Source organism: Pantoea sp. JV6 (genome assembly GCF_025910055.1).
Taxonomy (GTDB): domain Bacteria; phylum Pseudomonadota; class Gammaproteobacteria; order Enterobacterales; family Enterobacteriaceae; genus Pantoea; species Pantoea agglomerans.
The window spans coordinates 1-115343 of record NZ_JAPCIM010000027.1 but is presented as its reverse complement, the minus strand read 5'-3'; the positions used below and the strand labels follow the sequence as shown (position 1 = coordinate 115343).

The 115343-nt window shown below is 52.5% G+C and carries 99 protein-coding genes and 2 pseudogenes; 37 read left to right on the top strand and 64 right to left on the bottom strand.

Annotated elements, in window-relative coordinates; genetic code table 11:
- Positions 1-208: 208 nt before the first annotated feature.
- A complete protein-coding gene (locus OK412_RS23100) occupies positions 209-1642 on the bottom strand; it encodes a methyl-accepting chemotaxis protein (RefSeq protein WP_122460004.1) in 1434 nt (477 codons plus the stop codon).
- Between the two features lie 346 nt (positions 1643-1988).
- Here OK412_RS23100 and OK412_RS23095 point away from each other — a divergent pair, with 346 nt between their 5' ends.
- Positions 1989-3770 (top strand): GGDEF and EAL domain-containing protein, encoded by a 1782-nt coding sequence (locus OK412_RS23095; RefSeq protein ID WP_029519494.1) that lies wholly within the window; start codon positions 1989-1991, stop codon positions 3768-3770.
- A gap of 24 nt (positions 3771-3794) precedes the next feature.
- On the opposite strand, the gene OK412_RS23090 is transcribed toward OK412_RS23095, so the two are convergent.
- Together OK412_RS23090 and OK412_RS23085 are read right to left on the bottom strand one after the other, a co-directional pair.
- The gene (locus tag OK412_RS23090; RefSeq protein ID WP_052271896.1) at positions 3795-5378 is read right to left on the bottom strand and encodes a diguanylate cyclase; all 1584 of its coding nucleotides are present in this window, start codon (positions 5376-5378) and stop codon (positions 3795-3797) included.
- A 398-nt stretch (positions 5379-5776) separates the two neighbouring features.
- Positions 5777-5950 carry a hypothetical protein gene (locus OK412_RS23085; protein ID WP_010256913.1) on the bottom strand — a complete coding sequence of 58 codons (174 nt, stop codon included), beginning with the start codon at positions 5948-5950 and terminating at the stop codon, positions 5777-5779.
- Between the two features lie 518 nt (positions 5951-6468).
- On the opposite strand from OK412_RS23085, the gene OK412_RS23080 reads away from it, so the two are divergent.
- Positions 6469-7380 (top strand): GNAT family N-acetyltransferase, encoded by a 912-nt coding sequence (locus OK412_RS23080; RefSeq protein ID WP_187511485.1) that lies wholly within the window; start codon positions 6469-6471, stop codon positions 7378-7380.
- A 1-nt stretch (position 7381) separates the two neighbouring features.
- Here the strand turns inward: OK412_RS23080 and OK412_RS23075 are convergent, their stop codons facing one another.
- Positions 7382-7627 (bottom strand): hypothetical protein, encoded by a 246-nt coding sequence (locus OK412_RS23075; RefSeq protein WP_010256916.1) that lies wholly within the window; start codon positions 7625-7627, stop codon positions 7382-7384.
- 382 nt (positions 7628-8009) lie between these two features.
- Between OK412_RS23075 and OK412_RS23070 the strand changes: the two genes are divergently transcribed.
- Entirely contained in the window at positions 8010-8555 is a 546-nt protein-coding gene (locus OK412_RS23070) for a chorismate mutase (RefSeq protein ID WP_264353639.1), read from the top strand.
- A 22-nt stretch (positions 8556-8577) separates the two neighbouring features.
- A complete protein-coding gene (locus OK412_RS23065) occupies positions 8578-9768 on the top strand; it encodes a cytochrome P450 (protein WP_264353638.1) in 1191 nt (396 codons plus the stop codon).
- Between the two features lie 20 nt (positions 9769-9788).
- Here OK412_RS23065 and OK412_RS23060 read toward each other — a convergent pair whose 3' ends face one another.
- From OK412_RS23060 to OK412_RS23030, 7 genes are all read right to left on the bottom strand, one after another.
- Positions 9789-10793: a substrate-binding domain-containing protein gene (locus tag OK412_RS23060; protein ID WP_039387344.1), complete on the bottom strand. Its 1005-nt coding sequence runs from the start codon at positions 10791-10793 to the stop codon at positions 9789-9791.
- A gap of 29 nt (positions 10794-10822) precedes the next feature.
- Entirely contained in the window at positions 10823-12238 is a 1416-nt protein-coding gene (locus OK412_RS23055; RefSeq protein ID WP_264353637.1) for a sucrose-6-phosphate hydrolase, read from the bottom strand.
- A complete protein-coding gene (locus OK412_RS23050; protein ID WP_010256928.1) occupies positions 12238-13608 on the bottom strand; it encodes a sucrose-specific PTS transporter subunit IIBC in 1371 nt (456 codons plus the stop codon). The genes OK412_RS23055 and OK412_RS23050 overlap by 1 nt, the downstream gene beginning before the upstream one ends.
- Positions 13609-13675: 67 nt before the next feature.
- Positions 13676-15211, bottom strand: a complete 1536-nt coding sequence (locus OK412_RS23045; RefSeq protein ID WP_052271890.1) for a carbohydrate porin — start codon at positions 15209-15211, stop codon at positions 13676-13678.
- A gap of 157 nt (positions 15212-15368) precedes the next feature.
- Positions 15369-16295: an aminoimidazole riboside kinase gene (locus OK412_RS23040; protein ID WP_052271889.1), complete on the bottom strand. Its 927-nt coding sequence runs from the start codon at positions 16293-16295 to the stop codon at positions 15369-15371.
- A 219-nt stretch (positions 16296-16514) separates the two neighbouring features.
- Positions 16515-17486, bottom strand: coding sequence for a ParB family protein (locus OK412_RS23035; protein ID WP_010671957.1), 972 nt, complete (start codon positions 17484-17486; stop codon positions 16515-16517).
- Positions 17483-18685: an AAA family ATPase gene (locus OK412_RS23030; protein WP_010256940.1), complete on the bottom strand. Its 1203-nt coding sequence runs from the start codon at positions 18683-18685 to the stop codon at positions 17483-17485. Before OK412_RS23030 ends, OK412_RS23035 begins: the two co-directional genes overlap by 4 nt.
- Positions 18686-20764: 2079 nt before the next feature.
- Between OK412_RS23030 and OK412_RS23025 the strand changes: the two genes are divergently transcribed.
- Positions 20765-21838, top strand: a complete 1074-nt coding sequence (locus OK412_RS23025) for a RepB family plasmid replication initiator protein (protein WP_010256943.1) — start codon at positions 20765-20767, stop codon at positions 21836-21838.
- A gap of 1362 nt (positions 21839-23200) precedes the next feature.
- On the opposite strand, the gene OK412_RS23020 is transcribed toward OK412_RS23025, so the two are convergent.
- The 4 genes from OK412_RS23020 to OK412_RS23005 form a co-directional block, all read right to left on the bottom strand.
- Positions 23201-24388: a diguanylate phosphodiesterase gene (locus OK412_RS23020; RefSeq protein ID WP_264353636.1), complete on the bottom strand. Its 1188-nt coding sequence runs from the start codon at positions 24386-24388 to the stop codon at positions 23201-23203.
- A 251-nt stretch (positions 24389-24639) separates the two neighbouring features.
- On the bottom strand, positions 24640-24849 hold the full coding sequence (locus tag OK412_RS23015) for a YdgH/BhsA/McbA-like domain containing protein (RefSeq protein WP_264353635.1): 210 nt from the start codon (positions 24847-24849) through the stop codon (positions 24640-24642).
- A 199-nt stretch (positions 24850-25048) separates the two neighbouring features.
- On the bottom strand, positions 25049-26833 hold the full coding sequence (locus tag OK412_RS23010; protein ID WP_010256951.1) for a GGDEF and EAL domain-containing protein: 1785 nt from the start codon (positions 26831-26833) through the stop codon (positions 25049-25051).
- A 520-nt stretch (positions 26834-27353) separates the two neighbouring features.
- The gene (locus OK412_RS23005) at positions 27354-27578 is read right to left on the bottom strand and encodes a DUF3606 domain-containing protein (protein ID WP_010256955.1); all 225 of its coding nucleotides are present in this window, start codon (positions 27576-27578) and stop codon (positions 27354-27356) included.
- A gap of 368 nt (positions 27579-27946) precedes the next feature.
- Here OK412_RS23005 and OK412_RS23000 point away from each other — a divergent pair, with 368 nt between their 5' ends.
- The gene (locus OK412_RS23000) at positions 27947-28186 is read left to right on the top strand and encodes a hypothetical protein (protein ID WP_022624236.1); all 240 of its coding nucleotides are present in this window, start codon (positions 27947-27949) and stop codon (positions 28184-28186) included.
- Positions 28187-28361: 175 nt separating this feature from the next.
- Positions 28362-28850: an Hsp20 family protein gene (locus tag OK412_RS22995; RefSeq protein ID WP_010256958.1), complete on the top strand. Its 489-nt coding sequence runs from the start codon at positions 28362-28364 to the stop codon at positions 28848-28850.
- Between the two features lie 73 nt (positions 28851-28923).
- Here the strand turns inward: OK412_RS22995 and OK412_RS22990 are convergent, their stop codons facing one another.
- From OK412_RS22990 to OK412_RS22980, 3 genes are all read right to left on the bottom strand, one after another.
- A complete protein-coding gene (locus tag OK412_RS22990; RefSeq protein WP_033786360.1) occupies positions 28924-29688 on the bottom strand; it encodes a MerR family transcriptional regulator in 765 nt (254 codons plus the stop codon).
- Between the two features lie 195 nt (positions 29689-29883).
- The gene (locus OK412_RS22985) at positions 29884-30093 is read right to left on the bottom strand and encodes a CsbD family protein (RefSeq protein WP_010256969.1); all 210 of its coding nucleotides are present in this window, start codon (positions 30091-30093) and stop codon (positions 29884-29886) included.
- A gap of 171 nt (positions 30094-30264) precedes the next feature.
- Positions 30265-31482, bottom strand: a complete 1218-nt coding sequence (locus tag OK412_RS22980) for a diguanylate phosphodiesterase (protein ID WP_010256973.1) — start codon at positions 31480-31482, stop codon at positions 30265-30267.
- Between the two features lie 958 nt (positions 31483-32440).
- Here OK412_RS22980 and OK412_RS22975 point away from each other — a divergent pair.
- Entirely contained in the window at positions 32441-32674 is a 234-nt protein-coding gene (locus tag OK412_RS22975; RefSeq protein ID WP_223566298.1) for a DNA polymerase V subunit, read from the top strand.
- Positions 32675-32749: 75 nt separating this feature from the next.
- On the opposite strand, the gene OK412_RS22970 is transcribed toward OK412_RS22975, so the two are convergent.
- Positions 32750-33079: a hypothetical protein gene (locus OK412_RS22970; RefSeq protein ID WP_010256979.1), complete on the bottom strand. Its 330-nt coding sequence runs from the start codon at positions 33077-33079 to the stop codon at positions 32750-32752.
- 640 nt (positions 33080-33719) lie between these two features.
- On the opposite strand from OK412_RS22970, the gene OK412_RS22965 reads away from it, so the two are divergent.
- Together OK412_RS22965 and OK412_RS22960 are read left to right on the top strand one after the other, a co-directional pair.
- A complete protein-coding gene (locus OK412_RS22965; protein WP_060678839.1) occupies positions 33720-35378 on the top strand; it encodes a methyl-accepting chemotaxis protein in 1659 nt (552 codons plus the stop codon).
- A gap of 601 nt (positions 35379-35979) precedes the next feature.
- On the top strand, positions 35980-37905 hold the full coding sequence (locus OK412_RS22960) for a methyl-accepting chemotaxis protein (RefSeq protein WP_050680262.1): 1926 nt from the start codon (positions 35980-35982) through the stop codon (positions 37903-37905).
- A 55-nt stretch (positions 37906-37960) separates the two neighbouring features.
- On the opposite strand, the gene OK412_RS22955 is transcribed toward OK412_RS22960, so the two are convergent.
- The 3 genes from OK412_RS22955 to OK412_RS22945 form a co-directional block, all read right to left on the bottom strand.
- Complete coding sequence (locus tag OK412_RS22955) at positions 37961-38761, bottom strand: MBL fold metallo-hydrolase (RefSeq protein WP_022624244.1); 801 nt, start codon at positions 38759-38761, stop codon at positions 37961-37963.
- 77 nt (positions 38762-38838) lie between these two features.
- Positions 38839-39954: a metallophosphoesterase gene (locus OK412_RS22950; protein WP_167433347.1), complete on the bottom strand. Its 1116-nt coding sequence runs from the start codon at positions 39952-39954 to the stop codon at positions 38839-38841.
- 237 nt (positions 39955-40191) lie between these two features.
- Positions 40192-42519: an FdhF/YdeP family oxidoreductase gene (locus tag OK412_RS22945; RefSeq protein WP_033770142.1), complete on the bottom strand. Its 2328-nt coding sequence runs from the start codon at positions 42517-42519 to the stop codon at positions 40192-40194.
- Between the two features lie 267 nt (positions 42520-42786).
- Between OK412_RS22945 and OK412_RS22940 the strand changes: the two genes are divergently transcribed.
- Positions 42787-43317, top strand: a complete 531-nt coding sequence (locus tag OK412_RS22940) for a cyclophilin-like fold protein (protein WP_228379761.1) — start codon at positions 42787-42789, stop codon at positions 43315-43317.
- 173 nt (positions 43318-43490) lie between these two features.
- Here the strand turns inward: OK412_RS22940 and yajD are convergent, their stop codons facing one another.
- The gene (yajD, locus tag OK412_RS22935; RefSeq protein ID WP_003850685.1) at positions 43491-43838 is read right to left on the bottom strand and encodes an HNH nuclease YajD; all 348 of its coding nucleotides are present in this window, start codon (positions 43836-43838) and stop codon (positions 43491-43493) included.
- Positions 43839-44172: 334 nt separating this feature from the next.
- The gene (locus OK412_RS22930) at positions 44173-44340 is read right to left on the bottom strand and encodes a hypothetical protein (RefSeq protein ID WP_009093121.1); all 168 of its coding nucleotides are present in this window, start codon (positions 44338-44340) and stop codon (positions 44173-44175) included.
- 290 nt (positions 44341-44630) lie between these two features.
- Here OK412_RS22930 and OK412_RS22925 point away from each other — a divergent pair, with 290 nt between their 5' ends.
- On the top strand, positions 44631-47735 hold the full coding sequence (locus OK412_RS22925) for an efflux RND transporter permease subunit (RefSeq protein ID WP_045139847.1): 3105 nt from the start codon (positions 44631-44633) through the stop codon (positions 47733-47735).
- Between the two features lie 59 nt (positions 47736-47794).
- Here OK412_RS22925 and OK412_RS22920 read toward each other — a convergent pair whose 3' ends face one another.
- Together OK412_RS22920 and OK412_RS22915 are read right to left on the bottom strand one after the other, a co-directional pair.
- Positions 47795-48820, bottom strand: coding sequence for an alpha/beta hydrolase (locus OK412_RS22920; protein ID WP_010671942.1), 1026 nt, complete (start codon positions 48818-48820; stop codon positions 47795-47797).
- Positions 48821-48888: 68 nt separating this feature from the next.
- A complete protein-coding gene (locus tag OK412_RS22915; RefSeq protein ID WP_264353658.1) occupies positions 48889-50013 on the bottom strand; it encodes an MFS transporter in 1125 nt (374 codons plus the stop codon).
- A 202-nt stretch (positions 50014-50215) separates the two neighbouring features.
- Between OK412_RS22915 and OK412_RS22910 the strand changes: the two genes are divergently transcribed.
- Positions 50216-51112 (top strand): LysR family transcriptional regulator, encoded by an 897-nt coding sequence (locus tag OK412_RS22910; protein ID WP_010257019.1) that lies wholly within the window; start codon positions 50216-50218, stop codon positions 51110-51112.
- A 63-nt stretch (positions 51113-51175) separates the two neighbouring features.
- Here the strand turns inward: OK412_RS22910 and OK412_RS22905 are convergent, their stop codons facing one another.
- A complete protein-coding gene (locus OK412_RS22905; protein ID WP_010257023.1) occupies positions 51176-51352 on the bottom strand; it encodes a general stress protein in 177 nt (58 codons plus the stop codon).
- Positions 51353-51553: 201 nt separating this feature from the next.
- Between OK412_RS22905 and OK412_RS22900 the strand changes: the two genes are divergently transcribed.
- Complete coding sequence (locus OK412_RS22900; protein ID WP_033770131.1) at positions 51554-51850, top strand: hypothetical protein; 297 nt, start codon at positions 51554-51556, stop codon at positions 51848-51850.
- Between the two features lie 44 nt (positions 51851-51894).
- Here the strand turns inward: OK412_RS22900 and OK412_RS22895 are convergent, their stop codons facing one another.
- Together OK412_RS22895 and OK412_RS22890 are read right to left on the bottom strand one after the other, a co-directional pair.
- Positions 51895-52182, bottom strand: coding sequence for a type II toxin-antitoxin system RelE family toxin (locus OK412_RS22895; protein WP_010257030.1), 288 nt, complete (start codon positions 52180-52182; stop codon positions 51895-51897).
- The gene (locus OK412_RS22890; protein WP_010257033.1) at positions 52182-52421 is read right to left on the bottom strand and encodes a type II toxin-antitoxin system RelB/DinJ family antitoxin; all 240 of its coding nucleotides are present in this window, start codon (positions 52419-52421) and stop codon (positions 52182-52184) included. The genes OK412_RS22895 and OK412_RS22890 overlap by 1 nt, the downstream gene beginning before the upstream one ends.
- A gap of 359 nt (positions 52422-52780) precedes the next feature.
- Here OK412_RS22890 and OK412_RS22885 point away from each other — a divergent pair, with 359 nt between their 5' ends.
- The gene (locus OK412_RS22885) at positions 52781-54754 is read left to right on the top strand and encodes a methyl-accepting chemotaxis protein (protein ID WP_033759934.1); all 1974 of its coding nucleotides are present in this window, start codon (positions 52781-52783) and stop codon (positions 54752-54754) included.
- Between the two features lie 104 nt (positions 54755-54858).
- Positions 54859-55875, top strand: a complete 1017-nt coding sequence (gene ahr, locus OK412_RS22880) for an NADPH-dependent aldehyde reductase Ahr (protein ID WP_010257039.1) — start codon at positions 54859-54861, stop codon at positions 55873-55875.
- A gap of 49 nt (positions 55876-55924) precedes the next feature.
- Here ahr and OK412_RS22875 read toward each other — a convergent pair whose 3' ends face one another.
- Complete coding sequence (locus OK412_RS22875) at positions 55925-56593, bottom strand: DUF2268 domain-containing putative Zn-dependent protease (RefSeq protein WP_031292291.1); 669 nt, start codon at positions 56591-56593, stop codon at positions 55925-55927.
- Positions 56594-56943: 350 nt separating this feature from the next.
- Here OK412_RS22875 and OK412_RS22870 point away from each other — a divergent pair, with 350 nt between their 5' ends.
- Both OK412_RS22870 and OK412_RS22865 read left to right on the top strand, forming a co-directional pair.
- Positions 56944-57723, top strand: a complete 780-nt coding sequence (locus tag OK412_RS22870) for an MBL fold metallo-hydrolase (protein ID WP_060678732.1) — start codon at positions 56944-56946, stop codon at positions 57721-57723.
- Positions 57724-57797: 74 nt separating this feature from the next.
- On the top strand, positions 57798-58790 hold the full coding sequence (locus OK412_RS22865) for a GlxA family transcriptional regulator (protein ID WP_264353634.1): 993 nt from the start codon (positions 57798-57800) through the stop codon (positions 58788-58790).
- A 91-nt stretch (positions 58791-58881) separates the two neighbouring features.
- Here the strand turns inward: OK412_RS22865 and OK412_RS22860 are convergent, their stop codons facing one another.
- Positions 58882-59283 (bottom strand): H-NS family nucleoid-associated regulatory protein, encoded by a 402-nt coding sequence (locus OK412_RS22860; protein WP_010671934.1) that lies wholly within the window; start codon positions 59281-59283, stop codon positions 58882-58884.
- 275 nt (positions 59284-59558) lie between these two features.
- Between OK412_RS22860 and OK412_RS22855 the strand changes: the two genes are divergently transcribed.
- Both OK412_RS22855 and OK412_RS22850 read left to right on the top strand, forming a co-directional pair.
- A complete protein-coding gene (locus tag OK412_RS22855) occupies positions 59559-61121 on the top strand; it encodes a sensor domain-containing diguanylate cyclase (RefSeq protein WP_256850000.1) in 1563 nt (520 codons plus the stop codon).
- 68 nt (positions 61122-61189) lie between these two features.
- Positions 61190-61627, top strand: coding sequence for a VOC family protein (locus OK412_RS22850; RefSeq protein WP_010257053.1), 438 nt, complete (start codon positions 61190-61192; stop codon positions 61625-61627).
- Positions 61628-61864: 237 nt separating this feature from the next.
- On the opposite strand, the gene OK412_RS22845 is transcribed toward OK412_RS22850, so the two are convergent.
- Positions 61865-62266 (bottom strand): H-NS family nucleoid-associated regulatory protein, encoded by a 402-nt coding sequence (locus tag OK412_RS22845; RefSeq protein WP_010257055.1) that lies wholly within the window; start codon positions 62264-62266, stop codon positions 61865-61867.
- Positions 62267-63138: 872 nt separating this feature from the next.
- On the opposite strand from OK412_RS22845, the gene OK412_RS22840 reads away from it, so the two are divergent.
- The gene (locus OK412_RS22840; protein ID WP_010671932.1) at positions 63139-63324 is read left to right on the top strand and encodes a DUF2256 domain-containing protein; all 186 of its coding nucleotides are present in this window, start codon (positions 63139-63141) and stop codon (positions 63322-63324) included.
- Between the two features lie 52 nt (positions 63325-63376).
- Here OK412_RS22840 and OK412_RS22835 read toward each other — a convergent pair whose 3' ends face one another.
- The 3 genes from OK412_RS22835 to OK412_RS22825 all read right to left on the bottom strand — a co-directional run bounded on the left by OK412_RS22835 (position 63377) and on the right by OK412_RS22825 (position 64627).
- Positions 63377-63679: a hypothetical protein gene (locus OK412_RS22835; RefSeq protein WP_029519489.1), complete on the bottom strand. Its 303-nt coding sequence runs from the start codon at positions 63677-63679 to the stop codon at positions 63377-63379.
- Positions 63680-63784: 105 nt separating this feature from the next.
- Complete coding sequence (locus OK412_RS22830) at positions 63785-64327, bottom strand: YfaZ family outer membrane protein (protein ID WP_033770122.1); 543 nt, start codon at positions 64325-64327, stop codon at positions 63785-63787.
- Positions 64328-64390: 63 nt separating this feature from the next.
- Entirely contained in the window at positions 64391-64627 is a 237-nt protein-coding gene (locus OK412_RS22825; RefSeq protein ID WP_010257065.1) for a YgdI/YgdR family lipoprotein, read from the bottom strand.
- Between the two features lie 970 nt (positions 64628-65597).
- Here OK412_RS22825 and OK412_RS22820 point away from each other — a divergent pair.
- The 3 genes from OK412_RS22820 (at position 65598) to feoB (ending at position 69025) form a co-directional block, all read left to right on the top strand.
- Positions 65598-65978 carry a YgiW/YdeI family stress tolerance OB fold protein gene (locus tag OK412_RS22820; RefSeq protein WP_010671929.1) on the top strand — a complete coding sequence of 127 codons (381 nt, stop codon included), beginning with the start codon at positions 65598-65600 and terminating at the stop codon, positions 65976-65978.
- A gap of 495 nt (positions 65979-66473) precedes the next feature.
- Entirely contained in the window at positions 66474-66698 is a 225-nt protein-coding gene (locus OK412_RS22815) for a FeoA domain-containing protein (protein ID WP_022624265.1), read from the top strand.
- On the top strand, positions 66698-69025 hold the full coding sequence (gene feoB / locus OK412_RS22810) for a Fe(2+) transporter permease subunit FeoB (RefSeq protein WP_264353633.1): 2328 nt from the start codon (positions 66698-66700) through the stop codon (positions 69023-69025). Before OK412_RS22815 ends, feoB begins: the two co-directional genes overlap by 1 nt.
- Positions 69026-69462: 437 nt before the next feature.
- Here the strand turns inward: feoB and OK412_RS22805 are convergent, their stop codons facing one another.
- Positions 69463-70500: a tyrosine-type recombinase/integrase gene (locus tag OK412_RS22805; RefSeq protein ID WP_264353632.1), complete on the bottom strand. Its 1038-nt coding sequence runs from the start codon at positions 70498-70500 to the stop codon at positions 69463-69465.
- A 934-nt stretch (positions 70501-71434) separates the two neighbouring features.
- On the opposite strand from OK412_RS22805, the gene OK412_RS22800 reads away from it, so the two are divergent.
- Complete coding sequence (locus OK412_RS22800; RefSeq protein WP_264353631.1) at positions 71435-71905, top strand: SgcJ/EcaC family oxidoreductase; 471 nt, start codon at positions 71435-71437, stop codon at positions 71903-71905.
- 294 nt (positions 71906-72199) lie between these two features.
- Here the strand turns inward: OK412_RS22800 and OK412_RS22795 are convergent, their stop codons facing one another.
- The 6 genes from OK412_RS22795 to ssuD form a co-directional block, all read right to left on the bottom strand.
- Positions 72200-73417, bottom strand: coding sequence for a monooxygenase (locus tag OK412_RS22795; RefSeq protein ID WP_187495434.1), 1218 nt, complete (start codon positions 73415-73417; stop codon positions 72200-72202).
- Complete coding sequence (locus OK412_RS22790; RefSeq protein WP_033781082.1) at positions 73410-74870, bottom strand: MFS transporter; 1461 nt, start codon at positions 74868-74870, stop codon at positions 73410-73412. The genes OK412_RS22795 and OK412_RS22790 overlap by 8 nt, the downstream gene beginning before the upstream one ends.
- A gap of 152 nt (positions 74871-75022) precedes the next feature.
- On the bottom strand, positions 75023-75160 hold the full coding sequence (locus OK412_RS22785; RefSeq protein WP_163641609.1) for a hypothetical protein: 138 nt from the start codon (positions 75158-75160) through the stop codon (positions 75023-75025).
- 68 nt (positions 75161-75228) lie between these two features.
- Positions 75229-76638 carry an LLM class flavin-dependent oxidoreductase gene (locus OK412_RS22780; protein WP_022624274.1) on the bottom strand — a complete coding sequence of 470 codons (1410 nt, stop codon included), beginning with the start codon at positions 76636-76638 and terminating at the stop codon, positions 75229-75231.
- A gap of 68 nt (positions 76639-76706) precedes the next feature.
- A complete protein-coding gene (locus OK412_RS22775; RefSeq protein ID WP_264353630.1) occupies positions 76707-78119 on the bottom strand; it encodes an FAD/NAD(P)-binding protein in 1413 nt (470 codons plus the stop codon).
- Positions 78120-78138: 19 nt separating this feature from the next.
- The gene (ssuD, locus tag OK412_RS22770) at positions 78139-79311 is read right to left on the bottom strand and encodes an FMNH2-dependent alkanesulfonate monooxygenase (RefSeq protein WP_158132463.1); all 1173 of its coding nucleotides are present in this window, start codon (positions 79309-79311) and stop codon (positions 78139-78141) included.
- Between the two features lie 274 nt (positions 79312-79585).
- On the opposite strand from ssuD, the gene OK412_RS22765 reads away from it, so the two are divergent.
- Together OK412_RS22765 and OK412_RS22760 are read left to right on the top strand one after the other, a co-directional pair.
- Positions 79586-81475 (top strand): sigma-54-dependent Fis family transcriptional regulator, encoded by a 1890-nt coding sequence (locus tag OK412_RS22765; RefSeq protein ID WP_022624277.1) that lies wholly within the window; start codon positions 79586-79588, stop codon positions 81473-81475.
- 119 nt (positions 81476-81594) lie between these two features.
- A complete protein-coding gene (locus tag OK412_RS22760) occupies positions 81595-82521 on the top strand; it encodes a sulfonate ABC transporter substrate-binding protein (RefSeq protein ID WP_170933491.1) in 927 nt (308 codons plus the stop codon).
- Between the two features lie 314 nt (positions 82522-82835).
- On the opposite strand, the gene yahO is transcribed toward OK412_RS22760, so the two are convergent.
- From yahO to OK412_RS22745, 3 genes are all read right to left on the bottom strand, one after another.
- Positions 82836-83105, bottom strand: a complete 270-nt coding sequence (yahO, locus tag OK412_RS22755; RefSeq protein ID WP_010257103.1) for a DUF1471 family periplasmic protein YahO — start codon at positions 83103-83105, stop codon at positions 82836-82838.
- Between the two features lie 276 nt (positions 83106-83381).
- Complete coding sequence (locus tag OK412_RS22750; protein WP_033786324.1) at positions 83382-84518, bottom strand: HlyD family secretion protein; 1137 nt, start codon at positions 84516-84518, stop codon at positions 83382-83384.
- A 1-nt stretch (position 84519) separates the two neighbouring features.
- On the bottom strand, positions 84520-84846 hold the full coding sequence (locus OK412_RS22745; RefSeq protein WP_245115324.1) for a DUF3302 domain-containing protein: 327 nt from the start codon (positions 84844-84846) through the stop codon (positions 84520-84522).
- 594 nt (positions 84847-85440) lie between these two features.
- Here OK412_RS22745 and pqiB point away from each other — a divergent pair.
- The 3 genes from pqiB (at position 85441) to OK412_RS22730 (ending at position 87769) form a co-directional block, all read left to right on the top strand.
- Positions 85441-87093, top strand: a complete 1653-nt coding sequence (gene pqiB / locus OK412_RS22740) for an intermembrane transport protein PqiB (protein WP_264353629.1) — start codon at positions 85441-85443, stop codon at positions 87091-87093.
- 140 nt (positions 87094-87233) lie between these two features.
- Positions 87234-87485, top strand: coding sequence for a type II toxin-antitoxin system Phd/YefM family antitoxin (locus tag OK412_RS22735; protein WP_039387444.1), 252 nt, complete (start codon positions 87234-87236; stop codon positions 87483-87485).
- The gene (locus OK412_RS22730; protein ID WP_264353628.1) at positions 87482-87769 is read left to right on the top strand and encodes a type II toxin-antitoxin system RelE family toxin; all 288 of its coding nucleotides are present in this window, start codon (positions 87482-87484) and stop codon (positions 87767-87769) included. Before OK412_RS22735 ends, OK412_RS22730 begins: the two co-directional genes overlap by 4 nt.
- A gap of 269 nt (positions 87770-88038) precedes the next feature.
- On the opposite strand, the gene OK412_RS22725 is transcribed toward OK412_RS22730, so the two are convergent.
- From OK412_RS22725 to OK412_RS22715, 3 genes and pseudogenes are all read right to left on the bottom strand, one after another.
- A complete protein-coding gene (locus OK412_RS22725; protein WP_022624282.1) occupies positions 88039-88329 on the bottom strand; it encodes a helix-turn-helix domain-containing protein in 291 nt (96 codons plus the stop codon).
- A complete protein-coding gene (locus tag OK412_RS22720) occupies positions 88326-88658 on the bottom strand; it encodes a type II toxin-antitoxin system RelE/ParE family toxin (RefSeq protein WP_031292300.1) in 333 nt (110 codons plus the stop codon). The genes OK412_RS22725 and OK412_RS22720 overlap by 4 nt, the downstream gene beginning before the upstream one ends.
- Before the next feature lie 119 nt (positions 88659-88777).
- Positions 88778-89053: pseudogene (locus OK412_RS22715) on the bottom strand (SAM-dependent DNA methyltransferase); the annotation flags it as partial.
- 177 nt (positions 89054-89230) lie between these two features.
- Between OK412_RS22715 and OK412_RS22710 the strand changes: the two are divergent.
- A complete protein-coding gene (locus OK412_RS22710; RefSeq protein WP_233267992.1) occupies positions 89231-89422 on the top strand; it encodes a hypothetical protein in 192 nt (63 codons plus the stop codon).
- Between the two features lie 104 nt (positions 89423-89526).
- Here the strand turns inward: OK412_RS22710 and arnF are convergent, their stop codons facing one another.
- The 7 genes from arnF to arnB are packed head-to-tail and all read right to left on the bottom strand — an operon-like array spanning position 89527 to position 96878.
- Positions 89527-89892 (bottom strand): 4-amino-4-deoxy-L-arabinose-phosphoundecaprenol flippase subunit ArnF, encoded by a 366-nt coding sequence (gene arnF / locus OK412_RS22705; RefSeq protein ID WP_264353627.1) that lies wholly within the window; start codon positions 89890-89892, stop codon positions 89527-89529.
- Positions 89889-90209: a 4-amino-4-deoxy-L-arabinose-phosphoundecaprenol flippase subunit ArnE gene (gene arnE / locus OK412_RS22700; RefSeq protein ID WP_010257131.1), complete on the bottom strand. Its 321-nt coding sequence runs from the start codon at positions 90207-90209 to the stop codon at positions 89889-89891. Before arnE ends, arnF begins: the two co-directional genes overlap by 4 nt.
- A 2-nt stretch (positions 90210-90211) precedes the next feature.
- Positions 90212-91879, bottom strand: coding sequence for a lipid IV(A) 4-amino-4-deoxy-L-arabinosyltransferase (gene arnT, locus OK412_RS22695; RefSeq protein ID WP_264353626.1), 1668 nt, complete (start codon positions 91877-91879; stop codon positions 90212-90214).
- A complete protein-coding gene (gene arnD / locus OK412_RS22690) occupies positions 91879-92781 on the bottom strand; it encodes a 4-deoxy-4-formamido-L-arabinose-phosphoundecaprenol deformylase (RefSeq protein ID WP_045139865.1) in 903 nt (300 codons plus the stop codon). The genes arnT and arnD overlap by 1 nt, the downstream gene beginning before the upstream one ends.
- On the bottom strand, positions 92781-94760 hold the full coding sequence (arnA, locus tag OK412_RS22685) for a bifunctional UDP-4-amino-4-deoxy-L-arabinose formyltransferase/UDP-glucuronic acid oxidase ArnA (protein WP_132499717.1): 1980 nt from the start codon (positions 94758-94760) through the stop codon (positions 92781-92783). Before arnA ends, arnD begins: the two co-directional genes overlap by 1 nt.
- On the bottom strand, positions 94757-95740 hold the full coding sequence (gene arnC, locus OK412_RS22680) for an undecaprenyl-phosphate 4-deoxy-4-formamido-L-arabinose transferase (RefSeq protein WP_060678746.1): 984 nt from the start codon (positions 95738-95740) through the stop codon (positions 94757-94759). The genes arnA and arnC overlap by 4 nt, the downstream gene beginning before the upstream one ends.
- A gap of 1 nt (position 95741) precedes the next feature.
- Positions 95742-96878 carry a UDP-4-amino-4-deoxy-L-arabinose aminotransferase gene (gene arnB, locus OK412_RS22675; protein ID WP_060678748.1) on the bottom strand — a complete coding sequence of 379 codons (1137 nt, stop codon included), beginning with the start codon at positions 96876-96878 and terminating at the stop codon, positions 95742-95744.
- 697 nt (positions 96879-97575) lie between these two features.
- Here arnB and OK412_RS22670 point away from each other — a divergent pair.
- The gene (locus OK412_RS22670) at positions 97576-98154 is read left to right on the top strand and encodes a YceI family protein (protein WP_264353657.1); all 579 of its coding nucleotides are present in this window, start codon (positions 97576-97578) and stop codon (positions 98152-98154) included.
- 26 nt (positions 98155-98180) lie between these two features.
- Here the strand turns inward: OK412_RS22670 and OK412_RS22665 are convergent, their stop codons facing one another.
- The 4 genes from OK412_RS22665 to OK412_RS22650 form a co-directional block, all read right to left on the bottom strand.
- Positions 98181-98966, bottom strand: coding sequence for an anti-sigma factor family protein (locus OK412_RS22665; RefSeq protein WP_264353625.1), 786 nt, complete (start codon positions 98964-98966; stop codon positions 98181-98183).
- Positions 98963-99412 carry a sigma-70 family RNA polymerase sigma factor gene (locus tag OK412_RS22660; protein WP_022624293.1) on the bottom strand — a complete coding sequence of 150 codons (450 nt, stop codon included), beginning with the start codon at positions 99410-99412 and terminating at the stop codon, positions 98963-98965. Before OK412_RS22660 ends, OK412_RS22665 begins: the two co-directional genes overlap by 4 nt.
- Before the next feature lie 87 nt (positions 99413-99499).
- Positions 99500-100036, bottom strand: coding sequence for a tetratricopeptide repeat protein (locus OK412_RS22655; RefSeq protein WP_010257155.1), 537 nt, complete (start codon positions 100034-100036; stop codon positions 99500-99502).
- A 143-nt stretch (positions 100037-100179) separates the two neighbouring features.
- Positions 100180-101193 carry a Gfo/Idh/MocA family oxidoreductase gene (locus tag OK412_RS22650; RefSeq protein ID WP_060678750.1) on the bottom strand — a complete coding sequence of 338 codons (1014 nt, stop codon included), beginning with the start codon at positions 101191-101193 and terminating at the stop codon, positions 100180-100182.
- 108 nt (positions 101194-101301) lie between these two features.
- Here OK412_RS22650 and OK412_RS22645 point away from each other — a divergent pair, with 108 nt between their 5' ends.
- The 3 genes from OK412_RS22645 to OK412_RS22635 all read left to right on the top strand — a co-directional run bounded on the left by OK412_RS22645 (position 101302) and on the right by OK412_RS22635 (position 103796).
- Positions 101302-102312 (top strand): LacI family DNA-binding transcriptional regulator, encoded by a 1011-nt coding sequence (locus OK412_RS22645; protein WP_264353624.1) that lies wholly within the window; start codon positions 101302-101304, stop codon positions 102310-102312.
- Positions 102313-102914: 602 nt separating this feature from the next.
- Entirely contained in the window at positions 102915-103358 is a 444-nt protein-coding gene (locus OK412_RS22640) for a PACE efflux transporter (protein ID WP_033744181.1), read from the top strand.
- Between the two features lie 234 nt (positions 103359-103592).
- Positions 103593-103796 (top strand): Hha/YmoA family nucleoid-associated regulatory protein, encoded by a 204-nt coding sequence (locus OK412_RS22635; RefSeq protein ID WP_010257166.1) that lies wholly within the window; start codon positions 103593-103595, stop codon positions 103794-103796.
- A 537-nt stretch (positions 103797-104333) separates the two neighbouring features.
- Here the strand turns inward: OK412_RS22635 and OK412_RS22630 are convergent.
- Positions 104334-104546, bottom strand: a complete 213-nt coding sequence (locus OK412_RS22630; RefSeq protein ID WP_228312813.1) for a DUF333 domain-containing protein — start codon at positions 104544-104546, stop codon at positions 104334-104336.
- Positions 104547-105204: 658 nt separating this feature from the next.
- Between OK412_RS22630 and OK412_RS22625 the strand changes: the two genes are divergently transcribed.
- Both OK412_RS22625 and OK412_RS22620 read left to right on the top strand, forming a co-directional pair.
- Positions 105205-108126: an autotransporter outer membrane beta-barrel domain-containing protein gene (locus OK412_RS22625; protein WP_264353623.1), complete on the top strand. Its 2922-nt coding sequence runs from the start codon at positions 105205-105207 to the stop codon at positions 108124-108126.
- A 40-nt stretch (positions 108127-108166) separates the two neighbouring features.
- Complete coding sequence (locus tag OK412_RS22620; RefSeq protein ID WP_033760000.1) at positions 108167-108484, top strand: NirD/YgiW/YdeI family stress tolerance protein; 318 nt, start codon at positions 108167-108169, stop codon at positions 108482-108484.
- Between the two features lie 62 nt (positions 108485-108546).
- Here the strand turns inward: OK412_RS22620 and OK412_RS22615 are convergent, their stop codons facing one another.
- From OK412_RS22615 to OK412_RS22600, 4 genes and pseudogenes are all read right to left on the bottom strand, one after another.
- The gene (locus OK412_RS22615) at positions 108547-109656 is read right to left on the bottom strand and encodes an HlyD family type I secretion periplasmic adaptor subunit (protein WP_187489100.1); all 1110 of its coding nucleotides are present in this window, start codon (positions 109654-109656) and stop codon (positions 108547-108549) included.
- Positions 109657-109787: 131 nt separating this feature from the next.
- The gene (locus OK412_RS22610) at positions 109788-112064 is read right to left on the bottom strand and encodes a type I secretion system permease/ATPase (RefSeq protein ID WP_158601662.1); all 2277 of its coding nucleotides are present in this window, start codon (positions 112062-112064) and stop codon (positions 109788-109790) included.
- Between the two features lie 88 nt (positions 112065-112152).
- A complete protein-coding gene (locus tag OK412_RS22605) occupies positions 112153-113367 on the bottom strand; it encodes a TolC family protein (protein ID WP_071778629.1) in 1215 nt (404 codons plus the stop codon).
- A gap of 394 nt (positions 113368-113761) precedes the next feature.
- Positions 113762-115343 (bottom strand): annotated as a pseudogene (locus OK412_RS22600) (hypothetical protein); the annotation flags it as partial.

Below are 115343 nucleotides of genomic sequence, written 5' to 3'. Positions count from 1 at the left end.
AATTATATTTAAATCGCTGCCCGGATAATTTTTGCACCGCTGAGAATAGTAATTGCCATTCTGAATGGTGGCGTTGATCGAATGATGATCAACGTCAATCACAGTCACAAAAAATGACCGTTTCATCCCTCTTTTAAAAAGAGTGAATATTAATCGTTATTCCGTGCCGGACAGACATTATCTACAGTTCAGAAAAAATACGTTCAGGCTATGCCCGCGCAAACGTTGCCCAGCCGCCTTTTTCATCAGGCGTGACGCGTTTAGGCTCTACGGCAAGAGGGTGATGCGGCAGGGTAAAGCGCGTAATCACGCTGCCCAGCGTTTCAGTCTGTCCACTGAGACTGTCTGCTGTCGCCGAAACCTGCTGAACCAGCGTCGCATTCTGCTGCGTTACGCGGTCAAGTTCTGCAACGGCGACCGTGACCTGGGCAATCCCTTTACTCTGTTCATCCGAAGCCAGCGCAATCTGTCCGATTAGTTCATTCACGCCGCCGACGCCGCGCAGCACGGCTTCCATGGTGGTTCCTGCGCTCTCAGCCGCCCGCCGTCCATCGTCAACGCGTGCCACGGTATCGGCAATCAGCTCTTCGATCTCTTTAGAGGCAGCAGCACTTCGCTGTGCCAGTGAACGCACCTCACTGGCGACCACCGCGAAGCCGCGGCCCTGTTCGCCCGCACGGGCGGCTTCTACAGCGGCGTTTAACGCCAGAATGTTGGTCTGAAACGCAATACCATTAATAGTGGTGGTGAACTGCCGGATTTTTTCTGATCCCTGAGCGATGCTGGTGATGGCTGCCGATACCAACTGAACCAGTTCCACGCCCTGCTGAGTCGTATCCGTGGTGCTGGCAGCCAGTTCACGTGCCTCGCGGGCATTCTGTGCATTGTGACGCACGGTGACGGTAATCTCCTCCATGCTGGCTGCGGTCTGCTCCAGCGCAGCAGCCTGAGTGGATGTCCGGTCGGAGAGATCGGCGTTACCCGCAGCAATGTCCCCCGCTTCACGATGAAGAATGGCTGCGTTGTCACGGATAGCGCTGACCGTCTGCAACAGACTGTGCTGCATCTCTTTGACCAGCGGCACAAGTTGTCCGACACAGTTGCGCCCCAGATCTTCCGGCTCGCGCGTCAGATCACCATCGGCAATAATTTTTAAATGACCGCGAATTTTACCTACCGGACGCACCAGATGGACGACCAGATAGCGGTCACAAAACAGCAGCAACGCCACTGCCGCCAGCAGTGCTGCCAGCAATACGCCCTCAAGCCGATGCCGGTCAGCCTTCAGGGGTGCCTGATTCCGGGCCAGCTGCTGCGTCACCTTGTCCAGCTGCGCACGTGCAACCGTTGCGTATTCTGAGGGGGTTGTCGTAAGTGCCGCGCGGACGTTATCCCAGTCAGCATCGGCCGGGGTTGAGGCGACGAGCGCGTTTTTATCGGCTGGCGTACCGCTCTGCATGACGATAGCGCTGTGCGCCAGAAAGCTCAGCTGCTGCGTCAGAACGGCTGAACGATCGGTTTGACGAAAGATATCGCGCACGACCTGGCTGCTGTAGCCACCGGCCAGCACGACGATGCCCAGTGAGACGATCATCATCCACAGCACAACGCGGCGGATAGTGAAATGCCTGAGTGAATTCATGAGGTTTCCCCGATGTTGTCATTGGTGTAGTTAAAATTAAACAAAAATAAATTATGTCATCTACTTTAGTGCGTTATTATATAGTGCACTATGTTTATACTCTGTATACTGGCAGGATATTTAAGAAATTAAAAGTTTTTAACGACAAAATAATAGAATCGTGATTACTAAAATATTTCGTTAAAGAAAAGTGATTTGCTATTCTGACCAGCAATGCCGTGCAGTGGGATAAAAAATAAATGGTCATGACTCTTTCTTTTTGCAGAATTTGCCTGTAGTCATGACATCATACCCTTCAATTTTTCTGTTTAATTTCGCGCCGTAACCAGCCGGTGCGGAGGAATCCATGCTTATGAGTCTCAGCGGCGGCGACGATTGCCGCACGCGAACCCTGCACGCGCTGCGCAGTAACGACGAAAGTCGTGACGATGTGTTGCGACAGTTCGTCCGGCTGGCCAGCCAGGCACTCGGTATACCCGGCAGCTTTATCTCCGTACTGGATGATGAGATGCAGCATGTTAAGGCTGCGCAAAATTTCACACTCACTCAATCCTCCCGGCAGGACTCGCTCTGCCGGCATGCAGTGGACAGTGACAGCACCGTGGTAGTACCCGATACGTTGCTGGATACCCGCTTTGCTGAGCATCCGCTGATTGTTGGCGCGCCTTTTATCCGCTTTTATGCCGGCGTACCGCTTAAAAGCAGCACAGGTCTGATACTGGGTACGCTGTGCGTGACTGACACCGCGCCTCATCCCTTTAATGCGGATCAGGTCGCCATGCTGAAGATGCTGGCGGCACTGGTGATGTCATTTCTTGAGGCCTGGTACTCGGCTGGCTTTGCCGACCCGGTAACCGGTCTGCCCAACCGCCAGCGTCTGATTCGCGACCTGCAGTTTCTTGCCGCCTCCGGTGACACCACGCCACGGCGGCTGGTGCTGATTGACTGTATCGATATGCCGCGCGCCTACGAGCTTGCGCGCTCAATGGGCATGGGACCGGTTGAAAGCCTGTTGAAAGATGTGGCGACACTGCTGCCGCTGCGCCTGAGGCCTGCGCCAGGAGAGATGCTCTACACCGTAGCCACCGGGCGCTTTGCCCTGCTGACACGTCAGGAGAGCAGACTCACTGCCAACTGGGTGGCAAACAAGCTGGCCGGGATCAGCGCGGATCTCGGCGATGGGCTGTCGGTTGCACTGATGACCCACACCGGTGAGGCGAGTTTCAATACCGGGGAGATGCCTGCCCAGGAGATCCTGCGGCGTGCGGTCAGCGCGCTGCACGAGGCCATCACACGCGACGTGGCCTCGATGCCTTTCAGTGAGGCCACTGATACGCGCCATACGCAGGACTTCACCCTGATGCATGACCTGGCCATCGCGATACGCCAGGATAAGGGATTATGGCTGGCGTATCAGCCTAAAATCTGTCTGCACAGCGGCAAGCCAATTGGCCTGGAGGCCCTGATCCGCTGGCAGCATCCGCAGCGCGGCGAACTGTCTCCTGCACAGTTTTTACCCTTTGCCGTGCAAACCGAGCTGCTCAGCGAACTGACCACCTGGGTGACAGAGCACGCAATCGCCCGGCTCTCCCGGCTGCGCAACAGCTATATTCAGTTGCCCATCACCATTAACGTCAGCAGCAGCGATTTTTCACGTGACGGTTTTGCCGACGAGCTGGAAGAGCAGATGATCAGAGCGAAGCTCCCGGTTTCGCTGCTGGGCATTGAGTGTCTGGAGACGGAACGGATTCTGGAGAGCGCGACCGCAATGCGGGGGCTTGAGATGCTGAAACTTCGTGGATTCGGTATTTCACTGGATGACTTTGGTACCGGCTACAGCAACATCAGTTATCTGCGGCGCATTCCGCTGGATGTGATCAAGCTGGACCGTTCACTGATCAGCGAAATTTCATCTGACACCGCATCGCGCGTCATCGCCCGCAGTATTATTGCGATGCTTAAAGATCTCGATTATATGGTGCTGGCTGAGGGCGTGGAGAATGCGGAAACCGTTACGGCGCTGACCGAGTTCGGCTGCGACCAGGCGCAGGGCTTTTTCTACTCCAGGCCGCTGCCGGAAGCGGCACTGGATGAGTGGCTCGGCTGGCGATTACGCAGTAAGTGCTGAGCCTGTCCCACCCACCCCGGAATCTTACCCGGCCGACCCAGACACGCTGGACCCCTCAGCTCCGGCAATGATGACGGTATTACGTCCGGCGGCTTTTGCTTCGTAAAGCGCTTCATCGGCACGCCGCAGCAGAGAGTCGCGATCGCTATCCTGATCGCTCCGCAAAGCCACCCCGGCTGAGATGGTCATCGTTCCGGCAAACGGAAAGGTGGTGGCGCTGACGGTCTCACGGATGCGCTCCGCGGTGCGGACGGCATCAGCCAGCGTGGTATGCGGCAGCAACAGAATAAACTCCTCGCCGCCAAACCGGCTGACGATATCGCCGGTACGACAAGCCTGACGCAGCAACGCTGCCAGGCTCACCAGAACCGCATCGCCCGCGTCATGCCCGTACCAGTCGTTTATCTTCTTAAAATGGTCAATATCAATGGCGATGGCACACTGTTCATGCTCACTGTCTGACTGCGCCGCCAGCGCCGAAAATCCGCGTCGGTTGCAGAGCCCGGTCAGCGGATCGGTCATCGCTTCATCGTTTAGCGCGGCAAGATGACCCGCAACGGCGTGCCGATGCGCCTGCACGGCTTCTTTGAGCCGATCAGCCTCGTAATACCAGGTTTTGACCGTGGCGAGAGATTCCGCCTGGGCTTCGCTGCCGCCATCGCGCACTCTGTCCGCCAGCTTTTCCAGTGGAGAGGCGATTCGACCGGCCATAAAGGCAATAATGGCCGCTGTTACGGCAATAATGCCCAGAACGAACCAGACGGCGCTTTCTGCCGTGCGCATCAGAATATGCCTGACCGTTTCAGAGGTGCCGGTAATAAAAACGTTCCAGCCGGTTTTATGCAGTGTGCCATAGCCAGTCAGATAGTGCTGTCCCTCACTCTCCAGCGTGAAATGCCCGCTTTCTGTCGTGGCGAGCCGTTTCTGCAGTGCCAGACTCAGCAGCATCTTTGTTCCGACGCGCGCCGCGTCATGACTGAAAATAATCAGCCCTTCATTGCTGACCACGCTGACCGTTGAACCATTAGAATAGAAATGCTGGCTCAGGATTTCGCTCAGCATGCTCTGTTTCTTGAGATAAATAGTCCCGCCAATGTAGCCCAGATAGCGGCCATCTTCGCTGAACAGAGGTTGTGATAAAAACACCACATAGTTACCGGCCGCAGAGGTAAAAGGAGCAGAGATAAAAGGCTTTTGGGTCGCTATGGCCTGCAGGCTGGCAAGTGAGTGCAGCTTCACGCCAATGAGATTCAGACTATCAGGTGAGGTTGCTGCAATAATGGCATCATGATTTACCACCACCACCGAGTTGAAAAAGCCCGACTGCATTCGCAGGCGATCGCTCTCTCCTTCCAGTCGTTTAATATCGCTAAGCTCCTTGATCTGCGACGCACTCCAGGCCAGTTCACGTTGTGCTGTCGCCAGGTAACGATCGGTGGTATCAGCCAGCTTGCGGGCATAGGCAATGTTCCCTTCAAGCAGACTGTCTTCGATGTTGGCCTTCTGAAAGAGCAGCAGCGCACTCAGCAGCAGACCGGAGGTCAGAATGACGCCCCCGATGGAAAGCAAAGTCAGCAGCGAGCGAAGGCGCATTTTTTCATGGGGCATTGCAGTCGGGATCCGGATTAAGTGTCATCTGAGTGTAACAGTAGACGTTTCACGTCAAGGGCCGAACAGAAGATGATTTACACAGGATCACGGCGCATTGCCGGGCGCAGCACACAACCGTCCAGCCCTGCATAAAGGATTGTTTAGCGTTTCGATAGCCCTGATAAGCAACAGCAGAAAATGATTAAGCGGTAATAATGATACTGAGCAGGCCGGTATCTGTGCAGATGACGCACTATTATTACCGCTGACCGTGATAACAACGCCATATGGTCGCTGAAAATAACGGGGCAGGCTCTGCCCCGTTTATCATTACGTTAAAAATATGCGTAGAACAGTTAAATAAAACCTGCATCAATAATAAGTAATTGTGCATCAGCCTTATCTTTTAAGCGAATTTAACGCCAGAACGATTTAATATAAGAGCGGCTGCTGAGCCTTTTAATAAAATGATGCGGACAGGTATAGCGGCGCCCTTCCCACTCCAGATTAAACCACTGAAATTCATCATTTTTAATTTTTTCCAGCAGGGTCATTGCCTGCATCGGCGTCTGAAAAGCATAAGCTTTCATCACGCCCTCCTGGGTGCATAAATCAATATGAACCATGTAACCCCCGGGTGTTAAAAAGATCGGACATTTTATAATTATTGAAAATCCTCTTTATCATAATCCATTTATCGGCTGCCGATTATCTGATTTCGTATTATTTACGTAAAAATTTCGCATCTATTTCCCATTTAAATTTTTGGGCAACCCTGCCTTATTTCATCAATTAATTTGACCATGTATACGAAATCCAGCCAGACCCGAATAGATCGTAACCCATGTTTAATGCAGCTCAGAGGGTGGCGACGATAAGCGATCGCAGAAGATGACGTATACCTGCTCACATTGTCAGCATTGCACCGTCTGGCAGGTCCAGAGCCGTCATGCAGAGGGGATGTAATGGTGCTGGCTGAGAGGTTGAGATGGTCATAAACAGAGCACATCGTTTACACTCTCATCAGCCTCATCTGCAATCCGGTAACGGTACAGATGTATCGCGGAGCGAGGCAGGAGATCACTGACGGCGGGCAATAAGGAATCTTATGCTGGATTATATGGTGTCGCTCTACCGTACTGTTCCTGTCTCATCTGAACGTCTCAGCGACTGGCTTGCCAGCTGGCTGGCGCAGCAGCAGACACGATGCCACGATCACCATTTTTCTGCCGCCTTTCCATGGCGTGAAACCGGTCTGCCCCAGCACGCCTTTTTGCAGCGAGAACTGACGATAAACGGCCAGCGTTATCTCACCGGGCCGCGCTATCTGGGTGGCGATCCTGCACAGCCCTTTATTGAGGTTGTTGCGCGTGACGGCATCATCGATTACAGGGTCGCTAGCGCCATTATGCAGGCATGGCAGCCGCTGAAACCTCTGAAGCTGCGCATCCTGTTGCCTGCGACTTATCCTGACATCGGTATAACAGATCAACTGCTTTTCCTCAGCGACCTGGCTTCACTCTCTGTTCCTGTCGACGAAGATATTTCACTGGTGACAGCCTGCCGGAAAGATTATCCCGCCTGTATCACGGCGATTAACCGCGCCTATCGTGCCAGCTGGCACACGCTGCCGCATCTGCGCGATCAGTTACTGGCAACCAGCAGGCAGGAATTACGGGAGGATATCGCCGCGGGACATGTGTTTCTGATTATCTGGCAGGGCATAGTGGCAGGGCTGATGATTTGTGTCCCCCGGCGACTGACCTTTATTGAGGGGTTTCAGATTATGGATGAGGTGATTATGCCCGCTTATCAGGGCCGTGGACTCGCCGCGCGCGCTCAGCAGCGTTTGCTGCAGCAGCTTCATCATCATTATGGTGAGAAGGCACTGCTGACCGGTACCATTCTGCCCGGTAACACCCCTTCACTGCGCAGCGCGCAAAATGCCGGGCGACGCTGCGTGCTGAAATATCAGTTTTTTACCCCTGCCGATTTACGAGCCGGCCGACAGGCAATTTAAATCACCATAAAGCCAGCTCAATCAACTTATCCTGCACACTGTAAACGCGCTGCTTAAGGCTCAGGCTCTCGTCTGCGCTGATCCATTTTGCAGCAAACGCACCATTAATTTTTTCCAGTGCGATTTTGGTGCTGCTTTTCAGACCTTCGTGCCAGTTCGCGTCTGAACGTTTTGCCGCCTGTTTTTCCAGGCTCTCAACTAACGCCGCGACACTTTTACCACCGGTAGTAGCTTCGGATACAGACATACCTACCTCGTTTTGCTGCTAAAAAACGGCCACACTCGCGGAACATATTATACCTGAACCCTGATCGGCATGGCGCTTTCCTGTGCGCACTACCCGGCATGCCTCGTAAACTCATTCTGGCATCACAGAGATGACGTAAATGGCGCAACGCCACCTGCATCAGGGGGGAATCCATTCAAACGTCATATCCAATCAACCCGCCAGCATTGCAAATTAATGTGAATTTTTAATGACCATAAAGATAAAAAATAACTTTAAAATTAATGACCTGTTCTCATTTCACTGACCCGCCTTGTGATTCACATTTTGAAAACAAAATAATCACACATAGTTATTTTTTCATGCATAAATTAGTGCCAGTTTTCATTTATGGAGCAGGCAAATGACTCACTTTGTGGCAATTTTTTTCTCTTCACTGTTTATGTGCAGTAACGTTTTTGCAGGTACAGTCTCATCCGTCTCTCTTGGGGCGCTTTCTACCTCGCTCAACGAACGGATGCAGGTGATGAAAGCGGTGGCGGGTTATAAAGCACTGCATCATTTACCTATTGAGGATCTGCCACGGGAACAGGTGGTGCTGGATAACATGCTGCAAAACGCACAACAGGCCGGGCTTGAACCCCACTCCGTGGAGCCGTTTGTTCACGCTTTGATGAACGCCAGCAAGGCGATCCAGTATCGCTATCGGGCTGACTGGCTCTCAGCACCAGACAGCGCTGTTCCTGTCAGGGATCTGGCCGAGACCAGACAGCAGATACAACAGCTGGATACCCAGCTCCTGACGGCGATCAGCCAGCGGCTGATGACCGGCGCCTTCTCGCAGGAGGACAAAGAATTTCTGATGTCACACCTCACGGCACCTCACCTCAGTGAGAGTGATAAAAACAGCCTGTTCGCTTCCCTCTCCCGCATTCAGCGCCAGCACTAATCCTCTATCAGCGGAGAACGCTATGCAGCTTCATGAACTCATGGACCCCGACTACTCTGACAATCCCTTTCCCCTTTATCGAAAACTGCATCAGCAGGGATCGCTTATCCCTGCCGGAGATAAGATCATCATCAGCGGCAGTCACGCCGTGGTGGACGCCCTGCTGAACGACCGGCGGGTCGGTAAAAATTATATGGAAAGTGTCAGAGTAAGATTTGGTGATGATGCAGCCGGACTGCCGCTGTTTCAAGGTATCAGCAGAATGTTTCTGGTGCTGAACCCACCCGATCATAACCGGTTAAGAGGACTGGTTATGAAGGCGTTCAGCGCCCGGGAGATTAAATCTCTTCGGGAGATGGCGCTGACGATAGCCAATGAACTGGTTGATGAACTGGAAGGGCGTCGTGCCTGCGATCTGGCTCAGGCATTCGCTTTTCCGCTACCGGTGCGCATTATCTGCCGGATGCTGGATGTTTCAGAATCTGATGCACCAGAACTGGGTCGCCTTACCTCTGCGCTGGTCAGGGTTTTCGATCCTCAAATCAGTCAGCCAGATTTGCTGAAAGCCGCTGAAGCTTTTGCCGTACTGGAAAGTTACTTCAGTGCCGTGATCGTATCCCGACGTGATAGCACCGCCAGTGATCTGGTGTCGCTTTTTCTGCGTAGCGGCAGTGATGGCGACCGGCTGGATCACGATGAGATCATCGCCAATGTGATACTGCTGTTTCTTGCCGGTCATGAAACTACGTCAAACATGCTGTGCAACACCATTCTGGCCCTGCATGCTCATCCGCAGGAACTTGCGAGCCTGAAACAGAATCATGCGCTGATACCCGATGCCATAGAGGAATGTCTGCGCTACGACAGTTCGGTCCAGATGCTTTACCGCACGACTCTGGAAGAGATTGAGCTGGCAGGAGAGCTCATCCCGCCCGGAACCCGCTTCTTCCTTAGCCTTGGTGCAGCCAATCACGACCCGCTGGTATTTACCTCTCCGGAACGGCTGAATGTCCGGCGGCATGAGGGGCGCTGTCTGGCATTCGGTGGCGGTATACATCACTGTATGGGCTACCGGCTGGCACTGGCAGAAATGGAGGTGGCGCTGGAAGTATTACTGACCCGATTGCCAGAGATGCGGCCCGTGACCGCCGGCGTTCGCCGCAACCACAGAGCCAATCTGCGTGGCGTCAGCGCCCTGCCGGTCGAATGGTAAAGCACTGCAACGCCCGGCGGTTAACCGCGCAGCCGCAGCGTGGCGGGCAGGATAAGCTGACTGTCAGCGGGATCCTCACCAGCGATCATGGTGGTCAGCATAGAAAAGCAGGCCTGCGCGAGTGCCGGGACATTCTGCTCAACCGTGTCGATCGGAATGGAGAGTGAATCATAGAGATAGTGATCATCGAAACTGGCAATGCGGATGTCGCTGGTCAGCAGGTTATGCTCGCTCATGTAGCGCAGTACTCCCTCCAGCAGACCGCAGGCGGCGGTGAACATCGCTTTAGGGGGGCGTCCCAGCCTGCGACAGAGCGCGGCAAACATCTCATAGCCACTGCCGGGATGGTAGTTACCCTGAATTATCCACTCCGGCCGCAGCGTCACACCCGCCCGCATCAGCCCCTCTTTGAATCCCGTCAGACGATCCTGGGTCGGGGAGAGGTCAGACTGTCCGCCAAGAAAGTAGATCTCCTCCGGACAGGTGCGCGCCAGCTTTTCGACCAGCTCAGCGGTGGGCGTCACAGAGTCGGTGATGACCCAGGGCAGCCTGGTGTTATTCATGTGGCGGTCAAACAGCAGCACCGGCAACTGTTCGCTGAGGCTGACATAGTCGCTGTCGCTCAGCATACTGGAGGCGACAATCAACCCGTCGACCTGACGCGCCACCAGGTTATTGACCACGGCCATCTCCTGACCGGCATTTTCATCGGTGCAGGAGATCAACAGTTGCAGACCGGCGGCGCGACAGAGATTTTCCAGCGCATGGGAAAAGGCCGCAAAACCGTGGTTGGTGATCTCCGGCACCACCAGCCCCAGCGTATGACTGCGGGCGTCATGTAGCATACGGGCGTGTATGCTGGGCTGATAATGGTGTTCCCGGGCCAGTGTCAGAACCCGCTCACGCGTCTCCTTCGCCACCCGTAACTCTTCGCCACGGCCGTTGAGCACCAGGCTGGCAGTGGCTTTAGAAACCCCAGCCAGCCCAGCGATGTCACTGATGGTAACGCGTTTTGTTTTTCTCACGGCAAGGCATCGGTTAGTGAAACAAGGGCTTATTCTACCATGCAGCGACGTAACGACCAGTAGCGGGCCTGCAGTTCTGCGCGACCGCGCAGGGTTAGCATCGCCGGGTGGTCCGGAAAATAACGGCTGCTCATCACCCCTTCCCCGTCGTTGATGAAGATCTCAACGCTGGAGTGGTCACACAGGATCTGCAACCGGCGTGCAGCCCCTGTCCAGTAACGATAGGTCCATTGACCCGATACCAGGCTGCGACGGGCAAGCCGCAGTTCATTCTGCTGCCACGTCAGGATCAGCGTATCGGCGAAATTGAGTTCTATATCGCCCAAGCTCTCCAGCTCAAGCTCAAGCTCCAGCCGCTGCGCGGCAATCGGCGGCGCGTCATCGGCGCGGCCCTGATAATGCAGCTCCCTCTCCCGCAGCGCCTGCAGTTCTGCAATCGGCTGCTGACAGAGCCGGCCATTGCGGGAGCTCAGCTCGCGCAGACAGGTCATCTGATGGATCCAGTGATGCGCCACGGTTGGCTGGGCCATCTCTTCACCGTCTGGCGTTCCCATCCAGCCCACCAGCAGACGCCGGCCGTCAGCGGTCAGCGTGGTTTGTGGTGCATAGAATTCAAACCCGGCATCCATTTCGTTCAGCGGGCCATGCAGGTAGGCAGGCTGCTGATAATCCAGCGAGCCACTGAGCCAGGCGCAGGCGTGACTGTTCAGGTAGCGTTTCTCTTCAGGCACAACACCCTGCGGACAGCAGATCAGATACGTGCTGTTGCCGAGGGTGAACATATCCGGGCACTCCCACATGTAGCCAGCGGCGTCCAGCCCGCCCAGTTCGCTGCCTGCAATCTCGCCGAGATTCTGCCATTCGCGCAGATTATCAGAACGCAACAGCAGCACCCTGCCCTGCAGCTGGGTATTCTGCGCGGCCAGCACCATGTACCAGTAATCTTCATGACGCCACACTTTGGGATCGCGAACGTGGCCGGTGTAGCCCTCCGGCACGGCGATAACCGGACCGAGTTTGTCAAAACCGCCGGCGCTGTTCTGCTGCGCCAGACACTGCCACGCGGTGCGCGAACCATCATCAAACTTCACATTGCCGGTGTAGATCAGCGTCAGTACACCGTTATCCTCTACCGCACTGCCCGAGTAACAACCGCTGCGGTCATACTCCTCGTCCGGCATCAGGGCGATGGGCTGATGTTGCCAGTGCAGCAGATCGGCTGAGCGCCAGTGTCCCCAGCATTTTTGCTGATGCGCGCACTCCAGGGCGTTCCACTGATAGAAGAGATGATATTCACCGTCGAAATGGATAAAGCCGTTGGGATCGTTTAGCAGACCGGTTACCGGTGCCAGATGCCAGCCAGGGTAGTGGCTGTCGCTGAGCGCCTTTGGCATACCCTGCATCACCGCCTGCAGAATGGCGGCAAGACGTGTTGATGAGGCCATTATTCAGAATCCGTTTTGTATTTAAGCAGGTAAGAGATCACAAACGCAGTGGTGAACGCGATGGCGATGCCGATGACATAGTTGAGCAGAGAGCCAGCCTGGACAATCGCCATGCCCGGCAAACCGGTCAGTCCGACCGCAGTCATATAAACATGGACCGACACCACCCAGGCACCACCGAGCGCGCCGCCCACCAGACCCGCTATAAAGGGTTTCATAAAGCGCAGGTTAATACCAAAGATAGCCGCCTCGGTAATCCCCAGTAGCGCGGAAAACGCTGAAGGCAGCGAAATCGCTTTGATCTTCGCATCGCGGGTTTTAAACCATACGGCCAGACAGGCACCGCCCTGAGCCACGTTCGCCATCGCCCAGATAGGCAACAGGAAGTTCACGCCGATGGAAGGATTGCCCAGCAGTCCGGCTTCGATAGCGTGAAAGCTGTGATGGACGCCAGTAATCACAATCACCGAATAGAGTCCACCAAACACCAGTCCTGCCAGCCAGCCGGCGTGCGCAATCAGCGTACTGAGAATAAAGGAGATGCCATCACCCAGCATACGACCCGCCGGACCGATAATCAGCAGCGCAATAAAGCCGGAGATAATCACCGTCAGGAACGGGGTCAGGATCAGATCCAGCGCATCCGGGATAACCCGACGCAGCTGCTTTTCCAGCATGCTCATAAACCAGACCGCCAGCAGCACCGGGAACACCGTGCCCTGATAGCCAATCATCGCCACTTCAATGCCGAAGAAGTTCATGGTGTGGAAACCGGCGGCGACGCCCCAGGCGTTGGTCAGCGCCGGATGAGTGAGAATGCCGCCCAGCGTCGCACCAAGAAACGGGTTACCACCAAACTCGCGGGCAGCCGTAAAGCCAATCAGGATCGGCAGGATAATAAAGGCCGCCGAGCTGCACATATCCAGCATGATGTAGAGCGCATTTTCCGGATTGACCCAGCCGTAAGTTTTGACCATCCCCAGCAGGCCCATCAGCAGACCTGATGCCACAATCGCCGGAATGATCGGCACAAAGATGTTCGACAACAGGCGAGCGATGCGCTGGAAAGGGTTGAGCTTACGTGCGGCTATATCAGCGGCCTCAGATTTGCTCGATTCACTGATGCCCGCCTCGGCGATAAAGGCAGCGTAGACCTTGTTCACCACGCCGGTGCCGAAGATAACCTGAAGCTGGCCCGCATTGCGGAAGCAGCCTTTAACGCCCTCAATCCGGCCAATCGCGGTGGTATCCGCTTTTTCATCATCGGCCAGCACCAGCCGCAGCCGGGTGGCACAGTGAGCAGCGCTGGCGATGTTCTCTTTACCACCCAGCAGGGGCAGCAATGCCCGCGATATTTTTACATAGTCCATACACACCTCAATATTGTTATGTTTTTATCCATCCTGATCTCTGGCCCCGGCATCCGGGGCCGCCCGGTCAGAACCAGGTTTCCATCTGTACGCCGAAGTTCCATTCGCCACCGGCATCGAATCCTTTACTGCCGAAAGCGTCGTCACTGGCATAGTTATCCAGCCGGTGATCCCAGTTCATCCAGGTTGCAAAGAGACGAATTTCCGGACGTTTGAGGAAATCACCGACATCACCGGCTTTCAGGGTTGGCGCAACGGTGAATTTGGTAAAGCTGCCGCTGACCGCATTACGGTTGTTGTAGCCTTGGGGACGCAGATCCATGTACTGATAAGAGCCTTCATACTGCATCTCAAAGTTCTGGGTGATTTCCTGAATCAGCCGCAGGTTGACTGTCGCCCAGTCATAGCTGTCACCTTTGACGTAACGATCGTCACTACGCTGAGCCAGTAAAGCAGGTGCAATGTGCCAGCCACCGCCCAGCGGGGTAATACCGTAACTCGCCAGACGCCAGGTGTCCGCTTCCGGCAACAGTGCGCCATCAGAACCAATCGACTTCACCTCTGCGCCCAGTCCATGACCATAGAGCAGTGCAGTTTTCGACGTGCCTTCTCTCAGCCCATAAAAGCTGTCGTTATGCAGGCCAAGCAGCGCATGTACGCCGGTTTCTGCCGCATCGCTTTTGACTCTGAGGCCGTCGATGTCACGGCGATCGTCGTTATCCTTTGCCCGCATACCGCTGACCATCAGCTGTACCGGCCCGACAAAGTTATTCAGCGACAGGATGTAGTTCTGCGCAGTGTTTTCATTGTTTTCAATGTCGCCAAAGGTACGACCATAAAGGGAAATGTTACTGCGCGCCTGATCGCTCCATTTCATGTCGTAAATACCGGCACCGGTACCGGCAAGGAACACCACATCGGAGTCGATCCAGTGAATATCAAAGTTATCGCGATCAAAACGCTTACCGGCCCAGACCGTGGCGTTATCGAATGCGCCGCTGAAGGTGGGAAGCTGCCCGAGCTCGACAAACGCCTGACGCAGGTTGAGATCGCTGCTGGCGGCTGTCCAGTCGTTGTAGGTGCGCTGTCCATCGGCCAGCATCGCTTTGAAACGGGTGGTCGCGCCGTTGTCCAGCGTCTGTTTATGTTCAAGGTTGAGCTCAACGTAGGTATCCGGTTCATTACCAAGGCGACCAACGTGACCGCCGGTTTCCCCGGCAGGGGTAACGGTCGGGCCACCCTGAGTTTTGGCGGCCGAGCTGTTCATCAGCAATCCTGAACGGGCATAACCGTGGAACTCGAAGCCACCTTCATCGGCTGATTTTTGTTCCAGTTTCGCGGTGCGCTGCGCGACCTCAGCGGTGGAGTTTTGGGTCTGTTGTTGCACGGCAGCCAGCTGCTGTGCCTGCTTCTCAGCCATCTGTGCCTGTTTCTCCGCGACCTGTGCGCGGGTTTCCGCTGCATTCGCTCGCTGCTCGGCTGCCTGCAGTCGCTGCTCCATGGCCGCAAGGCGTGCTTCAATGCTGCTCATACTGGAGTCGGCCCAGACTGATGTGGAAAGTAATATCGTTGAGAGACTCACTGCTAACGTGCTTTTTTTCATTTTTTTATGTCCCTGAAGAGAGGCTATCATCACCGGATTTTTTGCTAAACCGGTTTAGGCGCAAATCATAGCCACGGGTAATTTCCCTGCGCAATGAAAATTGCTAAACCGGTTTAGTGATTGTGAGATAGCTCCCAAAACAGGGGCAATAAGATAATCAGCCTGGCAGGTCGTCCAGCTGGTGGAGCCGCGGAAGTGCTGTCATGGCCCCTTTAGCCGTGGTTGCCAGTGCACCGCAGCGTTGTGCACTGGTAAGGCAGATGGCCAGCTGCGATTCATCGGCAGGAAGACCCGACTTAGCCAGCCCCCATAGTAATCCGGCCACGAAGGCATCACCTGCGCCCGTGGTGTCGATGCTGGCCACGGGCGAAGTAGCATAGTGGTATAGCTGGCCCTGATAGCAGGCGATCACACCTTCCCTGCCCCGCGTGACCAGCAATAATTTTATGCTGAATCGCACTGCCAGCTGCGGCATGGTGATAGCCGGTTCCTGATCCGGACAGAGAAAATTGAGTTCCTCGTCGGACAGTTTAACCACGTCCGCATGGCTCAGCGCCTCGTTCACCACCGCATGCAGCAGTTCCGGATCGGGCCAGAGGTCATGACGCAGATTTAAATCGAAACAGACATGCCCGCCTGCTGCCCGGATCTGCTCCATGGCAGTCAGGGTCGCCGTGCGTGAAGGTTCAGCTGATAAGGCAATCGAACAGCAGTGCAGCCACTCCCCGTGCCGGAATACGGGCAGGTCTTGCACCTCAAGAAACAGGTCAGCACTCGGCCTCACCATAAAGGTAAAGGAACGTTCGCCATGGTCATCCAATCCGACCACCACGGTTGAAGTGCGGTGCTGCGTATCAGCGATCATGTAGCGGGTATCAACCTTCTCTTCAATGAGCGTTTGCCGCATAAACTCACCAAAGGGATCATCCCCTACCCGCCCGATAAAAGCGCTGTTTCCCTGCAGACGGGCAACTCCAACGGCGACATTGGCGGGCGCCCCACCCGGACACTGCATCAGGCGACCCGGCATTTCGGGAAGCAAATCAACCACGGCATCCCCGAGGCACCATACGCGTACAGACATAAAAAACTCCTCTGATTAAACCTGATAGCTAAACCGTTTTAGCTATAGCGATAAACCGTGCTGAGTTCAAGCATTACCCTGCGGAAATGATGCGTAATTAACAGAAGTCGTTATCAGGCGAAGAGATAAGATGCGGATTGCACTGTCGGGAGGCCGGTGGAGGAAAGAATTAAAAAACCGGCACAGAGGCCGGTTCTGGTATCAAAAACGTAAAGAGGATTATTTTAATGTGGAGAGTATTTGTCTGATTGACGCGTCGATCTGTTCAGCAATCTCTTTTGGCAGACGGCTGAATTCATACTGCACAGTCCGCTTCTCATCATTAGTTTTACGACGCGCATAGGTATTAGCTGTGGTAAAGGTAGCCAGCTTTTCCGTCACCGTCTTGCTGACGGGTGCAGGTTTTTTTAACTGACGACGGGCGCTTTTAAAGCCGTTAAGAATCGCGCTCTTCTTCTCATCCGCATTGGCGCTTAGCAGGGAATCATCAGCTTTAAGCGTTTGCTTAATATCGCTGACCAGCGCGGTGACATCAACCGCTTCCGCTTTCGCCTCTTCCCAGACATCGAGCAGTAGCTGGTAATCCTGAAGTGTCAGCTCTGATACGACCGGAAAGAGTTCAATAAATTCAGCGGGTACGGCTGCGGCCTGGAACGCACGTGAGACCTTTGCGTTTGAGATGCCTTCTGCTTTAGCAATCTCTGTTTTGCTCATGCCATTTTCGTTCATCAGCATAAAGCGCAGGCCTAATTCACGCAGGTTATGCTCTTTTGCTGTCTGAATGTCCGCAGCCAGCTGACGCGCATCACTAAGGCTCAGTTCATCAGCGGTGACCAGTACTTCCAGACTGGCACCGGAAAGAATGCATGCGGCGCGGCGGCGCGAACCATCCATGATTTCAATCCGGTCACCGTTGACACGACCAATAGCCGGAAAAAATTGCTGCAGCGTAATAGTACGGGTGATCTCCTGAAGCGATTCCGGCGTCAGCGTGCTCTGGTCACGTCCGTTGATTTTTGGGTCAACGCTGGTTCTGGTTTCAATATCATCATGCAGGATTAGCTGGCGCACAAAGGTGGCCTTCGCGCCCGACTTCAGCGTAAATGTGCGCGACTGGCTGCTGCTGTCGATCATGTTTGCGATAGCAGAATCACCAAACTTGCGCCCGATGCGCTGTATAGGTTTGCTCACAGGGTACTCCTGATATATTCAATGCGGTCAAACACAGCCCTTGAGAACTGCTCGGCTTCATATTTAGCTTTGCGCAGAGCGTCCGCACTGCCCGGATAAGAGGAGGGATTGGCACTGATCACCGTATCAAAGGATTCACCGCAGCGCTCAAATCCATCCAGCCGCGGCAGGCTGCAGTCCAGCATCGATTTGGTAAACACTTCCCGGGCATAGCTTTGCGAAGTCAGATGATCGTGTTTAGAGGTCATTTTGGACATAAAGCCGATATTGGCTTTAAGCCGTGGCTCAATGCCTTCGGACTCAATACGCTCCAGCATTTCCGGCAGACGCGTCAGATACTTCATGGTGGAGTGGAAATCGACCTGTGCCGGAGGTGTCGGCGTCAGCAATACATCACTGGCCGCAATTGCATTCAGCATGAATGAATCAAGGTGAGGTCCGGTATCAAGGAAGATAAAATCGTAGTCACCCGCCAGACGATCAATCACGTTGCGCCGTAATACTTCCGAAGGCGCAACGCCTGGCAGATGCTCAGCAACCAGCTCTTCCCAGTCGCTTGCAACAAAACCATCGTCGATAGAAGCTGGGATCACATCAACGCCGGGCATGACAGTAGGTTTAATGAATTGCTTACGAAGCTGGTCTGCATCCAGATCGTTCAGCATCGCCTGCGCTGCCGTCTCCAGAACTGAACCGACACTGTTGGTATGGCTCAGGAACATCGTGCTTGATGCCTGTGGATCCAGGTCGATAACCAGAATACGCAGGTCATTATGTAACATAGAAGGATGTGCACGCATACCGTGGGCCAGCGTGACTGTGCTCACTGTTTTTGAGACACCACCTTTGAGGCTGACAACGAATACGACAAAGGGGCCATCGTGCCGATCGCGATATTTCGGTACTTTACGATGCTGATAGATGTCGACCACATTCTGGATAGTCAGGGCATATTGTGAGGTGCTGCCGGTCTGTTTTTTCCCAAACTGATAACCTGCTGCTTCCATATCACCAATTGCGGCGACAACAGCATGCTTACTCAGCAATGGCATGTTGGCGACAGCATTCCGGGAGAAGGTCTGGTAAAAACCGGTCTGGTTAAATTCCTGACGCTGCTGCTCAATATGGTTACTCAGTCCATGTAACATGGAATTGGCACGTGTGGCCATTTCCAGCACTCCACCATAATCACGCTTCATAAGCCCCTCTGCGTTAATGTTTTTTGCATACTACACAAAAAGCACATATCTGCCAATTTTTTAGAAAAATGCCAAAAACCTGGATTTTTTCTCCGCGATGGTGAGATGCAAGCAGCATTACTTTTGTGAATCACTGGAAAGTGAATCGCTCTGCTTTTTTGTCTTACAGGCTGGTTGAGACAGATAACTTAAAATGGCGACATTAAACGAATATTTTAAGGACTAATGATTCGGAGCGGTGCATTCCGATTCTGATAAATCATCTGCCAGTCTGCAGGTTGCTCGTTAAATTGTTTTCGTGTTTTTTTAATGGTGTTTTCAGCATGAAAATTCAATAAAAGTTATTATAAATCATTTAATTAAGCGTGAAATAGCCTGGTGAAAAATTTCCAGGATTAATGCACTTTCACTCAACATTTACTGCTGACGTAGAGTTTTACTCAGAAGCTATTACAGTGCTTTTGAACCTGAAGGAGTAGGCATAACGGTAAATTGCGCAAGTAATCGTTACCGTTATCATTGCTAACTTAAGATCACTGCTTCCAAATCTATACCTTTTATGCCTTGTCATTATGTATCGTTCATAATCTGTGTTGCTGCCTGTCAACATAATGTCAGGCGTTTTCCGCATAGGGTTTTTATTGCAAGGCTTAATCCAGAAAAGAGAGGGATTTAATTCCCTTCATCATTATGTGATGTCACGAATCAAAATCATCGAAGAGTTAAGACTGCCGATTTAAGAGCATGAGTAGGAGTAGGAGTAGAGAACAGGCTTAATGCGGCAAGGCTTAGAGCAATATTAATTGGGGCAAGTCACCATAATGTAGCTATGCCGGACAGTCAGAATTAACGCTCTACTGTGCTTGATTCAGCTCCCGATACAATCTTTTCATCTTCATATCATTCTTACATTCCTGAAATTACTTCATTCACGCTAAGCCTATTTATTAGTTTAAGTTATTATGCCGAACGCATTTTTCTTACTGTCGTTCTTCCTGTTCTTCCTGTTCTTCCTGTTCTTCCTGTTCTTCCTGTTGTTCCTGTTGTTCCTTCACTGGTGCCTTATTAACTTCTTCCGGGAAAGTTATTTTAAGTGCCTTTTTAGTATGTATGACAGATTCTGAGTACTGACAAAACAAAGATATTACGTAAAGTAAGAATCTTATGGTGTTTTCATCATGAAAATAAAAAATAATCCATTATTTATCAAATAGATAGGCGATTAACATCATGGTGAGTTTTCTGTATTTTCACTGACCGATTTTCTGAGGCCTGATTTAAACTTATAACCCTAAAGATTTAATGGTTATAGGTGTATGCAACATTCCAGTCTTACCTATGATCAGCGTTAGATCGTTTTAGCAGTAAAAGACCTTCTCAGTCGTGCTTCTGATAAACCGCACATTCAGAACTGAAGGTGAAAATCACTTCTGACTGGGACTCTCAGCTAATTCTTTGTTTTGTGTGTTTTATCCCCGTTATCCACAGGCCAGATCCAATTGGTCGATCCTCAATAGATCAAATTGAGATCCTTAATAGATCCCTGCAGCGTCTGAAGCCTTGTGACACAAGGCCTGGAAGGGGGTCAGTAACCACTGTAGCGAGAAGAATAACCACTATAACGAGTATAACAACCACTATAGCGAGAAAAGCAACCGCGCTGGCGAGTACTCAACAACCACTATAGCGAGTAAGTGGTCTGAATCGGTGTGCATAACCCTGATTATGTGTAGATGACGGCTTTTTCCAGAGTGCTTGCGATGAAAGAGGGAGATCCAGTAAAGGGGGAGGGCGGTGGCTCGACTCTTTTTCAGTTAGTTTTCTCAGGTTATCCACTGAATAGATCCAATAACAGATCCATTTAAGATCCTTATTAAGTTCCTTAAAGATCCCAGCACCGCCTCAGGCCACGGTATGACTACGTTAAAGCCGGGTCGCTAACCACTATAACGAGTAAAACAACCACTATATCGAGAGAAATAACCACTATGGTAAGTAGATTAACCGCTGTAGTGAGTGATAGTATCCACTGTATCGAGTAACAGCGGCTCTCGCCTGTTCACATCACGGATCTTCCTAATGCCAAGAAAAGAACCAGATATCCTGAACATAGCTGATGCGTTTAGCGAAACAGATAAACGTACAGGTGAAGTTGTTACTCTTACCCCCAACAGTAACAACACCGTCCAGCCGGTAGCATTGATGCGACTCGGTTTATTTGTTCCGACGTTAAAATCCACAGCGCGCAGTCAGAAAAACCAGATGAACGCCATGGATGTGACCCAGGATCTTAAACAGTTATCCCTGGTCAGGTCAGAAGGCTATGACAACATTAAGATTCTGGGTGCCCGCCTGGATATGGATAATGATTTCAAAACCTGGGTCGGGATCATTCGTGCATTCGCTACGCATGAGTGTCTGGGAGACACGGTAACGCTCTCTTTCGTTGAATTTGCCAAACTATGCGGCATACCCTCAGTGCGTCTCTCCTCGAAGCTCAGGAGCCGTCTGGATGCTTCGCTGACGCGTATTGCCTCTAACACCCTGACTTTTACCAGCAAGGGCGGAGAGAACTACACGACGCACCTGGTGCAGTCTGCGAAATACAGCATCAAGAAGGACACGGTAACGCTGCAGGCCGATCCCAAGATCTTTGAGCTGTATCAGTTCGACAGAAAGGTTCTGCTGCAGCTTAAAGCCATCAATGAGCTGGCACGCAAAGAGTCTGCTCAAGCGCTCTACACCTTCATTGAAAGCCTTCCGCCGAAGCCTGCGCCGATATCTATGGCGCGTCTGCGCGCAAGACTTAACCTGACATCGCGTGTGATTACCCAGAATGCCACCGTCAGAAAGGCCATGGAGCAGTTAAAAGAGATCGGCTATCTCGACTACACCGAAACCCGACGTGGCTCATCAGTCTACTTCTGGGTTCATTATCGTCATCCTAAGCTGCGCCCGGCCGAACTGCCGCTCAGTAAGTCAGGCCTGATCGATGATGAGATGGATGAGTTTGACGATCTTGATATCGATTCCGACGTAATTGACGTCAGCCTGCCTGAACCGGTGATTGAAGAGGATAGCAGTGAGCTGGTGATGGTCTCGCGTGAAGAAAAAGAGCTACTGAACAAAATCAGGAAGCAGAAGAAGCAATGACACGCTTTCTGCTAGCATGCTACTCCGCTTTCAATCTCTTATCGGGAACGCCGGGCTGAAACGCAATAACCACTGTAGCGAGTAACGTTACTCACTATAGTGGTTACCAGCACGACAGCAACATACGTAACGCCTGTCTGAACAGGGCTAATCGCGCTATTCATCACTCTCCATCGGCAGGACCTGAATTGAGCCCGGTGCTGTGTTTACTCTCTATAGTGGTTAGTCTCTCCCGGAAGAGCGGCCTCAAAAGCGTAATAGCCAGAATGAGACCCAATGTTCACTCGCTATAGTGGTTACTTACCTGATCACAGCACAGAAAGTACGCCCGTCATGAAGTATTCAAGCAGGCTGTGCAGGGGAATTGGTGTCATTACTCTACTCGCTATAGTGGTTATCTCCTCCGTTACCGCGCTTTTTCATCTCCGTTTTGTCCATCCAGGGTGAGTAAACTACTCGCTACAGTGGTTATCAGGTTGTTTTATCGCTAAAGCGTTCAGTTAATGATCAGATACTGGCGCTGATGAATGCGATATTCTCGCTACAGTGGTTGTTAATTGGGAGCAGAAATGAGGAGCTTACTCGCTATAGTGGTTGTTATTGTCACTGGCCTATGCTCGATATAGTGGTTACCTTAAATAGAGTAAGCACTCACTATCATTTATTGCACTGTCAGTAAAAGACTTCCTGTTAAATTGCCAAATTCCCACACCTAAAAATGGTTACTCGCCACAGCCGTTAAACGGTGTGCCGTGCTTCAGATTTTTGCAGTTAAAGAGCTTAGCTGCATTCATAAAAGCACCTTTGCGAGGACCCACACAGGGCGGATTCTGCAATCAAGGGTCAAAATTCATTGTTGAGAGGGAGATCGGTTTTTTACTCGCTATAGTGGTTATGACTGAATGAAACCGTACCTGGAGTACCTGAAACAAAGGCTAATGCGCCTTCGCGCTGCAATTTAGAAGGACGGATGACGATTTACTTGCTCTGCTTACTCGCTACAGTGGTTTCCGAACCCTGAATATCGTTACTTTACTCGCTACAGTGGATAGGCGATGAAGTTCGATCCTAAAAAGGATCCGCCACTGATTTGCTTACTGGAAGAGTTAAACAGGTAACTTTACTCGCTACAGTGGTTATCAAATAGAACTAAGCCAGAATGAGTACAGAGATTGAGGCATGGCCGGAACCATCAGGAAGGCGCTGCCGTTATCCCTGTCACAAGAACGGGTCCGATGGGGGCGCGGGGGAGGGGAGGTGTTTATCGGGGCCGATGCGGCTTTGATACTGCTCTGCAGGACATCGGTGAAGAAAGCGGACTCGCGCTGACGTACCGCTTTATCACCGTTGGGACAGAGAGTGTTACATCGCCTCCCGGTATTCCGGCCAGGCAACGGATTGTGCTTCATAACGCCCTGCGGCTGCGAACAGCGTGCCCTGGAAGTTGATCACACCTGCAGCCTCCAGCCACATCCACTCTTCTGCCTGTACGATCCCTGCCGCGATGACGGTAATTTCCAGCGCGGAACAGCATTTAATAATCGCCTGAACCACCGCCTGCTTTGGCCCACTGCGATGAACATCGCGGGTGATACCGGCATCAATACGAATGCGGTCGGGCTGAATGTGAGTCAGCAAGGACAATCCCGCGGAGCCGTCACCAAAATTGTCGATCGACAGACTGATTCCGACCGCTTTTAGTGCGCGTACGGCTTCAGAGAACGCTTCCAGCTGCGAGATCACTGCGGTTTCGCTTACGCCAACTACAACCTGCTCAGGAACCAGTCCCGCCTGCTGAATAGCGGCCATAATATGATCGACGGCATTGGGTATCACCACCAGCGTCATAGGCAGCAGGCTGACGTACAGTGTCATACCGTCCGGGCAGACCAGGCCAGCATGGGCAAACGTCTTTTTCACGGTTTCCAGATCGTTAACATAAAGCTGATCGCCTGAGGTGTCGTCGGCGGGAGCAGGTCGCAGAGTGGTCGCCTCAATCGCTGTGACCTGACGAGCGAGGGGATCCACCACCGGGCGAAAGCTGACGCCTTCTGTCTCCGGACGGGAGTCCGGCACATCATTGTGCTCAGAAATAAACTCCCAGTAACCCGGCGGGAGGACCTCGTAATAGTTCTCTTTCTCACGAGACTCTACAAACGTGCGCAGGAATTGCAGTGCCCGATCATCATAGGTCAGACGATATTTTGACGTCCCTTTATCCAGCACGGCCTGCAGGAGCGATGAGCGATCGTGTTCACGCAGGTCAAAGAGTGCCATGCCCGCATTACCAAAGCGGCGGTAAGGCGCATAGTCGCGCATCAGCTCCACCACATTGTGGTGCCGTCGATCTGCACAAATCTTCTGATAGACTGCCTGAATGCCTGCTTCCGGACCCTCAAGCAATTGAAAAAAATGGGTACCGTTAAATAATAATATGCCGGTCACGTCGTGAGTCGCATTTATTTTGCTGGCGTTGTCGACCATCGCGGGCAGGGTTCTGATGGGAAAGTCATCTGAAATATGGCTGCGGTATATTATGGTAGTCAGCATGTGCAGCTCCGTTTTATAAGATTGTTGCGCACACGCTAGCATTGTTCAAAAAATGTTTCATCTCTCCTTATTCACTGTCGCACAGACTGCACCACGGCAGGTGGCAATAAGCGAAACGGCAAATTACGGGGCACGGTTCCAACAATCATAATGGGATCAGAGACGCTGAACCTGAGCAGACGAACTTATGCTTACTGAATAATAAAAAAGGCCGCCGTAATGGCAGCCTCATCGTATTGAAGGGGTAAATGTTATTTGATCAGTTCAGCAGAGACATAAGCTCGATTATCAACGCGTGCGCCGGTAATTTTATAGGATGCACCTGCATCTTTGGCCTGTGCCGCGACTTTAGCTTCAGCAGCATCCAGGGTAGACGCGGTAGCGGTAATAGTCTGGGCAAAACTACCGAATGAAATCAGAGAGAGTACAGTAACAGCAACGAAAGTTTTGATGGAGTTCATGGTCAATTCCTTAGCGTATTTCAGTCAGGGAGAGGCGTTTTGCCTCGATGGAATGAATGATAGGCGCGATCTCGCCAGACTGATATAGCTAACTTTTGCTGATATTGATCAAATATTTTGAATTATTACCATGGGGGATATCAGAGCTCGATCTGATAGCTGAAAATGCAATCTGATATCAGATTGCGCCAGCTCCAGATTAATGACACTCGCCACGCAGCTTCCAGTGCAGCCAGTGATCCAATGCTTCTTCGTTTAACGGCTTCGAATAGAAATATCCCTGAGCCTGATCGCAGCCATACTCGGTCAGGGATGTTACTGCATCCGGACACTCAACCCCTTCTGCCACCACGGTATAGTCCAGCTCTTTAAGCATGGCGATGATGCTGCGTGCAATAATGCGTGAAGCCGTGTCAGAGGAAAGCTCACTGATCAGGGAACGATCCAGCTTAATCACATCAAGCGGCATGCGACGCAGATAACTGATATTGCTGTAGCCGGAACCGAAATCATCGAGTGAAATAGTGAATCCTCGTGCTCTGAGCATCTCCAGCCCGCGCAGGGCGGTCGGGCTTTCAAGGATACGTTCGGTTTCCAGACATTCGATTCCCAGCAGAGAGGTCGGGAGCTTAGATTTGACCATCTTACTTTCCAGTGCTGAAGCGAACCCCTCGCGCGCAAAGTCACGTACGCTGACGTTTATCGTTAGCGGCAGCTGGATACAGTTATTCCTCAGCCGGCTAAGGCGCTCAACCGCCCGATCGATAATCCAGGCTGTCAGCACAGAGAGCAGATCGGTCTGCTCAGCCAGCGGGATAAAGGCGGCAGGTGAAAGTTCGCCCCGGCTGGGATGTTGCCAGCGGATAAGCGCTTCCAGACCCACGGGTTTACCACTTTGCAGGCAAATTTTCGGCTGATAGACCATATATAGCCCGGTGTTCTCGCGTAATGCCGTTTTAAGATCGGTCATCAGCAGGAAATCTTCTGAACGCTGCGTTTCAGCCTCAGCGTCAAAGCGCTGAGAGGGCAGGCCGCGGCCGACCGCTTCATGCAGCGCACTGACCGCACGGCCTAATATTTCAGATGCTGGCATGCTGCCAGCGACAAAGTCAGCCTCACCGGTATGGGGAGTCAGCGCGACTGACAGACCTTCATCCATGTCCGCACTGATACCTTCCAGACGACCGGCTACCCACGCGGCACTGAGTCGGCTATCCGCTCGGGTCAGGATAGCAAAGCGGCCGGTGGCCACCGTATAGATCATCTCCCCAACCGCCGGACGCAGGCGTAGCGGCAGCAGAGTGGCCATATCTTTCAGCAGGCTCTCAACCGGGCTCATTCCCATGGTGCGGGCCAGTTCATAAGCGCGCGACATATCGATGCAATCAATCAGAACCAGACGGCGTGGCGTGGTATCGCCGGCAACGGCAAGATATTGCAAATCACGTATCAGGCGCTGACGGTTAGGCAGCCCGGTCACCGGATCGGTAAAACCCGCCGAGTGCCAGGCTTCAAGAAAGGACATTACCAGCGTAGAGAGCAGCGTTAAGGTCGTCACCTGGTCACTGGGAAACGCATGCGGCTCGGTGTCGGTCACACATAGTGTGCCCAGAATAATGCCATCGCGTGTTTTCAGTGGCACACCGACATAAAAGCGGATAAAGGGTGAGCCAGTGATCAGGGGATGCGTGACAAAACGCGCATCGTAATAAGTATCAGGGACGATCACCGCACTGTCGCTATCAACCACGTGACGACAAAGTGAATCTGCACGCGTTGAGCGTTGCAGTTCAAAATTGTGTGATGCCCGAACGGTCTGGAACTCATCATCCAGCACCGATATAAAGCTGCCCGGGATACCCAGGGCCTGACTGGCTAACCGGACAAACTTCCGGAGAACTTCATCGCGGCTTTCATCAGGGTCGCGCAACGCCTGTAAGGCGCGGCTGCGGCGCTCATTGTCGCCGTTTAAATTGTTTAACATGTGTGTAGAACCCCCGCACCGGCTGATTACGGAGCGAAAAAAGAAAACTGTCCGGAGCGAAATGTGATTCGGGCGGCAGGAATTATGGCGTGATTTTTTATTTTCAACTGGATAATAAGGGACTATGCAGCGGGTGTCTCTTAATATTTTCTTTAACGCATTAAAGGGGTTGTTACGATTCGAAAATTTAATCGAAGATGCGCCTGATTATTTACATTTGTACATTTTATATAGCCAGGAGAGGGTTTTTACGGTTGTTAATGTTTATTTTCCGTCAGGAGATGAATAAGCATTCAGGGTGGTTAATGTTATTTCTAAGTCAGTTTTACAATTAAACAGGTCTGCAGCCAGAGACGGATCGCTATCCGCTGGTTGCTCAGGCAGATAACCTATTAAAAATACAGGTAAAAGCCTGAAAAAATGAAGACCGGCAGATATGACCTGTCAGTGTACTCCTGACTGCTATAGGTCAATCCACCGCAAGACTGCCAGTAACGCGTCGCTTCAGACAGTAATCAGTTTAACCTTTCATGCCGTGTGTGAATTGTGTCGGACGACGTGGCGGCGGGTTTTGCTCCAGCCAGTCACGAACCTGTTCGGTCCGCGGCCCTCGCTCGCGGATCGCGCGTGTCAGCCTTTCCTGTGTTGTCCTCAGTTCCTGGGTCCAGTAGGTGATTTGCCACTGTTCACGAATTTCCACCTGCGACAGATCGTCGGGCGAGCGACGCTGGATAGGATTTTTCATTCATTATCCTCCTCTTTTTCAATGATGCAGCCTGAACATGACTCTCAGGCTATACCTCTATCCTGATGAAGAAAGGGCGCTTGAGGTAGCGGAATAATCCCTGAATGGCCCTTAAGGCAAATAACAGGATAATTCCTGGCAGGAGGAATAAAGCACTCTATGGAAATAGAAAAGGCTCCGTCAGGGCGAAATATGCCGCTTCGCTTATAAAAAATCATGCATAATTTTTAAACCTGAAATTTGACATTTATTTAAAATAGTCAATTATTCTGTGGTCTTTTCGTTATGGCCGCTCTCAGGTTGCTTCGCTTTTATTGATGGTGAAGCGCTGTGCCTTTGCGGTTTAATCATGTTGAAGGAGTCTTTGTTTGGTGAATCGTCCCCCCAGGCCGCCTGTGGTCGTCCAGAGTAATGTGCGTGAACTTCGTCTTGCCGCCGGGCTCTCACAGCAGAGCGCTGCTGAGCGTTTTGACCTTAGCCTGCGCGTCTGGCAAACCAAAGAAGCCGCAGGTAACCCGACACTATTAAGTCAGGGAGAATATGAGTTGCTGTTATTACTGGCTGGCTGTCATCCCCATTTTGCTCTTGCACCTCAGAGCAAAAAGTAACGGCTGCGTTAATACCCTGAAATTTATTTCTGTGGTAACCGGCTGTCTGATAACGGTAAAAAAATTATATTTACCAACTTGAAAACTGACTACTGATCCCTATTTATAGAGATGATCGGAAATATGATACCGATCAGATGAACTTTTGGATGAACCTGTTCAGGAGATTATCACCATGTCAGTACAACAATTTTCAGTGTTCCCTTCGCTGTCTGATTCAGTCTTTTCAGACCGCTTTAACCGCATCGATAAATTGTTCAGTCAGCTTACTGGCGACAGCCCGGTAACGTCGGTTCCCGCTTACGATCTGCAACGGGTAGAGGATAATCGCTATGCGTTGACCGTCAGTGTACCTGGCTGGAAAGAGCATGAACTGGAGATCGAGTTACGAGGCGGACGGCTTTCAGTGGCCGGTCACAGAGAGAAACCGTCACAGGAAGCGTCTGGCGAGGCCCGGGAAGAGAACACCAGCTGGATCCACCGCGGCATTTCCCGACACGATTTCCAGCTGAGCTTTTCCATTCCAGAGCACATGAAGGTCACCGGAGCCAGCCTGGCAGAGGGTCTGCTTAGCATTGATTTGATCCAGGAAATACCGGAGAGCGAGAAACCGCGCCGTATCCCGATTGCGATCGGCGGTCAACGTACTCTTGAACATCAGTAATATGAACAGGGCGGAAACGGCACAGGCTGTTTCCGCCTTTTTATTCACTGGCAGGTAAGAAAGTCAAAAGAGTTCAGGCGCTGGCTGCCATAAGGCTGATTTGCGACGGTAAGCCGGTATTCGTTCCGATCAGCATGATCGGTTCACCCGCCTCAAGACTGGAGTGAAATGCAGCCTTCATCGATGCACTGATACCATCACCACACCACATCAGATGATGCTCAAAGCGGCGTTGCGCCACGGCGGGGATACCTGACGCATCTGCTGCAACTTCAACCCGAAAGCCCTGTCCGTTAAGCCGTATCGCTTCCATCCAGATCTCGGTTTCATCTGTGACGCTGACTGCTTCAAGAAACAACGGTACGGTGCTGCGTCGTTGTGAGGCCAGCGCCAGGCGCTCCCACTGACTGACTACCGCTGAATGAAAGCGCTGCTGGCGCCGCGCCGCACCTTCGCTGAGGTCAGTGCGCAGCCAGAGGTTGAGCGGCCGCAGGTAGCGATTAACATAATCATCACCACAATAGTCGGTATTCATCATCTGTAGTTCGCGATCAACATCTGCGTCCGTATTATGCGCCAGCAGATGCAACATATCCTCTTCCCGGCAGGCCCAGCCGCCAGGCAGCGCAACGCTGGGCCAGTTAAATGCAGTATGGATATCAAAGAGCGTATGACCCCCTGAGGTCATTTCACGCACACAGAGCGCACGCGTAAGCTGATTATCTGAGTAACCAGCAGGGCCAGGCGGCGTTATCAGCCCGGCACGGCGCCAGCGGCGCAGAGTTTCAGGAAGAACACCGACGAGACCACATACGGTGTCGGTAGAGTGCTGGGGCATAATTGATATCCGAAAGGCATTGAGATCCCATGAACAGGGAAGATGACGCAGTATGCGCGTCAGGAATAAATAAAGAAACAATCATTTCCAAAATCTGCTGGTGTATCGGGTGCTGAGATGGCAGTGGGTGAGGGGGATTAAACAGGGGTACAGGGCAGATGCCGGACGCAGAGACGCCCGGCGATTAAGCACACGTTACCAGTGGTACTTGTTGGAATCTTCCCACTCTTTCACTTCTTTTTCGGCACGATCTTTCTCGTAGCCGTAGCGTTCCTGAATTTTACCGACCAGCTGATCGCGCTTCCCTTCTACAACGGTCATATCGTCATCCGTAAGATCACCCCATTTTTCCTTAACTTTACCTTTGAACTGCTTCCAGTTACCGCCAATGCGATCTTCGTTCATGGTGACTCTCCCATTTCCGGTTGTTATCCAGTGACCTGATGAATATCTGTGTTGCCTGAAGGCTGTCAGATGAATCAAGCATGGCACAGCTTTTGCCTTTTGCAGCGAAGCGGTGTGAGCCGCATCAAATTATGGGCAAAAGGGAAGGAAAGGGGATTATCACGGCGGGGTCTATTCCGGGCGTCGTGCTGGCCAGCTTACTGCAGGCAGGGCATTGAGGGCTGGACGGGCAAACAGAAAGCCCTGGTAATAGCGCACCCCGGCACCTTCCAGCCAGAGCCACTCTTCAATTTTTTCAACTCCTTCCGCAATAACCGTAATTTCCAGCGCCTGACAGCATTTAATGATGGCCATCACAATCGCCTGACGCGGGCCACTGCGGTGGATATCGGTGATCAGCTTGCGATCGATTTTAACTTTGTCGGGCTGGAAATCGGCTAACAGCGACAGGCCGGCGAAACCAGCGCCAAAATCGTCGAGCGCCAGGCTGATCCCGGCCGCTTTCAGCTGCTGGACAGCAAACTGGAATGCGTCGAAGCGCGAGATGATCTCATCTTCGGTCACCTCAACCACCACCTGCTCTGGTCGCAATCCCTGCTGCCTGATCTGCTGGATAAGATGTTCAACAGCGTCGTCAATGACCACCAGCGACATGGGCAGCAGGTTGACGGAGAGCGTTTGCTCGCGCAACCCCAGATGCCTGGCCAGCTGGAAAGCGTAGGTTTTAGAGTGCAGATCGCCCTGATAGCGCTCGCTTTCTGGCAATTGCGAAAAGTAATCAGCGGGCGATGCGCCGTGCTGGCCACGTATCAAGGCTTCACAGGAGACAATCCGGCGATTCGCTGTATCCACAATAGGCTGTAGCGCAAATTCACAACGCTGACCCGGTGCCGGTTGCCAGGCTGGCTGAGATTCGGAGGTGACGGGTGTTGTCAGCGTCCACTGACTGGCAGGATCAATTTTGATAAACGTCTCTTTATCCCGCCCCTCGACGAAAGAACGCAGGAACTTCACCACCCGGTCATCTCTGATCCGTTCATCACTCAGGGTGACCCGCTTAAGCAGGGCATCCACTACGGTGTGTTTCTGATAATCACGTAAATCAAATAAGGCCATACCGGCATGACCGAAGCGACGCGCAGGGGCGTAATCCCGCATCAGCTCAATCAGGTTAAAATGCCGCTCATCCTGACTGATACGCTGGAAAACCGTGTGAACGTTGTCGACGCTACCCTCCAGCACCTGAAAAAAGTGCTGTCCGTCATAGAGCAGTATCCCGGTGACTTCAGCCTCAGCATTTTTGATACTGGCGCGCTCCACCAGCGCTTTCAATCTCTCTGGCGAGACAGAACCCGCAAGCTGGCTACGGTAAATAAGGGTGGAGAGCATAATCAGACTCACGTGGCAGAAAGTTACTGATTAAACATATCACAGAAATATTGCTGGTTAAGGGCACAACTACGACCATTATGCCGTTATATTTGCAGCATTAATTTAATCGTAGATTCAGGTAGTACTAAAGGATTCGACAATCAGGACATCAGATCGCAGTGCGGCAATAACCGGGCATAGAAATGAAGGGAAAAGAAAAACCCCCATAAAATCGGGGGCGAACAGCAGATATAGCGCATTATTATAACGTTACAGCTTCCCTGGTGAGGCGCTGGTCAATCTGATATTGCCAGATTATTACGCACTTTTTATTCTCCTTACCACGTCATTCTGGCGAGGCTTTTAAGCGGGTAAAAATCCGTTTATTTGCTATTTCGGAAAATTGTTTTGAGATTCAATCCACTGTTTCAGGCTTCAGGCGATGTCAGCACAACCAATGAATTATCAGGTTACAAATCAACCACTTTTCCAGACACTCCCTTAACGTCATCAGCACAGTAGTCAGCAACGCATGAACGTTGTCGGTCTGCAGAGACAATCAGATGTTGATATCTGCCTTATCTGAAAAAAGTGCCCCCTGTAAAAGGGGGCAAGGGTAGGAGTCAGATCGCTCTGTAAAAGAAGTGGATTTCATTACAGAGCCATTCAAAGATAGGGCAAAAACGATGTTTATGCCGCTACGGTTAACTCTTTTTTTAATTAGATATCAAACAATTAAAAAGCTAACAATATTCAATGGCTATTTAAATCAATACCTTAATCAGATATGAAAACGATTTCTAAGATTAGGATTAAAGTCCTGTTTCGGCTGCTGCTTCTGCTATAAATGGCCACAATTAAGCCATTGCTTAGCGATCTGAGACTGGTAAACAGAGCAGACTTGACCCTTAAAGCGAATAATTGTACTGTTTATATATACAGCATATTATCGATTGAGAGCCGGTGTGGGGTAAAGATGTCACAGGATGATGAGGTCTGGTCAGCATTCAGAGAGGCGATGAGGCGGGATGATACCGGTCAGTGCACAGTGAGTACCCGGGATTTTGTGGCTGAACTGGAACAACGCAACTCACCTCACACGCTTCGGGCCGCGAATACCTGGATAGAGATGCATATCACGACTTTCAGTGATATCTCAATTGAGCCCGGGGAATGTCGACTGTTCCGTGTGCCTGCGGCGCGTGATTAAAACGTGCCGCAGCGCAGACAGGATAAGAAAGGGTTTCAGCCTGACTGCTGTAACAGATACAGGCTGAAGCAGGCATCAGAGCCTGGATGTGTTCCGACGCATGTCAGACCGATCCTGGAATTTAGGATTCGCGGGGAAGCTCTTCTCGCACGCCATGCGCGCCAGATTCAATGCGACTTTGCGTTTTTTAAGCTTTAACTTCGGCAACCACTCTTTGAACTGTGCCGTTAGCGACGCTGCCTGCTGCTCGTTGGTGACACGACAGATAAATAGCTTGCTCTTGGTCTGACGACTGACATCAATGGCATAGATCTCTACACCTGCGCTGCACACTTCATATTCAACATCCGTAAACTGCATGTGTGGCCAAAGACCGGTTCTGGTTTCAAATGTGGCTAAATCCATGACGACTACCTTTTTTATTTTAAGCGTTATTGCTACCCAACAGACTAAAGCCTGGTCGGGCCAGTGAGCATAGACCAGATTCAGCATTCCGCCAGCGATTTCACTGATTTAATCTGGCCCTGACACAAAAGGCTAAAATCTCCTACCGTCACCTGTTATCTGACAGGTAGCCAGTCATCCTCTTATCAGAAAATCTGATGACAGACTGTCATGCTGGTTTTTCACCCCTTCAGCTCTTCAGCTTTACAAGCCCTGCCTTTGCTGCGTCTGCGACGGTATCCCACGAATTTAAATCGCCTTCTCCTTAACAATTATCGTCAGCATCGCTGTTGAATTAGCGGGCTAATTATCAGATCCAAATGAATGGCTGCTTCCGCGTCATTGTGGCCATCCGGCAATGGAAATCTTCTGACAGGAGATGTGGCAAATTTATCTCAGATGATGAGATGTAAAAAGGTGTGTCAAAATAAAAATGAATAAATGGCAGAGTAGTGTTCTGGCTAGTTCACTCTGTACCATTCGCAAGGAAAAATAAAAAAATATATTCGCCATGCTTAATTAAAGCCCTGCAGACAAGAGCCGATAAGAACGATCCAACTTTAAATTATGTCCAGATTATTCTTTTTTGCCGGGGGCAAGTATGACTATTACACAACGTCTGGTATTGATTTTCTCACTGCTTGCAATGTCACTGATTGCGCTGGTGATTATCTCTTTATCAGTGATTTCGGGCTTTCAATCCCGCTTTGAATATGTACAGATGAACGCAATACCCAGCATTCGCGATCTCAATAAATCGATCAGCGTGACCAATCAGTTGGGTATTGCGCTTTATCGCCACCACAGCACCAGCGATGCGGCAAAATTCCCTGCTGCGGAAGAGCGCATTGAGAATCTGCTTACGCAGATTAAGTCGCTCAATGATTACTACATGGCTAACGACATCTCCAGCGATGAAGATAAGGCGATGACGGAACAGGCCTATAAAAATCTGGATGCGGTCCGCAGCGCATTGCCGGCATTTCTTGCCGCGTCACGCGCCCATAATGATGCGGTCACGCTGCCATTATTGCAGAGTGAGGGCGGTATTGGTGCCGCATCCCGTAAGATGGAAGCGGATTTCACCCGTCAGATTCAGCTGAATATCGATATTGGCGAACAGCTCAGGGCGGAGAACAAGCGCGTTTATAGCCAGACCCTGTGGGCGATGTCTGGCGGATCGCTGCTGCTTATTCTGATACTGGCCGGTTTCTCCACTAAGGTGATTCTCGGCATCAAAAAGAGCCTCTCAGGCATGGTCAATACCATGACGCAGGTGAGTCATACCCTCGACCTGACTCATACCGCGGAGGTCCGCAGTAAGGATGAGATCGGCAAAACGGCGATGGCATTTAATCAGCTGCTGGCACGCGTCTCCGGCACGTTGCTTTCCGTCAGTCACGCCGCGCAATCGGTGAGTACCGGATCAACGCAGATAGCGGCGGGCAACGAAGATCTCTCTGCACGCACGGAAGAACAGGCGGCTTCACTGGAGCAAACCTCAGCCAGCATGGCGACACTGAGCGAAACGGTGCGACAGAACTCAGAGGGTGCGCAACAGGCCAGTAGCCTGGCAAATAACGCGAATCACATGTCAATCCAGAATGGGACGGCGGTGAAGCAGATGCTCAGTACCATGGATGAAATCCGCGCCAGCTCTGCCAAAATCTCTGAAATTACCGGACTGATTGAAGGCATCGCGTTTCAGACCAATATTCTGGCGCTGAATGCGGCAGTCGAGGCAGCGCGTGCGGGCGAGCATGGTCGCGGCTTCGCTGTTGTTGCCTCTGAAGTGCGTAATCTGGCGCAGCGCTCCTCTTCTGCCGCCCGTGAAATTAAGGATCTTATCTCAACATCGGTTTCACAGGTCGAACACGGTTTAGAGCAGGCCAGCGGCGTTGGATCTAACAGTGAAAATGTCCGTCAGGCCATTCAGCAGGTGGCCGATCTGGTCAATGAGATTGCGGCGGCTACCTCTGAGCAGAGTAAAGGCATTGAACAGGTTCATCAGGCCATTGGTCAGATGGATGAAGTGACGCAACAGAACGCCTCACTGGTGGAAGAGGCCTCATCCGCCTCTAAGTCGCTGCAGGAGCAGGCAGAAACGCTGTCGGGACTGGTGGCGACCTTTAAGCTGGAAAGCAATCACCGTGCAGTGCAGTCGCAGCAGACCGCTGCAGTACGGCGTCCGGTATTACACACAAAGCAGCCTGAGCAGCAGACCATCGACCTGACTAAGGCGAACTGGGAAAGTTTTTAATTGTTGAGCAGTAACTTAAGGGCCTCCACAATGTGGGGGCTTTTTTTATCATTAATCAGAATAAATAAACGACTTTTTCTGAAATAAATATAAAATGAAATCGATTTCATTATAAAAGTGCAGGTAACTCTTTAGGGTTATAAGGTTTAAATTAGAATTTGCCGGGCGTAGATATTTGTTTTGATAGTCTGGTGATAATTAGTCAGATACAGGCAGGATTTCAGTTATCGGCTATTCATGACGCAACTTGAATTTCTTTATCTTCAAAACAATAACGCTGAAGTCAGGCTTGTGGCTTAATGATTTTTGCCAGGTGTTTTTATTTCAATTTTATGATTTTTAAGGGTATTTTTCAAGTTTGGCTTAGGTGAATATTGAAGTAAATATTGTCATTTTATTCGCTGTAAAATAACGCAGCGCAATCTATACTCCCTTCCGTGTTATATGTACTTCTGATTTTTATACGAAACTCCTTTCTTCATAGCGATATTGTGCTGCATGAGGCATCTCTGGCTATGTAAAAGAAAAGGTATAAATAATATTACGAAAGCTATTTCGTGCGCTACACACCTGCACGCCTCACACATCAGAGCGGAAAAGAATGAAAAAAATACTCGACCGGATTAATTTGCCAGCGAAATTCCTGTTACTCGGATCCTTTGCGCTGGTGCTGTTTATTTTACCCACCTTTCTGTTTATTCAGACGGGCAACCAGCTTATCGATACAAAGAATGTGGAACTGACCGGTATACCGGTCGAAAGAAAGGTGCTCAAGTTGCTGAACCTGCTGCAGCGGCACCGTGCGGAAAGTGCGATCGCTATCTCGCTGAACAAACCAGATAACGCGCCACGTATGGCGTTGGTCAGTGAGGTTAATCGCTTATCTCAGACGATTGCTGACGAATTACGTCAGAATAATGAGCAGGCGCAGCCGCTGAAACGGCTGGAGCGGGTTAATCAGGAGTGGAGCCAGCTGCAGAACGATATTAACGCGGGCAAACTGACCCTGGCAACCAGCCTGACGCGACATGCTCAGCTGATTCAGGTGCTACTCGATACGAACCAGGATGTACTTGATTTCTATCAGCTATCGCTGGATGCCGATCTGAATACCTACCAGCTGATTGTCAGTATCTTTAGTCGCCTGCCGCAACTGACTGAAACGCTGGGACAGATTCGTGCTAGCGGCACGTCGCTGATTGCAGGTGGGAATGTGTCGGATGCCGATCGCAGCCGCATGGCATTTCAGCTTGATTATGGCAAAACGGCGCTGAGACAGTTTAGCGGCAACATGGATAAAGTATTTTCCATTGAGCCAGATCTTAAAACCACCTTTGGCAATCTGGCACAGGATGCGAACCAGCAGGCGCTGAGTGCGCTGAATCTGGCTGATAGTGTCTTTGTCAGCGGTCACGCCAGCGTGACGCCGGTTGACTATGTGCGGGTCTTTACCCAGGCGATTAACCGTTACGGCGAGCTGGGTGAACAAACCAGCCATCGTCTGGAAGGAATGATGCAGACGCAGATCCAGGAACGCCGCTATGCGCAATATCTGTTACTGGCAGGTCTGTTTGCCGTCGCGCTGCTGGCCATTCTGCTGGCCGTGATGATCACCCGTTCTGTTACCCGGCCGGTTAAAGAAGCGGTCGAAGTTGCCAGCCGCGTCGCGGCGGGCGATCTGACGGCACAGCTGAACGTTTCCGGCAGCAATGAGATGGCTGAGCTGCTGAATGCACTGATGCGGATGCAGCAGCGTCTTGCTCAACTGGTGTCGGATATCAAAGGTAACGCGGCTACCATCGCCAACTCCTCAGAAGAGATTGCCCGTGGCAATGGCGATCTGTCGTCGCGCACCGAGCAACAGGCGGCTTCACTGGCTGAAACGGCTGCCAGCATGGAGCAGCTGGCGGCAATCATTCAGCAGAACGCGGATAACACGCGCTTTGCCTCTGCCCGTGCAGAATCTGCCACGCAGGCTGCACTCTCCAGTGGTGCAGCAATGGATTCGGTGATGGAGACCATGCACAAAATTCGTGGCAGCTCAGGTAAAATTGAAGAGATTACCTCGGTGATCGACAGTATCGCCTTCCAGACCAACATTCTGGCACTGAATGCGGCCGTGGAAGCGGCACGCGCCGGTGAGCAGGGTAAAGGTTTTGCGGTTGTTGCATCGGAAGTGCGGGCACTGGCACAACGTTCAGCCAGTGCAGCTAAAGAGATCAAAGGTCTGATTGAGCAGTCGGTCGGCCACGCGCAGGAAGGGATCGCCATGGCGCAGAACGCAGGCGATAAGGTGAAACAGAGCGTCAGCGCCATTGAACAGACCTCTCAGCTGATGCGCGACATCACTTCTTCATCCGAAGAGCAGAGCAGTGGCATCTCGCAGGTCAATATTGCGGTGAACCAGATGGATCAGGTGACGCAGCAGAACGCCGTGCTGGTTGAAGAGTCGGCCTCCTCAGCTGATGAACTCGCCGCGCGCGCAGGGCAGTTACGTACGATGGTTGCGGTGTTCCAGACTGCATAATGATGTTAAACAGCCGCCTTTGGGCGGCTGTTCTCTTCTCAGCATTTATTCCGCGCTACGCCTGATGATCCTGCAGACAGGCCAGATACTTCTCTCCCGACCGCATCACCTTCTCTTTTGCCTGCTGATGGATATCCTGCCCTTCAAACGCGCCATACAGTTGCCCGAATGTCACGCCGGAGAGCCTATGCAGTATGTCGCCTACCGTAGCGGCTGACAGCGGCAGCATATTCGGGTAGCTCCACATAAACGACACGCCATGCGCACCCGGCGTGACCTGGATAATATCACCCGCCAGAATCATCCCATCACCTTCGTCCCAGTACAGCACGCTGCCGCCGGGAAAATGGCCGCCCAACCGTAACAGCGTCACAGAGGGCATCAGCGTCAGCGACTCGCCCTGCCATAACTGAATATGCGGACTCTTCCGCACAATCCATTGGCGATCGCGGGCGTGCAGATGAATGGGCGCATTAAACGCTTCAGCCCACTCCTGCATGGTGGTGTAGTAGTGCGGATGTGAAATGGCGATAGCATCAATGCCGCCCAGCGCCGCGATCAGCGTATAGGTGGCATCATCAAGGTTGGCAATGCAGTCCCACAGCACGTTGCCGTGCGGCGTGCGCAGCAGAAAAGCGCGCTGGTTGATGGCAAACTCAGGCACGGTTTTAAGACTTAACAGCGCATCGCTGTGAGCCGTCCACTTATTGGCGTGGCTGGCGCGCAGTTCATCAAACGCGATCCAGCGCTGACCGGCGGCCGGAACGTACTGGCGTTCATCATCACAGATTTTACAGTGCTGATGAGTGGAATGAGCGGGATAAGCCGTTCCGCAGGCGGTACATAACATCGTCATGGTGATCTCCTTTGTCTCCCTCAATCTTATGCACACCTGCGAAAACCGCACTTTCCTGACGCCATTTTGTTACGCGATTACGGCTGGCGGCGAAGGGTAATCCGGGTGAGTTCTGAGGGACGACCCAGCCTCACCGCCATGCCTGGCCAGAGTGCCGTGCCGTTATTCACATAGAGCTGCATTCCGCCGACCTGATAAAGCCCGGAAACAAACCCGGCGTTGGGTTTAGCAAACAGCCTGTCCAGCCCGATAATCAGGCCGCCATGCGTATGTCCTGAGAGCTGCACATCCACGCCCTGCGCTGCGTTCTGGCGTGCATTGCGTGGCTGGTGATCCAGCAGGATTACCGGCGCGTTTTCAGGTGCCTGTTCCAGCGCGCGGGCCAGATCCGGGCCGACCGCGTTTCTGCCGGGTGCGGAGGCGTCCGGCAGGCCGGCAATCACCAGCTTTGCGGTTCCGCGCTGGATCACGGTATGGCTGTTGAGCAGAGGTTGCAGACCCAGTGAGGCCAGATGCGCCGTCCAGATTGCCTGATGGAAGAAATATTCATGGTTGCCGGTGATAGCCCATACGCCGTCAGGCGCTGCGAGCCCGCGCAGCGGCGCAACGTCCTGTCGTCGATGCGCCAGACTGCCATCGATCACATCGCCCGTGACCACAATTAGATCGGCTTTGAGAGACATTGCCCGTTCAACCATTGCGGCGGTCCAGGCCGCATTAAACAACCGGGTGATATGCAGGTCGGTCAGCTGCAGCAGCTGATAGCCATCGAATTCAGCGGGCAGGTTGGGCAGCGCAAGAGTCACCTCTTTGACCGGCGGCACGCGTATCGCCTGCTGAACGCCAAAGGCAGCCAGTCCCATCGCCAGCACAACGGCCAGATAGCGAACACCGGGAACCAGCTCCAGCGGATGACGCAACAGCAGGGCAATCAGCATAACCGCATCCATCAGCATCTGAAGCAGCGCCAGCAGCAGCACGGTGCTGTACGCCCAGTTAAACAGAATGATGATGATGCGGGGCATTTCAGCGGAGAAGATCCCGCCCGAGGTAAAACGGCTCACCAGAAGATATTGTGACGCCAGCAGCACCAGAGCGGAGAGCAGGATCTTTACAACAAGTGGCAGGGACAAAGGAATAATGACGCGCGCAATTACATACCAGCTGGGTAAGCTGAAAATCAGGTGAAACATGGCATTTTTCCGGTAGGGCGCTGAACATCTGCGCAGGCAAAAAAGAGTCGATCGTTTATAGAGCCGTTTTCAGGACTGTAGTGTATATGATGTTACCGTCAGGCTTGCTTCACGTCGGGTGCTTTACAGGCGGTAAAGCAGGCAGAGAGGATCGATAAAACTTCAGGGCGCAATAATGAAAACAGCGTGACCGGAGCACCGGCCACGCTGGCAACATTCACGTATTGAGCCGCCTGACTAGCGTAAAACGCCTGAGGTCGTCCGGGTCTCGTCAGTTACACGAGTCATGGATATCGGAATGCTTTTATAGGCGGGAATGCCGCTTTTGGTATCGTGGCTGTCAAGCGGAACCATCACATTGGCCTCCGGATAGTAAGCGCCGACCGAACCTGGGGCCATATCAATAATCACGATGGTCAGGTTTTTCATCTGGCGCGAAGTGGGATTGCCATCCGGGTCCAGCGCCATCAGATCGACACGGTCACCGACCCGTAACTGTCGCTTCTCCGCCTCTTCTGCATTGATAAACAGCACATCGCGGCGGCCTGTCACGCCACGATAGCGGTCATTCAGCCCGTAAAGCGTGGTGTTGTACTGATCGTGACTGCGCAGGGTAGTGAGCACCAGATCATGGCACTTCAGTGACCGGGGATCTTCATTGATGCCCTGCATCACTTTAAACTGCGCACGGCCAGATGGCGTCAGCCAGACGCGCTCTGATGCGGCGTTATAGAGCCGGAATCCACCCGGATGCTTAATCCTCTCATTGAAGTTTTCAAACGCTGGGAACACCGCTTCAATGGCATCGCGGATGCGGCTGTAATCGGCTGCCATGGCTGACCAGTCAACCACGCTGTCCGGCAGCGTTGCCTTCGCCAGTGAGGCGACCAGCGCCGGTTCAGACTTCAGATGGGGTGAGGCGGGATCCAGCGAACCGCGTGAGGCATGCACCATCGACATCGAATCTTCCACGGTGACGCTCTGCGCGCCGGTTGCCTGAACATCGGTCTCTGTTCGGCCCAGCACCGGCAGCAGATAATTATGTTTACCCAGTAACAGGTGCGAGCGGTTCAGTTTGGTCGCCATATGTACCACCAGATCAAGATTGCGCATCGCCGGGAACGTGACCTGTGGATCGGAAATCGCTTCCGCCAGGTTGCCGCCCAGACACAGCAACGCTTTGGCTTTGCCATCGCGCATCGCCTTTATTGCCTCAATGGCGCCGTGACCATGCTTCTGCGGCGGGCGGAAACCAAACACCCTCTCTATGCCATCCAGCAGCGACTGCGGCGGGATCTCTGTGATGCCCACCGTGCGATCGCCCTGCACATTGGAGTGACCGCGTAACGGACAGATACCTGCACCCGGCTTGCCGATATTGCCGCGCATCAGCAGCAGGTTAGCGATTTGCTGCACGTTCTGAGTGCCGTACTGGTGCTGAGTAATTCCCATGCCATAACAGATGATGGTACGTTCAGCGCTGGCGTAGAGCCGGGCGATATGCTGGATCTCCTCACGCGCCATGCCCGAGACTTTCAGGATATGCTCCCAGTCTGTGCTTTCCAGGTCGGCTTTCAGGGCGTCAAAGCCTTCAGTGTGCTCAGTAATAAACGCTTCATCAATCACGCCGGGTTCGCCTTTGCTCAGCGCCTCCTCGTGCATAGTGAGCAGGATCTTCATCACCCCTTTCAACATCGCTGCGTCACCGCCAACCCTGACCTTGTAGTAGGTCGATGCCAGCTCAGTGGAGCTCATTGACAGCATTTCAATCGGGCTCTGCGGCGAAGTAAAGCGCTCCAGGCCACGTTCACGCAGCGGGTTGATCGCCACAATAGTGGCACCGCGTTTCGACACTTCCCGTAGCGTGCCCAGCATGCGCGGATGGTTAGTACCTGGATTGTGGCCGATACAGAGCACCAGGTCGCAGTGATCAAAATCTTCCAGCTCTACCGTCCCTTTGCCGACGCCAATTGACTCCGGCAGCCCGACACTGGTCGGTTCATGGCACATGTTTGAGCAGTCGGGGAAGTTATTGGTGCCATATTCGCGGGCGAAGAGTTGCCACAGAAACGCCGCTTCATTGGAGGCGCGTCCCGAAGTATAAAACTCTACGCTGTCCGGATCGTCGTAGCTGCGCAGATGTTCTCCAATCTCCCGGAATGCCGTCTCCCATTCGATGGGCTGATAGGTATCTGTAGCGGCATCGTACTTCATCGGATGGGTCAGGCGGCCTTCGCCCTCCAGATGCAGTGCGCTGCGCTCCCACAGTTCAGTCACGGTATGAGCGGCAAAAAATTCCGGTGTAGTGCGTTTGCTGGTGGCTTCCCAGGAGACGGCTTTTGCGCCGTTTTCGCAGAACTCAAAGGATGAGGCATGTTGCGGGTCGGGCCAGGCGCAGCCCGGACAGTCAAAGCCCTGCGGCTGGTTGACTTTAAACAGGGCGATCACATCCTGTTTCACAGACATCTGGCCGCGGATAGCATCGGCAACCGCCTTCAATGCGCCCCAGCCTCCGGCAGCACCCCCATAAGGAGCGATGCCATTTGTGCGATTTTGCTCTTTCATAATGCTCCACATTGTCTCTGTTGTTATTTGTTAAGCCTGGTACAGAAATAGTTGCAACAACGTGGAAACCGGCTGTTATTCAGGGAAAATATTTCTCAAAATGTTTCGACAGTCCGAAACGTAAGCCGCAAATCAGTTCAGCACATCAGATGAAGCGCAGCGCATCCAGGCTGTTGCAGAATAAGCGGCGCGCGAGTTCCGCCGACAGGGTGATGATGCAGGGAAAGGGTGAAGGATAAATCTTTACCATCAGATAACGGCGGGTAAGTGAGCCAGTTTATTCAGGGCTGGACGGCGATCGCAGCAACGCACTCCATGTCTGAACAGATGCACCATAATCCGGAACGCGACCTTATGAAAAGAGCCTTACTTTTGCTGGTTTTACTTTCCACCTATAGTCTGATGCCCGTTAAAGCCAGTGGCCCGGTTCGGGCAGGAGAGCTGCGTCCCATGAAGATTATTATGACGATCAACCATCAGTCGTATGAGATTGCGCTGGCTGATAACGCCACCGCGAAAGCATTTGTACAGCAACTCCCGCTGACCATGACGATGGAGGAGCTGAACGGCAATGAGAAGTTTGCAGACCTGCCTGCTGCTCTTAATAGCGATCCGCATAAACCCGGCACGATCCAGCAGGGCGATGTGATGCTGTATGGCAATAAGACGCTGGTTCTTTTTTACGAGACATTCCAGAGCTCCTATAGCTACACGCCAATAGGAAAGGTGCTGTCGACAGATAGCCTCAAAAAGCGTGTCGGTGAGGGGGGGATTGACGTACGGTTCTCCCGGCCATGACTGATATCAAAATCTGAAATAACCGGCTGGTAAAAGATTCATATCGCGCTGAGTCTGGCCAGGGTGGCATCTGGCACGACGGACTACACTGCGTTCTGGCCGCGGCCAGACGTTGTGATCCTCTTCGGCAAGCGACACTGTCAGGCCGGTCGGCCAGCCTGACAGTTCAGTCATTACTTCTTCTTATTCAGCATCGACTTCAGGTCAGCAAAGGGATTGTAGGTTGCCTCACCGACATCTTTTTGTGCGTCCTCGCCAGCCACTACACGGGTGCCATACTGGTCAGCCTCGGTGTACTTTGAGTGCTCGTGGTCATGACAATAGAGACACAACAACTCCCAGTTACTGCCATCTTCCGGGTTGTTGGTGTGGTCGTGATCGATATGGTGGACCGTCAGTTCGCGCAGGTTTGAATAAACAAACTCGCGTGAGCAGCGTCCACACACCCACGGATAGATTTTAAGTGCTTTCTCACGGTAGCCGCTTTCCAGCCGCGTGTAGTTTTTAGGGATCAAAGCCATTGCCGGGATAACCTGTTATGAAGAGAAAATTTCACGATAGTGATGCCAATATATCCCATAACGGAACAGAAGAAGAAATCATCGTGTTCCTCGGGACGGGAGGCTTTAAAATCCAGAGGGTTAGCTGAAAATCAGCGTAGCCGCCTTATATGATTTTTCCAGCACGTCTCGCAATCCTGAATAACTGCCGGGCCTGTGAGAAGGCACAAAATCATGTCGCTGTGATGAAAACTCAAAAATGATATATCTCTACGTTCCCGCTCACGCTAACCCAATTAATCAGCAGGATAGCGCCCAAAACATCCCTGTTTACCGCTTTGCTTAAAAAATGACATCAAATGTAATGCATGACACCATAAACTGCCCAGAAAATGGCGTTAGCACCTAGATAAGTCCAGCATCCCCAGTAGGCTATGGGTTCACGACGGGTGCGGAGTTTAGGCAGGAAGGCCAGTAAATAGAGGGCAGAGGCGATAAGCGAAACGAAGTAGAAAAATTTCATGGTTTTCTCCTGATCAATATCCTTTATTTGAGAATAGTCAGGGCTCACCATTTTGCTTAATGCATCAGCAGATTCGTTATGGATCGGCTTTCTCTTTGATGCCCACATCGGATGTCAGCACAGTTAAATCCGCGATAAATCGAAAATGCAGCGTCACGGTACGATCAGCCAGCCTTAAGAAAAGATCACGTCAGGATGTTCAGCCTGAGGTTACACCCTATAATCAACGCTGTTTGTTAGCCTGCAGGAATGCAGGTTTTGCACCCGCCCAAAAGGAAGAGATCCCGCTGATGTTTTCTCGTTTTTTTATTTATCGTCCCGTTTTCGCATGGGTTGTTGCCATTTTAATCATGCTGCTTGGCGCGCTCTCCATTACCCTGTTGCCGGTTGAACAATATCCCGATGTTGCGCCGCCTTCGGTGAATATCAGCGCAACGTACACCGGTGCTTCTGCGGAGACGCTGGAGAACAGCGTCACGCAGGTGATCGAGCAGCAGCTTACCGGGCTGGATAATCTGCTCTATTTTACCTCCAGCAGCAGTTCACAGGGGAATGTGTCGGTTACCGTCACCTTCAGTCAGGGCACCGATCCGGACACGGCTCAGGTGCAGGTGCAGAACAAGGTGCAGCAGGCGCTCTCCCGTCTGCCCAGCGAAGTGCAGCAGCTTGGTGTTACCGTCACCAAATCGCAGTCAAACTTCCTGCTGGTGATGGGGTTGTATGACACCACGGGCAAAAGCAACAGCACGGATATCGGTGACTGGCTGGTCAGTAATATGCAGGAGCCGCTGGCCAGGACCGAAGGGGTCGGTGACATCCAGGTGTTCGGCGGTCAGTACGCGATGCGCATCTGGCTCGATCCCTTCAAACTAAACTCCTTTGCGTTGCAGCCCTCCGATGTGTCGGCGGCGATACGCTCGCAGAACATTCAGGTTTCAGCCGGGAAAATCGGCGGCCTGCCATCGCCTGATAATCAGCAGCTCACCGCCACGGTCAGAGCGCAGTCGCGACTGCAGACACCAGAGCAGTTCCGAAACATCATCGTCAAAAGCGACAAAAGCGGTGCCATCGTACGCGTGGGTGATGTGGCGAGGGTGGAGCTGGGCGGCGAATCCTATGACATGACCACCCGACTCAACGGGCATCCTGCGGCGGGTGTCGGTGTGATGCTGGCGCCGGGCGCAAATGCGCTGGCCACCGCGACGCTGGTGAAAAACAAAGTTGAAGAGTATCGCCACTCAATGCCGGAAGGTTATGAGGTGGCCTATGCGCTCGACAGCACTGACTTCATCAAAATCTCCGTTGAGGATGTGGTGATCACCCTGATCGAAGCGATCGCGCTGGTAGTGGTGGTGATGTACCTGTTCCTGCAGAACATCCGTGCGACGCTGATCCCGGCGCTGGCGGTGCCGGTGGTACTGCTCGGCACCTTTGGCGTACTGGCGCTTTGCGGCTACACCATCAATACCCTGACGCTGTTTGCTATGGTGCTGGCCATCGGGCTGCTGGTGGATGATGCCATCGTGGTCGTCGAAAACGTCGAACGCATTATGCATGACGAAGGTCTGCCGGCGCGTGAGGCAACAGAAAAGTCGATGAAAGAGATCTCCGGCGCGCTGGTGGCTATCGCGCTGGTGCTCTCCGCGGTATTTCTGCCCATGGCCTTTTTCGCCGGGTCGACCGGTGTGATTTACCGGCAGTTCTCCATCACCATCATCGCCGCCATGACCTTCTCCGTGGTGGTGGCACTGACCCTGACGCCTGCACTGTGTGGCATGTTGCTGCGGCCGACCTCACCCCATCGTAAAGGCTTCTTTGGCGGTTTTAACCGCTTTTATGCCGCCACCGAGCGCCAGTATCGTCACAAAGTGGTGAGCACTCTGCGCCGTCCGCTGATCATGGTATCGCTTTATGCGGCAATGGGCGTTGTGCTGTTTGTGATGTTTACCCGCTTGCCGGGTAGCTTCCTGCCGACTGAAGATCAGGGCAGCATCATGCTTCAGGCGACATTGCCAGCGGGTGCCACGGCCAGCCGCACTGAGGCAGTCAATCAGCAGATTGTTGACTGGTTCCTGACTGAAGAGAAACAGAATATTGATGTGGTCTTCACCATCAACGGTTTTAACTTCAGCGGTGCTGCGCAGAATGCCGGTATGGCGTTTATCAAGCTTAAGAACTGGGATCAGCGACCGGGTAGTGAAAACTCTGCCGAAGCGATTGCCGGGCGCGCCACCTACGCGCTGGCGTCGATTCGGGATGCGCAGATCTTTGCGCTGACGCCGCCGTCGGTGCCGGGTCTGGGACAGAACAACGGCTTTACCTATGAGCTGCTGGCCAGCGGTGGCACCACGCGTGAGCAACTGGGCAACCTGCGCGATCAGCTGCTACAAAGCGCAGCGCAAAGCCCGGAACTGCTTGGCGTGCGGGCCAATATCCTGCCGCAAACGCCGCAGTTGCAGGTCGATATTGATACCAGCAAAGCGGTGGCACTGGGACTGCAGCTGGATGACGTGACCGATACGCTGACCAGCGCCTGGGGCGGTGCCTATATCAATGACTTCATCGACCGGGGTCGGGTAAAGCGGGTCTATGTTCAGGGCGACGGTCAGTATCGTTCATCACCTTCGGATCTGGATAAATGGTACATCCGTAACAGTGAGGGCACCATGACGCCTTTCTCGGCGTTTGCCTCGACCCGATGGACCATGGGACCCGAAAGCCTTAACCGCTACAACGGTTCTGCCTCCTACGAAATACAGGGGCAGAACGCCGAAGGGTTCAGCTCCGGCGATGCCATGAACACCATTGAGCGACTGGCCAATGAACTCCCGGCAGGGACTACAGGAGCATGGAGCGGTCTTTCGCTGCAGGAGAAGCAGGCGGGCGGGCAGTCAACCACGCTGTATGCGATCTCGATTCTGGTGGTGTTCCTCTGTCTTGCTGCGCTGTATGAGAGCTGGTCGGTGCCTTTCTCCGTGCTGTTAGCGGTGCCGCTCGGCGTGCTGGGTACCGTGCTGGCGGTGGCACTGCGCGGATTAAGCAACGATATCTACTTCCAGGTGGCGTTGCTGACCACGGTCGGACTCACCTCCAAAAACGCGATACTGATCATCGAATTTGCGGAGGATGCGGTTCGTCGGGGAAGTTCGCTGAGCGCGGCTGCGTTGCAGGCAGCGCGAACCCGTCTGCGGCCGATTATGATGACGTCGCTGGCCTTTATCGCCGGGGTGATCCCGCTGGCGGTGGCGACGGGCGCCGGTGCTAACAGCCGCATCGCCATCGGCACCGGTATCATCGGCGGTACGCTGGCAGGCACGGTACTGGCGCTGTTCTTTGTTCCGCTCTTCTTTGTGCTGGTGAAGCACTACCTGACCCGCCATCGCAAAGGCCAATAACGCAGAAAGCCCGTCTGCAGGCGGCTGCAGACGGGCTGGGATCAATGATCAGCGGAAGATTACAAATGCTGTTTAAAGAAGGCGGTCAGCTTCGCAAACGGGATCAGGTCAGTGCGGTCATAAAGGTCCACGTGGCCTGCATCAGGCACGATATAGAGCTCTTTGGGCTGTGCCGCACGCTGGAACGCATCTTCGCTGAACTCGCGTGAATGCGCTTTATCACCCGTGATGAAGAGCATCGGGCGCGGTGAGATGGTCTCAATGTCATTAAACGGATAGAAGTTCATGAATTTCACGTTGCTGGTGAGCGTCGGGTGCGTAGTCAGCGCAGCTGAACTGTTTTTCGGGGTGAACTCACCGCGAGGCGTCCGGTAAAAATCATAGAACTCTTTGGCTATCGGAGGCGAATCAGCATCGATTTTATGTGGTGTACCACTGGTGTACTCAGTTTTACCCCCGGTGAACTCTACATAGCGTTGCTGTGCCGCCGCTTCAATGATTTGCTTGCGCTGCGCCAGTGTCTGGCTTTTATTCAGCGCATTACGGTTGGCTGACCCCATGTCATACATGCTGACGGTAGCAATGGCTTTCATGCGGGGATCAATCTTCGCTGCGCTGATGACAAAACTGCCACTGCCACAGATACCCAGCACACCAATCCTGTCGCGATCGACAAATTCGCGGGTACCCAGGTAATCCACGGCGGCGCTGAAGTCTTCGGCATAGATATCCGGAGAGACCGCGTTGCGTGGCTGACCTTCACTTTCGCCCCAGAATGAAAGATCAATTGCCAGGGTAACAAAACCCTGCTCAGCCATTTTCTGCGCATAGAGGCTGGCGCTCTGCTCTTTGACTGCGCCCATCGGATGACCTACCACAATTGCCGGAAGGCGCGCCGTTTTACCGGCCTCTTTCGGTCTGTACAGGGTGCCGGTCACACCCATCTGATACTGGTTTTTAAAGGTGACTTTCTCGCGGGTGACTTTCTCGCTTTGATAAAAGTTATCGGCGCCGCGTGACATATCGGCAGCGCTGGCCGCAAATGAACTGATCAACAGTCCAAACATCAGGGTTAATGCTCTCATAAGAAGATCCTTATCGGGGTTGACGACGTCAGGGCAACGGGTTGCCCGGTTAAACAACGCATCTGCTATCAGGCAGCGCTTTCTTTACGGGCGGTGATCATCGCCAGTCCGGCGGCAGTGACCAGTAATGTGGCGCTGATAGCAAAGGTGGTCTGCCAGCCTGCATGGTCAAAGGCCAGGCCACCCAGCGTCGACCCCAAAGCAATCGACAGCTGTACGATGGCCACCATTAATCCGCCACCGATCTCGGCATTATCCGGAAAGGTTCTGGCGATCCAGGCCCACCATCCGGTTGGTGCCGCTGTTGCCACCAGTCCCCAGATGCCAAGCAGTGGCGCCACCAGCCACAGGTGATGACCGAACACCATGAGCAGCAGCGCAACCAGCGCCATAATCAACGGGATGATCATCAGGGTCAGATAGAATCCGCGCTGCAAAACAGCACTGATAATCAGCGTGCCGATAAAGCCGGCGACACCAATGGTCAGCAGCACCAGCGACAGCGCAGAAACGTCAACCTGCGTCACGGTTTCCAGAAACGGACGGAGATAGGTAAACAGGGTGAACTGGCCCATAAAGAGCAGGCCGCAGGCGGTCATACCCACCGTAACCAGCGGCGAACGCAGCAGCTGCAGAATTTTTCCGCTGCGCTGCCGGGCCGAGTTGACCGGCATCGATGGCAGCGTGAACGTTTGCCAGATCAGGGCGATCAAGGCTACCGGCACCAGGCTGAAAAAAGCCCCGCGCCAGCCAATGACAGAACCGAGATAGCTGCCCAGCGGTGCAGCGATAACCGTCGCCAGCGCATTGCCGCCGTTGAAAATGGCCAGCGCGCGCGGCACCTGCCCGGAGGGGACCAGCCGGATAGCGACCGCTGCTGACATCGACCAGAAACCGCCAATCACCACGCCAATCAATGCCCGGCCAGTCATGTAAGTCAGATAGTTGGGTGCCATCGCCACCATCAATCCGGATAGTGCCATTACCAGCGTGAGCGCCAGCAACAGAATTTTGCGGTCGAGGTTCCCTGCGATGCGGGTTATTGAGAGGCTGGTGATCACTGCCAGTGCGCCGGAGATAGCGATGCCCTGTCCGACCAGACCTTCGCTGACCGCCAGATCTTGTGATAACGGCGATAACAGGCTGACCGGCATGAATTCAGAGGCGATAAGCGCGAATACACACAGCGTCATTGCCCATACACCACCCCAGTGCGCTTCTTTATGCCGGGGGGAACAGTCAGTTGTTTCCGTGGAAGTCATGTTGTGTCCTGTTTCATTGTTTGCGGTGCTGATGAACTCAGGAAATTTTACTGTTCCGCTTTATATTGACTAGCTAATGAATCCTTAATGGGGTTATAACCAGAACTTATAAATCTATCGGCGGGAGTGCAGTATGAAGCGCAACATGAATGACCTGCAGGCTTTTATTACCGTGGCGCGTGAGGGCAGCTTTACCCGCGCGGCAGCGCTGCTGGGCGTGACGCAGCCTGCATTGAGTCAGACCATTACCGCGCTGGAAAACCGGATGGAGATTCGGCTGCTTACCCGCACGACCCGTAACGTCTCACCGACCGCGGCGGGTGAACGGTTAATCCAGGCGATTGGCAATCGGTTCGATGAAATTGAGGCGGAACTGGATATGCTGACCGCGATGCGGGACAAGCCAGCCGGCACGGTACGGATCACCTGCGGGCCGCATATTCTGAGCTCACTCCTGATGCCAAAGCTGACGCCATTGCTGGCGGCTTATCCTGATATCCGGCTTGAGTTCGATGCTAATCATGGCTTACGCAATATCGTGGCCGATCGATTTGATGCAGGGGTCAGGATGGGGGACACCATTGATAAAGACATGGTGGCGATGCCGATAAGCCCGCCATTACGGATGGCTGCGGTGGCCACGCCCGACTACTTTCGTCGTCATGCTGCGCCGCAGGTTCCGCAAGATTTGCTGCATCACAACTGCATTAACATGCGGCAGGCGACAGCGGGTGGGTTGTACGTCTGGGAGTTTGACGGTGAAGAGGGGCCGTTAAATGTGCGGGTAGATGGACAACTGACGTTCAACACTTCGGCACACATTGCAGAAGCGGCTCTCGCCGGGCTGGGGATCGCTTTCCTGCCTGAGCAGGAAGTCGCAGAAGGGCTGGAGCAGGGCACCTTGATCCGCGTGCTGGAGCGCTGGTGCGAGCCGTTTCCCGGCTATTACCTCTACTATCCCAGCCGCAAGCAACATTCACCCGCTTTTACCCTGGTCAGAGAGGCATTAAGGCTAAAAGAGGGGGCATGATGAAACTTATTGGAATAGATGCCATTCCATGGCGTAATACGTCCTAAAGCGCTTTATTCAGAATTACTTAGAAGGACGGCGACTAATTTTGCCTCCTTTCCGACCGGCTTCCCTGGCTTTTTCAGGATCGTTTTTGAAATTGCCCCCACTGGCCTTGCCTCCTGCACTGCCAGCTTCACTCGCCCGTTCTGGATCGTTGGCAAAATTGCCGGCACCACCTCTGTATTTCTGTTGTGTCATAGGAAGACCTCATATCAATGTTCCATTAGATAAAAAGGACTAGCTAGTCACATCTGCAAGCATAGTCGTCCGCTTCGTTTATGCAAATGCACATACTTAATTGATTGATAATAGTGATGTTAATTTTTCGAAGGGGGATAGTGTCGGCAGGGCCGTAGGTGATGAACTACGCTTACAGACCTGACGAAAAAGGAGAGTGCTATGAGTAATGCGACCTTAATCGATACGCTTGAGCTGGGCTCTGACGAGCAGAAGCAGAAATATGAGATTTACGGCGATGATGCACAGACGCCCACTTTTGCTGTCATCTACCGGCAGCAGGGCGATAGCTGGCAGCAGCTGGATGAGAAAATCACGTTCGCCGCGCAGGATGAACAGCAGGAAGCGAGGGGATCAATGGGCTACGGTTCCGGCGACACGCTGCCAGATTTACGCGACCTGCCTGCCGAAGCTCGGGAGCGCTGCGAACAGCACTGGAACCAGCAGAGTGACAGGTAAACAGGAATAGCGCCGCTTTGTTTGTTAGCGGTGAAGTCGCCTGTTTAAGAGAGACGCCTGGAAGCGGCAGAATAAACCTCTGAGCGCTCTCTTTTCCCGACAGCCACCACAAAAACCACCACCCGGTCATCAATAACCTGGTATACAAGTCGATAACCGGATGACTTTAGCTTGATCTTATAGCAGTCAGGTATCCCGCTGAGTTTGTTCGCCTCAATTCTGGGTGACTCAAGACACTCAGCCAGCTTCTTTTTAAGCTGTTCACGTACTGTCGGCCCCAGCTTGCGCCACTCTTTCAGTGCCCTCTGATCGAACTCCAGTTGCCAGGTCATTAAAGGTCATCCAGTGTGACCCGGACAGGCTCAGGGTTTCGCAGGCGTTCTTTAACTATGTCTACTAACGCCGCATCTTCGTCACTGAGTAACGTTTGCTTAAAGGGAAGACGTTCATTATCTGCAATATATTCAAGCATCAGGCGCAGCGCATCAGAAGGAGTCACACCCATTTTTTCGAGCGCAGCATAGGATCGTGTCTTCAGGTCATCATCGATTCGAATGTTAATTGTGCCCATAGCGAGTTCCTTTGTATTTACACTTGACATTACAATTGTCGCACTGATGAGTCTGTATCGCAAACAGTAAACATCAGTCACCCGCACAGCCTTATATCTTCCCGGTAAAATCACGCTAAAGCTTATTTTATGCTACGAAAATATAACATCTTCATCCATTAAACCAACTGCAGCAATCGTTAAAGGTTTTCCCGCTACTGGCGATAACCAATAGGCGTTGAGTGCGCCGATCATTGATGAACCCGGCACTCCGCGACGAGTTCTGAACGCGAACGGACCTGCTTTTAGCCCTCCTTTTATACACACCAGAAAGCGCTAATTTAAGCGCAAATTACTCAAATAAAAGCGAAAATAATAATATGTCGATCATTAAGACGATCAAAAGACACCTGCCTGTTGCCCGTCTTAGGCGTAGCAGTCAGCCTGCCAATGGCACCTACGATTGTCGTGCGTTGCCAGATTCACTGGCCTCCGTGGGTTTAAGCTCGCGGGCGGGCGGCATCCTGATGACCTTCGTTCCGCCTGAAGCCGATTTTCAGCGGGTCAGTCAGGCCTGGCAGCGATTCAATTCCGCCGACCTGACGGTATTGACGCTCTCTTCCAACGGCGCGCTGAGCAGCAGCAGATCGCAAAGCACCTACTGTGATGGCAATGGCCCGGAGGGAAGCTACCTCTGGCTGCCGGACACACTGATCGCACGCCATGAGACGCATATTGTTGATCTGCATGTCGCCGACACGCAGACGGCCAGCCAGCGCATCACCGCCATCCAGCAGGAGCTGGCGCGCTTGCAAGTGCGGATGCCGCTCTCGGCCGATCGTACTTTCGCCATGATTTACTGTGACGGATTGTCGGCATCCGAAGGCTTTCTGATGCAGGCCTGGTATAACAGCGGGCGCTTTCCCTGCCTGGCGATTGGCGGTTCTGCCGGGGGTAAAATCACCTTTGATGGCACCTGGATTGGTACAGGTGGCAGGGTGTTGCAGGGCAAGGCTGTGATTGTGTTCTGCCAGATGGCGCCAGGAAAATCATTTGCTCCTTTTAAAAGCCAGAACTTTACGCCACGCGATCAGAGCTGGCTGATTGCTGAAGCCGATCCGGTTGCGCGTACTGTAACGTCAGTATTTAACCGCCAGGGGCAGCAGCAATCGTTTGTTGCGGCGCTGTGTGAACATCTCAACTGCAACGAAGCGCAACTGAGCGAACGGCTAAAGGGACTCACTTTTGGCGTTAAAGTTGGCGGCGAGTACTTTATTCGCTCGATCGCCAAAATTGAATCGGGCGGCGTACACTTTTTCTGCGATCTTGAGTTTGGCGATCGACTGTTCCTGATGGAAGAGAAAGACTTTAAACAGACGACGCAGCAGGAGTGGCAGGCTTTTACCGCTCAGCATGGCAAACCCGCGGCGATCCTGATGAACGACTGTATCCTGCGCCGTGTCGGTAATGCCGATAAGCTGCATAATGCCCATTTCTTCAAAGGCATTGCCGCCGCCGGTTTTTCCAGCTTCGGCGAAATCCTGGGTGTGCCCATCAATCAGACGCTCTCCGCGCTGGTGTTCTTTAATCATGACGTCAAAGCGATGAGCCAGTTCCCGGTAGAGTACGCCGGCTACGCGGCACACTACGCGCAGCGAGCGTTGCGCCGCTGGGAAGCGCTGAACAGCATCCAGACGCGGGTGCTGGATCGGGTTATCACTTATCAGCAGGCGCTGACGCCGCTGATGGAGGCGCTGCCGGTGCTGGAAACAGCCACTCAGAGCCAGGGAGAAACCCTGAGCCTGGCAGAGAGCAGTATCCGTAACATCAGTAACATCGCCACCGAGAGTCAGCAGGCGCAGGGCCGGCTGGATGATGGTCTGGACGATCTGGAGAAAATTTCCAACGGCATCAATGAGATTACGCATGGCATCAGCAATATTGCTTTCCAGACCAATATCCTGGCGCTGAATGCCGCAGTAGAAGCGGCTCGTGCAGGCGAGGCTGGGCGGGGATTTGCTGTGGTCGCGGGCGAAGTTCGTCGTCTGGCGCACTCCTCAAAAGAGCAGGCTGAAGCTACGGCCAGTAACATCGGTGAGGCAGTCAGCACCATCTCACGTATCCGGCTGGTGGCCAGTGATTCGGCGCAGACCGCCGCCCAGATGGCAGAGCGCAGTATCAGTGCAGCCGATACGCTGGCGGCCATGAATCAACAGACGCGACATGAGCGCGCTGATATTGCGAAGCATCTTGGCAGCCTGCGTGAACTGACGCAGGGGATGGATGCAATGCAGGAGGCCGTCGCGCAGCTCAAGGTGTTACAAACTCTTTCCGGTGCGCAGGTTAAGGCCTGATTTATCAGCATAAAAGACAAAAAAGTGCGGTGTAAGCGTAACGACCAGGCAGGGCGGGCTTTCAGTTGTTACACTTGTCGGTGATTAACCACGCAGAGGTATGAATGAAAATTAAAAGTTATGCAGCCATGCAGGCTGGCCAGGCCCTTGAACTCTATGAGTACGATGCCGCCGAACTGGCAGCCGAAGAAGTCGAAGTCCAGGTCGAATATTGTGGCGTCTGCCACTCAGATCTGTCGATGATCGACAACGAGTGGGGCATCTCTCAGTTCCCGGTGATTGCAGGACATGAAGTGATTGGCCGGGTTTCAGCCCTGGGCGAAGCGGCTAAGAACAAAGGTCTTTCAGTCGGCCAGCGTGTAGGAATCGGCTGGACAGCAAAAAGCTGTCAGCACTGCGATGCCTGTATTAACGGCGAGCAGGTTAACTGTCAGCAGGGCAGCATCCCGACCATCATGAACAAAGGTGGTTTTGCCGAGAAGCTGCGTGCTGACTGGCAATGGGTTATTCCGCTGCCAGAAAAACTGGATGTGGCGAGCGCCGGTCCGCTGCTGTGTGGCGGTATCACCGTGTTTAAACCGCTGCTGATGAGCAACATCACGGCAACCAGCCGTGTGGGTGTGATTGGTATCGGCGGACTGGGCCATATCGCAATCAAGATTCTGCACGCGATGGGTGCCGAAGTGGTGGCATTCAGCTCAACGCCAGATAAGAAGCAGTCGATCCTGGATATGGGCGCGGATGAAGTGGTTAACAGCCGTGATCCAGAAGCTTTGAAAAAGCAGGCAGGCCGTTTTGACCTGATCCTGAGTACTGTGGCGGTCGACCTGGACTGGAAACCTTATTTCGCTGCGCTGGCACCTCAGGGTAAATTCCACACCGTGGGTGCCGTGATGAAGCCGATTGAAGTGAGTGCTTTCGATCTGATCCTGGGCGACAAAGCGGTGACCGGTTCATCAACCGGCTCACCAGGCCAGCTGCGTTCGCTGCTGCGACTCGCCTCGCGTGCGGATATTGCGCCACAGGTTGAGTTCTTCCCGATGTCTGACATCAATAAAGCGCTGGATCACGTTCGCGCCGGTAAAGCCAATTACCGTGTGGTTCTGAAAGCCGATTTCTGATGCGAATCTGAAATGACATGCCGCAGCCTGCTGCGGCATTTTTTTATCCTCAATTTGTCAGCAATCCCTTAGCCAGCCCCGCGGCAATCACCTCATCGGCTGTCACGCTGAACCATTTCTCTGTAGCGCATTCCGCGTTATCACGTCGCCATGCGGCAACCATCTGGTAGCCCAACGTATAGCCATACCATCGGCGAAAGTCACCCGTGCCGAAGAACCAGGCAGAATGATCATAATGAGGACTTTGCAGCGTGGTCAGCGGCACTGGATTAGCCTGCAACTCGCTTAGCTCTATGGCTTGCTCCCAGGGCTCTGCTGCCGTTTTAAGCAGCCAGCAGACGAACTGACCCGCCAGACCTTCGCTGACCAGCGCTTCACCCAGCGTCCAGCCATATCCCGGCCCGCGCATTCGCAAACAGTGATGGACTTCATGCACGATATGCCGCACCAGCGTGCCATTTTCCAGCATCCCGGGCAGATTCGGATTTGCCGGGTCAATGGCCAGGCCGAACAGGGTGGGCCCGTAAGCCCGGCCTGCAAAACCGGTTTCAGGTATTACTGCCTCCGGCATGCACTGAACCAGAATATCCAGACGAGGGACACGTGTCACGGAGGAGAGGTGCTCGCAGGCGAGCTCAGCGGCCCTGACTATTGACGATTTATAGGGCCCAACATCACCCGATGCCTCAAGCCAGTGCAATTTCCATAAGTCGTTCACAGACTCTCCTGTCAAAGGTTGATAATCAGAACACAGGTCCGGGACGCGCCAGAGCTACTAATACCTTAACCGGCAATGCTTTAAACAGACACCGGAAGAAAGCGTTATCGTTGTCGGTAAAGAGTTAAAAGCAACTTCCGGAACGCCTGCCATTCCTGAACATTCAGGGCTGTCTCGTCGCGACGCCAGCACCGATAGATACCCTGCCACAAGAAAATAGTGCAGTTTGGCCCGATTCCATCGAACACTGTCCTTTGAGCCTGTTACGCGCAGGTAAACAGTGCCGTAAATTAACCTGATGGTAGCCAGTAAGCCTGGCTGATTTCACTGAGACTGTTTACGGAGCCAAAATGAAGCTGACCCAGATTCGTAATGCCACCCTGCTACTGGACTATGCAGGCAAAAAATTCCTGATCGACCCGATGCTGGCCGAAAAAGAGGCCTGGCCCGGGTTTGCCGGAAATGCCCGTCCCCATCTTAGAAATCCGATGGTTGAGCTGCCTGTCCCGGTCGCTGCACTGCTGGCAGTCGATGCGGTTATTATCACTCACACGCATATGGATCACTGGGATGAGGCTGCGCAGCATCTAGTGCCGAAGACGATGATGATCTACAGCCAGAACGAAACGGATGCAGCGCTGATTCGTTCGCAGGGTTTTGAAAATGTTCGCGTGCTGCAGGATGAGAATCCATTTGTTGATGGCCTGACAATCTATAAAACCGACGGTCAGCACGGCAGCAATGCCTTATATGCCGACAAAGTGATGGGCGATATTCTGGGTGACGCCTGTGGTCTGGTCTTTACCCATCCGGCAGAAAAAACCCTCTATATAGCTGGCGATACCGTGTGGGTTAAACCTTATGTCAGAGCGCTGCAACGCTTTCAACCACAGGTGGTGGTAATGAATATCGGCAATGCAACCAACGATCTCTATGGCCCGATTATCATGGGAAAAGAGGATACCCAGCGCACGCTGAATATCCTGCCTGACGCAACGCTGGTTGCCTCACACATGGAGGCGATCAACCACTGTTTGCTGACGCGCGCGGAGCTGCGTGCCTGGACTACCGAACAGGGTATTGCTGACCAGGTGCTGATCCCGGAAGATGGTGAAACAATGACGTTCTGAGCGTCGTGGCACTAACCCGGCACAATTGTGCTGTGAGGTCTCAACACTACGCTGCCACACAATAAGGGGAGAGGATGGCTGTTCTGAAAGTCGCGGTGCTGGCAACGGCCGGTTTTAGTCCGTTTCATTTTTCAGTTCCCTGTATTCTGTTCGGCTCAGCCCTGCCGCAGCCGGATCTGTTTCATGTTGATATCTGCGCACTGAAACCAGGCCCGGTCATCTCAGAGATGGGGTTGTCAATTACGGTGGAACAGGGTCTTGACCCGCTTGATCAGGCGGACATTATTATCGTGCCCTACTGGCATAATCCGGCTGAAAAACCTGCGCAGGCGCTGCTTGATAAGCTAGTGGCAGCCTGGCAGCGCGGCGCAGAGATCGTTGGACTATGTCTGGGCACTTACGTACTGGCTTATGCAGGTTTGCTCGATAAGCATCGTGCTGCCACTCACTGGGAATTTGAGCGTGACTTCAGCGAGCGCTTTCCGCAGGTTCACCTCGACAGTAATGCTCTTTATACCCGTGACACTCGTCTGATCACTTCTGCCGGCACCGCGGCGGGCATCGACTGCTGCCTGGATATCATCCGTCACCACTATGGCAGCGCCATGGCTAATCGGGTAGCCAGACGCATGGTGGTGCCGCCTTACCGTGAAGGCGGTCAGGCGCAGTTCATTGAGCGACCCGTTCCGGAAACAACGCGTGACAGTAAGATCAACGCGTTGCTGGCGTCCCTGCGACAGAATCTGGATCAGCCGCAGGATCTTGACTCACTTTCGCGGACGCTCAGCATGAGCAGGCGAACGCTGACGCGTCATTTTCACCAGGCGACAGGCATGTCCCTGGGAGAGTGGCTGACAGCAGAGCGTCTGCAACGCAGCCAGCTTTTACTCGAAACCACCGGCATCAGCATTGAATGTGTGGCAGAAAAGGCGGGTTTTGATTCGCCCGTGTCATTTCGTCAGCGTTTTAAATCCCGGTTTGGCGTCTCTCCCAGCGAGTGTCGCCGGACATTTCGGGGGCCGCATCCGGTGATGAGTGATGAGACATTACGACAGGACGATGAGTGACCAGGCCCGGATGAATTTCTGCGCCTGTGACTTTGCCTGCCGGAATATTCCCGCGTAATGACGGTCACTATTCCGGCAGAAATAAATGCGACTACAGCAGGAAATCATCCAGCGACTGGCCGTTTTCAATGGCCGCCTTAATTACGGAGGGCGTTCGGCCCTGACCCGTCCAGTAACGAACCTGACCATTTTCGTCATTGTAACGGTATTTCGCCGGACGCTTTGCGCGTTTCTTTTTGCCGGTTACCGAGGGGGATGCGCTCTTCACCAGCTCCGCCGGGTTGATCCCTTCTTCCATTAACAGCTCCTGGTAGAACGCCAGTTTTTCTGCTTTCTCACGCGCTTCCGCTGCTCGCGCGTTTTCCTCTTCACGACGTTCATTTACCACGGTCTCTAATTTCTGGCGTAACTCTTCCAGCATATCCAAAGCCATATTGCGCGCCTCTGCACGAAGCGTGCGGATATTGTTCAGGCTGCTCAGGTTCTTACTCATAACAAATCCTCAAATACTCAAATTAATCAATGAAGTGCAAATTATTCAGCTGGCAAGGGTAACATTTACCCACGTGATATTTGAAGCGCTAGTGTAGTCTTATTCGCTATTAATCCTCTATTAATGGTGCTGGTTGAACCAATAAAGAAGAAATTTTAAGCGAAATCTGCTGGTTAATTGCGGATTATCATTGTTGAAACAGGATTGTGGGATTTGCATTTTTGCTTTTGATTAACTGTGCTTAAATCAGTCAACAGGGTTTATTAAGGACAGGCATGAAGTTTCGCCAAAAAAATGAGGGTTCAGCGCCAAAAATCTCGCCGCTGCTAAGAAGTATTATCCTTTCAGGCGTATTGCTCAGCGTGGCGGTGATTGGCTTAAATGTGTGGACGCTGCGGGAAGACTGGAATGAAACCGTCGATAAAGCTGAAGATACGGCGGTTAATCTGTCACTGTCACAGGCGCGCCAGGCGGACGATACATTTTTGCAGACCGAGCTCTCTTTGCGCGAGGTGCAACGCGAGCTCGAAAAGCAGATTGCCACAACCGGTGTAGATGGCGAGGCGCTGAGCCAGACGATGCGCCTGTTGCAGAGCCACCTGCCACAACTACACGGTTTGTTCTACTATGATGCGCAGGGGAAATGGATAGCCACTTCTATGAGCCGGATACCGCCTGACATCAATAATTCCGATCGTGAATATTTCGATTATCACCGCACCAGCCCGCGCGATACCCTGCACGTCGGCCCGGTGCTTCGCAGCCGCACCACTCACGAGCTGGTGATCCCGGTTACGCTGCGTGTGAACGATGCCTTTAACGGCTTTCGGGGCGTCTTACTCGCCACCATCAAAGTGGACTATTTCCGCCGTTTCTACAGCTATTATGAACTTAGCGAAGGCGATGTACTGGTACTGATGCTGGCAGACAGTACCGTGCTTTACGCCCGTCCGATGCCGGATAGCTACATTGGCAAAAACCTCTCAGTGAGTCCGCTTTTCCTCAGGATGCTGGCCCATGCGGATAAAGGCAGCGGTCAGTGGACCGCTGCGCTTGATGGTAAAAAACGCATCTTTGGCTTTGTCCGCTCACAGCGATACCCGCTGGTGGTGGCCGCGGGATATGACAAGCGCGCGCTGTTTAACCACTGGCTCAAGAGCTGGGTACATGATCTGATTCTGAGCCTGGCGCTGCTGATTGTTATTCTTTTACTGGGTGCATTTGTACTGCGTCAGGCACGGCATACGCTGCGTTATCAGCTTGAGCTGACCCGATTACGCGATGATCTGACCGCGGCTAATCGCGCACTGGAAAATCTGGCACAGAGTGACGGGCTGACGGGTGTTGCCAACCGGCGCCATTTTGATCACATGCTGACTGAATGCCTGCAGAACGCGGAGCGCAGTGGCCAGCCGGTGTCATTAATCCTGCTCGATATCGATTATTTTAAACGTTTCAACGATACCTACGGCCATGTGGCGGGTGACGACTGCCTGAAAAAAGTGGCTACTGTTCTGAAGAACGCCGCCCGCCGCAAAAACGAACTTACGGCCCGATATGGCGGCGAAGAGTTTGCCATTATTTTGCCCGGACAGCCGTTGTCAGCCGCGTTGAACTTCGCTGAATCGATCATCGACGCTGTTAACAGGCTCGATATTCCGCATCTCACCACGGAACTGCCGCAAAAGCACGTCACCCTGAGTGCAGGCTGCGCCGTCTATCTTGCTTCAGACTCACAACAGGAAAAAGAATCGCTGATAGCGCGCGCGGATGAGGCTTTGTATCACGCGAAACGGGCAGGGCGTAACCAGGCCATGTGTGAAGAACGTAGCGGCTGAGCATCCGTGATCAAATCCTTAATCCTGCCTGTGGCATGGTGACTGCTCAACTTAAACAGGGAGCGGCCATGTCAAACGATACCGGTTTCACTCATCTTGCTTTACAGGTACGGGATTTAGAGAAGAGCGTAGATTTTTATCAGCGTTATGCCGGGATGCAGGTGATACATCAGCGTGAACCTGGCATTCCTGAAGCACAGAAAGTGGCGTGGCTGTCGGATTTAACCCGACCTTTTGCGCTGGTGCTGGTGCAATCTGACAACAGTGTAGATACGCCGCTGGGTCCATTTGGTCATATAGGGGTGGCCTGTAGCAGCCGTGAAGAGATAGATGAAAAAGTGGCACTCGCACGGCTCGAAGGTGTGTTGCGACGCGACGCGCAGCAATCTGGTGTGCCAGTCGGATACTGGGCATTTTTTGCCGATCCTGATGGCAATACGCTAGAGCTCTCTTATGGTCAGCAGATCGGACTGGAAATTATCACAGCCGCCACACGCAATCGCTGAATAAATAAAGCGGTTGAGAGAACAGAATGAAACCCATTACCTGTTGCGTGACTGCGTAAAGTTTTTCAGTTATTGAGTTCAGGGTAACGCCTGAGCAGGATTATGGATGGAGAGACAATAACAAGATGAGAAAGGAAAGGGTACAGGCTGGCCGGTAATTGAGATGCTTGAACCTGACCATTTATGGTGAAAAAACCGCCTGCCTGATGCAGGCGGTGTTTCATTATGCATACTGGATTAAATCAGGAAATCATCCAGCGATTTACCTGCATCAATGGCAGATTTAATAGCAGATGGGGTACGGCCCTGGCCAGTCCACTGCTTAACCTCACCATTTTCGTCGGTGTACTGATATTTAGCCGGACGAGGCGCGCGTTTTTTCTTCACGGCTGGTGCAGTCGGCATACCATTTAACAGTTCGTTAGGATCGATACCTTCCTGCAACAGTAATTCACGGTATTTTGCCAGTTTCTCAGCTTTTTCACGATTAGCTGCTTCAGAAGCCTGTGCTTCTTCACGTCGCTCACTCACCACAACCGACAGTTTTTCCAGCATTTCTTCCAGGGCAGCAAGGTCAAGCTCGCGAGCGTTTGCGCGAAGGGTACGGATATTATTCAAGCTGTTGAGAGTGTCACTCATCAAAGTCACCATAGTCATGTTCAGATAATAAAATACAGAGCGGGTTCACGCTGATGCTTTTCGTCAGACCTGCTTTTTTAAGATGCTTGCCTTCGAAGAATCAAAATACAGAACCGATAGTTCAACGCCAACATATTAATCGCTTTCTCAAAGAGTTTAAACTGTAATTAACGTAAGACCCTTAAACAAAAGTAAAGTTACTCTTTTTTTTACACTCTTCGCTCAAAATGTCAAAAAGGTGCCTCATCTGATGATGCTCAATAATTTAGTTACGTTATGGATAAACCAGGCTTTCACGCCGCTTTTCCAGCAGAATCGCTTCGCTAATCGCGGACCTGCTTTGTTCCGAGAGGCAGTCACCGTGCATACTTCTCCAGATAAGGCTGGATATGTCCATGAGGCCACCATAATAGGGTTGTAAAGGACGCATAGCAAAATTACTAAAAAATAACCATCAGGCGGCTGATTTATTCAGACAATATCTAAGGCCATGAAATCAGATTAATTTATCACTTAAATAACGTTCTGGTTAAGGCGATCATCACCAGACGGGTTATGGCTTTGTTTTAAAAGCCTGGAGAGACAAACCCCAGTAAAGGGGGATAAAACAGTCAGATTCACGCGTGACCTGTATGACCCTGGATTGATTATTTAGGGGCGTAATGACTTTTTAGCCGCCGTATGGGGCCAGAGAGGCTGTCCGCTAATCAAGGCAACCTGAGCCACATCATCCGGGTACCATATTGCCTTATGCGCCGATGAAGCGGTAAACAGTGCGATCTCAATTGCCCTCAATACTTACTCACAAGCAAGCTAAACTGTATAAGAGACGCTATTGTCAGCGATATAAGGGGTTCTCAGGAGAGACTGGCGTGTTCAAAGGCAATAAAAAGTCATTACCGGTTCGCTACTGCAAAACGTGTAATAAACCGATGTCATGGCGAAAAAAGTGGGAACGATGCTGGGACGAGGTGTTGTATTGCTCGGAACGGTGCCGGCGGCAGCGTACTGATCGGCAAGAGGATGATACAGAAATAAAACCTGAACCTGACCTCTGACGCTGACTAGAGCTGGCCAGGGATTGACCTGGCCTCAGTCAGGGGAATGGGGCTATTGCTGTACCTCGATCTGTTGCCAGCCTCTTTTAAACATACAATCTTTAACCAGTATCTCTCGCTGGCTTTCATTGGCGTCGCTGGTGGAGTAATCGGTGTCAGTGGTTTTATATTTACTGTCTTTTGAGGTGTATTTACCGCTAACGACATTGTCAGGGGGTAAATCCCGCAGTGCCTGGGCCCGACAGGCTGTTTCCGTTATTGTTTCCTGCTGTTCAGATGCATCTGGCTTGACCCATTTATACTGCACACATCCGGTCAGACAGAGAGTAAATAACATCAGCATAAGAGGTTTCATAATCTGTTTCTCAGTGCTCCCCGCCTGAGTTGAGACGAGTGATTGAGTAAGGAAACCGATCGGCAGGGTTTCCTCACCACAAAAAAAGGGAAGAGTCATCCGACGTTAAAATGTCAGGCCGCCACCGATATAGGGACCATCGATCAGGGTATGTCCCGGACGTCCATCTTTGCCATCAACACCCGCATAGCGATAGCCCACTTTTAACACCAGTGGATCCACAGGTGACCAGCTGACACCGCCATTGGCCTCAACGAAATTCTTAACGCTGTTGGTCAGCTGTTCCGGGGCGGAATAACCTTCTCCATACAACGCAAAATTAGCGGGCAGATTGATTTTCACACCGCCGCCAACAGGAAACGCAACGCCGTTATCTCCTTTTTTGCCGCCGATGTAAGCGGCTTTAACGCCAGCCGTCAGCATCACAGGTCCAATTTCAAGGTTATAACCGGTACCCGCCTGACCAATCTGAACACCATCCGCCGTATTTTTGATCCACTGACCATCAACATAAAGCCCGCCGGATGAACGGCCGATTTCTGCGTCCAGTACCGAGGTGTTTTTACTTTGTTCAGCATTCAGGCCAATGGCCATGGCAGAGGAGGATGCACACAATAATAAGCCAAAGCCAATTACAGAAATTTTCATTGCTCAGTTTTCCCACAGAATCAGATTTTCAGGATAATGATTAAGAGTGCTATTAAAGCAGATTTACTTTTGCACAATCTCTTTAACATCGTGCTGTTGTAACTGATGCATGTTTCCATCCGTGTCTTTATAAGAGATCATGCCTGTTTCTTTATCTTTTGCGGGTTTGCCATGAGTCGTAATCATGTGCCCATCGTTGGTGGAGATCACATAATTGCTTGAGCAGGCGGAAAGGGACATAACAGAAGTTATCATCGCTATAGCAAAAGCGAATTTCTTGCCAGAATTAAAAGATGTCATTTTACTTTCCTGTCGTTTCTTTTTAAGAAGATGCGGCATTATTCGCTGTGATTGTTAAACGACATGCTAACAATCCGGCAGTTTGCCTCTTTATCAGGATGAGAATGATCTGGATCAATATCATGGGTTGCTCAGGAGTAAGCAACCATGGCGGGTATTGATTGTTTTGCGACCAGTACTTGCGGAAGCAAAGGCAGAAGTTTGTACTGAGAGAATCAGGAAGAAAACCAGCAAGGTAGAGGAAAAGAAACTTAAGCTCGAATCCCAAAAATGAATCTGTAAGAAGCATAGGCTGATGCTCAAAGACTGAACTAAACGCATTTATTCGGAGGCTCACGCTGGCGAATCTCCGCTCTTCGGTAAATTCCGCATTTTCCTTTATCTCTTGTCAGTTTGGGGGGGCATCAGGCTATCACCACTCTCCTCTTCTTTTTATGCATTTTCAGACAGTATCAGGCAACATTCTTACCCTTTTAATGCCAGAAAGGGCTGCATTCCGAATGGGAGCCGTTGTCGATACACTGCATACTCAGCGTTACTGGGTTCTGTTACTATCATCGGGAACCAGGTATAAAAAAAACCACTCAGTTGAGTGGTTGTAAAAAGAAAAAAATAGTTAATGAGCAAAACTGCGATACATAATGTTTTAATACTGGGATATATCTATGCCAGGAAATAATATCCGTTAACAGACATGTTAGCTATGGGATTTATATGAAATGATGCAAAGTGAAAGCGTAACAATGACCATAATACACTGAATGTTAAAAATTCACCACTCACGTAACTGTTTATCGATTAATTTATTTTTTTAACAACATGGATTAAACTTTGATTGTTTTTCTGATGCGGATTTATCGTGCTCATCATGCTCATTACATTTTTAAAACACATGGAGGTAATCACTTTTCTTAAGATCCCGTTAAGATCTGCATCGTAAATTAGCCCGACAATTTTAACGGAGATAAATATGAAAAAGATTCTTTTAGCAGCATTGTTTGCCGGTATGAGTTTTGGAGTTTCTGCACAGGAAGGTTTTGTTAATCCAGCAGGGCAGGGGTATTCTCAGGGCGGATTTAAAGGTCCGACACCCGGCGTCTCTTCTGTCGCTCAGGTTAAGACGCTGCGTGATGACGCATGGGTCGTTCTGGAAGGTAACATCATCAGACAAGTGGGGCATGAACTTTATGAGTTCAAAGATGCTACCGGAACGATTAATGTCGATATTGATGACAAGCGCTGGATGGGACAATCGTTATCACCGAGTGATAAAGTCCGTCTTGAAGGTGAAGTTGATAAAGACTGGAACAGTGTTGAGATTGATGTAAAAACGGTTCGGGTTCTTAAGTAATCCTTATTCGCTCATCATCTGGCGGTGGCCTGAAAATCAGGGCACTGCCATTGTGAAAATGACCCTCCCGGGACGCCTTTCTTTCATTACAGCGGCCGCCAATTAGTTACAACACCCTATTTGAGCAGATTACGTTACCGGCGCTATCCTGCCAGATTGGTTTTTTTGATTAAACCTGAACGGAGCCGTTCTGTGAATCCGAGTGCTCATTGACCAGCCGCCCCGCACGGCCCGAAGGGCCGTAATAGTTATTTACGGCATATTGAATGATGTAACTAAATGGATACTCTCTGCTAGAGTGCGGGAATGATTCAACATTCTCCACATCCGCCTTTAACTGTTGAACCCGCGCCTAGAAGACCCCCCATTTAATGCGCTGTTGACCTGCCGTTGACCCTGACGGCAGTTTTCTTCTGCCTGCCCGATGCCAGATCAAAAACCGAAACGAGTATCATTTATAGAATGAGTGCTTCTTACTTTTAGGCAGGGCGTGATATGGCAATGAATATGGGCAGCACCTACCGGATCCTTGGCTATCAGCCATCGGTAAATTCCGCCTGGCGCCAGAAATTACTGACAATGGGCATGCTTCCCGGCGCAGTTATTGAGGTCATTCGCGTGGCGCCAATGGGCGATCCGGTGCAGATCTCTACCCGCCGTGTCAGCCTGGCGGTGCGGCAGCGTGACCTGGATGACATCATCCTGGAGGAAATCGTCTGATGAAGAAGATAACCATCGGGCTGATTGGTAATCCTAATACCGGCAAAACCACGCTGTTTAACCAGCTCACCGGTGCCCGACAGCGGGTCGGGAACTGGGCTGGCGTCACGGTTGAGCGCAAAGAGGGTCAATTTTTTACCGCGCAGTCAGATGTCAGGCTTATTGATCTGCCAGGCACCCGATCGCTGACAACGCTATCTGCTGAAAGCTCGATAGATGAGAGCATCGCCTGCCAGTATCTCTATCAGGATCACGCCGATGTGGTGATTAACGTCGTCGATGCCTCCAGTCTGGAAAGTAATCTGTTCCTGACCTTTCAGCTGCTGGAACTGGGCGTACCCTGCATTGTCGCCCTGAACATGCAGGATATTGCCGCCAGCCAGAACATCACTATTGATGTCGCAGCACTGTCAGCTCATCTCGGATGTCCGGTCGTTTCACTGACATCAACCAAAGGTGATGGCATTGCCCAGCTCAAAGCGCTGATTGACCAGCCCCATATTTACAGAGCACCGGAACGGGTACGTTATCCGGCTGCGATTGAAACGGCCATTGAGCAGCTCTGCCAACAGATGCCCGCCGCCATAGCCCCACAAAAACGCTACTGGCTGGCCTTGCAACTGCTGGAAGGGGATATCAACAGTCAGAAACTTTGTCCGTCGCTGGTTCCGCATTTGCCCGAGATTATGCAGCAGGCCGGTGGAGAGACCGGTGTACAGATTGCCGATTACCGCTATCGCACCATCAATGCACTTTGCGCGGCAGTGAGTAACATTCATCACGCAATGCCCGCCGGTTTGACCCGCAGGATCGATAAAATTGTGCTGAACCGCTGGCTGGGCATTCCGATATTCCTGGCGGTGATGTATGTAATGTTCGTGCTTTCAATTAACATCGGTGCTGCGCTACAGCCACTGTTCGACAGCAGTTCGGTGGCGATATTCATTCATGGTGCGCAATGGCTGGGCTATGTCTGCCACTTCCCTGACTGGCTGACGGTTTTCCTGGCGCAGGGTATCGGTGCCGGTATCAATACCGTGCTGCCGATCATTCCGCAGATTGGCCTGATGTTCCTGTTCCTCGCTTTCCTTGAAGACTCCGGCTACATGGCGCGCGCCGCTTTTGTGATGGATCGTCTGATGCAGTCACTGGGCCTGCCGGGAAAATCCTTTGTGCCGCTGATTGTCGGCTTTGGCTGTAATGTCCCGTCGGTCATGGGGACACGGACGCTGGATACACCGCGTGAGCGTCTGCTGACGGTGTTGATTGCGCCTTTTATGTCATGTGGCGCACGGCTGGCGATTTTTGCGGTTTTCGCTGCGGCATTCTTTAACACCCACAGTTCCAGCCTGGTTTTCTCCCTCTATCTGCTGGGCATTGTGGTGGCCATCGCGACCGGGCTGGTGCTTAAGCATACCCTGCTGGGCGGAGAAGCCTCGCCGTTTATCATGGAGTTGCCGGTCTATCACCGGCCTCACCTCAAAAGCCTGCTGTTGCAGACCTGGCAACGGCTGAAAATGTTTGTGGTGCGAGCCGGACAGGTGATTATCCTGGTGAGCATGCTGATTGGCGTACTGAGCAGTTTTGCCTTTAATGGCCACATGGTTAATGACATTAACCACTCTGCGCTGGCGGCGACCAGCAAAGCAATCACCCCCGTGCTGTTGCCGATTGGTGTCACTCAGGATAACTGGCAGGCAACAGTGGGGCTGGTGAGCGGCATCATGGCGAAAGAGGTCGTGGTCGGCACGCTCAACAGCCTTTACACCACAGAGGCAATCCAGAGTAGTCCATTTGATCCGCAGGCTTTTGACCTGCCTGGTGAGCTTAAAGAGGCGCTGACAGAGACCTGGGCGGGGTTAACGGCTGCCTTCAGAATTGATGCGCTGGCCCATCCCATCGATGCCAGTAAAGGCGATGGTGAGATGGCGACTGGTTCGATGGGCGTGATGTCAGCCAAATTTGGCAGTGGCTTTGCCGCTTACAGTTACTTAATTTTTGTCCTGCTTTATGTTCCCTGCGTCTCGGTCATGGGGGCTATTGCGCGGGAAGCCGGTAAAAAATGGATGATGTTCTCATTCTTCTGGGGACTCAACATCGCCTACACCACCGCCACGCTGTTTTACCAGACCGTCACTTTTGCCGACCATCCTGCATTCAGTGCGACCTGCCTGATAAGCATGCTGGTGCTGAACGGAATCATCCTGCTGGCATTGCGAAAAGCGGGAAGCCGGGTGCAGTCAATACCGGTCATGCTCAGGGAGGAAAAGGGGAGTTGCAGCGGCTGCCACGGCGGCTGTGATAAGCAGAAAGGCTTTGCCCGGTAAAAATAAGTACTGATGACATTCACTCTTTCCGCTGCCGGCGATTCCTGGCCGCAGCGGACAGGTGAGGATTGTCCTGTTGATTGTTCTTACGAATTTGAAGCCAGAATGGTGGGATGATTAGCGTATGAGCAGTGACAAAGGCTGCATGACAATTAACCCGGCCAGAAGCATTATCCTTCCTTCTGAAGGCAGATGTTTACCAAAGCAGGTCTGACCATGCACTGCAGCATGCCCTTATTATGGATAGCGGCTCCTGTTTTGCAGACAGATTCGCAGCATGCGGTATGGCAGTAAGGATAAATCAATTAAATCAGCCGGATGAACGCTGTGGATGCTCGACGCAGCGTTTATCCGTACCGGCTTACACACAGGCTGTCCACTTTTTCTGTGGATAACTTCAGCCTGAAAAAGGGGCTTTATTCTCTTTTCAGGAGCCATCAGCCAGGATAATCAGGGTCACTATATTGCTCCATAAACTCCACCATGGCACCTTTGTGTGCATCCACATGGCGGATATAGCGCATCAGTGTTTCTGGTTTTTTCCACGTGCCTTCCTGCATGATCCTGGCAATCGGATAGCCTTTATCTGCCATATCCTGCGCAGCTCCTACCCTGGCGCTGTGGCCACTCCAGCCGGTGTAGCGATTTTTGTTGGCCTTTACTGCGCCCTCTTTTCCGGCAGTGCGCCATGCCCGGCTAAAAATCTGTTCCAGTGCCCTTGTGCTCATCGGCTTTTCGGCAATCAGTGGCCGGCCAGACCGATGTACTGCAGTAAACAGCCAGGCATCAGGCTGGCTGGATAGCCCGGACGCTTCAATCCACTCTTCCAGTCGCTGAGTTGAACGGGCGCTGAGCGCCTTAATCAATCCGCCGGTCTGCACAATAGTTTTTGTCCATGCCACATCCAGAATGATGCGACCATCGCCGGCACGCATCACATCCCGCACCCGCAAACGCGACAGTTCACTGATACGCAGTAGTGTTGCATAAGCCACATGTAAAAAAGCCAGATCGCGAAGCGCCTGAAGGTTATCAGAACCTGACCATTCTTCATCCAGCGCCAGCAGGTCACTCAGCCTGAAGGGCACGGCCTGGCCTGCCCGCTCACCGTTGATCACCGCCACACGATTTATCTTCTTCATCGTCCGGAAAACCAGCGGAGAGACATTGGGCACCGGCAGCCCGGCGTTACGGTGTAACATCGAAATTAACGCCGCGTGTGAAGTGACGGTTGAGGAGGCCCGGCCGCTTTCAGCCAGAAAAGAGAGATAGTCACGCAAATCGTCTGCACTCATCGGCAGGAAGCTGCGCTGGTTATCTTCCGACCAGCGATTGCAGATTCGCATTACGCTAAGCAGCTGTCGCCAGGTGTTAGGTGAGAAAGCCTCTTTATCCTGAACGAACTGCCGGAGCCGCTCGGTGATATCGCTATTCCGGTCAACCGTCAGAGGGGTTAACGGCAGTAACTCACTCATATTTGCTCACTTATCAACCAAAGACGCCGATGATCGCGCTACGTTAATTCTGAGAACTAAGCAGGGGGATAACCGGTCAGAATTTACGTAGCGTTGTCATTTTCAGGGCGAACTTTACTGCTATCCATCTTAACCCGGCACCATCCCTATGTCATGACTTCGTATAAGAACAATTATACGAAGTTAGTATGGCGTAACCGATCCCGTCTGGCTTTTAACGGATTGACGCTCATCGCAGTCAGTCAGGGAAGGTATAGGTCACACGCTTTATCGATAGCTGAACGTAACTCACTGCGAGTTGTTCAAGTGAAACCACGATGCAAAAAAAATGTCTCAAACTAAGGCGCGTTTAAACCAAGGTATGAACGGTTTAATCATTATTTAATTAAATCAGCGCATCACGATGCTTTATTTTCCCAGCGCAATAATGACCAGGAGCATCAAAATAGAGATGTTGAAAAATGGCAGACTACGTTAATTAGTTAGTCAGTTAAATTAATAACTCATAAAAAGGTTCCATATAACACTGCTCAAAGGCAATATCCTTTTAAAATTTTTATAGAGTACATAAATTAAACACAACTTCCCGATATTACGTTCATAGTTCTGAACAGGCGACATGTCATTTACGCTACCACAAGAGATCCAGGCATTAACCCTCAGAACAAAAAACTAAATAACAGCTTATCGCCGATTTAAATACCAGACAGCACTTCCTTTCATCTATCTTGTTCCCCTGCATATCAAAAGCGTCGATAAGTATATGCATCAGCTTTTTAATCGAATAAAGCGGCTAATGTATTTATCGCAGCAGTATTATTCTGGCTGATCAGCCGGATTAAAACGTATTAACGAGTTATACACATTTTATGGCGGCGTCTGAAAGAACGCACAGAACGCTGGCTTCACCCAGGGTAAATACGAGGATTTTTTCATGAAAAAAACGTTATTATCGCTGTGCCTTTTAGGTCTTTCCTGCGCCCCAGTTGTTACGCAGGCACAACAGTCCGTGACCTGTGTCAGAGCCTCAGAGCAGGATGTGGCTAACCTGTTTGACGCCTGGAATGACTCTCTGGCAACCGGTGATGCAACAAAAGTATCTGAATTATATGTCAGCGATGCCGTTTTGCTGCCGACCATTTCAAATCAGGTACGTCTGACCGATCAGGAACGTATCGATTATTTTAAAGATTTCCTGAAAAAAGGGCCGAGCGGTAAAATCGATTCCAGGACTATCAGAATCGGTTGTAATAAAGCGATTGATACCGGCGTTTATACATTTAATTTTAAAGATAACACGCACGTCACAGCACGTTACACCTTCACTTATGTCTGGGATGGTAAGGGCTGGAAAATCTCAACCCATCACTCTTCAGCTATGCCAGAGCCTGTAAGCAAGCCTTAACAGACGCACTGATGAAAAAAGAGCCAGCGTCATGATGTGATACTGGCTCTTTTCCCTTTGCGCGAAAATAAACGTTCGGGCTTGAAGATAATAACGCCTGACTCATACTTAAGAAATGGCAATTAATATTTTTCGCATTTAGCGTGTCTGTTTCCTGTATCACGGACAGTATAAGTGCTATTAAATGGCCAGCGTCATTTTCTCATCCGAATAAAATGAAATCTGTCGGTTTGGTGCTTCCATTTCAGGCTGATCAATTCCCAAACGCAAATATCTGCCCATGAAACAGCGGTTTTATACTCCATTTCCATTGCCTATCTGCCAGATGAAGGTCGGATCGGTGCCGTTCACCTCCCAGTCACCCACGTTACGTAGCTTGTAGATCACCGGATTGTGCGACGACACCGTTCGTGCATTACGCCAGTGCCGGTCGAGTGCCTTGCTGACTCGGGTATCAGATGCACCCAGCGCATTGAAGAATTCTGTTGCCGCACGCGTCACCAGCTCAACGGCCACCGCCTGTGCCTGAGCGGACTCTACTTCGGCCAGCACGTTTGCCGCATGAAGCTGTGCCTCATCTGCGCCACTAAGTTGCAGCTCAAATGCCCGCTGCAACGAATGGGTCGCCCGGTCGACGGCGGCTTCGGCTGCCCATGCCCAGCTACTTATCTGACCAATCACCTGCAACACCTGCACATCCTGCTTCACCTGCGGCGCATTACCGTGGCTGTAAATACGCTTACGCTGCGCCACGCCCTGAGCAGCATCGCGCACCACCGCCCGCCCGATGCCCGCCAGCGTGGCCAGTAAGACATGCTGATAGAATGCCGTCTGATAGCGGAAACGCTCACTGAAATCATAGACATGGGGCAGTTCAACCCGGGCCTGATGAAAGCGCGTCGTACCACTGCCGGTCAGTCGCTGCCCGAAGCCATCCCAGTCATCATCGCGCTCCACCTCATTCTGGTGGGTGTTCACCAGTGCAATCACGTCACGACCGTTATCCGCGCGCTGAGCATAGACATCAATCCAGTCTGCATAGAGCGTGCCTGTGCTGTAGAACTTCTCACCGCTGATCCGCCATCCCCCCTCATCGGGAGAAACCTGAGTATTGACCTCACCCAGCTTCACCGCGCCGATCTCGCTCCAGCCGCTGCCCACCAGCTCACCGTCCACAAAGCGGCGGAACCAGCGACGCCGATCCTCACTGGCTGGCTGGTTCAGGCGATCCTCAATAAATGCGAAGTGCGCACGCAGCGCCTGTGGCAGGTTCGAATCTGCCTCAGCCAGTTCGGTCAGCAGAGCAAATAACTGCGGCAGCGAAACCCCAAAGCCGCCTTCTTCTTTAGGGATACGCAGGGTCCCGAAGCGCGCCGCTTTCAGCCAGCTAATCGGTTCATGCAACAGTGTGCGTTCGGTTTCACGGGCACTTGCCCCCTCAGCGATGCGGGCGAATAGCGGCCTGAAATGCTGAACCAGTTCGGCAAATTCGGTACGATTTAATTCAGACATGATCCTCTCCTGAGTCGGGTTGTTCATCGATGTCCTGTCGGGTCGGTTCAAAACGAATGATTAACAGGAAAATAATCGGGATAAGGGCGGCCAGTGAGACAATCCAGAACATATTGGTGCCGTAACGCGCCTGCAAAATTGGCAGAATAAACAGCGCCAGCGCGCTTCCCACACCAGAGAGCGAACGACTAAAGCCGACACCGGTGGCGCGTATGTGGGTCGGGTAGGAGAGCGCCGGATAGATCATCAACTGCGCGCCGGGTCCGAATCCCTCTGCAAAGAGCCACAAACCCAGCATCAGCACCGCAAACACCACGCCAGCTGTCGCCTGGGGATGACCAATCAATGCCAGCGAAATCAGCGCGATAAACTGCAGCGCAAATCCGGCGATTGCGACATGCCGTGAGGGAAATTTCCACGCCAGTCGCATCCCCAACAGCCCGCCGGTAAAGGCGAACAACGCATTCAGTCCCAGCGAGGCAGAGATAGTTTCAAATACGCCCGCGCCGAGAAATTGCGCCAGGATAGAGGGCAGGAAGAAAGCGATGGCGGTGTATTCAAATGAAATACAGACGTTCATCACCGCACTGACGACCGTGCGCTCCAGATAAGGCTTCTGAAACAGTACGCGGAAACGCACTTTCGGCTTCGCTTTCACCGCATCGGTTTTAGCGGGCGGCTCCTCATGCGCAACAATGCCGTAAGAGTCACGCAGAATACGCACCGCACCGCTCAGGTCGCCCTGATTCGCCGCCCACAGCGGTGACTCATTCATAAACTTACTGCGCACCGCAATAATCAGTAGCGCCGGTACGGCGCCAAACAGCAGCGAGGCGCGCCACAGCCAGTCGATATGTTCGGCGGGCAGCAGGAAATAGAGTGCAAAAATAATAAAGAAGCAGGCAGACGAAGCGGCATACCACATCGGGCACCAGGCTGCGAGGCGCGATGCTTTATTGCCCTTGCCGGAGAACTTAGAGAATTCTGCCAGATAGGCCATGGCAACCGGCAGATCGATCCCGACGCCGATGCCCATCAGAAAACGGGCACCAATCAACACCCAGACGTTGGGGGCCAGACCTGCCGCAATGGCGGAGACGACAAAAAACAACATGTCCGCCATAAACACTGAGTAACGGCCATATTTATCGGTCAGCCAGCCGCCGACCAGATTACCCACAATGGTGCCGATCATGATTGACGACGTCACCAGGCCCGTGAGTACCGGGGTTAAACCAAACTCCTTCACCACATCATCAATGCCGTAGGAGAGGGTAGTGAGATCGTAGGCATCAAGAAACACGCCGCCCAGCGCCAGGAAAACAATCCAGCGCGCATAGCTGTTTTTTTCGGTGTTACTGTTAATCAGCCGGGCCACATCACTCACCGATCGAACCGGTTGAGAGTGAGGCGGTGGCGCAGTTAAGGTGTTGTCAATTTCTAATGTACTCATCGTATCCTCGTTATTATATTCAGCAGGTAGCGAGGGTTTTATATGAATTACTGGCATAGTTAACAACCAACAAAATCAGATAACTATTATAATTAATTCAATAAGATAGATTTATATTTCACCCACACCAGACCCCGCATGAAATATAAAATTCATCCGGTAGCATTCAGCGAAATGTTGTTTTTATACTGCTGAAACGGGTGAGGTTTCAGCAGCACATGGCAGACCGGTTCAGCAACGGTTAACAGCAATGACCGGTCCGGTAATGCCTGTCCATCTACCGGCGACAAGACGTACTCTTGTTTCTTTGCACTTTGCTATGCGCCGGTTATTCATGCCGGGCAGCCAGCCGTCTCTGTTATGAAACTTCCACCCTTGCTGCTCGCTGTTCCACATCCGCACCCCGGCGATAACCGGCACCCGGATGCGGCAACGCCAGCCGCGGCCCCTGGCCAAATAACTTTTCACGCAGCGTACCGGGCTGATACTGCTGCTTGTAGACGCCACGCTTTTGCAGTTCCGGCACCAGCAGTTCCACCACGTCAGTAAAGGTTTCGTGCGTTACGGCGTAGGCGAGGTTAAAACCATCGACGTCTGTCTCTTCGACCCAGCTTTGCAGCTCATCGGCCACCGTTTCAGCGCTGCCCACCAGCAGCGGACCAAATCCGCCAATGCCCACCCAGTCTGCCAGGCCCTGTACCGTCCATTGGCGGTTGGGATCGGCAGTGGAGAATGTCTCAACCGCCGATTGAATCGCATTGGTGTGCAGATGTTTCAGTACCTGATCCGGCTGATACTGCCCGAAATCAATGCCGGTCCAGCCTGAGATCAGCGCCAGCGCGCCTTCGTAACTGACATAGCGTTTGTACTCCTGCCATTTGGCCTGCGCCGCCAGGTCGGTTTCACCCACAATGACTGTCTGCAGGTTGAAGATCAGTATGGAGCGGGGATCGCGTCCCGCTTCAGCGGCTCTCCGGCGAATATCCGTCACGGTTTTCTTCAGCAGAACTTTCGAAGGTGCCGCCACGAACACGCATTCGGCATGCTCCGCCGCAAACGCTTTACCGCGGCTGGAGGCGCCCGCCTGATATAGTACCGGCGTGCGCTGCGGCGAAGGTTCACACAGATGGATGCCGGGCACCTGGAAGAATTTACCCTGATGATTAATCGGATGGATTTTATTCGGGTCACTGAAAATATGACGTTCACGATCGCGCAGGACTGCACCATCTTCCCAGCTTCCCTCCAGCAGCTTATAGATAACCTGCAGATATTCATCGGCATAGTCGTAGCGCGCATCGTGGTCGGTTTGAGCCTGATGTCCGATATTACGCGCACCGCTTTCCAGATAGGAGGTTACAATATTCCAGCCAATGCGGCCTTTGGTCAGATGATCCAGCGTCGAGATCCGCCGCGCAAACGGGTAGGGGTGTTCAAACGACAGTGAGGCGGTCAGGCCAAAGCCCAGATGTTCCGTCACCAGCGCCATCGGCGTGATTAACGCCAGCGGATCGTTTACCGGCACCTGCGTGGCGTGCCGAATCGCGGCCTGGTTATTGCCGTTGAGCACGTCGTAGACCCCAAGCACGTCAGCAATAAACAGTCCATCAAACCTGCCGCGCTCCAGCAGGCGTGCTAAGTCGGTCCAGTACTCCAGATCTTTGTACTGCCAGGAGCGATCCCGGGGATGCGCCCATAAGCCGGGCGATTGATGACCGACACAGTTCATATCGAAAGCATTCAGGCGAATTTCACGTTGCGATGACATAGCGACTCCTCGGCGGATGCGGCAATCGCTTGCCGCCCACCTTTTAGTAATTGTTCCGGAAGGGTGATTCAGTAGATGAGTGAGCCGGGACATCGCTCGCTGAGGGGCAGCGGCGTGGTGGAGAGTAGCTGCCGTGCTACGGACTCAGCGTGTTCTGCAACCTGCGGTAATCCCATGAGTTCGCCAAAGCGACCACGCGCGGCAGGCCCGGCTACATAGAGATGAGGATTGGCATCACCCTGCGCATTCAGCGTCTGTGACAGCGCGTTAACCTGAATGCCCAGCGCCAGCGGGTCGGGCTGAATCACGCCGTCGCCGTGGAGCTGGCGCAGCAGCGCGTTGCTTTTAAGCAGTGCGTTGTGCGCTGGCCCGGTGGTGACAATCACTTTATCCACCTCCCGGATTTCTGATTGCGCTCCACGCAGGCGCAGCGTCAGCTGAAGATTGTTTCCCATCGCTTCCGCGCCCATCAGCCGCGCCGCCAGCAGTGACAACTGACCGCTCGCCTGCTGCTGGTTGAGTATCTGGCTTACCTGCGGGGCAATCCGGTAGCGGTGAACATCCCACCAGGGGCGTAGATGGTGCAGAAAACGCTGCTGCTCATGCAGTGAAAGGCTCTGCCAGATACGCTGGCCGTTACGGCGGATATCATCCAGCACCAGCTGCCAGGGGAGATTTAACGCGGCTGCCTGTTTTACCTCCTGACGCACCCGATGTAACCAGCCACGTGCGCTGGCGGGCTGTGGCTGACTGTAATCCAGGGTGTAGCTCTCATCGCTGCCGCTCAGGTTGGCTCGCGGCAGCTGTCCACGGCGTGAGAAGGCGGTAATCTCTCCGCGATGCTGCTGGCGATGCAGCGATGCCACCACATCGGACATGGTCAGCCCTGAACCGATAATCGCTACCCGATCGTCAGGTGCGACCTGTGCCAGCGCGCCATTCTGCCAGGGATTGGCAATCAACCCCGGATGCCCTTGTAAGGGCTTCAGCAGCGCATGCAGGTCCGGCGGTGGATGGCTGATGGCCAGCACCACCTGATCGGCCCGGATCTTCTGCCCTGAGGCTGTGGTCACTACACCATGCTGCAGCGCAACCGCGCTATCACGCAGATGACTAAGTTTTACCGGCGAATGCTGCTGCTGATGCACAAACTGCGCATTGACCCAGCGACTAAACTCCCCGCGTTGCGGGTAGACATTGCCGTCACGCCACAACGCGTCCGGGTCGGCCTGAAAGGCGGGCGATGCGCGATAGTCGCGGTCAAATATGCCCTCCTCATCCCCAGCAAGCTGCATTCTGGCGGCTGGCACATTGATGCGGTGGGCCGGATCGGTGGTGCCGTATGCCACACCCTGAGCAAGCTGCGCTCGTGGTTCAATCACCGTCACATGCAACCCTGCCTGGCCAGCCCGGGCCAGATGGATCGCCAGCGCGGTGCCGGTAAAACCACCACCGATAATGACTATCTGCTGCTGTGACATAAGCGAACCTTCTCTTCTGTTAACTGGCGCTGGCCTGTTTATCAGGACGACGGTCGCCGCCAATGGTTTCACCAAAAGGACCGGTGTTCACGCTGCGCTGTTTCTTTTCGGCGTTGGCAGCCAGCGGTAACAGCGGCATCACCAGTTCAGCGAAACGGTGCGCCTCTTCAAGGTGCGGATAGCCGGAGAAAATAAAGTTCTCGATCCCCAGCGCCTGATACTCCCGGATGCGATCGGCTACCTGCTGCGGACTCCCCACCAGCGCAGTACCCGCACCGCCGCGCACCAGGCCGACGCCTGCCCAGAGATTGGGGCCAATGCGCAGGCTGTCTCGCGAGCCCTGATGCAGCGCGCTCATCCGCGCCTGTCCGGCTGAGTCCATGCGGGCAAAGATCTTCTGCGCGGCGGCAATGGTCTCTTCATCCAGATGAGAAATCAGCCGATCGGCCGCCGCCCAGGCTTCCTCTTCGGTTTCACGGACAATGACATGCAACCGGATGCCGTAGGAGAGGCTACGGCCACTCTCCTGCGCCCGCTGACGAACCACCGCCAGTTTTTCCGCTACCTGTTCAACCGGCTCACCCCACGTCAGATAAGTGTCGATCTGATTCGCCGCAACGTCGATAGCGGCATCAGACGAGCCACCAAAATAGAGCGGTGGGCCATTTTCCTGCACCGGCGGAAAGAGAATCTCAGCGCCTTCCACGCGGATATGCTCGCCCGAAAAATCGACCTTCTCGCCTTTCAGCAGGCGGGAGTAGACCTCAAGAAACTCTCTGGTCACCTGATAGCGCTCTTCATGACTCAGAAAGATGCCGTCACCTTTGTTCTCAACCGGATCGCCACCCGTGACCACGTTAATCAGTAAACGTCCGCCAGAAAGCCGATCCAGCGTAGCCGCCATACGCGCCGCCAGGCTTGGCGGTTGCAGGCCAGGACGTACGGCCACTAAATAGCGCAGCTTTTTGGTGATCGGTGCCAGCGCAGAGGCGACCAGCCAGGAATCCTCGCAGCTCTTACCGGTCGGGATTAATACACCGTAGTAGCCCAGATTATCTGCTGCCAGCGCAACCTGCTGTAAATAGGGTAAATCGACTGCTCTGCCGCCTTCGGTGGTGCCAAGATAGCGCCCATCGCCATGGGTGGGCAGAAACCAGAAGAGGTTGAGGTTTTCCTGTGTCGCATGACTCATTAGCAGATTCCTTTATAACGATATTTGAATTTAATACATAGGCATAAATTCTTTAGTTATATAGCTGTTAGCAGGATGCGTGCCAGTCTGTTTATTAAAATTTATCTCATCTATTCAATAACATATTTATATTTCCTCTTGCTGAATATTGCTGCATTTGCGACAGGTAAAGTTACAGTCTGCTGCATTGGCAACAATCCGGTCCGGTTAGCCTCTCGTTTCCGCGTTAGCCACGCGGTATGGTCATGGCTTTCCAGTTAACCCGGTAAATGAGATGCAGATTACCAGCCCTGAGTTGATTGACCCCGCATCGCGCGCCTTTAAAAGCGTGCTGGATCAGCTTGCGCCTACCGACGCGACGGTGCTGATCATTGGTGAAACCGGCACCGGCAAAGAGGTGATGGCGCGCTATCTGCATCATCACAGCGCCCGCAGCAGACAGCCATTTCTGGCGGTCAACTGCGGTGCCCTCACTGAGAGTCTGGCGGAGTCGGAGCTCTTTGGTCATGAGAAAGGGGCATTTACCGGCGCACAGGATCGGCATCGCGGCTGGTTTGAGGCGGCAGAGGGCGGGACGCTGCTGCTGGATGAAGTCGGTGAACTGAGCGCATCGCTGCAGGTGAAGCTGCTGCGCGTGCTGCAGGAACGCGAGATTACCCGTGTGGGTTCCTCCCGGGCTGTAAAGGTCAATGTGCGGGTCATTGCGGCCACCAACCGCGACCTGGCGGTGGCGATTCGTGAACGGCGCTTCCGGGAAGACCTTTACTACCGGCTGAATGTGGCCAGCGTCACGCTGCCGCCGCTGCGCCAGCGATGCGAAGATATCCCGGTGCTGGCCACTCACTTCCTGCAGCTCTATGCGCGCCGTCTGGGCCGACCTCAGTTACGTCTCAGTGAAGATGCTGTCGCCACGCTGATGAACTACAGCTGGCCGGGCAACATCCGCGAGCTGGAGAACACCCTGCATAATGCCGTCCTGCTCAGCAAAACCTCGCTGGTCACGCCGCAGCAGCTGCGGCTGAATAACCTCACGGGTAGCGAGCTGCCACCGGGAGAGGAGGCGCTGGATCAGTTTTTACGGCAGCAGATGCAGCAGAGCGAAACACCGCTCTATCCCCGGGTGATTGAGGCGCTGATAAAGAATGCGCTGGAACTCACTCAGGGCAATCAACTGCAGGCCGCCGCGCTGCTTGGCATCAGTCGTCATACGCTGCGCACCCAACTGGGCCATCTGGGAGTGATTAAACCGCGCCGCACTTCACTGCGTCAGCGCGACACTTCTCTGAATCAGCAGCCCGAACGGGAGCGGGAACTGCGCATCGGTTATCAGAAATTTGGCAACCTCGGCATCCTGAAAGCGCGCCAGTCACTGGAACAGCAGCTGGCCGATAGAGGCGTCAGCGTGCTGTGGAGTGAGTTTCCTGCGGGTCCGCAGCTTCTGCATGCGCTGAACCAACAGGAGATCGATTTCGGGACGACCGGTGAAGTTCCCCCCTTGTTTGCGCAGGCCAGCAACAGCCCGATGGTTTATGTGGCCTGGGAACCCGCCGCGCCGCAGAGCGTGGCACTGCTGGTACCGAACAGCAGCCCGGTTCAGCAGATTGGCGATCTCAGAGGAAAACGCATCGCCGTAAATCGTGGTTCCAACGTTCACTATCTGCTGCTGCAGATTCTGGATGAAGCGGGTTTAGGGCTGGATGATGTGCGCATCGTCTATGCACCGCCCAAATATCCGCTGACGCCCAGCGATCTCAACGCAGTGGATGCCTGGATGATGTGGGATCCGCTGCTCAGCGATGCAGAGAACAGCGGACAGTTCAGGGTGATCGCTGATGGCACCGGCCGGGTCAATAATCATCAGTTTTACCTTGCCGAACGCGGGTTCGCCGCGCAGTCGGGCGATCTGCTGCAGGTTCTGCTCACCGCGCTGGAGCAGACTGGCCGCTACATCGATGCACACCGTGCTGAAGCCGCTGCGTTGCTCTCAACCGAACTCGGGATATCAGCGCCTTCACTGATGCATGCCTTAGCGCGGCGCAGCCACCAGACCCAGCGCATGAACTTAGCCATCATTCGGGAACAGCAGACCATCGCTGACCGCTTCTATGCACTGGGGCTATTGAGTCGCGCCATTCGGGTACGTGAGTCGGTCTGGCATCCATAGCGTTTTTTTCGCTAAGCATCGAACATTTGATCACTAAGCGCTTCAACCTGCGTTTGTTATGTTGCGCTGACAACAACCAGACTCAGGAATGAGAGATGAAAAGAGTTTTGCTTAGCGCAATGATTATTGCCGCCCAGGCGGGATTAGCGTTCAACACCCAGGCTGCAGCAGAGAAGCCCGAAACAGTTAACATTGGTTTTCAGAAAGCCAATATCTTCGCCCTGCTGAAATATCGCGGCACGCTGGATCAGGAATTTAAGAAACAGGGGATTGCGGTTCACTGGATTGAGTTCCCGGCTGGGCCGCAGATGCTGGAAGGCCTGAACATCGGCAGTATCGATCTGGCCGCAACTGGCGACGCGCCACCGACTTTTGCTCAGGCCGCACAGGCCGATCTGGTTTATCTGGCACATTCTCCCGCCAACCCCAAAACTGAGGCGATTGTGGTGCCCGCCGACTCCCCCATTAAAAGCGTGGCGGATCTCAAAGGCAAACGCGTGGCGCTGAATAAAGGCTCTGACGTTAACTATCTGCTGGTCACTGCGCTGGAGCAGGCGGGGCTGAGCTATAAAGACATTACACCGGTCTATCTGCCACCCGCGGATGCGCGTGCCGCTTTCCAGCGCGGTGCAGTGGATGCCTGGGTAATCTGGGATCCTTACTACGCAGAAGTTGAAACCAACGCCCACGCGCGGCTGATTAAAAATGCCGAAGGCCTGGTGCCACACTACACCTTCTATCTTGCCAGCCGTAAGTTTGCGGAAACCTGGCCGCAAATCGCCAGCCAGGTGGTGGATGAGCTTGGGTCGCTAAGTACCTGGGCCAATCAACATCAGGAAGAGGCGGCAAAAATCATGTCTACCTCAACCGGTCTGCCGCAGCCGATCTGGCAACGGGCGCTGGCAAGGATGCCGTTCGGGGCTGAGCGGATGACACCTGAAGTCTTCACGCAGCAGCAGGCTCTGGCCGATAAGTTTACCCAGATTGGTCTGTTACCAGTGAAGGTCGATATCCGCAGTGCAACCTGGTCGCTGGATAAGAAATAGGGGGAGGCGGGCGGCGGCTGATTAGCGGAACCTTCGCCTGACGGCTGATAACGTCATCGCCTGGAGTTAATCAAGTGCAGGCGGATTAGCGTAACGTGTTATCCGCGCTTCAGCCTGGGCAGATAAGGTCCTGTCACCGACGTTCAGCTCATCCTCGCTGAAAACGGTTTAAAGTCCTGATGGTGCTGTAAGAAAGATGCCCTTTACGTTAGTAAAGGGCATCGATTAACCTGTATTAAGAACATATTTCCTGAGGCTCCGAAAAAAATCATCTATTTCAGTCTGTATTTCAGACAGATAGCTTCGTTACTTCGCTATTTTTTCTTGTATACATCAGCGGTACCTTTAATTTTGTTATTCGTATTGGCTGAGGTCAGCACGAACACATCGCCGCCTTTTTTATCGGCCATTTCTGATAGCTCCGCTTTTGCATCTGAAGGGCTGGTCTCACCTGATGTTGAGATATCGCCTATCTTTTCATACTGATCCTTCACTTTCATAAAATCATTCTTTGACATCATTTCGGCAGCAAATGAGCCAAACGATAAAGAGCAAATAACCACACCAAAAATTAATTTTTTCATATACGTATCCTCGGAATGTTATAAAAGACAATTAGAATTCGTAACTACATTTAAAACATAGCATATTCAATGCAAACAGCTATTTCAAAAGCTTATTTACGATCCTGTTTTGTGATAACCGATCAGTAATTTAATTAACCACCCGCCGTGTTTTCAGGGTAATTTAAAATCAGAGCTTATTACAAAGTCAGGCCGCTCATAACTGTTCTGATTAACATCTTCTGAAATGGGGGCCAACGGTTAATCGATGGAAAGTTAAGGATATATTTATCATCATCAGTGATCCAGGTAGAGGTAATGCACCCAGCTGGTCATTCTCAGCAAAATTTTACGCATGACCGAAACATGCGTGAAGTGGTCAGAATAGACCGCAACCTGCGCAAATATGCCGTCTGGCAATGCATCAACGTCCTGATTTGGGTTTAATTCAATTATGGCTAATACGCCGTCAGAACCTGAAGCAAGGCTCAGTGATTGCACCGTTCCCTGTGCCTGATAAGCTCCGCCTGGAACCACTGGCAAAACTCTGAGCAGTTTTCCTGAGAATACCTGTCCCGGAAGGGCATTAAAAACGACCTCTGCTTCATCTCCCGCCGTGAGGCGAAGCAGGGAATTTTGTCTGAACTGAGCAATGATCTGACGTTTTTGTACAGGAATGAATATCATGACCGGGCGCAGCGGCAGGGCGGCTGCGTAGCTTCCGGGACGGATTAAGACCTGAGTGACATAACCATCACTGGGTGCGCGAACAACTGTCTGATCCAGGTTATACCGGGCTTCTGCTAATTGCGCGCGCAGACTGGCTATCTGGGATTGTTCTCCTCCTGATACACTGGTCAACTGGCTTCTGAGCTGCTCCTGTTCCGCCAGTGAACCTTTTACCAGGGCATCCTGCGCCAGAAATGCCTGCCTGGCATTATCAATGTCACGTTCGGAGAATGGATTGACTTTCGCCTTACTGCCTTTGAGATAGCGTTGATAGTCCAGAAATAATCTATCCCGCTCAGCAGATACATGGGTTGTGTAGGCAACGGCTTCGCTTAATTGTCCTTTCATCGCTTCAATATTGTTAATAGCGGTGCTCAGGTCGGCTTGTAATCTTTCGACGCGGACCTTATAACGAGTCTGATCCAGGGTGAAGAGCATTTCTCCCTTTTTAATAAGCACTTCTTTTTTATCAGTAACTTCATTTACGACGCCGGTCACTTGTGGGGTAACAGGAATCGCGACAACCGCTTTTTGTGCCAGTGACGTATAGGGATGGTTATAATTCATTAGCAGAATTAGCGCGCTGACCAGAAAAACGCCACCGAGGGCCGCTGTTGGCACTGTCCATTTATTGACGGGTATGCGAAATATTTTAAAAACAGCCCAGGCTATCGCAACGTAGCTTAAAATAATGAGCAGATCCATATCATCGCTCCGGTCGCAGCGGTTTCGAATCAGCCTGTAAACGCTCCAGTTCTGCTATGCGCTGCTGCAGTTCCAGTAATGAAGTGTACTGGTTCTGCATACCCCAACCACGATCCGGACGATAAAGAGTGGCCCAGATCCATAGGAAAGGCCATATGACATGCAGTGTAAACAAACTTACCCAACCTGCGACGTGAATGGCATCGGCATGAGGATGATTACGGGACTTTGCGATTAAATAGGGAATATCATGAAGAACGATAATTCCATAAAAAATAATTATGAAAACGAAGATCAGCATACCCAAAGCAAAATAGTTAAGGAACATAGGTGCCTCTGCTAAATTGGAATGCGAAGTGAAATTAGAACGTCTGCAAGAATGTTTCTATTCGTAAAAGAGTTAACCTGACACACCTTGTTGACAGACGCAATACCAGAAAGTCATGCAGCGCTCAGGGATTTGAGGCACTTCAGCGAGGACGTAGTTGGGCAATACTGTTCATTGGTGATGATTTTAGTGTATTTATTACACTTTAAACGCAGGATTATTCCTCTTTATTTTGAGTCGTTAACCTCCATGAGATTGGTAACTGATTGATTTGATTTTATTAAAATAACATGACACGTTGATCACAGATTTGTATTTCTAAAGCTTTATTTAAAAAAATATCTTTATACTTATTAACTATCCTGTCCCGACGTTGTTGCGAATTATCCGATCCATTATTTACTGGAAAATAATAGATCTCCGTTTGATAGTAGATTTTATGATCCTGACTTATTGAAATTTAACGCTTAATGATGAGATTAACTATCATGGCCTCAGGAAAGACCAGCGAATACATAGCCCTGAGATCGAATCCTTCTTCAACAGAACGCCCTGAAAAGTTCAGGTTACTCTGTTCTTACACGAGTCCATACTTTGTCGGATAAGCCGGATAGTGCTCATGTAAACCCCAACAAAAGATGGTCTTCTGTCTGGATCATTCCCTTTGTCACGCTGCTCATCGCTGCCTTTTTATTGTATTACCATAAAAGCCAGCAGGGACCTCTGGTGATTCTGATGACCGAAAACGCACAGGGGATTAAGGCAGGTAAAACCGTAATAAAAAACCGCAACATTGATGTGGGTGTCGTTGAAAGTACCGAGCTTACTGACGATCTTAAGCACGTCGAGATCAAGGTTCGCATGCACACTGGTATGCAAAAACTATTGAACGGCAATAGCGCTTTTTGGGTGGTCAGGCCTGAAATTGGATTCGAAGGAATAACGGGCTTAAGTACCTTGTTCTCAGGCGCCTATATAGCCTTACAGCCAGGTTCTCCGGGGCCAGCGCTGGAACGTTATCAGCTGTCAGATGCGCCTCCCCAGGCCTCACCGAATGCAAAGGGGATCAGAATCACGCTTAATAGTCGTGAAGCGGGGCAACTCATGCCGGGCTACCCGGTACTGTTTCGCGGCCTGCGTGTCGGGTCAGTCGAGAACAGCCGGTTTGATATGGAAAAAAGGATGATGCGTTATCAGGTTTTTATCGCTTCGCCCTTTGATCAGCTTGTCACCTCAAACGTTCGTTTCTGGAAGAATAGCGGGATTGCCGTGGATTTATCCTCATCCGGGATGCGTGTGGAGATGGGGTCCATCACCACATTATTAAGTGGCGGGGTAAGTTTTGACCTGCCTGAAGGCGTGGCCCTGGGCCAGCCGGTTAAGGGCGTAGCAACTTATACTCTTTATGACGATCTGCGAAGCATCGCGAATTCACGTTATACCGAACACCTCGACTTCGTGATGTTCTTTTCCGATTCTGTTCGCGGACTTCAGGCAGGCGCGCCTGTCGAGTTTCGTGGAATACGCCTGGGGACGGTTGCTCAGGTTCCTTTTAACTCTCCAGAGATAATCCAGAATTTTCGCAGCCATTATCTGGTTCCCGTACTGATTCACATTGAACCGCAGAGATTCATGAGCGGTATGAGGCAAGACTTTGACCTGGAGAAAAAGCTACAGCTGGGTAAAAAACAGGGGTTAAGAGGTTCGCTGAAAACAGGCAGTCTGCTTTCTGGTTCGCTGTTTATCGACTTAGACTATTATGCAAATGTTGAGCCTGACAAAGGACCGGATATCGTCGCGGGTTACAAAGTCATCCCCACAACGCCTGGTGGTTTAAACCAGATACAGCAAAAGATTATGGCTATAGTGGATAAGATGAACAGCCTTCCGCTTCGGCCACTGATTTCAGTTGCGACCGGTACGCTAAAACAAAGTCAGCGCACCATGACAGAAATACAAAAATCGCTCAGGCATATTGATGGATTTATCAGCAGCCCTGCAATGAAAACACTGTCTGAGGATATGCAGCAAAGCCTGCAACAGCTCAGCCGCAGCATAAAAGGTATTCAGCCTGGATCGCCCGTATATCAAAAATTGACGGGGGATATGCAGCGTCTGGACCTTGTGCTCAGAGAATTGCAGCCACTTCTCAAGACATTAGATAAGAAAAGCAACGCGCTAATTATTCAGGATACTGCAACTGACGATCCTGTTCCTGTCGGCGCGAAAAAGAGAAATGAAAAATAACCCCATCTTCCGGCATTTCAAATGGCTCATTCAGCCTTTGCAGTTCATCAAACATAGCCATTTGTATCTACCGAAAGAGACTGGTTATCAGGTCTTGAGGCTGCTACTATAAAGACCTGTTAAGCAGTCCTGGAGGCTCTATGCCAAACATTATTTTAAGCGATACCAGCGCCAGCGTAAGCGAACTGAAGAAAAACCCGATGGCCACGGTTAATGCAGGTGACGGTTATCCTGTCGCCATTCTTAACCGCAACCAGCCTGCATTCTATTGCGTCCCGGCTGAGCTTTATGAACAGATGCTTGATGCCCTTGACGATCAGGAACTGGTTAAGCTGGTCAGTGAACGCAGCGGCCAGCGTCTGCTTGATGTCGATTTGGATGCGCTTTTGTGAATTATACCGTCAAATTCAGGGAAGAGGCTTTTAAAGAGTGGCAGAAGCTGGACAAATCTCTCCAGCAGCAGTTTGCCAAAAAACTGAAGAAATGTTGTGACAATCCCCATATTCCTTCTGCCAGACTACGTGGGATTAAAGACTGCTATAAAATCAAACTCAGAGCGTCCGGGTTTCGCCTGGTTTATCAGGTAATAGACGATCAGCTGGTGATTGCCGTTGTTGCTATGGGTAAACGCGAGCGCAGCGATGTTTATCATCTTGCCAGTGAGAGGATGCGGTAGGGAGGGAGGGCTGTGTCCGATGAGTATTGACGTAATTCAAGCGATATTGATAATCAGACACTTCATTTAACATAATTAGTATTATGCGCACTTCTGCAGATGGCCAATTTGGTAGTGTCACTTGATAGCAGAAACGGCAAGCTATCAGCGTCAGATGGGAAGGGATGAAGACGGTCAGGTGAAAGGGTATAGCCGGTGCATCAGCACCGGGTTTATCCTGCCCCGAAGGGGCTACCGTCCTGGCAGTTCGCGCGATGCAAAAAGGCAGCTCAAGCTTCCTCTGGTTCGCTTATCTCAATACTGGTTATGTGCAGTCCGGCATGTGACATCATGCTGACCAGCTTATCAATTGAAAAGCAGTTGATCCGACCTCCTGCCAGCTCGGACACTCTGGGCTGTGAAACGCCCAGCGCAGCAGCAGCAGTGGCCTGATTCAGGCCATTACGTTTAATCCAGCTATTCAGGCGGCCTACTAACTCGGCGCGGAGTTTCATATTTTCCGCCTGCTCTGGCGTTTCGCTAAGAGCGTCCCACACATTATCAAAAGTCTGAATATTCATTTTTTACGCTCCTCAACCAATCGGCGATAACGATTTCGGGCAAGTTCTACGTCACTCTGGCTGGTCTTTTGTGTCTTTTTCTGGAAACAGTGCAGCACATACACGGCTTCTTCAAATTTGGCGACATACATGATCCGGAAAATGCCGTCATTACCCCGGATTCGGATTTCACGTGCTCCCTGACCTACCGTAGCAAAATGCTTCCAGTCGTCCGGCTCCAGTCCCTGCTGGATCAGGTCAAGCTGATACCCTGATGCGGTCCGGGCCTCTTCTGGGAAAGCCCGTAGATCCTCAAGACTGCTGTCAATAAAACTGATTTTCTTACGCATCATCACCTCATTATACGAAATTTCGTATATTGTGCAATTTCTGCATTACTCATGCACCCCATACAAACCCGTAACCACTGCTTCCCTACCATGTAGTTTCCTGCTGTTTTGTCCATGGCCTACATTGCCCTGATAAAATCCAGCATCGCCTTGATCCGGCGCTGGCTTTTGAGACGTTCTTCAAAATCGTTGAGATAGTAAGCCGGTGTATAGCGCACCCGGTTAAACTCCAGCGTCAGCGTATTACCGGTGACAACCTCGGCTGCAATGCCCAGCAGGGAAAGCTGTATAAACGCCATATCCACCGTGACAGGATCAATATCAAATCAACTGACGGACATCTGAACTGATGGATTAAATCCGACTTCAATCAGGCAATCTGCATAAGGTAGCATCGGTTATGTGGGTGTAATTAAGCAGGCGGAAGTAACGCACACCGATACGGGCATAAATGTCCGTTATCCCGCCGCAGTACATTTCTGCAAACATGAACGTTTCACAGTCCCCGTTCTCATGGCATGCCTGTTTCAGCGGATAGAGTCTCCCCAGCGCATCAGTAAGCGACGAAAGAGATGGGCAAGCCCGTCTCAGAGTGCATGATGGTGGCTGCGCATGGCTGGGATGTGGGTGGAGCAAAACGTGCAGGCATGAAAACTGCATTTGTTACCCGCAAAGGGCAGGCACTGTATCCGCTGGCGCCTGTGCCTGATCTGATCGTCAGCGATATTGGCGAGCTGGCTGCAAAGATAAAACCGCTTTGCTGACCCGCCGTTTACCGCAAATACTTTAATGCCGCGAGAGTTACTCGCTGCCCAAAAACGCTAATAAAAGGCGTAGTTGATGCGCAAACGCTAACGTCATTCTTAAATCAGGGCTTAACCACGATACACAGCAGGCCGATGACAATAATCACTACGCCCGCCAGGCTGTGCCAGCTGAACGCCTCATGGAATACCGGCAGACAGACAGCCACCAGCCACACCAGCACATAACTGAGGCTGAGCAGCGGATAGACGCGGTTCAGCGGAAAATAGCGCAGCGCCCGAATCCAGCAGAGCATTGAAACACCATAAACGCCCAGCCCGGCCAGCAGCAGCAAGGCGGGCAGCAGGGCAACAGCAGGCAGCGACGTTATGCTGCTGACATCGGGCAGTCGCGGCATCGCCCAGCGCATCATCAGCTGTGCCGCTGAGACCAGCAGCACGCTGCAGGCGACCCATCCATACCCTTTCATAGCTGGCTCGCCATCAGCGCCACACCCGTCACCACCAGTAGCGTGCCGAAGATCTGGCGCAGCGTCAGGCGCTCGCGCCAGAGGATGCGTCCTGCCAGCGCAACGAAAATGAAGTTAAGGCTCAGCATCGGATAGGCCTGGCTGACAGGCACCCGCTGCAGCACCAGCAGCCAGAGAAGCATCGCGACACCCAGCAATAGCACGCTCACCCCAATCCAGCTTAAGCGGACCCGGCGCGATGCCGCGTGGGTCGCCTGTTTCTGGCACAGTTGCGCGCTGCAGCTGAGCAGACTGACCAGTACAATCAGCAGCAGCAGCATCACTTCATCTGACTGTAATAGAGGCAGACCAGCCTGCCCTGGCGATAGATGGCGTCCGGCACCGGAACATCCTCGCCGATATCACTGTGTACTGAATCAACCAGCAACAGCAGTGATACGCTTCCCGTACGGCGATGATCGGCAAGCCAGCCGCCGAAGTCCGCCTGAGAGACAAAGCGGGATTGCGCATCCGGGTAGCTCAGCCCATATTCCAGCTCGCCTTTGGTGTCATAGAAGCCGATATCGCTACGTTGCAGATGCCAGGCTGCGGCAGATGCCACGCCGGGATTGTCCGCCAGGATAAAGTGACTTGAGGCCAGACGCTGGCTGATCGTCGAGACAAAACGCTGCGGCTGTTTGGCGTCGCGGATTTTATCCGGGATTGCCGTACCAATAAACAGGGCGACGCCCAGCGGGCAAAGCGCGGCCGCCAGCCAGCGGCGCTGTGCAGAGCGGCAGCTATATGCGCCCACCAGCCCCCAGATGAGAAATGCCAGTGCCCCCAGCGCAAGCTTCAGCATCTCGTGCGTGGCGAACAGCGGATGATGCGTCACACTCCAGGGAGCGAGCACCAGCACGACCGTTGCCAGGGTAATGATGCCGAAAATCAGGTTGAGCCAGCCATTGACTGTTAATGCGCGCCCTGCCCGCTGTGCGGCGTTCAGGCCATAGTGCGCCATCAGCAGCGACAGCGGCACAAAACAGGGCAGGATGTAGGTTGGCAGCTTGCCTTTTGCCAGGCTGAAAAACAGCAGCGGCATCACCGTCCAGCTCAGCAGATAGAGCGCGCCGGGATGCTGCTGACGCTCGCGCCAGCCGGTCATCAATGCGCCCGGTAACAGTGCCAGCCACGGCAGCGTTCCCAGCAGCAGAACCGGCAGGTAATACCAGAAAGGCGCTTTGTGCTGGGCATTGTCCTCAGCAAAGCGCTGAATATGCTCAACCCAGAAGAAATAGTGCCAGAAATCCGGTGCCTGATGATAGATCGCCAGCGCCCAGGGTGCGCTGATCGCCGCGGCTGAGAGCAGCGCCAGCGGACCGAAGCAGAGCAGTTCGCGCAGTCGCTGCCGCCAGATCGCCCAAGGCAGAATCGCCAGCACCGGCACTGCCAGCGCCAGAAAGCCTTTGGTCATAAACCCCATGCCGCAGGCGAGACCCAGCAGCAGATAGCCGCCCGCCCGCCCGGCGCGTCCGCTGGCCTCCGTCGCCAGCCAGAAGCTGCACATCGCGGCAGCCAGCCAGAGCATCAGCATCGGATCGAGCACCGCATAGGTGCCAACGCCATAGACCAGCAGCGAACTGAGGAAAATAATCGTGCCGACGGCAGCCGTGCGTGCCGAACCAAACAACCGCCTGCCGAGCCAGTAGATCAGCACGGCGGTCATCGCCGTGGAGAATATCGATCCCGCCCGCACGCCAAAGTTGTTGTGGCCAAACAGCCACTGACCCAGCGAGTTGACCCAGTAACCCGCAATTGGTTTTTCAAAATAGCGCAGACCGAAGAAGTGTGGCGTCACCCAGTTACCGGTTGCCAGCATCTCCCGGCTGATCTCCGCATAACGGGTCTCATCCGGCTGCCAGAGATCGCGGAACATCGGCGGAAGCAGGTAATAGAGAATAAAAAAGCTGAAAAAAAGTAGCCACTTCGTGTTGTTACGTATCCGCACTAGTTCGCCTCTTCAGTCAGTTTCTGGCAGCCCAGCCACCCTTCCCGTCCGGGGATTTCGCCTCTGACCACCCTGCCCACCGGCAAGGTACTTAGATCGTCGGGCAGCAGCTCGCTTAACGGACAGAACTGAATGCCGTGACGGTCCGCAGCAGCCAGCAGCTGGTCAAAGTCCGGGTAGCCGATAATCCCTTCGACTTCGGCATGCACGGTGTAGACCGCCCCATCATCAGAAGAGAGCATTTTCGCCAGAATGTAGTCGTTATAGCCTTCTGCGCTGACCTCGCGGCCAACCACTTCATCCCATGTGGGCAACGTCACCGGAATCTGTACGGTACCGATCTGTCCATCCGGCAGCATGGGCCGGAACGGGCCGCTGCCGCGACAGTCGCTGTTGTAGTGAAAGCCAAAGTCCTGTTTGGCGGCGATCACCCGGCCATCGGCTCGCCAGCCCGCGGCGGCCGAACAGCTGACAGGATGACCGAGTATCTCACTCAGCGTTTCGGTGCCGCGTGCTATCTGCTCAACCAGCTTATCCTGCGGCCAGACGCCGGCCCAGGTCTGCCAGGCAAAATGGTCCCAGGCGTGCAGACCGACTTCGTGCTGACGAGTGGCGTCCTGCATGATGTGCCGCAATCTCCGTCCCATCTGCTTTCCCGGCCACGCCGTTCCGGCGAGCAGGATGTCCCAGCCATAGAGCGACGCGGCACGGGAGCGCAGCATCTTCATAAGAAACGCCGGTTTCACCAGCCGCCAGAGATGGCGGCCCATGTTGTCTGGTCCCACGCTGAAGAAAAAGCTGCCCCGCACCGCATGACGCCGGAACAGCTCAAGCAGCGCCGGCACGCCCTGCTTCGTGCCGCGCCAGGTATCTACGTCAATCCGCAGACCGATCTTCTTCATCACTTATCAGCCTGTGGCTCAACGGTGCGCAGGAAGAAGTCGAGCGTGTTGTCGATAGTGACATCCATCGTCACGGTCGGTGTCCAGCCGAGTAAGCGACGCGCATTGCGGATAGCCGGTTTACGGTGTTCCACATCCTGATAGCCTTTGCCGTAGTAGCTGCTGCTTTCTACTTCGCGGAAACCGGCAAACGGCGGGAACTGACTGCGCAGCGGATGACGTTCAAAGCTGGCCAGCAGCTGCTCGGCCAGCTCTTTGATACTGGCTTCGTTGTCCGGATTACCGATATTGATGATCTGACCATCACAATTCAGCTGTTTGTTTTCGATAATGCGGAATAGCGCCTCAACGCCATCCTGAATATCGGTAAAGCAGCGCTTCTGTTTGCCGCCGTCAATCAGCTTAATGGGCGAGCCTTCTACCAGGTTAAGAATGAGCTGGGTTATCGCGCGGGAACTGCCGATGCGCGCTGCATTAAGGTTATCCAGACGCGGTCCCATCCAGTTGAACGGACGGAACAGGGTAAAACGCAGCCCCTCTTTTTCGCCGTAGGCCCAGATAACGCGGTCCAGCAGCTGTTTGGATACCGAGTAGATCCAGCGCTGTTTGTTGATCGGCCCGACGACCAGATTAGAGCAATCCTCATCGAAGCTGGCATCGGTACACATGCCGTAAACTTCTGAAGTGGATGGGAAAATGATGCGCTTCTGATACTTCACACAGTCGCGAATGATTTTCAGGTTCTCTTCGAAATCGAGTTCAAACACGCGCAGTGGATTGCGGGTGTACTCAATTGGCGTGGCGATGGCTACCAGCGGCAGGATGACGTCGCATTTTTTGATGTGATACTCAATCCATTCGGAATGGATAGCGATATCCCCTTCGACGAAATGGAAGCGCGGATGATCCAGGAAGCGGCTGATCGCGTCTGAACTGATATCCAGGCCATAGACCTCGAAATGCTCATCCTGTAACAAACGCTCAGTGAGATGATTACCGATAAAGCCGTTAACGCCAAGGATCAGCACGCGGGTACGACGTTGCAGCGCCGACTGCGGTTTTGAATAGAGCAGTGCGCCAGGGACGATGCCCAGACTCTGCGCCAGCTGGCTGCCATTCATGTAAACGCCATGCTCGGACTGGCCGGTCTGGATTTCCAGCGCGCCTTCGCCACAGGCGATCAGGAATGGCTGCTTAGAGAGTACCGTCCCTGGCTTTGCCTGATGCTGCTGCGGATGAACCCGGCTCTTCCAGACGATAAATTTAACCGAACCGGCAAAGGCGAATGCGCCAGGCCAGGGATCGGTAACCGCTCTGACCAGATTGTGAATCGTCTGAGCAGGCTGATTCCAGTCAATGCGGCCATCCTCAGCCGTGCGGCGGTCAACCCGGGTCGCCTGACGCTCATCCTGTGGCCATTCACTCACCTCACCCTCGCGCAGACGAGGTAAAACGTCGCCGAGCAACTGCTCTGCAGCCTGGGTCAGTTTACGATGCAGCGTCAGCGCGTTGTCCTGATCCTCAATAGCGACCTTCTGCTGCGCCAGAATATTACCGGCATCCGCACGCTTCACCATGCGATGTAGCGTAACGCCCGTTTCAGTTTCGCCGTTGACCAGCGCCCAGTTCAGCGGTGCCCGGCCGCGATATTTTGGCAGCAGCGAGCCGTGCAGGTTAAAAGCACCCTTTTGAGCGCATTGCAGGATCTCATCACTCAGCAGATGGCGATAGTAGAAAGAGAAGATCATCTCTGGTGCCATGGTGCGGATGCGGTCAAGCCAGATCGGGTGATTCGCCTCGTCGGGTGCATAGACCGGAATGCCATGCTCTGCCGCCAGACGGGCTACTGAGCCGAAAAAGTGGTTTTCGGTCGCCACATCGTTGTGAGTAAAAATGGCGGTGATTTCATAGCCTGCACTCAGCAGCGCATTGATGCCGACACAGCCCATGTCGTGATAGGCGAAAACAACGGTCTTCATGATTGAATATCCTGTACTGAAGGCTCTTCTGGAGCGTGAACAATGCGTTGAACGAAATAGCGCGGACGTGCCCGAACGTCGTTGTAAATGCGCCCGATGTACTCCCCGAGCAGTCCCATACCCACAAACTGGGCGCCGATAAACATGAACAGCACGGCGAACAACACGAAGACGCCGTCACCCGCCCAGGCCGCACCAAAAAAGAGTCGCAACACGATCAACACCAAAGAGAAGGCGAAGCCGGAGAGCGCTATCAGGCTGCCGACCACGCTGAGCAATCGCAGCGGCGTGGTGGTCAGACAGGTCACCAGGTCGTACATCAGGTTAATCAGCCGCATAAAGCTGTATTTCGAATCGCCAAAAGCGCGCTCGGCATGGATCACCGGCAGCTCAATGGTGTGTCGGGCAAAGGTGTTGGCCAGGATCGGAATAAAAGTGCTGCGCTCGTGACAGTTGAGCATCGCCTCGACGATGTGGCGACGATAGGCGCGCAGCATGCAGCCGTAATCGCCCATCGCCTTACCGGTGACCCGCTGAATCAGCCGGTTGAGCGTGCGCGAGGCCTTCCGACGGAACCAGCTGTCCTGGCGCTGCTGACGGACGGTACCCACCACGTCATAACCCTGACGCGCGGCGTCAACCAGCCGCGGGATCTCTTCCGGCGGGTTCTGCAGATCGGCATCCAGCGTAATAATCACATCGCCACGGACCTGGCTGAATCCGGCCATGATGGCGGAATGCTGACCGTAGTTGCGGTTGAGCAGCACGCCGGTTATCCGGCTGCCGGGAACGGTGGCGGCCTGTTCAATCAGTTCGGCAGAACGATCGCTGCTGCCGTCATCCACCAGCAGAATTTCATACTCAATCTTAATTGAGTCACAGGCGGCGCAGGTGCGCTGAAGCAGCTCCGGCAGACTCTCCTGCTCGTTATAGACCGGGATGACCACGGAGAGCATGTTGATCGGTTTGATATCGCGCATCTCAGGCTCCGGCAATGTCATGTAAAGCCTGAATCACACGTTCGACATCCTGATCCGTCATTGACGGAAACAGTGGAATCGAACACATCTGCTGGCTGTTAAGTTCACTGGCGGGAAGACGTAAATCGGGATAGTGCTCGCGATAATATTTATGGGTATGCGCCGCACGGAAATGCAATCCGCTGCCGATATCCCGCGTCTTCAGTGCCTGCATAAAGGCATCGCGCGACAGACCGCAGCGCTGTTCATCAATGCGAATAATAAACAGGTGCCACGCATGCTGATGTGGCCAGGCGGGCAGTGACAGCGGCGTGAACGGCAGCGTGCGCAGCGCTTCAAGATAGCGTTCAGCAATCTCACGGCGGCGGGCAATAAAGCCCGGCAGTTTCTGTAACTGCACCAGCGCAATCGCCGCGCTGATATCGGGCAGATTATATTTAAAGCCCGGCATCATGACTTCCGCCTGCGGCAGACGCCCCTGGGTATGACGATCAAACGCATCCACCGCCAGGCCATGAAACTTCAGGCTGCGTATACGATCGGCGAGAGTGGCGTCATCGGTCACCACCAGGCCCCCTTCCGCGCAGGTGATATTCTTGATGGCGTGGAAAGAGAAAATCGCCGTACCACGATGCCCGATCGGTTTTTGGTGATATGTGGTGCCCACCGCGTGAGCCGCATCTTCAATAATGGCAATCCCACGCTGCTCAGCCAGTTGATAGATTGACGCGAGATCGGCAGGTGCACCAGCGTAATGCACCGGAATAATCGCGCGGGTGCGGGGCGTAATCGCCTGCGCTATCCGGTCCGGCGTGACCATCAGGTTGTCGGGATCCACATCAATCATCACCGGCGTGGCACCCAGAAGCGTGATCAGGTTCAGGGTAGAGACCCAGGTCATGGACGGCGTGATCACCTCATCGCCAGGCCCGATCCCCATCGCCATCAGCGTGACATGCATTCCGGCAGTGGCAGAGCTTACTGCAATGGCGTGCTGGTTGCCGGTCATCTGAACAAAGGCCTGCTCCAGTTCGGCGCATTTTGCCCCGGTCGTTATCCAGCCAGAGTCAAATACCGCTTTAACAGCAGCCAGCTCTTCATCACCGAATGAAGGCCGGGAAAATGGCAAAAAATCCATGCTAAAACTCCTGCAGATCAAACCCATAAGCTGTCGCGCGTTGTTAATCAGGCACAACGCCGGAAAATAATTGAAATAGCGAATGACTCACAGTCGGCCAGGGTGTTATCGACACCACGCTTTCCCGTTCTGGAATTAAGGTTACCGGACTGCTAATACAAACTACCGTATGAAAGTTAACTGAACATTAAATGAAGAGTGTGAATTGAAATAAAATCAAGGGAGAGCAAGTTAAGAATTTCAGAAAAAGTTCACTATTAAATGGCTAATAATAGCCCTGGCATCAACTCTTTTTGATTTATTGATATTTTGTTTAAAAACAGCAGGCTCTGCCAGTCACCAGAGCAGGATTCAGCTCATCCGGATGAAGTCACTTCTGGAGAGAAAAATTAACACGCTGATATTGCTTGGCTAAATTCAGTCTGCTACTCACAGTATCACATCGGAAAAAAATAGCGCTCCGCTCATATCAGGAGAATCACAGATTAATAAAGCTGTCTTAATGTATTCTTAATATTTTTCGTTATTAATGTTCTGCCCTTACAATAATCATTACACTTTGGTGATTCTCAGGTGACAGTCAGTTAATATCTGTCAGATTATCTGTGCCTGTAAGGTAAAAACAGTGCTAAAAAAGTGAATAGGATCGCGGTTTCAGGCGTTAACGTTGGGTCTGCCTAAAAAAGAGAAAATAGTGATGATGCGTGCCGCCTGTTTATGCACTCTGTTAGCCCTGCTCAGCCCGGTGCTTTACGCCGCGCCGGTAACCTATGCCATTACCCCCGATAAAACGTCGATAGGCCTTTCATGGCGCGCCTTTGGTCACCAATTTTCGCAGGCCAGACTGCAGGGTGTGAGCGGCACGGTGACACTCAATCCTGATGAAGACCGTGACGATCGTATTGAAGTGACTATTCCGGTAGGGACGCTGGTGGCCTCGAACAGCCTGTTAACCTGGCAACTGAAAAGTAATCTGTTTTTTGATGCAGAGCGTTACCCAAACATTCACTTTGTCAGTAGTCGCGTGGCCTCACTGGGTGGCGGCAATTATCGTATTTTTGGTGTGCTGACGGTTAAAAATGTCAGCCGGCCAGTCGTGATGCTGGCCTCGCTGGACAGCGGAAAGACAATTGATCCGGCTTCAGGCTCGCTGGCGCTGCATGCCACCACCGCCATCTCCCGCTCAGCCTTCGGAATGGATCGGCTGGTCGGGGTGGTTGATGATCGCGTCAACATTGCGCTGGCCATTGCCGCGCAGGGCAGAAAGCCGCTATAGCGGTAACCGCTGAAGGGTCCGCCGGATTAACTGAATGCTGTCTGCAATGTTTCCGCTGTGGCAGCCAGTTGAGCCGGTGGGTTGCGGCCAATCAGCACATATTGATAGCCGTCACGCTTCCACCAGGCCAGCTGCATGCCATGGCGCTTTTCATGGGCGATGGGATTCGCGCTGTCCGGCTCAGGCGAGATACAGAGCGCCATCGGGCCATAATCAGCATGCAGCCAGGCGATTTGTGCAATCGACGTCCGTTCGTAGCGCAGGATCCGCACCATTTTTAGTTCAGCTCCTGGCAGGCTGAGTTGCTGTGGATGCAGCTGCAATCCTAAATCGAGTCGGGTACGGTCCAGCCCCTTCTGCAGCATGGCGGCGTCATCAGGCGTATCGGCCAGCGTTTCAGCACTGTAGAGCGACATATAACGCGCCTCCAGATCGCGGATATTCTGGCTTTCATCTTTCTCATCATCTTCCGGTCTTGCCAGGAAACCGATGCCGCTGCCCACCAGCAAAAAGCTGACAGACGCAGCAATCAGTGCCCGACGGCTGTAGCCTTTGGCTGCCATTGACTCTGGTGCCGTGATGGCTGCCAGTTGCTGTGCCATTCTGGCCTGCGGTGCCTGTTCCAGCAGCGGCGCAAAAGCCTGTTCAAAATCGAGATTACTGTGCTGTAAATGCTCAACCCGTGCCGCCAGTTCGGGATCCCCTGCCATCGCCTGCTCAAACTGCACGGCTTCCTGTGGCGTCATCTCACCATCCAGCCAGGCAACGATTGCCTCATCGCGCCACGGTGGCGTAAAAGTTTCCCTGTTCATCTCCGTTTCTCCTGCGGTGCGGGCGAGGTCGCCGGCTGTCTGGCCAGCGTGGCACGTGCGGCGGCCAGACGGCTCATAATAGTGCCAATGGGAACCGAGAGCGTCTCTGCCGCCTCCTGATAGGTCAGACCTTCGACATACACCAGAAACAGTGCATTACGCTGCGCCTCGGGTAAGGCGTTAACCTGTAGCATAATGCGCTGGAAATGGCGGTTGTCGTCGCTGGTGGTGTGGTTATCTGCGGCCAGCAGCGCATCGGGATCCACGAATCCCTGTCCCTGCCGGACCTTTCGCGCCCGTAAATCACTGGCCCAGATGGAGTGAAGGATCGAAAAAAGCCATCGATCAATGCGTGTGCCCGGCGTGAACTGCGCGCTGCGTTCCAGCGCGCGTACGCAGGTTGACTGCACCAGCTCTTCTGCCATGTCACGGTTGTGTGACAGCACATAGCCGTAACGCCAGAGCCGCGTCAGATGTTCCGCAAGGTGCTGACGGATGTCACTGTGAGTGATTTTTCGCTCCTCCCTGCCGCATCAGACCTCGGGGTGGCCATTGATTGCGGCCTGCAGATCGCGGTACTCCTCGCAGTCTGTGCCACAAATCCCGGCAATGGTTTTTAACTGTTCACGCGCCAGATCCGGACGCCCTTTGATCATCCAGGCTTCGCCCAGATATTCACGCACTTTAGCGTAACGGGGATCCAGTGCAATGGCGCGCTGATAATAGCCAATGCCCTCGTCCGTGCGGCCCAGTTTACGGGTGGCGTAACCACGATAGTTCCAGGCTTCACGGGTATCCTGATTTTTCAGCGTATCCAGCAGGTTCAGCGCCGCCTGATATTCGCCCTTTTTCGCCAGATGCCAGGCATAGCGGGTTTTATCGTCGTCACTCAGCTTGCTGGTCTTCTCAGGCACACAACTTTTAGTGTGACTATCATAGACCTGACCTTTGGGGCAGTCAGGCGTCTTTTTATCACTGTCATTGTCGCCCATCGCCATACTCAGCGGAGAGTGCAGCATCAGCAGCAGTGCCGGAACGGCAAGCAGAGAAAAACCAGAACGCGTTGTCATAATTTATCCTTATCGGGTCTGTGAGACAGGCGATAAAGCCCGCCGGATGCAGTCCGCTAGCGCGGCGCTGTACGGTAAACAGCTCAGCGCCGGTTTCTATTCGATAAAAATAAAATTATTTTTTGCCAGGGTGCCACGCTGAATCAGAACGGTAGTTTTTCCACCGCACAGAAACGCCGTTCCGCCAGGGAGATCACCGCAGCTTCCGCAATCGCCTGGGCTTTCAGTCCATCCTCAAGGCCAGGAAGATCGTCAACCTGCTCACCGTTCAGCGATCGGATAAATGCATCCAGATGAGCATAATAAGTTGGCTGCACCCGGCTGAACCAGTCGGGCAACAAGCCTGGCTGCTGAATCTGCGCACCCTGATAGCAGCTGACGCCGCGCTGTGGCTGAGAGGCTGATTCCAGCATCCCGTGCGGTCCCATCACACTGATGCGTTCATCGTAGCCATAGCCGGTGCGGCGGACATTATCGAGCTGTGCCAGCGCCCCGCCCTGCAGCCGCAATAGCAGCGTGCTGGTGTCCACGTCGTCAAATTCGCTGATCGAGGGCAGAGCCAGCGCTGCACCCATCGCTGCCACCTCTGTCACCTCCTCTTCAGTCAGCCAGCGCAGCAGGTCAAAAAAGTGGATAGCCTGATCGCGCATCTGTCCCCCGGACGCCTGAAGATAGGCCAGCGGCGGCATGGCTGAGGAGCGGCAGACCATCTGAATCAGTTCCGCCGGGCCGATCCGCCCCTGGCGGAGTTGTTGCTTCAGCTGCTGATGGCTGACATCAAAACGGCGATTAAACCCTACTGTAACCGGCACGTTGTAAGGAAGAACATTAGCCACGGCAGAGCGGGCCCGCTCAAGAGAGAGATCGACCGGTTTTTCACAGTAAATAGCTTTACCGGCGCGGGCTGCTGCTTCCAGTAAGTCAGCATGTGTCGGCGTCGCGCTGGCGATCAGCACCATATCAATCTGCTCATCATTTATCGCCTCAGTGACAGACGCGGCCCGGGCACCAAAGCGGGTCGCAAAGGCAGCGGCGCGAGTGGGTTCTGCATCCGCGACCCATACCAACTCAACTCCGGGGTGCGCCTGAAGATTCGCGGCATGAACTTCACCAATAAAGCCACACCCCAGCAGGGCAACACGTTGCTTTTTATTCATTTTTTTGAACTCCATCATAGTTCGGCAGAAAGATGCATCTGCAGGATAACGCTGCGTTTTACACTGGCGGCACGGTGTTTTGAGGTGTTTACCTCACAGGAGAGCGGCATGTCGCTGAAAGAGGTCGCCCGACGGGCAGGTGTGGGACTGGCAACCGTGGATCGGGTGCTCAATGAACGTGGCGGCGTCGCGCCGGAGACGGTTCACAGGGTGCTGCAGGCAGCACGTGAAGTCGGGCTGAAGCGGATCCTGCCGGAGGAGCATCGTCATCCGTGGCAGATAGAACTGCTGCTGAGCAGCAACGATTCGTTTTTCTTTAAGCAGCTGGCACAGGATTTTACCGAGGTCGCCTCGCATCTGGGCTATCGCCGGTTAACGCTGCGCCGCACTTTTGTCCCCGAGGCTCAGCCAGAACGACTGGCAAAGCTAATCAGGCAGGGCGGTGAAACGCGGGATGGTCTGATCGTTTTTGCCCATGAACATCCGGCGATCTATGAGGCGCTGGACCATTGCCAGGCGCGTGGCGTACCGGTGATCTCGCTGGTCACCGATTTACCCGGTGCCGCCCGGCTCTGTCATGTGGGGATCAATCAGCTGCAGGCAGGGCGTACAGCCGCTCAGCTGATGGGCAAAATGCTGCATCAACCCGGTGAGGTGTTGATGGTCAGTGGGCACCGGGATTACAGCGCACATCGTCAGCGTATTGAAGGGTTCCGTGACCTGATAACCAGTCGGTTTCCCCATCTTCAGTTACGTGAAGTTCTGGCCGCCCAGGAAAATCGCGACACCCTCAGTAAGTTGCTGGAGAAGCAGCTGGTTCAGAGCGGTCATCTCCAGGGCATTTATAACACCGGGCTGGGGAATACCGAGATCGGGCAGGCGCTGGCACGACATCGTCGGCTGAATCAGTGCATCTGGATCACTCATGAGCTTTACGCCACCACCCGCACGCTGATGGCGCAGCAGAGCGTTGCGCTGACACTGGATCAAAACACCGGGCAGCATGCCCAGCTCGCGCTGCAGCTGATGCTGAATTATCTGGAGCAGGGAGAGAGACCCGATATCTACATTAACGGAAAAGTGAATTTCATCATTTATACGGCAGAAAACTGTCTGTAAAGATTGCCCGTTGTGTCATATCCACCGGTAAAGAAATATGCTTTACCTGCCGTCGATCATTGCATTCAGCACTATTTCCCGCGCGAGACAGTGCCCGGGAAAGTGGCTCACTGGCTCAAAAGTGCATAAAAAACAGCCTGCCACAGATAATCTGATCGCAGTGACAAGCTGAAACCGCCCCTTTATGTCAGATAAAAAATCTAACTATTATCTAAATATTAAAATATAAATCTATATATGCATTTTTTATGGTTTTAATATTCAGATGCAGAGTAATGACGTTAATATCGTATCCGACTGAACAAACAGCGAAGTGAAACGGGTGAATTAATGTGCGACAGAGGTGCGGAAACAGAGCAGGAATAACACTCGCAGTCCTGAACGGTTAGCCATTAAAAGCGTACTTTGCAGAGTTGATCAATATCAAAACTTAATGGGTTTTTATCGTCATATTCCTATTGGGTTTCACTTTCTGCCAGGTTGATGCTAAGTTCTCGTCGGTTTAAAACAGGGCAGTATGAAGAACCGTTTCACTGATATTACGGCCACCCTGAATTTTTCCTGCGCCAGTTCGGTGCCTGACTAATTAATGAGCGTATGATTTGGAAAAGTGTTTATATCCGGTGCGTACCAGAACTGAGAGAGTGCTGCACGCGGTGGTATTCGAAGTTGTCGCTAATGTGCTGGTTTTCTTTATCCTGATTATTTTTACCTCCGCAGCACCATCGCAGTCGTTGTTGCTTACATTGGTTTCATCAACTCTGGCTATGGGATGGAACTACCTTTTCAACCTGATGTTTGACAGTGTTCAGCTAAAAACAGGATTTAAAAAGAACTTGCGAGTGAGATGCCTCCATGCCGTTCTGTTTGAGGCGGGTCTGTTATTAGTGTTAATCCCCTTTGCAGCATGGTGGCTGGATATTACGCTATTCTCAGCATTGAGACTTGAATCCGGACTGGTGCTATTTTTTCTGACCTATGCTTTTCTGTTCAATTTGTTATGGGATTGGGGAAGATCAGCAAAATCAATGAAGATATTAAATTAATGTATCATGCCATTAAAATTTACTTTCAGAAATTAACCTTTCGCTTAGCCGGCTAATGGAACTTCGCGTGCGAGTGATCGCGCCCGAATGTATCCGATGCGTAAGGAAACAAGTATATCTGTTGTCAGGAGAAGCTTACTCTCGCCTGGCAGCATTGATATAACGGCGCGTCTGCATAAATTAAGTTCAGACTGCGTATAAGCTCATTTCACAGGTTAAAGCAGCAAGAATATTATGGACAAAGTCTACTATCTGAATAAGTTAAGGAACTGCCCGTCAACCGATATTCTGGATATCGTAACAAGCTATATGCGGAAAAAACTGCCTGGTGACGACCTCTCTTCATTTGAAGGCGCTTACGATCATCGTAAAGCCGAACTAATAATGAATGAAACCTACAGTGAAGTTCCTTCAGAAGTATGGAGACTGGTGTGCTGAGGCGTAAAAAGGAGGGCATGATCACTCATAACCCATTATCTGCTGAGGGCTGATCACCCTGCAGATCATCAATTCCTGATAATCCTGGCGCGATGCATTTTGATCTCCGTCGGGCAGAATCGGTGAACAGATAAATCAGAGCATCACCTTTAGTGCTGTGATGCTCTGTCATTCTCAACAAACGCACGACATAAAGCGCTGTAAGAAATAGTAAGACAAACCTGCCAGACCACTGTAAACCGTTTTAAATATGACGCCAAAACTGGCTTCATCTGTTGTATTCAGAAAAGCTCGTACAAATAATGCCTTCCGGACTCACACGACTACGATAATGATTATCTGTTCAGGCGATATGCTGCCAATTTAGCTCATGCTCCACCAGCACCGATCACGGAACGGCAAATCGTGTCAGGGTGATAAAAAAGGCTGCTCAGTCGTTAAGCAAGGGTGTATTAAGCACATTCAGATGATGCAATACCATTAAATTTAAATGTTGTTCGCCCGAACAGGGAGCATGCAGGCGAACAAAACGGGAATTCATTTCAGATGGTCACGATGATACAGAGCCCACTGCTCAATCCTTTCTCCAGAGGGTAGCAGGCAATAGGTTGTTATACCTGCCGAAGATTTTTCCTGGACCTGCTGACCACCGCGATTAACGCAATATTCACTGGCTGGATTACGCATTGTTAAACGCTGCGGTTCCTTGCTGTTCGGTGTGCAGGCGATAAGTAGTGAAGCCAGTAACATCAGTGAAACTCCTGCTAACCTGTTTGTGACGGTCATAAAACCTCTCTTAACCTTATTTTTGTGAATTAAGCATTTACCCTCCAGTGGTGTGATTAAGTCTGATAGCACAACAACGACTTTATCAGGAATCCTCCTTTCTCCTGCCACATGTTAACCTCAGGGGTGACAATCATCATGTTTCCATTCTGCCGTCCACTCTGCACTCACCACTGCTGGTAGCGATACATAATTATAGCGTGCTGCCACTAAACCCGCGCTTAACAACCTCACGCGACACATAAGCAGATAGACCTTTAATGCAGTGATTAAAAAATGAATAAAGCCAAAATTAGAATGCATGTGAAGATAATTAACAAAAACCCCATTATTACAATCGATGCATTATCTTAATTTTTAATGGAAATTCATCGCGGATACGGCATCGCCTTTAACGTTTACTTAAAACAGGCACACTTGCGATGCCTTTACATAAATCCTTTTCCCGCTGCATAATCCCGCAACATTTGTATGCGCACTGCCATTAATGGGATCAATAAAACCTACAACTTATTGGTATCGCTTAAATATCGCTGCTGCTTAACACCTGAATAACAACTCACGATTCAGGTGCCATTTAACGATCAGACTATCAATAAATTCTTAAGGAAGAGTGACTGAGATGAATAATAAATTCCCGCGAAATAAAATCGCAAAAGCATTAATGCTGGCAAGTGGGATGGGGGTTGTGCCTCTGATTAGCTATGCTGCAGTCATCGGAAGCCAGACAGGCAATGAGATCATCTTAACTGATGGCACCACGCTGATTGCCGACCAGTCATCTGGCGACGGTTATTATGGCATCCTGGTTAATGGCGCTACCGCCGCAACGGTTACCATCGGCAGCGGCAGCACAGTTCGCGTGACAGATGCTGAACGTTATGCAAAAGGGATTTTTATTGAAGCGGCAAACAGTGAATTTACTGCAGATAAGTTAACCCTCAACGTTTCCGGTAAAACAGCGGTCGGCATTGAGTTCGGCGGAAAAAATGTAACCGCCAGTTTAGGATCAGGTTCCTCGGTCACCACGGTAGCATCAGGTGATTCTTTCGCCGAGGGCGTCGTTGTCAGCAATAGTTCCTCGCTGCAGGCAAATAACCTGCAAATAAGCACCCAGGGCACTGGCGGAACGGCTCTGCGCGTCAGTGGTTACGGAAGTCACGCCAGTCTGGGCGACGACAGTAATTTACAGACGAATGGTCTTAACAGTAATGCCGTTCAGGTTGATAACCTGACCGGTGAGTCGATTAATGGCGTGGCCACGTTGAAAGCAAATGCATTGACGATCAACACCCTTGGCAATAATTCGCAGGGTATTAATATCCAGGATAATGGTTCGGTTGATCTGGGCAGCAACTCGACCATTATTACCACTGGGGATCTTTCTGCTGGCATCTGGAGCTGGGGTGAGCTGAAGGCCGATCATCTGACAATCAGTACTGCGGGTGAGACCTCTGCAGGTCTGTCAGGCCGTGACAACAGCCTCTCAAACATTGGTGCTGGTAGCGTGATCTCCTCTGATCAGACTGGCGGCATTGTGGCTATGGGCGACAATGCCATCGTTAACTTCATTGGCAGTGAAGAAGAACGCAATACGGTCTATTCAGCAGGTTTTTATGGCGTATCCGCACAGTCAACCGGCGCAACCATTAATCTGCAGAACACCGATATTATGATGAAAAATGTGGATACCATGACCCTGGGTATTTGGTCCACAAGCGGTGGCACAGTTAACGGTGATGCAGTGACCATTACCGGCCCGGAGAATGCTACAGGTGTCTACGCCATGGCTGGTGGTAAAGCGAATCTTACGGGTGATTTGACCATTGATATGAGCTCCCCGGATGGGATAGCCATGGCTACGCAATATGATGATGGTTATGCAGCAGGTGTCATCACCACCGACGGAAAAGCGCAGATCGTTGGTAGCGTTTTATCCCGGGCCGGTCTCATCGACCTCAATCTGACATCGGGTTCACTCTGGTCTGGCAGCACCAGCAGCGATAACGTCAATAATGGCCATCTGAACGTTAATCTGACCGACAGCACCTGGAATGTATCGCGAACATCCAATGTCGATAATCTGACATTGAGTAACTCGCTGGTTGACCTCTCTGCAGCCTCGGATGACGCAACCTATTCAACATTGACTATCGCCAACCTCAGCGGCAGCGGCGACTTCGCCTTGCGCACCAATCTGGCAGGCGATGGTGCTGGCGTGAATAACATTGGCGATAAAGTTGTGGTGACAGAGAGTAGTTCCGGTGATTACGGTCTGACCATACAGAACCGCGGCAGTGCCGTCACCACTGGCAACGAAGTACTGACTGTGGTTGAAACGACTGATGGCATCGCCACCTTTAAAGGTAACGCCGACGTGGAACTTGGTGGCTATGTTTACTCGGTCAATAAGCAAGGCAACAACTGGGTACTCTCCTCACCTAAAGCACCAGAAACCCCTGAAGCAGATGATCCGGCCGTTATCCCTGCGGATGAGCCTGCCGCGACTCCTGCTAATGAGCCTGCTGCTACTCCTGCTAATGAGCCTGCCGCGACTCCTGCCAATGAGCCTGCCGCGACTCCAGCCGATAACGGTGGCACGGCGCCTGCCGGGCAAGACAACGCAACGTCCCCCATTACCAGCACGGCCAACGCAGGGGCTAACTTCCTCAACACTGGCTATCTGATGAACTATGCCGAAATGCAGACGCTGATGCAGCGTATGGGTGATGTTCGTCAGGGTAAGACAGCCGGGAATGTCTGGCTGCGCGCTATAGATGGACGGTTCAGCGGCTTTGATAATGGCAAGCTGAGCCGTTTCAGCCTGAACTACACCGGTTATCAGTTTGGGGTCGATAAACGTTTGTCCGATGAAATTCCGATCTATCTGGGCCTGTTCATGGGGGTAACTGAAGGATCGCCTCATTACCAAAATGGTAACGGCAACATCCGTTCTGAGCATTATGGCTTCTACACCACCTGGGTAAATGATGCCGGTTTCTATGTTGATGGCGTTGTGAAAGTCAACCGGCTAAGGAATCAGTTCAATGTTCACGATACACAGAATAACCAGGTATCCGGTAACGGTGTCTCTTCAGGTCTGAGCGGATCGCTTGAGGCGGGCAAAAAGTTCAGCTTCTCTGATCGGCTGGCAGGTTTTTATCTTGAACCACAACTACAGCTGACAGCAGGTCATCAGGATGGTGCTTCCGTAGGTGCGTCTAATGGTCTCAATATCACACTTTCAAGCTACAAATCACTGATGAGCCGGGCAAGCGTGCTGGCAGGGTATGAAATCAATCAGAGCAATTACAAACTCAACACCTATGTAAAAACGGGTGTAATGCGCGAGTATGCCGGGGATGCTGCTTATGCTCTGAACGGATCAAATGAACGTCTTTCCTTTAAAGGAAATGGCTGGAATAACGGCGTCGGCCTGAGTGCCCAAATCAGCAGCCATACGCTCTTCCTGGAGGCCGATATGGTAGACGGAAAACGTTTTAACCAACGTCAGGTTAATGCTGGCTACCGTTTTAGTTTTTAGAATCAACGTGCAGCAAGCGCTCGTATAACAGGAGGTGTTAATGAAAAAAACATTATGGATGCTGCTGGCCTTGATCTGCTCAGGATCCGCTTTCGCACGGCAGGAGTCCACCATCGCAGAAGCAAAAAACATGCGAGACGAACGTCATGTTACCCTTACCGGTACGATTAGTGGACGGGCTGACGATGACCACTACTGGTTACAGGACTCAACGGGTCGTATCCGTATTGATGTCGACGAGGATGACGAAGACGACGACGGCTTCCTTATTGGTAAAAAGGTACGGATAACGGGTGAGGTAGATCGCGATGACGGGCATAGCGAAATCGATGTTGATCGGCTCTTCATTCTGAAATAATTCCGGACTTCTGTTTAAAAAAGCCAGCTATAGCGCTGGCTTTTTTACATTCAGGGCAGGTTTTACTTTTCGCGAAACGCTTCCTGTACGCGCAACAGAGGACGCAAGAGATATTGCAGCAGGCTCTTCTCGCCCGTACGAATATCAACGGTGGCCGTCATACCGGGAATAACCCGTAGTTCCTGACTGCCGCTTTTCGTCAGCGTATTATTTTCCGTTAATACCATCACCCGGTAATAAGTATCATCGACGCCTGGCCTGCGGGCAGCCTTACTTTCCTCATCTTTTAGCGCGCCCGAACTGATACTTTGAACATGTCCGGTCAGGCCGCCATAAATCGAATAGTCATAGGCAGAAATTTTTACCACAGCTTCCTGACCGGGCGCCAGAAAAGCCACATCAGAGGGCCGGATACGGGTTTCCACCAGCAGTTGGTCATCCAATGGTGTCACCTCCATTATTGCGGCACCAGGCTGGATCACACCGCCAAGCGTATTGATTTTAATACTGTTAACAATGCCTCGTACTGGCGTGCGAACTTCAGTACGCTCAAGCGTATCATGGCGGCCATGGGCAGTTTCCTGCAGGCTTGTCATCTCAACATCGACTTTGGACAGTTCATCGTTAGCCTCGTTACGGTAGCGGTTTTTTCGCTCGGTAATTTGCAATTCGGCATCATTCATCTGACGCTCAAGTTTCAGAACCTCAGTTTTTGACAGCAGCGATCTGGCTGAGAGCTGTCGCGCCATTTCAAGCTCTTTCTGCAGCAATGTTTTTGACTTCAGATAGCCTTCAATTGACTCATTTACCGCCCTTTTACGTAGTTTCCAGGCATCGGTTTCACGGGTAACCAGTTCAGGTACTTTCATGACCTCTGGCGGGAACACAAGCTCGCTGCCGGTCGCTTCTGCTTCAAGACGCGCGGCCTGGGCTTTCAGTGCCAGCAGGCGGTTAGCGCTTTCGCGGAAGGAGGCTTCGGCGCGCGTGGGATCGATTTTGGCCACAACCTGACCTTTTTCAACCGTATCGCCTTCATGCACCATTAACTCCTGCAAAATACCGCCCTCAAGGCTTTGCAAAACCTGTTCGCGGGAACTGGGAACAATTTTGGCTGACCCGGTTGTCACCTCTTCGATGTTGAAATTGGCGGCCCAGACGATTACCAGCACCATTAACGCCACGCTGCCCCAGGCAATAAATAGCCAGCCTTCCCAGCGATCCTGACGGGCGGCCCTCACCATGTCACTGGCTGTATGTTCGGTCAGGCGCTTTTGATCAACGTTTTTATCAGGGGACAGGCTGCTCATACTGTTACCTCGCCAGATTGTGGCTGACGCTCTGTGCTTATCTCAACGCCAGCATGTTTCGCTGCGTTACGCAGCACCGATGCGGCCGGGATCTTCCCGCTGTTTAATAAACCGATAATCTCTTCACGCGGCCCATCAGCTACTTTGATGCCTTCATCCATCACAATCACCCGATCAACGTATTTCAGCACTGCCGGACGGTGGGTCACGATAATCACGGTTCGGCCTTCCATTGCCGGGATGAGCGCCTGCAGGATAGTGCGTTCCGACCCCATATCCATCCCCGATGTAGGTTCGTCCAGTAGCAGAACATCCGGATTCGACAGAATGGCGCGAGCCAGGGCTATCGCCTGCTTTTGTCCGCCGGAAAAGTTTTCACCACGCTCACTGACAGGCATACCAAAGCCCATGGGATGGGCCGCGACAATATCACTCACCCCGGTCATTTTTGCAGCGGCCATCAGTTCTTCGTCGCTGGCATAGGGTGCTCCCATCACCAGGTTGTCACGCAGCGAACCATACATAAAACGTGGTTCCTGATTGACCAGCGCGATACGAGTCCGTAATTCCACCGGCTCGACCTGGCCAATATCTACGCCAGCAATGGTGATCGTGCCTGTTGTGGGTGGATATAGCCCAACCAGCATGCGCAGCAGCGAAGATTTACCGCTGCCCATTTTGCCCAGTATGGCAACCCGCTCGCCCTGACAGAACCGGACATCAAGCTGCTCAACGATGGCCGGTAAATCGTCTTTATAACGTAATGAAACGCCCTGACAGACAATCCCGGTCTGGCTGCCCTGGGGAAGCTGCACATAAACCTTCTCATTATCGCGTTCAGCAGGGGCCTGCATCACTTTATTGAGGATGGCCAGCGAGGTTTTTGCCTGCTGAATACGCAATCCCAGTGCGGCAAGCGTTGCTATGGGCATTATGGCGCGCCCCATCAGGGTCATAGTGGCAATGATGCCCCCCATTGAGATATCACCATCACCGACCAGATAAGCACCCCAGACCAGCAGAATAACGGTGCCAAACTGCTGGGTCGTCTGAATAACGCTTGAGCCCATAGTGGCAAGGAACCGCGATTTCATATTCACTGCAGAGAGTTTTACGCTGGCAACATCGTGTTTAGAGGCGACCAGGTTTTCAGCACGCAGAACTTTAATGGTTTCAAGATTATCCAGTGATTCAATAACCAGACCGTAACGGTTACTGCCTATTTTCATTGACTCTTCAGCGTGGCGTTTCAAAGGGATCTGCATCAGCAGCACCATCGCCACGATGACCACTAATATCAGGATCACACACCAGACCAGTGGCCCGGCAACCAGATGGATTACAACCAGGAAGAGTAAAACAAAGGGTAAGTCAGCAACCGTCGTTAAAGCGGCTGACGTAGTAAGCTCGCGGACGCTGTCAAAGCTTTGCATGACATTGCCAAATGCACCGCTGGATTGGGCTCGACCCGACATTTTGCCGTTCAGCACGTGACGAAAAAGTTGTGCGCCCAACACCAGATCGATCTTTTTACCGGCGCGATCGGTAATCCAGGCCCGACCCAGCCGTGCAGCCAGTTCAAACAGCAACGCCAGACTCACGCCGATAGCCATCGTCCAGAGTGTTACGTAGGTCTGGTTAGGCAGTACCCGGTTATAAACCGTCATGGTGAATACGGACATCGCCAGAACGAGCAGGTTAATAACGACTGACAATGCGGCGGCTTCAAAGATATAACGTTTGAATCCCCACAAAGTATTCCAGAACCAGTGCCCTTTACCGACATGGACAATGTCATCGGCACGATGATCAAGATAAGACTTAGGTCGCAGCAGCAACAACTCGCCGCTATAGTGCTGAGCCAGGCGAGCGAAATCGACCTCAACAGGCTGGCTGCCCAGTGCGGGATCGATAATGGCGCACTTCTTTTCGCTACACTGTGTCAGCACGCAGTAGCCCGTTTCCAGACGCATGATGGCGGGGAGAACAAAGCTTTTCACATCCGTCAGGTCAATCTTCTGCCAGGCAGCACTCATGCCGCGGCTCTGCAGCGTGCGCAATGCCCAGTCATTCTGGGCGCTGATATCAGCGTCTGGTGGAAATGCAGGCATACCCACACGTAAAGCATTTAGCGTAAGCCGGACGTCAAACAGGCGCAGTGCGCTTTGCAGTGCAACCAGCAAAGTCTCCTGCGTATCTGATGGCGATCTGGATAACACTCTGTTTTCAGCATTCAGTTCAGAGCCAGCAGGCTCAAATTGTATATCAGTCACAATGGCGTCCCCTGGACAACTAATTCATTCTGGTCTGGCGGCAAAGCATGACAGCGGCCAGAAATACTCGTTTTTTACGTCAGCGTGATTAGTGCACCGCTTCGATGGTATTCGCTGGTAAAGCGTTAACCTTCTGCACCAGTTGGCTGGTTTTACCCAGTGCCGCAACGATGTTCCATTGCGCAGCCAGATACTGCATCTGCTGCTCCTGATAACTTGCGAGACTGGTGTAATAGTCGGTAGCAAACGAGATTAAATCCGTTAACGGACGCTGCCCCGCGAAGAACTGTACTTCCCCCGCTTTCCAGGTTTTCAACGCGGTTTCTGACTGTCTCTGTAATGCATTGAGCTGGCGTTCACGAAGCGGTAAGGAGACCCACAGCTGATCCAGCTGCTGTTTCAATGTCCGGAGTGTTGCATCCTGATCCGCCTCTGCGGCAATGAGTCGCTGAGTTTCAGCTTTGGCATTTGCCCTGCCAGCCCCACCATCCCAAAGATTGATATCGCTGCTCACCTGTAACGTCACCGCTTTAAACGGTTCCATTTCACCGTTGCGCTTTGGACTGTCCATACTCAGTTGCACACTCCATTTCGGCCTGTTCCACTTAGAGGCCAGATCCACTGCGGCTCTCGCTTCTTCTTTACGCTCGCGTGAGACCGCCCAGTTGGGATTTTCTTTCAGTACCTGTTGTGCCTGTGCCAGTGACGCGGGCAACAGACCCGCTTTTTTCAGATCGGGCAGGCCTCTGGTGATAACAATCTCGTGGTTCAGCAGCGAGCTGAGTTGCTGCTGCGCTTGTATATAGGTGGTGTAGCTCATTTCACGACTGGCAATCACGGAATTGAGGCGAGTCGCAACCTGATTGATCTCAGAAGCTCTGCCGCTATCAATACTGGCAATATTCTTTACCCGATTAAGCAGATCCTGCAGTGCGTTAATTTCTTTATCCAGTACAGCGACAACTGTGGCATTAGTGGCTGCAGAGGTAAAAAGAGAAAGCACCTGCTCGTTGAGATTTTCGCGCGTGACATTTACCTGAGCCTGCTGCATGGAATAAGCAGCCTGCTTTCCGGCAACGCTCGCATCAGTACGTCCGTGATCGTAAAGTAATTTACTTACAGTGATATGCGGGGAGACCGGGTTATTCTCATAACCGGGTTGACCTGAATATCCTGATGCGCTGATACCCGTGCTGACCTGAAAACCATCAGCGGCTTTTGCCTGATCGATATCATACATAGCACCGGTGCTGTTTGATAAAGCAGACTTTACCGACGGATGGTCGGCTGTCATACGAATCATTTCAATAAAGTCCGTTGCATGGGCATTTAACAGGGGATTAAAAAATAGCAATCCCGCAATTAAACCATGCAGCGAACATCTGGATTTTGTAGTGAACAAGGTTTTTTTCATAGTTAACTCAAAATAACAAATAAAGTGGGATGGCTAATTTTCTCTGTCGCTAATTCAATCCTGCGACCGGAACTGTTTTAACCGCCCGACATGTCATATGGCAACGTTAATTCTGCTAAAAATAAATATTTAGGTTTTACATGCTACTCACATGCCTTTATTTATTTTTTTCATCTATGCAATCAGATCTGAGGCTCACCTGATGGGCCTGCCTTAAACAGGCCCATCAGGTGAGTTTGATGTGAAAAAAAGCTGGCGATGACCGAAGTCATCGCCAGTTCTATCAGATAACGTTTAAGCCATGCTGGATTAACAGCTTGACAGTGGTGTCATCATTATTGGTATAGACGTCATAATTAACGCCATTTTCAGTTTGTGCGGCTGAAGCCGTCCATTCTGATTTTCCAATATTAACGGTATCAGTTGCATTACTATTGTTTGAACTTCCAACATCTCCCGTAATATGTAATGTGTTCGCTTCACTACCATTATCTTTAGTAATTTCGAGCACATCGCTGGCGCTGATAAATAATGTCTGCGCCGTGTTATTACCCAGATGGATAGCTTCAATTCCACTAATTTTTCCTGATACCGTTCCGAGTTCTAAATCGTTATTAGAATCCCAGACCAGCGTATCGTGACCCTCTCCTCCTTTCACACTGCTAAAATGAGTACTGTTAATGACGATAGTATCATCGCCCTCTTTTGCATCGACGGAATTCGCGCCGCGTGCATCCAGTACATCATTACCTGAAGTGCCATTAAGATCGTACTGAGCAGGTTGATACTCAATATGCGTCGATCCCGTTTCAGACGTCAGTCCCAGTGTCTCGTTCAGATCAACTAAGCGGCCTTTGATTGCTGAGCCATCGCCGTCGCCCACGCCCTGATCGGTCCAGGTCACGTAGAGCTGACCGCCCGCCAGGAAGGTCGCATCGACTTCAACCTGCTCACCATAGGTCAGCTGGTTGATCTGGATCTGCTGGCCCACTTTATTACCCGCTGCATCAAAGTACTGTGCGTAGATACCGCTGGTACCTGCACCCGGTGCGATGTCGGTTGTTGACAGGAAAACGGCAATAAAGCTGCCGTCAGCCTGACTGACCACCCTCGCCATGTGCTGATCGCCAGCCGTCGTGGTGTTGATCAGGAATTCGCTGGTCAGCGCCGTACCGTCTGCCGCGTAGATGCGGCCCCAGACGCTGTAACCATTCTGATCCGGTCCGCTGGTATCGTTAGAGTCCCAGGTCACCACGTAGTTACCGTTTTGCAGCGCACTGACTGCGGATGACGCCTGATTGTTAGTCAGGGTCTGGTTCGCTACGAAGCTGCCTGTAACAGCATGCGTTGACGGATCATAAACTGACACACCAACATCATATCCGGTGGCTTTAATCGCATAAGTAATCGCAACCTGGCCATTTTCCAGCGTTGTAACAGATGGCAACGGCTCCCATTCAGGAATGATGGCATTTGCGTTCAGGGTCGTGGTTGCCAGCACGGTCTCCGCCGTGACCGGCGTGCCGTTTGCGTCATACTGACGGCCATAAACCGTCCAGTTGCCGTTCAGGCTCGCTTCCCAAACCACCAGATAACCGCCGTCTTCCAGCGAAGTGATCACCGGAACGCGCATTTTGCTGGCGGCGGTGCTGGAGTCCACATTGTACTCTGCGCCATTAGTCACGACGCCGTTCACGTTACCCGCACCGTCGTAGCTGTAGGTATAGCCCTGACCCTTGATATGCGCACCGGAATCCGTGCTCCACACCACCTGGAAAGTGCCATCTGACAGCACGGTAACCTGCGGCGTGATCTGGTCGCCCGCTGTGGTGGTGTTCACCGTGAACTCCGCCCCGACCGGCTGA

Excerpts from the sequence above, each read along its gene's own strand:
- OK412_RS23100 (WP_122460004.1), bottom strand. The coding sequence starts at position 1,642 with ATGAATTCACTCAGGCATTTCACTATCCGCCGCGTTGTGCTGTGGATG.
- arnC (WP_060678746.1), bottom strand. The coding sequence starts at position 95,740 with ATGCGCGATATCAAACCGATCAACATGCTCTCCGTGGTCATCCCGGTC.
- OK412_RS22845 (WP_010257055.1), bottom strand. The coding sequence starts at position 62,266 with ATGAGTGACACTCTCAACAGCTTGAATAATATCCGTACCCTTCGCGCA.
- OK412_RS22895 (WP_010257030.1), bottom strand. The coding sequence starts at position 52,182 with ATGACCTGGCAACTGGAGTTCGATCAGAGGGCACTGAAAGAGTGGCGC.
- OK412_RS22655 (WP_010257155.1), bottom strand. The coding sequence starts at position 100,036 with ATGACAACGCGTTCTGGTTTTTCTCTGCTTGCCGTTCCGGCACTGCTG.
- OK412_RS23095 (WP_029519494.1), top strand. The coding sequence starts at position 1,989 with ATGCTTATGAGTCTCAGCGGCGGCGACGATTGCCGCACGCGAACCCTG.
- OK412_RS22645 (WP_264353624.1), top strand. The coding sequence starts at position 101,302 with ATGTCGCTGAAAGAGGTCGCCCGACGGGCAGGTGTGGGACTGGCAACC.
- OK412_RS22900 (WP_033770131.1), top strand. The coding sequence starts at position 51,554 with ATGAGTAATGCGACCTTAATCGATACGCTTGAGCTGGGCTCTGACGAG.
- OK412_RS22815 (WP_022624265.1), top strand. The coding sequence starts at position 66,474 with ATGGCAATGAATATGGGCAGCACCTACCGGATCCTTGGCTATCAGCCA.
- OK412_RS22630 (WP_228312813.1), bottom strand. The coding sequence starts at position 104,546 with ATGTTACTGGCTTCACTACTTATCGCCTGCACACCGAACAGCAAGGAA.
- OK412_RS23005 (WP_010256955.1), bottom strand. The coding sequence starts at position 27,578 with ATGAAAAATCCTATCCAGCGTCGCTCGCCCGACGATCTGTCGCAGGTG.
- OK412_RS22980 (WP_010256973.1), bottom strand. The coding sequence starts at position 31,482 with ATGCTCTCCACCCTTATTTACCGTAGCCAGCTTGCGGGTTCTGTCTCG.
- OK412_RS22835 (WP_029519489.1), bottom strand. The coding sequence starts at position 63,679 with ATGAAACCTCTTATGCTGATGTTATTTACTCTCTGTCTGACCGGATGT.
- OK412_RS22955 (WP_022624244.1), bottom strand. The coding sequence starts at position 38,761 with ATGACGATGTTATGTACCGCCTGCGGAACGGCTTATCCCGCTCATTCC.
- OK412_RS22950 (WP_167433347.1), bottom strand. The coding sequence starts at position 39,954 with ATGTTTCACCTGATTTTCAGCTTACCCAGCTGGTATGTAATTGCGCGC.
- OK412_RS22800 (WP_264353631.1), top strand. The coding sequence starts at position 71,435 with ATGAAAAAAACGTTATTATCGCTGTGCCTTTTAGGTCTTTCCTGCGCC.
- OK412_RS22790 (WP_033781082.1), bottom strand. The coding sequence starts at position 74,870 with ATGAGTACATTAGAAATTGACAACACCTTAACTGCGCCACCGCCTCAC.
- arnD (WP_045139865.1), bottom strand. The coding sequence starts at position 92,781 with ATGAAGAAGATCGGTCTGCGGATTGACGTAGATACCTGGCGCGGCACG.
- OK412_RS22635 (WP_010257166.1), top strand. The coding sequence starts at position 103,593 with ATGGACAAAGTCTACTATCTGAATAAGTTAAGGAACTGCCCGTCAACC.
- OK412_RS22760 (WP_170933491.1), top strand. The coding sequence starts at position 81,595 with ATGATTATTGCCGCCCAGGCGGGATTAGCGTTCAACACCCAGGCTGCA.
- OK412_RS22720 (WP_031292300.1), bottom strand. The coding sequence starts at position 88,658 with ATGCGTAAGAAAATCAGTTTTATTGACAGCAGTCTTGAGGATCTACGG.
- OK412_RS22820 (WP_010671929.1), top strand. The coding sequence starts at position 65,598 with ATGAAAAAGATTCTTTTAGCAGCATTGTTTGCCGGTATGAGTTTTGGA.
- OK412_RS22855 (WP_256850000.1), top strand. The coding sequence starts at position 59,559 with ATGAAGTTTCGCCAAAAAAATGAGGGTTCAGCGCCAAAAATCTCGCCG.
- OK412_RS22775 (WP_264353630.1), bottom strand. The coding sequence starts at position 78,119 with ATGTCACAGCAGCAGATAGTCATTATCGGTGGTGGTTTTACCGGCACC.
- OK412_RS23030 (WP_010256940.1), bottom strand. The coding sequence starts at position 18,685 with ATGAAGCGTGATTATGGTGGAGTGCTGGAAATGGCCACACGTGCCAAT.
- OK412_RS22860 (WP_010671934.1), bottom strand. The coding sequence starts at position 59,283 with ATGAGTAAGAACCTGAGCAGCCTGAACAATATCCGCACGCTTCGTGCA.
- arnB (WP_060678748.1), bottom strand. The coding sequence starts at position 96,878 with ATGGATTTTTTGCCATTTTCCCGGCCTTCATTCGGTGATGAAGAGCTG.
- OK412_RS22765 (WP_022624277.1), top strand. The coding sequence starts at position 79,586 with ATGCAGATTACCAGCCCTGAGTTGATTGACCCCGCATCGCGCGCCTTT.
- OK412_RS23065 (WP_264353638.1), top strand. The coding sequence starts at position 8,578 with ATGCAGCTTCATGAACTCATGGACCCCGACTACTCTGACAATCCCTTT.
- OK412_RS22985 (WP_010256969.1), bottom strand. The coding sequence starts at position 30,093 with ATGAACGAAGATCGCATTGGCGGTAACTGGAAGCAGTTCAAAGGTAAA.
- OK412_RS22920 (WP_010671942.1), bottom strand. The coding sequence starts at position 48,820 with ATGAGAGCATTAACCCTGATGTTTGGACTGTTGATCAGTTCATTTGCG.
- OK412_RS23080 (WP_187511485.1), top strand. The coding sequence starts at position 6,469 with ATGCTGGATTATATGGTGTCGCTCTACCGTACTGTTCCTGTCTCATCT.
- OK412_RS23040 (WP_052271889.1), bottom strand. The coding sequence starts at position 16,295 with ATGTCTGTACGCGTATGGTGCCTCGGGGATGCCGTGGTTGATTTGCTT.
- OK412_RS22650 (WP_060678750.1), bottom strand. The coding sequence starts at position 101,193 with ATGAATAAAAAGCAACGTGTTGCCCTGCTGGGGTGTGGCTTTATTGGT.
- OK412_RS22910 (WP_010257019.1), top strand. The coding sequence starts at position 50,216 with ATGAAGCGCAACATGAATGACCTGCAGGCTTTTATTACCGTGGCGCGT.
- OK412_RS22615 (WP_187489100.1), bottom strand. The coding sequence starts at position 109,656 with ATGGTGCTGGTAATCGTCTGGGCCGCCAATTTCAACATCGAAGAGGTG.
- OK412_RS22990 (WP_033786360.1), bottom strand. The coding sequence starts at position 29,688 with ATGCCCCAGCACTCTACCGACACCGTATGTGGTCTCGTCGGTGTTCTT.
- OK412_RS22830 (WP_033770122.1), bottom strand. The coding sequence starts at position 64,327 with ATGAAAATTTCTGTAATTGGCTTTGGCTTATTATTGTGTGCATCCTCC.
- OK412_RS22710 (WP_233267992.1), top strand. The coding sequence starts at position 89,231 with ATGGGCAAGCCCGTCTCAGAGTGCATGATGGTGGCTGCGCATGGCTGG.
- OK412_RS22870 (WP_060678732.1), top strand. The coding sequence starts at position 56,944 with ATGAAGCTGACCCAGATTCGTAATGCCACCCTGCTACTGGACTATGCA.
- OK412_RS22670 (WP_264353657.1), top strand. The coding sequence starts at position 97,576 with ATGATGCGTGCCGCCTGTTTATGCACTCTGTTAGCCCTGCTCAGCCCG.
- OK412_RS22735 (WP_039387444.1), top strand. The coding sequence starts at position 87,234 with ATGCCAAACATTATTTTAAGCGATACCAGCGCCAGCGTAAGCGAACTG.
- OK412_RS22825 (WP_010257065.1), bottom strand. The coding sequence starts at position 64,627 with ATGACATCTTTTAATTCTGGCAAGAAATTCGCTTTTGCTATAGCGATG.
- OK412_RS22605 (WP_071778629.1), bottom strand. The coding sequence starts at position 113,367 with ATGATTCGTATGACAGCCGACCATCCGTCGGTAAAGTCTGCTTTATCA.
- OK412_RS23025 (WP_010256943.1), top strand. The coding sequence starts at position 20,765 with ATGCCAAGAAAAGAACCAGATATCCTGAACATAGCTGATGCGTTTAGC.
- OK412_RS22995 (WP_010256958.1), top strand. The coding sequence starts at position 28,362 with ATGTCAGTACAACAATTTTCAGTGTTCCCTTCGCTGTCTGATTCAGTC.
- OK412_RS22850 (WP_010257053.1), top strand. The coding sequence starts at position 61,190 with ATGTCAAACGATACCGGTTTCACTCATCTTGCTTTACAGGTACGGGAT.
- yajD (WP_003850685.1), bottom strand. The coding sequence starts at position 43,838 with ATGGCTTTGATCCCTAAAAACTACACGCGGCTGGAAAGCGGCTACCGT.
- OK412_RS22665 (WP_264353625.1), bottom strand. The coding sequence starts at position 98,966 with ATGAACAGGGAAACTTTTACGCCACCGTGGCGCGATGAGGCAATCGTT.
- OK412_RS22930 (WP_009093121.1), bottom strand. The coding sequence starts at position 44,340 with ATGAAATTTTTCTACTTCGTTTCGCTTATCGCCTCTGCCCTCTATTTA.
- arnA (WP_132499717.1), bottom strand. The coding sequence starts at position 94,760 with ATGAAGACCGTTGTTTTCGCCTATCACGACATGGGCTGTGTCGGCATC.
- OK412_RS22905 (WP_010257023.1), bottom strand. The coding sequence starts at position 51,352 with ATGACACAACAGAAATACAGAGGTGGTGCCGGCAATTTTGCCAACGAT.
- OK412_RS22625 (WP_264353623.1), top strand. The coding sequence starts at position 105,205 with ATGAATAATAAATTCCCGCGAAATAAAATCGCAAAAGCATTAATGCTG.
- OK412_RS23070 (WP_264353639.1), top strand. The coding sequence starts at position 8,010 with ATGACTCACTTTGTGGCAATTTTTTTCTCTTCACTGTTTATGTGCAGT.
- OK412_RS22945 (WP_033770142.1), bottom strand. The coding sequence starts at position 42,519 with ATGAAAGAGCAAAATCGCACAAATGGCATCGCTCCTTATGGGGGTGCT.
- OK412_RS22975 (WP_223566298.1), top strand. The coding sequence starts at position 32,441 with ATGTCACAGGATGATGAGGTCTGGTCAGCATTCAGAGAGGCGATGAGG.
- arnF (WP_264353627.1), bottom strand. The coding sequence starts at position 89,892 with ATGAAAGGGTATGGATGGGTCGCCTGCAGCGTGCTGCTGGTCTCAGCG.
- OK412_RS22745 (WP_245115324.1), bottom strand. The coding sequence starts at position 84,846 with ATGTTCCTTAACTATTTTGCTTTGGGTATGCTGATCTTCGTTTTCATA.
- OK412_RS22960 (WP_050680262.1), top strand. The coding sequence starts at position 35,980 with ATGAAAAAAATACTCGACCGGATTAATTTGCCAGCGAAATTCCTGTTA.
- OK412_RS23020 (WP_264353636.1), bottom strand. The coding sequence starts at position 24,388 with ATGCTGACTACCATAATATACCGCAGCCATATTTCAGATGACTTTCCC.
- OK412_RS22970 (WP_010256979.1), bottom strand. The coding sequence starts at position 33,079 with ATGGATTTAGCCACATTTGAAACCAGAACCGGTCTTTGGCCACACATG.
- OK412_RS23050 (WP_010256928.1), bottom strand. The coding sequence starts at position 13,608 with ATGGACTATGTAAAAATATCGCGGGCATTGCTGCCCCTGCTGGGTGGT.
- feoB (WP_264353633.1), top strand. The coding sequence starts at position 66,698 with ATGAAGAAGATAACCATCGGGCTGATTGGTAATCCTAATACCGGCAAA.
- OK412_RS23015 (WP_264353635.1), bottom strand. The coding sequence starts at position 24,849 with ATGAACTCCATCAAAACTTTCGTTGCTGTTACTGTACTCTCTCTGATT.
- OK412_RS22620 (WP_033760000.1), top strand. The coding sequence starts at position 108,167 with ATGAAAAAAACATTATGGATGCTGCTGGCCTTGATCTGCTCAGGATCC.
- OK412_RS23090 (WP_052271896.1), bottom strand. The coding sequence starts at position 5,378 with ATGCCCCATGAAAAAATGCGCCTTCGCTCGCTGCTGACTTTGCTTTCC.
- OK412_RS22780 (WP_022624274.1), bottom strand. The coding sequence starts at position 76,638 with ATGTCATCGCAACGTGAAATTCGCCTGAATGCTTTCGATATGAACTGT.
- OK412_RS22925 (WP_045139847.1), top strand. The coding sequence starts at position 44,631 with ATGTTTTCTCGTTTTTTTATTTATCGTCCCGTTTTCGCATGGGTTGTT.
- OK412_RS22750 (WP_033786324.1), bottom strand. The coding sequence starts at position 84,518 with ATGGATCTGCTCATTATTTTAAGCTACGTTGCGATAGCCTGGGCTGTT.
- OK412_RS22795 (WP_187495434.1), bottom strand. The coding sequence starts at position 73,417 with ATGTCTGAATTAAATCGTACCGAATTTGCCGAACTGGTTCAGCATTTC.
- ahr (WP_010257039.1), top strand. The coding sequence starts at position 54,859 with ATGAAAATTAAAAGTTATGCAGCCATGCAGGCTGGCCAGGCCCTTGAA.
- OK412_RS23010 (WP_010256951.1), bottom strand. The coding sequence starts at position 26,833 with ATGTTAAACAATTTAAACGGCGACAATGAGCGCCGCAGCCGCGCCTTA.
- OK412_RS23075 (WP_010256916.1), bottom strand. The coding sequence starts at position 7,627 with ATGTCTGTATCCGAAGCTACTACCGGTGGTAAAAGTGTCGCGGCGTTA.
- OK412_RS22865 (WP_264353634.1), top strand. The coding sequence starts at position 57,798 with ATGGCTGTTCTGAAAGTCGCGGTGCTGGCAACGGCCGGTTTTAGTCCG.
- OK412_RS22885 (WP_033759934.1), top strand. The coding sequence starts at position 52,781 with ATGTCGATCATTAAGACGATCAAAAGACACCTGCCTGTTGCCCGTCTT.
- ssuD (WP_158132463.1), bottom strand. The coding sequence starts at position 79,311 with ATGAGTCATGCGACACAGGAAAACCTCAACCTCTTCTGGTTTCTGCCC.
- OK412_RS22725 (WP_022624282.1), bottom strand. The coding sequence starts at position 88,329 with ATGAATATTCAGACTTTTGATAATGTGTGGGACGCTCTTAGCGAAACG.
- OK412_RS23085 (WP_010256913.1), bottom strand. The coding sequence starts at position 5,950 with ATGAAAGCTTATGCTTTTCAGACGCCGATGCAGGCAATGACCCTGCTG.
- yahO (WP_010257103.1), bottom strand. The coding sequence starts at position 83,105 with ATGAAAAAATTAATTTTTGGTGTGGTTATTTGCTCTTTATCGTTTGGC.
- OK412_RS23055 (WP_264353637.1), bottom strand. The coding sequence starts at position 12,238 with ATGGCCTCATCAACACGTCTTGCCGCCATTCTGCAGGCGGTGATGCAG.
- OK412_RS22965 (WP_060678839.1), top strand. The coding sequence starts at position 33,720 with ATGACTATTACACAACGTCTGGTATTGATTTTCTCACTGCTTGCAATG.
- OK412_RS22915 (WP_264353658.1), bottom strand. The coding sequence starts at position 50,013 with ATGACGCTGTGTGTATTCGCGCTTATCGCCTCTGAATTCATGCCGGTC.
- OK412_RS22805 (WP_264353632.1), bottom strand. The coding sequence starts at position 70,500 with ATGAGTGAGTTACTGCCGTTAACCCCTCTGACGGTTGACCGGAATAGC.
- OK412_RS22890 (WP_010257033.1), bottom strand. The coding sequence starts at position 52,421 with ATGGGCACAATTAACATTCGAATCGATGATGACCTGAAGACACGATCC.
- OK412_RS23045 (WP_052271890.1), bottom strand. The coding sequence starts at position 15,211 with ATGAAAAAAAGCACGTTAGCAGTGAGTCTCTCAACGATATTACTTTCC.